The organism is Archangium lansingense, assembly GCF_026626635.1.
Lineage (GTDB): Bacteria > Myxococcota > Myxococcia > Myxococcales > Myxococcaceae > Archangium > Archangium lansingense.
This window is the reverse complement of the sequence record NZ_JAPNKA010000001.1, coordinates 343,523-458,865: the sequence shown is the minus strand read 5'-3', so window position 1 is coordinate 458,865 and position 115,343 is coordinate 343,523. Positions and strand designations below refer to the sequence as shown.

The following is a 115,343-nucleotide window of genomic DNA, read 5'->3' as shown; positions in this document are numbered from 1 at the left end:
CCCCTGCACCAGTTGGACCTCAAGCGCCTGAGGGACCTCGCCAGCGCCGAGGCCAGCCTGCGCCTGGGCCTCAACCCCACCCTCTCCAACTTCCTGCTCGCCGGCATTGCTGGAGACGTGGCCCAAGCAGACATCAAGCTGGAGGTCAGCTTCGGCGGCACCTTCGAGCTCGTGCGCCAGGTGCAGACGCGCCAGTTGGACCTCGCCGTGGACTTCACCCCGCTGCCCCCCCACCGCGGCGTCGAGTCCGAGTCCCTGCTTCACCTGCCCTTCGTCGTGCTCGCCGGCCCAGGCAGCGAGCTGTCCTCACGCCATGGTGCTCGCCGCACGCTCCACGTGCGAGACCTGCAGGGTCAGCCCTTCGTGGACTGGCAGCGCGAGGACCCGTACGGCAGCGCCAACAGCGCCCGCTTCGCCGCCCATGACGTCACGGTGCGCGAGGTGTCGCGCGTGCAGAGCTTCCTCCACCTCTTCGACCTGTTGCGCGCCTACCGCGCCTGCGCCATCGCCCCCGACCTGCGGCTGCTGCGCTCCTTCCCCGAGGACCTCTCCGTCTGGCCCCTGCGCGAAGAGCAGCCCCAATTCGTCGAGGTGGTGACACTCCGTCCCTCGGGCGGCCCCGGCTCCGAGGCGGCCCAGCTCGTCCTTGGCGGACTGCGTCAGCGCCTCGCGTCAAAACGGCGGAAAATCGAATAAGACGTCGGTATTTATCGGATTTCCGTCGGGGCCCCTGGTGCCTAGACTTGAAGCAACGGAGGAAAATCCATGACCCCCACCGAACGGACCATTGCCCGGCTTCCCGCGCATCTGCGGCGTTATGTGGTGAGTCAGGACTACGACGCCTACACGCCGAGAGACCAGGCGGTGTGGCGCCACATCCTCGGGCAGCTCCGCAGCCATCTGGCCGACAAGGCGCACTCCGTCTACCTCGAGGGCCTGGAGGCCACCGGCATCGGGCTGGAGCGCATTCCCAGCCTGGATGAGATGAACGAGAAGCTGGCGAAGCTGGGCTGGGCGGCGGTGAGCGTGCGCGGCTTCATCCCGCCCGCGGTGTTCACCGAGCTGCAGGCCCTGGGCGTGCTGGCGATCGCGGCGGACATCCGCACGCACGAGCACATCCAGTACACGCCGGCCCCAGACATCGTCCACGAGAGCGCCGGCCACGCGCCCATCATCGCCAACACGCGCTACGCCGAGTACCTCAAGCGCTGCGGGCTGGTGGGCTTCAAGGCGATCGCCACCGTGGAGGACGAGGCCGTCTTCCAGGCCATCCGCAACCTGAGCGTGGTGAAGGAGGACCCCACCGCGACGCAGGAGGAGATCCAGCACGCGCAGGACCGTCTGGAAGCCGCCAACCAGAGCCGCCGCTACGTCAGCGAGAGCACCCGCGCCTCGCGGCTCTACTGGTGGACGGCCGAGTACGGGATGATCGGCAGCCTGGAGCACCCGCGCATCTACGGCGCCGGCCTGCTCTCGAGCATCGGCGAGGCGAAGCACTGCCTCACCGACGCGGTGAAGAAGGTGCCGCTGAGCCTGGTGTGCGCGGACACCGAGTACGACATCACCCGCATGCAGCCACAGCTCTTCGTGGCGCGGGACTTCGAGCACCTCTTCGAGGTGCTGAGTGAGTTCGAGGCCACGCTCGCGTGGAAGCGCGGCGGAGACTACGGGCTGAACGAGGCCATCCAGGCGCGCACGGTGAACCACCTGGTACTGGCGGATGGCCGGGAGATTACGGCGCGTGTGGTGGAGGCCCTGCCTGGGGCGCGTCCGGTGGCCGAAGGCCTGAACAGCGCGCTGGTGCGGCTGGAGGGCCCGGTGATGGTGTCGCGCGAGGGCAAGGCCGAGGGCAAGCCGTGGCCGGGCCTGGCGCTGGTGGCGTTCGGCGAGGGGACGCTGCCGGACAAGGGGCCCTTCAAGCTGGAGCTCGCCAGTGGGTTGAAGATCCAGGGCTTCGCGGTGGGCGAGGGCGAGGTGCTCAACCTGCGCGGCGAGCTGGACGGCCGCCCGGTGGAGCTGCCGAACGTGACGAAGCTGTTCCTGAGTACGGGACTGCCCTCGGTGGCCGGTGGGCCCGCGGACCCGGGCGCGTGGGACCGCTGGTTCGGAGAGCTCAATGCTTTCGCCGAGGGCGAGGGCGAGGCAAAGGCCCGTGAGAAGAAGGCCATGGCGCTGCATCCGTCGCTCGCGGCGCTCTACCGCGAGGTGCGCACCATGCGCGAGTCGAAGTCCGTGAACCTCGCGCGCCTGGAGCAGATCGGCAATGCCGCCACCGACTTCCGCGACGACTGGCTCCTCAAGGTCGAGCTCGAGGAGCTGAAGAAGGCCGCACGGGCGTAGGTACCGCCGGCGGCCACCTCCTCGCCCAATAGACAAGGGCCTGGGTCCCCATCCGGGTGACCCAGGCCCTTTTCATTCACCGCGTCCGTTCACCTTCGAGTCCAGCGACTACTGGGTCGACCGGCAGGTGCACCGCGCCGGGATCGGCAGGCCCATGCTCTCGTAGTACTGCCGCCACCTGGAGTGCCGGCTGCGGCATCGGCTGCACCACGACTGCCGCACGATCTTTCCGTTCACCTCGCGGAGCCCGAAGTCGGGGAGCACCGGACCGACGTGCTCGCAGTGCGGGCAGGTTGCGGGCCCAGTGAAGCCCTGGCTCGAGCCGTGGGTGGAGACATCCTGCGTGGAGGACTCGTTGTTCAATCCAAATGCCATATCTGCTTTTCCTTCATGGGTTGGGTTATCGCTGCCTTCTCACTACCTATAGCGTACGGATCTTCTGTATGACCCTGGAGGGCACTGTGGGATGGACTGCCCACGCTCCACGAGGAGCACCTCTCGGGTATTTTGATGGACGGTTCGGCCTCGCCCGGCCTGACACGGCACCAGGCAGTACACGAAGCGTGCCTTGAGCCGGTGGGTGTCCGGGCGCTACCCTCCCGGTTGCGAGCCCCCATGATCTTCCATCAAGACATCATCTCGGCCATCGGCAACACGCCCCTCATCAAGCTCCGGCGCGCCTCCGAGCTCACGGGCTGCACCATCCTCGGTAAGGCCGAGTTCCTCAACCCTGGCCAGTCCGTCAAGGACCGCGCCGCCCTCTTCATCATCCGGGATGCCATCGCCCGCGGCCGCCTGCGCCCCGGTGGCGTCATCGTCGAGGGCACCGCCGGCAACACCGGCATCGGCCTCGCCCTCGTCGGCAATGCCCTCGGCTACCGCACCGTCATCGTCATCCCCGACACCCAGAGCCAGGAGAAGAAGGACATGCTCCGCCTCGTCGGGGCCGAGCTCATCGAGGTCCCCGCCGTCCCCTACAAGGACCCCAACAACTACGTGAAGGTCTCCGGCCGTCTCGCCGAGGCCCTCAACGCTCGCGAGCCCAACGGCGCTGTCTGGGCCAACCAGTTCGACAACGTCGCCAACCGCAAGGCCCACCTCGAGACCACCGGTCCTGAAATCTGGCGCCAGACCGGCGGCCGCATCGATGGCTTCATCTGCGCCGTCGGCTCCGGCGGCACCCTCGCCGGCGTCGGCATGGCCCTCAAGGAGCGCGACCCCAACATCGTCATCGGGCTCGCCGACCCCATGGGCGCCGCCCTCTACCACTGGTACGCCCATGGCGAGCTCAAGTCCGAGGGCTCCTCCATCTCCGAGGGCATCGGCCAGGGTCGCATCACCGCCAACCTCGAGGGCGCTCCCGTCGACGAGCCCTTCCAGATTCCCGACTCCGAGGCCCTCCCCGTCCTCTTCGACCTGCTCGAGCACGAGGGCCTCTGTCTCGGCGCCTCCAGTGCCGTCAACGTCGCCGGTGCCATCCGCCTCGCCCGCAAGCTCGGGCCGGGCCATACCCTCGTCACCGTGCTCTGCGACTCCGGCAACCGCTACGCCAGCAAGCTCTTCAACCCCGCCTTCCTCCGCTCCAAGGGCCTCCCCGTTCCCCCTTGGCTGGAGCGCGGCCCCGAAACCCCCTCGGCCAGCTCGCTCCTGCCCGACGTGCTCCTCACCAAGGCGTCCTGAGCCGCTCGCACCGGAGACTTCCGCGCCGTGAACTTCCGCTCTCGCGGCGCCATGGGATAGTTGCCCTCCCCAACGCTGGCGGTGCACCCGCCGCGATGTTCCATCCATGCGGCGCAAAGACACCAACGGTGACGTGAAGACGCGCGGGCCTCGCGTCGGTAAGAAGGCTGCCTCCGCTGAGCCGCGCGAGCGCATCCGCCAGGAGGCCACCCGCCTCATCGCCCAACGCGGCTTCGGCGCCATCTCCGTCAACGACGTGGCCCAGGCCGCGGGCCTCAGCAAGCAGGCCCTCCTCTACCACTACCCCTCGCGCGAGGCGCTCCACGAGGCCGTCGTCGCCTCGCTCATCGAGCACTCCAACCGCCACCTCCTCCTGCTGCTCGGCGCCTTCACCGGCAAGGGCGAGGAGCGGCTGGAGCGCGCCATGGCGCAGATTCGCCAGTTCTTCGACACGGACCCCCACGCCGCCCGCGTCATCCTGCGCGAGCTGCTGGATGGAGACCACGAGCAGGTCGCTCACCTGAGCCGCGGCGTGGAGCCGTGGCTGCGCCTCATCGCCGACACGCTGCGCCAGGGCCAGCAGGAGGGGCACATCCGCAAGGAGCTGGACCCCGAGGCCGCGGTGGCGCATGTCGGCACGCTGCTGCTCACCACCTTCGCCCTGCTGCCCCTGGGGAGCTGGCCGGGGGTGACCGACGCGGAGTGGCGCGAGCGCCGGCTGGGTGAAGTGGTACGCATCATCGAGCGCTACCTCTTCACCCACTCCAGCCCCGAGCCCGAGGGCCCGGGGCGTCCCGCCTCCTCCCGCCGTCAGACGAAGTAGGCCCGGCGCAGCACCTCCTCGGGCAGCTGCTCCAGGTCGAAGCTGTTCAGCTTGCCCATCTCGTGCTCGTTCAACCCGAGCGCCTTGTACTCCGGCGTGGTGCCGGACACGCCTCGCAGCACGCCGGCAGCCATGTTGCGCACCAGCGACAGGCCCAGCGGCCCTACAGCCATGCGGTTGAACGCCACGTGGCCCACCTCGTCCACCAGAATCTCAATCAGCCGCTGCTCCATGGACTCGCGCACCGCGGGCTGGTCCCGGAAGAGCTCCCCCACCCGCTTGAGCATCCACTGGAACATGAAGACGCCGGAGATCTCCGAGGCCAGCAGGATGGGATGGAAGAAGAGCCCCGGCGCGTACGCCAGCGAGCCGATGAGCAGCCGCAGCTGCAGGTTCGGCCGCCACGCCCCCTCCACCTTCACCCCGAAGTGCTGCGTGGCGCCAATGAGGATGCGCGTGTGGTACGTCTCCTCGAAGCCCAGCAGCTTCTCCACCTGGTGGAAGAGCTTCGTGCCGTCCACGCGCTTCTGCCGCACGCGGTTGACCACCTCCACCCCGTACGCCTCGCCCGCGTTCGCCTTCACGAACGTCAGCAGCGCCACCTCCTGGATGGACAGGTTCTTCACCTCATCGAAGCTCCCGTAGGCCCGGTTGAAGGCCTCGCCGTCTACCTTCCCCTTGTACTGGCTGTCCCAGCTCGCCGCCTCTCCCAGCCACTTCTCTCGGAGCGAGAAGCCCCGCTCGTCGAAGTTCATGTCGCCATTGCGACGCTCGAGGAACTGCCGGTACGCCAGCAGGAGATCCTCCCGTGCGGACTCGGGAATGGGGGCGTAGAAGCTGGGGCGCAGCGACGTGGAAACCAATGCGTCGGCCATGACGAACCTCGGTGGGGGTTGCCGCCTGGATTGGCACTTACCATTCGGTAAGCAACAATCTCCCGCTTGGCAAGTGCCTCGTCCAGGCCCCAGGACGTCAACGCCTGCCATCCAACACTCGAGGTGTGTGGCACAGACGGTTTTTTACGCTCCCCCCCAGGGATTGCCCCTCCCCGGCATTGGATCCAGAATGCGGCAACCCCCCAGGTACAATGGACTCCGCTCGAAAGCTGCCCCCGTCCGATGCTCCCGAAGCGCCCTCGGAGCCCCAACCGAGTGATTGCAAAGTGCTCGTCGTGGACGACTACGACGACGCCCGGGAGATGTACGCCGAGTACCTCGAGTTCCTCGGCTACCAGGTCCAGACCGCCCGAGATGGGCAGGAAGCGCTCCAGCTCGCCCACCAGTCCCATCCGGATGTCATCCTGATGGACCTGTCCCTGCCCGTGCTCAGCGGCTGGGAAGCCACGCGGCAGCTCAAGCAGGACGCGCGCACCCGCCACATCCCCGTGATGGCGCTCACCGGCCATGTCCTCCCCGCTCATTCGGAGAGCGCCAAGGAGGCCGGCTGTGACGAGTTCGTCTCCAAGCCCGCCCTCCCTGACATGGTGGCCGACAAGATTCGCACCCTCCTCCAGAAGACAGGCAGCAAGCCCCGCCCCCGGTGAGCCCTCCGCCTCCTTCACCGCAAGGCCCGGCCTCCAGCCCCGACTGGCAACCCCCGGGAGAGTTCGACGAGTACCGCATCCTGCGACCCCTGGGGCGCGGGCGCACCGGGCGTGTCTACCTCGCTCACGACACCCTGCTCGAGCGCACCGTGGCGGTGAAGTTCATCCCCGCGCTCGATGACGAAGCCCTCTCCCGCTTCCTCATCGAAGCGCGCGCCGCCGCCCGCCTCCAGCATCCCAACGTCGCCACCCTCTACCGCGCCGGCCAGTTCGAGGACCTGCCCTACCTCGTCTCCGAGTACATCCGCGGCACCAGCCTGGACCGGCTCCCCAGGCCCCAGCCCTGGCAGCGCGTCCTGGACATCGCCATCGGCCTGACGCGCGGGCTCGCCGCCGCTCACCGCCGCAACGTCCTCCACCGCGACATCAAGCCCGCCAACGCCATCCTCGACGAGTCCGGCCAGGTGAAGCTGCTCGACTTCGGGCTGGCCAAGCTCCTCGATGCGCCCCCGGAGCCCCCTGGCGAATCGTCTGACACCCCGCCGGGCGAATCGTCTGACACCCCGCCGGCGCCCCCCGGCGAATCGTCTGACACCTCGCCGGACACCTCGCCGGCCCCCGTGCACGAGGCGCCCCCGGACGCGGGCACATCCTCCGCGGACCTCGAGCTGGCATCCCTCACCCACAACAGCCTCGTGGGCACCCCCTACTTCATGTCCCCCGAGACCTGGCGGGGAGAGCCGGCCTCGGTCCGCTCGGATTTGTTCTCCCTGGGGGTACTCCTCTACGAGCTCACCTCCGGCCAGGGTCCCTTCCGCCACGTCCCCCTCCGGGAGCTGCCCCACATCATCCAGGAGCAGGACGCGCGTCCGCTGCTCGCAGCAGCCCCTGGGGTGGAGCAACGCTTCGCCGCGGCGGTGGACCGCTGCCTGCGCCGCGAGCCCACCGAGCGCTTCGCCTCCGCTGACGCGCTGCTCGAGGCGCTGGAGGACCTGCGCGCCGGGGACACCGCCCCACCCATCCCCGAGGGCAACCCCTACCGCGGCCTGAATGCCTTCCAGGAGGAGCACCGCGCCCTCTTCTTCGGCCGCCGGCAGGAGGTGCGCGCCGTGCTGGAGCGGCTGCGCTCCACTGCCTTCGTGCTCGTCACCGGCGACTCCGGCGTGGGCAAGTCCTCCCTGTGTCTCGCCGGCGTGCTGCCCCGCGTGCGCGAGGGCGCGCTGGAGGACGGCCTGTCCTGGGGTGTGGCGCGCATGGTGCCTGGCCGCCGGCCCGTGGCCTCGCTCGCCGCCGCGCTCGCCCCTCATGTCGCACTGGAGGAGGCCCGTCTCGAGCAGCTCGCCCGCGCCGAGCCCACCACCCTGGTGCGCGCCCTGCGCTCCGCCCTCGGTGAGGGCGCCCGCCGCGGCGTGGTGCTCCATGTCGACCAACTCGAGGAGCTCGTCACCCTGAGCGAGCCGGCCGAGGCCGCGCTCATGGCGGAGCTCCTGGGACAGCTCGCCTCGGGAGTGACGGGCGTGCGCCTGCTGGCTACTTCCCGCAGCGACTTCCTCACCCGGCTCGGTGCGCTGCCCGGCCTGGGGGAGGCGCTCTCTCGCGCCCTGTACCTGCTGCGCCCCCTGGGCCGCGCCGAGGTGCGTGAGGTGGTGACGGGCCCAGCCCGCGCCAAGGGTGCGCGCTTCGAGTCCGAGGCCCTCATCGACACGCTGGTGGACTCCACCCTGCGCGCCGAGGGCAGCCTACCCCTGCTCCAGTTCACCCTCGCCGAGCTGTGGGAGGCGAGAGACAAGGCGCGGAGCATCATCCCCGCCGCGGCGCTGGAGGCTCTCGGCGGCGTCAATGGCGCGCTCGCCCGGTACGCGGACGGCGTCATCGCCCAGTTGCTGCCGGACCAGCAGCGGGCGGCGCGGCGGCTGCTCATGCGGCTCGTCACCGTGGACGGCACGCGCGCCCGCCGCTCCGAAGCCGAGCTGCTGGGCCAGGACCCGGCCTCGCGCACCGCGCTGGAGGCCCTCATCCGCGCACGCCTCGTGGTGGCCCGCCGCTCCGAAGAGGGCACCACCTTCGACATCGCCCACGAGGCGCTGCTCTCCGGCTGGGCCACGCTCGCCCAGTGGCTCGCCGAGGCCAACGAGGCTCGTCAGCTCCACGCCCGGCTGGAGCAGGCCTCCGCCGAGTGGGAGCGGTTGGGACGCCCGCGCGAGGCATTGTGGGGGGCCCGCCACCTCGCCGAAGTCCGCGGCCTCGCTCCAGAGAGTCTCACGCAGCGTGAGGCCACATTCCTCGAGGCCTCGCGCGGGGGTGTGCGCCGGGGCAGGCTGCTCACGCGCGTGCTCGCCGCGGGCTTCGTCGTCTCGCTGGCCCTGGTGTACGCCGGCCTGCGTCTGCACTCCTGGTACACGCTGAGGCAGCAGGTGAGCGCGCAGCTCGCCGAGGCACAGACTCGGCTGGAGCACGCCCGGGAGCGCAACCGCGCCCTGGAGGCAGCTCGCGCGGAGTCCTTTGCCCTCTTCGACGCGGGCAAGCTGGACGAGGCCCGTCCCCGCTGGGCGGAGGCGTTGCGGATACAGGCCAGAACACAGCAGGCCTACGCGCAGGCCAGCGAGGCGATGGAGAAGGCGCTGGTGCTCGACCCGGGCCACGAGGCGATGCGCGGGGCCTTCGCCGACGTCGTGTCGGAGCGCGCCGGGCTCGCCGAGCGGACCTTCCGCCCCGCCGAGCGCGACGAGCTGCTGCAGCGCCTGCGTCTCTATGACACCACGGGCGAGCGCATGGCACGCTTCGAGGCGCCCCTGCGCGTGAAGCTGCGGACCCAGCCCGCCGGAGCCACGGTGTCCCTGGCGCGCTACGAGCCCGCGAGCGATGGGCGGCGGGTGCTCACCGCGGCACGCCATGCGGGCACCACCCCGCTGGAGGGGTTGTCCCTGGAGCGTGGCACGTGGGTGCTGGAGCTGAGCGCCCCCGGGCATGCCCCCGTGCGCCATGTGCTGCGAGCCGAGCCCGGTCCCGAGCGCACCCTGGACATCGCCCTGCCCGAGGACTCCCGTGTCCCCGAGGGCTTCGTCTACGTGCCGCGCGGCACCTTCCTCTTTGGCACCGCCGCCGATGAGAACATCCGCCAGTTCTTCGACACCGCGCCGCTGCACGAGGTGGAGACGGGGCCCTACCTCATCTCGCGCACCGAGGTGACATACGGTGAGTACCTGCGCTGGCTGGAGACGCTGTCACCCGAGGAGCGGGCCCGCCGCACGCCGCATGGGGCCAAGGTGGCCTCGCTGAACGCCGAGGTGGAGCTGAAGCGGATGGCGGATGGGCGCTGGCACCTGAGCATCCACCCCAACGGGGTGACGTACGCAGCGCCCGAGGGCGAGCCCCTGCGCTACACCACGCGGCCACACCTGGTGGAGCAGGACTGGCGACGCCTGCCGGTGGGCGCCATCGACTACGCGGACGCCAAGGCCTACGCGGCGTGGCTGGCCCACACTGAGCGAGTCCCCGGCGCGAGGCTGTGCAACGAGCTGGAGTGGGAGCGCGCCGCCCGGGGCGCGGACGAGCGCGAGTACCCCCACGGCGACGCGCTGCTGCCCCACCAGGCCAACTACGACGAGACCTACGGCAAGGTGGGCGCCAGCTTCGGCCCGGACGCGGTGGGCAGCCACCCCGACTCGCGCAGCCCCTTCGGTCTGGACGACATGGTGGGCAACGTCTTCGAGTGGGCCGATTCCATCCTCCAGCCCGGCCTCCCGGTGGCTCGCGGCGGCAGCTACTACTTCGGCGCCAGTACCGCGCGCTCCCCCAACCGCGAGACGCCCGAACCGAACTTCCGCGACCTCAGCGTCGGCCTGCGGCTGTGCGCGGACGCCCCCGCCGCGCCCTGAGACGACGGCACGGCAGCGGACATCGCCAGCGCCTGGCGCTCAACACCCACTCGCTGAAGCACCCCGCCGCCATCCTGCCCCCCGGCATCATCAGCGACTGCATGCTCCATGTGCGCTCGTACCTGGAGGCAATAGGCATGGGGCAGTTACTGGAGACCGTGCAACAGGCCTCGTCCGCAGGCGCCCCCCAACGCTGAGCACTTCCCCCTGCTACCCCTTACTCGGCGGGTCCAACTGCACCGGCCGGGGGTAGTAGAGGCCCAGCGGGTCCCAGACGTATTTCTCCATCGGCACCAGGGTCATGTGGCTCATGGCCTGCCTCTCGGCGAAACGCATGAAGCGCTCGGAGACGATGATGACTCCCCACATGCCACGCGGCCGGAACACGTCCTCTCCCTTCCAGGTTCCTTCCTCCAGCACGAGCCCGTCGATGGCGTCGGGGCCCACGTAGCGGCACCACGTGCACTCCATGGGCTTCTTGCTCAGGATGCGGCTGCGCTCCATGTCCAGCACCGGGTTGCCGTAGGCCGGGGTGACATAGAGATACCGGGGCGGTGGACCGGGCTTGGGGCCACGGCCCTTGCGGCGCACACGGGTTATCTCCACGGGCTGGAAGCCGCTCAGCCCCGTCAGCCCCTCCGCCTTGAATCCTTCCGCGAATCGCTCGGTGATCAGCAGGTCGATAGGCCCCTTCATGAGGTCTCCGTAATCCTTGCCATGGAGCTCCAGCTCGCCCTTGTAGGGAGGCAGCCAGGTCAGCGCTCCAACGATGTCCCCACATTGAGGACAGCGCCTCGCAGGGCCGGTGTGGAGGACGTCCGCATCGAACTCGATGTCGTGCTGTCCTCCACGCAGTTTCTCCACGACGAAGAACCGCGGAAGGGGAGAGGGAACATCAGAGGCCATCCGGGAACCTCGCGCGCATGTCGGGCCGGTTGTAGATCTGCCTCAACATGGCCTCGAACTCCTCGGGTGTTGCCTTGCTATATCTATCAAGCCAGTCGATGACTTCGTCATCTACATCGCGGTGCCACTTCTGGTAGCCGTTATGGGAGGCCTTGTCGGCGGCCCGCGTGACGAAGCGGGGGTCCCTCTCGGTATAACGGCCCTTGAGTGTGCCATGCAGCTCAAGCCTTCTGGCGATCCGCTTGGAGATGGCGTGATGTAGCTGTCCGCTCGGTCCGGACGCTACCGGGCCTTCTTCCGATCCTTGACCCACCATGGCCACCGCCGTGGAAGGAAGGGAGATGACGAGGGTGCCGCCGACCACCGCCACGGCTCTCACCTGTCCCACGTTCGCCAGGTTGATACCCAGCTCCGAGGCCCCCACCGCCACTGCCTCCGGGAAACCAGGCAGCCTCGATAGCCTCGAGGCCAGCCACGCCGCGCCTCCCGTCATGCCCTGGCTCACCACCATCGTGACCGCGAGCACGGCAATGCGCGCCACCTGCGGCCCCACCCGGTCAGCGAAGCGCTGGCCGGCCTGCTCCAGTTCCTCGGGGGTGGTGGCTCCGTCAGTGGCCCGCTTCAGTTCCCGGGCCGCATCCACCATCTCCAGAAAGGTTTCCCCTCCCAGGTAGACCAACATCAGCACCGAAACGATGGCCGCCGCCTTGGTGAAGACGGGCTCGGGATTGGCCGCTAGCACCGCCCAGGTGACGAGGCCCGTCGCGATGACGGTGTAGAAGAGTTGGGGAGCCAGCGTCTCCTCCACCGCCCTCGCGATGCTCTCCCGCATGGGCTGGAACGACAGGCCCAGCGCCACCCCCAGCTTGTCCCACTCGCTCAGGCCCGCCACGTCCTCGCGCAGCGACAGACAGTCCACCCTGTACTGGCCCGCCTCGCAGAGGCCACCGAAGCTCCTGCTCATGAGGCTTCGCCATCGGGTGTCCGTGTCGTCGCTGGAGTACGAGGCGCGCACCAACCAGCCCTGTCGAGGCGCGCGGAGGGCAAGGGGAGCATCCAGCACCAGGCGGGTCAGCGCTTCCTCGAACGCGTCCGCGTCCACATTCACGGACTTGCTCGAGGTGGACGGCCGCAACTCCCGTGGCGCACCCTCTCCCGTGGCCAGCCGGACCGCAGGAGCAGTAGCGCACGCGCACGCGCACAGCAGCGCCCACAGCGAGACCATGACGGTCAGACGAGATGTCATGAGAGACCCATCCGCTTCCCTCTGCTATCCCTTGTTCGACGGGTCCAACTGTACCAGCCGGGGGTAGTAGAGGCCCAGCGGGTCCCAGACGTATTTCTCCATCGGCACCAGGGTCATGTGGCTCATGGCCTGCCTCTCGGCGAAACGCATGAAGCGCTCGGAGACGATGATGACTCCCCACATGCCACGCGGCCGGAACACGTCCTCTCCATTCCAGGTACCTTCCTCCAGCACCAGCCCGTCGATGGCGTCGGGGCCCACGTACCGGCACCACGTGCACTCCATGGGCTTCTTGCTCAGGATGCGGCTGCGCTCCATGTCCAGCGCCGGGTTGCCGTAGACCGGCATGGCGAAGAGATAACGAGGAGGTGGACCGGGCTTGAGGCCACGGCGCTTGCGGAGCACACGGGTTACCTCCACGGGCTGGAAGCCGCTCAGCCCCGTCAGCCCCTCCGCCTTGACGGCCTCCGCGAATCGCTCGGTGATCAGCAAGCCGCCACAAGGCGCCTCCATGAGGTCCCCATAGTCCTTGCCGTAGAGTTCCAGTTCGCCCCGGTAGGGGGGCAGCCAGGTCAGCAGCCCGACGATATCGCCACATCGAGGACAGAGCATCGCTGGGCCGGTGTTGAGCTCATCCGTGCCGAACTCGGTGTCGTGATGGCCTCCACGCAGTTTCTCCATGACGAAGAACCGGGGAGGCTGGGAGGGAAGTTCAGAGGCCATCCGGGAACCTCGCTCGCATCTCGGGCCGGTTGTAGATCTGCCGCAAGAAAGCCTCGAACTTCTCGGGTGTCGCGGGCCCCATGCCCTGCCCATCGCATACTCAGCCTGCGGATTCCTTGCAGCACTCGCATGCACCCAGCATCACCCCGAGGCGACACTTCTCACCTCGGAGCAGTTCGCCGACGGACCGCTGGCAGGTGTTGGCAGCAGGACCTTTTTCGGGGCTGAAAGGGATAGCGGTCTCGCTCCAACCTTCGGGAATGTCTGCCTCGCTCGTGACTGCAGACACATTCAGCGGCGTGAACCCCTCCTCGATCTGCAACTTGATCCCGGAGAGCACCGCCTCTTGGGCTTCGACAGCATTGGACGCATAGATGAGGAGCTCTACGGCAGGCACTCGAACCTTTTGCAGTGTGGGCTTCGGATTCTTCTGCGGGAAGGCCGCCCAACTAAGCGGTCCGCCATAGATGTTGTTCACTTTTTCCGCAGGCGGTTTCGGTAGCTCATGAAGCCGCTGCGGACAGCGGCGAGCAGTTCAGCGAGCGTGGGGTAGCTCCGACGGGGCATTTCGTAGGACTTCACCACGCCGAAGACGGGCTCCACCTCGTTGAGTTCCGGCGAGTACACCGGGAGAAAGAAGAGGCGCACGCCGCGCTTGCGCAGTTGCCTACGGCGTTGGCGGATGAAGCGGCTGGTGTGGATGTTGACGTTGTCCAGGACAACGGTGCATGGCCGCTTCCCCGTGGGTAGCAACAGTAGGAAGTCGAAGACATCCGCACTGGTGAGGGAGCGGCCCTTCACGGTGAAACGTAGGGCTCGCTGGCCGTCGCGAATGCCGTAGGCGGCCAGGGCGTTGGCGCGCCTGCCCTTGGTGGCCTCATAGGCAATGAGCTTGCGACTGCCTCGGAGCGTCCAGCTGTAGCCCGTCGGCTGCGTGGGTGCGAAGCCGCACTCATCGAGGAAGAAGAGGTCTAGCCTCCGGGCGCGGGCTTTTTTTGAGCGTGGTGAGCTTGCGGCGCGCCCGCTCCACCGCCTCGGGCTGCTGTAGATGCTCCAGGCTCGACTTGGTGCGGCGCCAGCCAGCGCCCAGTTCCGCCAGGTAGCGCTCCGTCTGCCGGGCACTCATTTGAATGCCCACCCCAGCCAATGCCTCAGCCAACTGGGATGATGTCCAGGTACGTGGCTCCGAGAGGAACTTCTCGAGCATGCCCACTACCATGGCGTGTCGCTCAACATCCGGCACTGGCCCCGGTAGCTTGCGCTCCAACGCATCCAGGCCCTCGTGGCTCCAGGCCTTGAGCACACGGCGCACAGTAGCCGCATGCACTCCCAGGTACTCCGCAATCCGTGGGGGCGACCAGCCCGAGGCGGACAGAAGAATCATCTCCACGCGGTCGCGCTCCCACGGAGTGGCCCAGGACGAGCGGCCCCGCTCTCGGAGCCGCGCCCTATCCTCTGGGCTCACATCTGCACGCAGCATCGCAGATGTGTACAACATCTATGGCGGACCGCTTAGTCGCGGCGATCTCTCGGGGGCTGAGATGCCCGGACTTCACGCCTCCGACTTGAACCTCGATATACGGATGCCCCGCCAACGTCTGCTTCCAATGGACAAAGCACTTCCGCCGTCGGGAATAGACATGCCCCGATCTCGTAATCTCGTAGTACTCCTCGAACCCGACCATGGGCACTCGCGGCTCATTCTCGATGCCGGCCGGCAGCTTCGTCATCGCCGCATAGTCGTCCCGACGCCTAGCATTCGCGCGTTGTCGCTTGCCCGGTCGTCGTCCCATTCGTGCACCTTCCGTTTCGAGAGAAAGCGAGGTGAGTCCACCCCGCGAGGGGCGCCCCATCAAGCCGCCGACTGCTGCCCGGCGGCCTCGCTCACCTGCGTCAGCGGCAGCCGCACCCGGAAGCAGGCGCCGCGCGCCACGGACGTGTCCAGCTCGAGCGTCCCGCCGTGGTTCTCCATGATGAGCTGGCGGCAGATGGCCAGCCCCAACCCTGAGCCCTTCCCCACTTCCTTCGTGGTGAAGAACGGCTCGAAGATGCGAGCCCTCAGCTCCACGGGAATGCCCGGGCCGTCATCGGCCACCACCAGTTCGGCCATGCCATCACGCACGGCCGTGCTCACCCGCACCTCACCCTTCTCTCCCAGCGCATCCAGGGCGTTGCGCAGCAGATTCAGCGTCACCTGTCCCAACTGCCCCCGGTGGAAGGGGAACACGGGCAGCTCGCCGCACTGGACCTCCACCCGCATCCCCGCGGGCAGCGAGCGCCGCACCAGCTCCACCGTCTCTTGCACCACCTGATTGAGCTCTCCCGGCTCCAGCTTCGGGCGCTCGCCGCGCAGGAAGGCCCGCATGTCCGCCTGCATGCCGCGGATGCGATCCGTCGCGAACCGCATTGTCTCCAGCGCCTCCGGCGTGTCCTGGAGCACGAAGTCCACGTCCTGCTCACGCCACAGCCGCTCCACCTCGCCCACTTCCTCGGGGTGGGCCTCCAACCGCTCGCGGCAGCGCCGTATCACCTCGGCCAACTGGTCGAAGTACTCGCGCACCGGCGGCAGGTTGTTGTGAATGGCGGTGAGCGGGTTGTTGATTTCATGCGAGAGCCGCGCCAGCAGCTGCCCCATGGCGGAGAGCTTCTCGGCCTGCATCACCTTCTCGTGCGCATGATCGAGCTCCGCGGTACGGGCCGCCACCAGTCGCTCCAGCTCGGCGTTCCTCTGCCGCAGGGCGATGACCCTCCAACGCACCACCCCCGCCACCGCGGCCCCCAGCAGCAGCACGCCCAGGCCCCGCGCCCACCAGGACGCCCACCACGGCGGGTGCACCACCAGGTCGAACCCCGCCACCGGCCCCCACGGGCCCCACTCGTTGCGCGCGCGAATCTCGAAGCGGTAGCTGCCCGCCGGCAGAGAGCTGTAGCGAACGAAGCGTCCGGGCACGGCGTGCCAGTCGTCCATCCCCACCAGGCGCACCTCGTGCCCCACATACCCTTCGTCGAGCACGCCCAGGTCGGCGAACCGGACCGAGAGCGTCGTGTCTCCGTGCTCCGCCTCCAGCCCCTTCACCTGCGAGCCGGAGACCTCGCGAGTCCCGAGGCGGGTGTTCACCAGCATCACGCGCGGTGACGGGGCCGGGCCCGTGTAGCGCGCACCATCGAAGCGGCCCAGGCCGTTCGACGTCCCCACCCACACCGTGCCATCCGCGTCCGCCAGGAAGGAGTTGCCGCTGCAGTCATCGCCCGGGGCACCGCCGCTCGCACCGAAGTGCTCGAGCATCCCGGTCTCCCCCACCACGTGCACCCCGGCCCCCGTCCCCACCCACAGCAGGCCCACCGCGTCCTCGCCCACCTGATAGGCGATGCCGTTGAGCAGCCCCGTGCTCCGGTCCAGTCGGAGCACCTCGGTGAGGCGCCCGTCCTGGTAGGAGAAGCAGCTCATGCCCATCGGCTCCACGTAGGACACGCACACCCGGCCGTCACGCCGCGCCGCCAGGTAGCGCACGCGCTCGTCCCGCAGGCCATCGGCCATCCCCAGCCGCCGGAACACCCCTGCGTCCCGCACGAAGAGCCCATCGCCCGCCACCCACAGCCGTCCGTCCTTGTCCCGCTCCACGCCCCCGAAGAACGTCCGCCGGCTCTGCGGCAGCACCTGCTCGAAGCTCCACTCCTCGCCCTTGCGCACGCCCCGCCACAGGCCAGAAGCCGTCGCCGCCCACAGCGTGCCATCCGGCTCCCACAGCAAATCGTAGGTGCTGCGCGCCGGGTAGCCGTCCGCCTCGCCGTACGTCCGCAGCTTCCCACTCCACGGCTCGTAGCGGTGCAGCCCCTTCGGGTTGCCCGCGGCCCACACGGCACCGTCCGGGCCCATCTTCACGGTCTTGAGCGAATACCCGCGCAGCCCGGGCACGGACTCCCAGCCCTCGGGCGTGGCACGCACCAGTCCGTCATCCGTGCCCACCCACAACGTCCCGCCGGCATCGCGCTCCAGGCCCCAAATCATGCTCGAGGGCATCCCGGTCGAGGAGTCGTGCACCGTCCACAGGCCCCGGCCCAGGGAGCGATGCACCCCCAGGCCGACGACCCAGAGCGTTCCGTCCCGGTCCTGCAGCGCGTCCCGCATCCGCGCCGAGCGCCCCGCGAGGCTCAGCCGAAGCAGCTCCGCGCGCTCGCCCTCCACCGAGAGCAGACCGCGGTAGTTGGGCACCAGCAGCTGCCCGCGCAGGCCCACGCGCAGGCGGCGCCCCGCCCCCATCATCCCTTTGATGAAGTGCGAGCGATCCTCGAACGGCGCGCCCTCGCGCGGCTGCACGGCCAGCACGCCCTCGGCACCCACCCACAGGCGGCCCTGCCCATCCCGCACCAGGTCGAGGATGGTGTTGCTCTGCTCCGTCACCTCGTAGATGAGCCAGCGCCCCCGCTCGTCACGGCTCACCACGCGCGAGCCCGAGCCCACCTGGAGCTCCCCCGAGGCATCCACCCAGAGCACCAGCGCCGGGCCGCCCGGCCATCCAGGTACCGGCACGAAACGCCCCGGCTCCGACTCCACGTACAAGCCCTGCTCGGTGCCCGCCAACATCCGGCCGCCAGAGTCCAGGCGGACACTCCACACCTCCGTGGGGACACCGTTCATCGGCACGACGGCGAAGCGGCTTCCCTCCCAGCGCACCACGCCCTTGTGCGTCACCAGCAGCAGCCGGCCGCGGGCGTCGAGCGTGACGTCCCTCACGATGGAGGACGGCAGCCCCGCCTCCAGCCCGAAGCGCTCGAAGCGCTCACCATCGAAGCGGTACACCGCATCCGCGGCGCAGACCCAGATGAACCCCTCCGCATCCTGCAGGACGCAGGACATGTCCTGGTTCTCGATGCCGGCGTCCGTGCCGTAGCTGCGGAAGCTGATACGCCCCGGAGGCTCCGCGCTCCTCACCTCACTCCCGCACAGCAGGGCGGCAAGGCCCACCGTCAGGAGCGTGGAGATCCGGTACGACGACATGGCTCCCGAGGCCTCTCTCGAAATGTGGGGTCACACGGATTGACCCGGGGGGTGGTGTTCAGTTTAGCACAGAGGACTGGAACGCCACGTCCGCCCGACAGCGACTCACTGGCTCAGCCTGGGAGCCCCGGAACCCTCACCCCGTCCCTCTCCCGAAGGGAGAGGGGTGGATGGTGCCGTGGGTGGCGCGGTGGGTTCAGGGTGGGGACGATGCTGGTGAGCGGACTCACTGTTGCGCCCTCTCCCTCTCCAGCGTCCGTACAGCTTCTTCGCCGGCAGCGCGATGGCCAGCGACACCGTCAGCACGGACAGCGCCAGCCCCAGCGCTGGCAGCACGTCCTGCGAGCGCCCCACCCTGCTCGCCAGGCCCGCGAAGGTGGACCAGCCGTACGCCAGGGGCAGATGCACCACGTACACCCAGAGGGAGGCTCGCCCCACCGGGGCCATCAGCCTGTCCAGCCTGGAAGGCAGCAGCATCGCCAGCCCCGCGGCCACCGACAGCAACCCCACTCGCCACGCCACCAGCGTCGGGTCACTCCCCCTCGGGTCTCCGCCCCACAGCGTCATGAGCACCAGGATGACCGTGCCCACGCTCATCAGGCACAGCCAGTGCGACACCCGATTCACCTCGGTGAGCCACAGCCCCGCCAGGCCTCCCACGAAGAAGTAGGCCGCCCAGGGGAAGAGCGGGAAGTTGGAGGTCCTGCTCACCAGCGCCTGCTCCAGCGCCAGCGGCCACCCGCCCGCTTCCACCGTCGCGCGCACCCACGGGCTCGCCAGCGGCAGGAGCACGGCCAGCACCGCCAGCGCCCCCATCCGCGCCGCCCGTCCCTTCACCACCGACAGCATGCCCGCGCCCAGCAGCAGCGCGCCCGCCACCCCGTGCAGCGCATCGAAGGACAGGAAGTGCCGCCACACCGCCACGTCCCCGGCGAACAGCAGGGGCAGCCCCCAACCGGGCCAACGCAACAGGTAACCCCAGCCGAGCAGCAACCCCACCCGCGGCAGGTACCGGCGCAACACGCTCGCGCCCTGGGCGCCCGTGCGCTGCACCGTCGTCGCGAAGGCCCAGCCCGCCACGAAGAGGAACAGCGGCGCCGTCACGGCCCGCAGGGACCAGTACGCCACCATGCCCACGCCGTCGCGCGCCGCGTCCGACAGCACCGCGTCCAGCGAGTGGCCCATCACCATCGCGATGGTGGCCACTGCCCGCGCCCGGTCCAGGCCCGTGTTGCGCGAGCCTGGCACCGAGGGAGGTGGCGCGGCGCTGGGGGCCTGGGGGTGAGTCATGCCTTCAACACGGCTCCCGCTCAGACGCGCATGGGCATCACCACCGCGGTGAAGCTCCGGTCTCCCGGCGCGTGCAGCACGCCCGGGCTGTGCTCGTCACCCAGCTCGAAGGCCACCTCGTCCGTGTCCGTCACCATCAGCACGTCGATGAGGTAGCGCGCGTTGAAGCCGATGGTGATGGCATTGCCCCGGTAGGCGATCTCCAGCGCGTCCTTGGCCTCGCCCAGGTCCGGGTTGTTCGCGGTGATCAGCAGCTGGTTCTCCGCCAGGCCAATCCGCACCGCGTAGCTCTTGTCCGCGCTCAGCAGCGCAATGCGCTTGAGGCCCTCGAGCAGGCGCGTCTTGGGCACCAACACCGCCTTCTCGCCCTCCTTGGGGATGACGCGCTGGTACTCGGGGAACTGCCCGTCGATGAGCCGCATCACCATCGTCAGGCCCGTCTTCTTGAAGAGCGCCGAGTTCTCCGCGAACCCCAGCTGGCACTCCGCGTCCGGCGCCTCGTCCAGCAGCCGCTTGAGCTCCAGCAGACCCTTGCGCGGGATGATGACGCCGCTCTTGAGCTTGAAGTCGCCCGGCAGCTCGCGCTCGATGAGCGACAGCCGGTGGCCGTCCGTGGCCACCATCCGCACCTTGCCGCTCTGCTGCGGCTCGAAGTAGACGCCGTTGAGGATGTAGCGCGTCTCGTCCGTGGAGATGGCGAACTGCGTCTTCTTGATCATCTCCAGCAGCGTGTTGCCCGTCACCTGCACCAGCGGCGCGCTCTCCTCGCGCGGCAGCTTCGGGTACTCCTCCGGCGCCGTGCCCACGATCTTGAAGTGCGCCGAGCCGGAGGAGATCTCCACGTAGTTGTTCGCCAGCTTCTTGAGCGTGACGTGGGCGTCCGGCAGGTTCTGGACGATGTCGAAGACGTACTTGGCGCTGAGCGTCACCGCGCCCGGCTTCACCACCTCGGCCGGGTGCTCGGACACGATGCCGATCTCCAGGTCGAACGCGGTGACCGTCACCCCCGTCTTGTGCGCCGTCACCAGCACGTTGGCGAGGATGGGCATCGTCGTCTTGCGCTCCACGATGCCCTGGGCGCGGTAGAGGGCCTTCTTCAGCTCGTCGGCGGCGATGCGGAATTCCATCTCGGGGGGTCCTTGAAGAACCAGGGGTACGGGGAAAAGTGGCGGCCTTCCGGCCACCCGTGGCGGATGTAGCCCGGGGGCTCCGGGTCGTCAACGAACCTGACGTCTGCGGTCATGCTCTCTCGTTCAGCACACGGCTGAACGGGCACTTGCGCCCCCTCCCCAACTCCTAGCACACAAGTAGGACATAGTCCTACCAACCCGTCGACCGGTCGCTGCTTCCCGCCATTCCCGCATCCATAACTAAGGAGGGTCGAGGAGGAGGAGGACGCCATGCACGACAGGGTCTATAAGACCGACGACGAGTGGCGGCAGGAGCTCACCCCGGCGCAGTACCGGGTCATGAGAGAGGGAGGCAATGAGCCGCCCTTCACCGGGGCCTTCGTGGACCACCACGCCCGGGGAATCTACTGCTGCGCGGCATGTGGCCAGACACTCTTCGCCGCGAAGGTGAAGTTCGACCCGGGCACCGGCTGGCCCAGCTTCTGGGCCCCCGTCAACCCGAGCCACGTCGCCCACCACCCTGAGCACACCATGGTGCGGCAACGGGACTCGGTCTCGTGCGACCGCTGCGGCGCACACCTTGGCTACGCCTATGAAGACGGGCCTGCCCCCACCGGGCTGCGCTACTCCATCAACTCGGTGGCCCTGGCCTTCGAGCCCGAGGAGCAGGCCATCGAGGAGGGCGTCAGCGCGCCCCCTTATGAGGAAGGTACCAGCGCACCCACCTGAGGAAGCGCTCCGGTGAATGAGCCAGGCGCCCCGCGCGTCGGGAAGTAGCATCTGCCTCGGGAGACGGCGAGACTGCGCCCCCTCCCTTTCCGGAGCCCATTCCATGACCCTGCGCCAGCCCCTGCTCTCCGCCGTCCTCGCACTCGGCCTGCTCGCCGGCTGCAGCAAAGGCACCACCCCCTCGTCCACTCCCGCCGAGTCCGGCGGCACCCCCTCTGCCCCTATGGACAAGCCCGCTACCAACACGCCCGCCCCGACTCCCGCTCCCAAGGAGGAGACGCCCTCGGGCGGCACCGCCGCTGCGCCCTCCGCCGAGCGCGGACCCGCCGTCTACTTCATCCGCGACAGCGGCGTGCGCTGCATGACCACGCCCTGCCCCTACTTCGTCGCCACCCGGCCCGATCGCCCCGGCGACGAGCCCCTCATGGTGCATGAGGTGGACATGGCCGCGCTCAACCTCACCGACGAGAAGCGGAACATGGTCATGGAGGCCACCCACGGAAGCGTGGGCCTCAAAGTAGAGGCCACCTTGGACACCATTCCCAAGGCGGGCCCCGCCGGCGACGCCACCGTGCTGCGCGTCCGCCGCGTCGTCGAGGGTCAGTAGTCCCTCCTCCTACCCGGGGACCACCGTCCCCGGGTAGTCACTCGCCCCGGCCTCACGCCCCACGTCCACCCGGAAGGAGTATCCTTCCCTCTCTCTCCTTTCATGAGCAGGGGGCGCTTCCGGGATGACGGGGCGAGTGGCTGTTACACCCCAGAGCTGGCGCGGGGCCGGATGGAGCCTCGCGCCACTCGTCCTGTTGAGCCTGCTGGGTGCCAGCACCGCCCGCGCGGCTCCCGCGTTGCGCCTGGAGGCCTCGCCGCGCCAGCTCCTCTCCGGACGAGACACCCGCTCCACCCTCACCGTCTCCGCTCCCGGGCTTCCCCCGGACGTGCGCCTCGCGTGCAGCACGGGCCGCCTCCTGCCAGCCCGGCGCTCCGCCCCGGACACGCTCCAGGCCACCTTCGTCCTGCCCCGCGCCGACACCCTCGCGCCCATTCTCTGCGCCGCCGTGTCCCCCTCCTCGGGGGCCTACGCCAGCGTGGTGCTCGAGGTGCAGCGGCGCCAGGTGTTGCCGCTCTCCGGGCTGCCTCCCCTGAGCCGCGTGGAGGTCCGCATCGGTGAGGCCCTCTACGGCCCCGTGCGCGCCAACGCCACCGGCCAGGCAGAAGTGCCCGTCCTGCTCACCCCCACCCTCGCGCAGGCCACCGTCCTGGTCACCTCACCCGGCCAGCCCGCCCAGCAACGGTCGCTGCCCCTCCCCGTGTCTTCCAGGCCCACGGTGCTCCTGCTCGCAGCGGAGCCCTCCCTCCAGGCCGACGGCGAGCGCGGCGTGCGCGTGTGGTCCTTCGGCATCGACAGCCGGGGAGAGCCACTGGAGATAGCGCCCACCTTCTCGCGGACCAGCGGCAGCTTCGAGTCCCAGCGCGTCGCTCCGGGTGTCCACATGGGCACGCTCGTTCCCCCACCCCGAGCCGCATCGGGCGAGGCGGTGCTCACCGCCCAGGCTGGCCACGGCGAGCCCACCTCCGTCCGCGTGGAGTTGCAAGCCGGGGTGAAGCCCACCTTCCACCTGGAAGTCGAGGGGCTGGGAAATGAGGCCTCAGGAGTGACGCTCCACCTGAGCGTCCGCGACGAGCGGGGACGCGCGCTGCCCGGTCAGCCCGTCCGCCTCCAGGCCACGCTCGGAGAGCTGGGGCCGCTCCAGGACACGGGGGATGGAACCTACCTCGCGCGCTACCAGGGACCCCCGGGCGGAGGCGAGGAGCAGCTCGTCGCGAGAATCGACGGTGCGCCCCCGGCCACGTTCCCCCTGAAGGTGACGCCTCTTCCGCGCCTCACCCTGGAAATCACCGCGCAGGAGATGCCAGCGGATGGCGTCTCCCGGCTCCACCTCAAGATGTCCGCCCGCGACGCGAAGGGGCTCCTGGTTCCGGACGGCACGGAGCTCCACCTCTCCACCACGCTCGGCCAGCTCCCCGCCTCCGTGAAGACGCTCGAGGGCCGCGCCACCGCTGAGTTGCTGTCCGTCCGCAAGGCGGGCGAGGCGCTCGTCCAGGTCCGGTGGGAGGACCAGAGCGCCAGCGGCTCCCTGCGGCTCGTCCCTGGAGAGCCCGCCCGGCTGCGCGTGCGCACCGAGGAGCGCGAGGTGCTCTGCGATGGCAGGGACAGCACCCAGGTGCACCTCCTCGTCGAGGACCTGCATGGCAACCCGCTGGATGGCGTGCCCATCACCCTGCGCGCCGCGGGCACCCAGGCCGAGTACGGGCGCTTCGAGCGCGTGGCGGCGCTCGGTGGCGGAGAGTTCGTCACCCGCTTCTATGCCCCCTCCCGGTGCGAGGGCGGCGTGGCCACCGTACTCGCCGCCGCGGGTGAGGCCCGAGGGGATGCCGCCCTCACCCTCGCCTCACGCATGCCCCGAGGCCTCACCCTGCGACTCGGCGCGCAGAGCAACTTCGGCCGGTTGGTGCAGCCCTCGCTGGAGCTGGAGGGCGACCTCCGCCCCTATGCCCTGGGCGAGCGGCTCTCCGCCAGCGCCTCCGTGCAGGTGGCCTGGGGACGCTTCTCGCTGCGCGGCGAGAGCGCTGCACATGAGCCCTTCGACCTGACGGGCCAGGCCCTCACCACCACCGTGTCCGCTGGCGCGCGCTGGCTCCTGCCCCTCACTGGCCGCCTGGTGGGCTACGTCGGCGCTGGGCTCGACGCGCACCTCGTCCGCATCGACTGGCGCCTCAGTCTGGACCCGGGCGGGCAGCGCCAGGTCGCCCCTGCGTTCGGCGGACACGTGCGGCTCGGGGTGGCATACCCGCTCGGCCCCGGAGAGCTGATGCTGCAGGGGCGCTACGGCCTCGCCCGACTCCCCGAGGATGGAACCTTCCTAGGCCCCATCGGCGGGCTCTCCAGCTCGCTCGGCTACCGCCTCGCACTCTGACAAAAGGAGGCCCGGATGCACCTGCGTACCCGCATGCTCCCCCTCACGCTGGCCCTGCTGCTGGCCTGGACGCTGTCGTGCGGCACCCGCCAGGACACCCCGCGCCTCGAGGCGGTGTCCCCGGAGCGCGTAACGTTCGGCGCTCCCGAGCGCCTGCGGCTCAGCGGCGCCTTCACCCCGGACATCGCGGTGGACCTGGGCTCGGACGCTCCACCCTCGCTGGAGAACCGCTTCGAGGTGCGCCTGGGCTCCGAGCTCGCCTATTCCGTGCGCTTCCTGTCCCGCGACACCCTGGAGGCCACCGCCCCAGCCACCCTGCCCCCTGGCCGCCATGACGTCACCGTCACCGATGCCCAGGGCCGGTCCTCCACCCTGCCTGGCGCCTTCGAGGTCATTGATCGCGGTGTGCACCGGCTTGTCTTCGTCACCTCGATGCGCTCGGCCCGGCCCAGCGAGTGGACGGAGCCCATCCGCATCGAGCTGAGGGACCCCGAGGGCCAGCCCGCCCCCACTTCCACGCCCCGCGTGTTGAGCCTCACCAGTGACTCGCAGACGGGCCGCTTCGTCCGGCTCGGCCAACCGGAGGAGGAGGCCCAGCGCGAGCTGGAAGTGACGCTCGCCCCGGGGGAGTCGGGAGCGGACGTCCTGTACCAGGACTCCACGCCCGGCTATCACACGCTGGAGTCCAGCAGCGACAACCTGGACGCCATCGCCCAGACGGTGGCCGTGGGACGGTTGGGCCCGCCCACCGAGGTGCGCTTCACCCGTGTGCCCTCCTCGCCCCTGGTGGCTGGAGAGCCCGTGGCCCTCACCGTGGACGTGCTGGACTCCAGCGGCGGCCCGGCCTCGCTGCCCGCCACCGGCATCCAGCTCTCGCTGCGCACGCAATCTCCCGCGGGCGGGCTGGCTGTCACCGAGGCCGACCCCTACCACCCTGACCTCTCCCTCGTCCTCCAGGGCTCGCAGGGCCGCCTGAACCTCCTTTATAGGGACACGCGCAGCGCGCCGGAGGTGTGGCTGTCGGCCAGCGCCTTCAACCGCGACACCTACGGCGTGCTCAAGCCCCACAACATCAGCCTCGAGGTGCAGCCCGGCCCCACCCAGCGCTTCGAGGTGCAACGCACCGGCACCGGCCCCCTGCAGGCGGGCGTCCCCGAGCGATTCACCCTCCGGTCGCTCGACGCCTGGAACAACCCCACGCCGTACAACGGCCCGGTGCTGCTGAGCACCTTCCCGCCCGACCCGGACTTCTCGCCCGAAAGCGTCGAGCTGGAGGTAGGAATGACTGCCTTCAACGCCGAGCTCTCCCGGGTGCAGACAATGTCGGTGGTGGCGGCGGACCCGCATGCACCCGGAGTGCGCGGCGCCTCGCCGGAGCTGACCGTCCACGCGGGTCCCCCCACGCGCCTGGCGGTGTCCAACGTGGAGGGGCCCCAGCGGGCCGGCACGCCCCTCATCCTCGTGCTCGAGGCGCTCGACCGCTTCGGCAACCGCGCGGAGACACCGCTGTCCGTGACGCTCTCCGCCTCCGGCGTTCCCGATGGCGCGCTGAGCCCCACCACCAGCGGAACCTTCACGGGCTCCATCACCCTCCCGGTGACGCTCACCGCCGCGGTGGAGGAGACGCGCATCAGCCTGGTGGAGACAACGCAGGGAGCGCTGCGAACCACCACCGGAGGCTTCGCCGTGCTGCCCGGCACCACGCAGCGCTTCGTGGTGGAGGACACCGCGGGCACGCAGACGGCGGGGGTCCCCTTCCGGGTGCGCATCCGCGCGGTGGACACCTACGGAAACACCACCCGGGAGGTGCACGACCTGGGGATCGACGCCGAGGGCATTCATGCCCACCTCTACTCTCCCGCCAGCTTCACCGGCTTCCAGGGACAGGCCGACGTGGAGGTCACCGTGTTGCAGGCCGTCTCCAGCACGCGGCTGAGCGTCATGTCCGGCACCGCCAAGGGACAACAGCCCGGCACCTTCCCGGTGAGTCCCGGCCCGCTCGCCCGCTTCCAGCTCCAAGCGCCTCCGTGCCTCACCGCCTCGGACCGGTGGAAGCTCACCCTGCACGCGGTCGATGCCTGGAACAACGCCGTGCCCTCCTACTCGGGCCAGGCACAGCTCTCGCTCGCCCCCTTCGGGACCATCAGCCCGAGCGTCACGTCCTCCTTCTCCGGCGGCACCCTCACCATCCCCAACGTCAGCCTGGGCGAGGTGGCCGGCCGCGAGCCGCATTCCTGCCTGGAGCTCACCGCCACCAACACCACGGACTCGGGCAAGCGGGGAAACGTGTGCCTCAACCTGCAGCTGAGCTGCCCCAAGGGACAATGAGCCCACGCCCATGAGAATCCGCTCCCGGCTGCTGCTGCTGCTCATCGCCACCGCAGCGGTGCCCACCCTGGCGGTGGGCCTGTTGGCCTGGCGCGACGCGGAGCGGGCCCTCTCGGAGGCGGTGGCCGAGCAGCACCGTCGCACCGCGCTCGCCGAGGCCGAGCATGCCGCCACCCACGTCCTCTCGCTGGCCACGGAGCTGGGCGGCGCGTTGCTGCACCAGGAGCCGCTCGCGCTCGGCCCCTCGGAGGCCCAGGAGCTCCTCACCCGGGTTTTCCTGCGGCGCGACCGCATCGCCCAGGTGGGCCTCTTCAACGCGGAGGGCCAGCTCACAGCCTCTGTCTTCGTGGATGACCCGGAGGCCTTCGCTCGGCAGGAGCCACAGTTCCGCCGCCACGACACCGTCGCCGCCAGGGAGGTGGAGGACTTCCAGCGGCGGGCGGCGGAGCAGCTCGCCCAAGTGCCCGAGGACCGAGGCTGGGCCGTCTCCGCGCCGTACCTCACCACCGTGCGCCGCCGACCCGCAGTGGTGGTAGCGGCACGAGCACCGGGAGCACGGGCCGGAGGGCTCGCCGCCGAGCTGGGACTGGAAGCGCTCTCCCAACGACTGGGCGAGAGGCGTGCTGGGCATGAGCGTGTCTTCCTGCTGGACGGAGCGGGCCGGCTGCTGCTGAACGGAGAGCTGGAGCACGAGCGCCGCCAGGAGGACTTCTCCGGGAAGCTGCCGGGAGCGCCGGGCGCGAAGCAGACGGGGCTGGCGGAGTACGAGGAAGACGGGCGCGCGTGGCTGGCGGCCTTCAGTCCGGTGCCGGAGCTGGGCTGGGTGGCGGTGGTGGCCCGTCCGAGAGAGGCCGCGCTTGCGCCGCTGCATGCGCTGGCGAGGAGCACTTTCGGAGTGTTGGGCCTGACGCTGGTGGGAGTGCTGGCACTGGCGCCGGTGCTGGCCCGAGCGCTGGCCCGCCCCATTGCCCGGCTGGCCGATGGAGCGCGCGAGCTGGCGCGGGGACACCTCTCGCACCGCCTCTCCCTCAAGCGCCGGGACGAGCTGGGAGACCTAGCGCGCGCCTTCAATGACATGGGGTACGCGCTGGAGCAGGCCCACCGAGAGCTGTTGGGCTTCAACGAGCAACTGGCCTCGCAGGTCGAGGAGCGCACCCGAGAGCTGCAACAGACGCAGGTGCAGCTCTCGCGCAGTCAGCGCCTGGCGGCCATGGGAGACCTGGCGGCGGGCATGGCGCACGAGATGAACAACCCGCTGGCGGCTGTGCTGGGCAACGTGCAGCTGATGCTGATGGAGCTGCCGCAGGACGACCCCTCGCGCCGGATGCTGAGCATCGTGCACCAGCAGGCCCAGCGCATCGCCAGCATCGTTCGCGAGCTGCAATTGCTCTCCGAGCGTCAGCAATTGGGACGGCTGCCCTTGGACCTGCACCGGGTGCTGAACCGGGTGCTGGAGTCACGTGGCGGGGAGCTGTCCCAGGCGGGAGTCCAGGTGGACTGCCGCTTCCACCCGGGCGAGGTGAAGGTGCTCGGCGACACGCAGGCGCTGGGCGACGTCTTTGGCCGGCTGTTGGCCAACGCGCTCAACGCCATGAAGGACAGGCCGGAGCGCAGCCTCACCGTGGCCACCCACGTGGTCAGCGAGCAACTGGTGCGGGTGGAGCTGAGGGACACAGGCCGAGGCATTGCGCGCGAGCACCTGGAGCGCATCTTCAACCCCTTCTTCACCACCAAGCAGCAGTGGACGGGGAAGGGCCTGTCGCTGGCGGTGTGCCACCGCGTCATCGAGGAGCACGGAGGCACCATCACCCTGCACAGTGACGAGGGAGTGGGCACCACCGTGACACTTGTGCTGCCCGCGGCGCCCGCCCAGGGAGCCCTGCTCTAAACGAGCCGCCCACACCATTCCTCGACAGCCCGTGAGCGGATTTCCCCTCGCCCACCGGGAGAGGGACGGGGTGAGGGTGTCACGGATATCGGCTCGAGCCCGTGTGGACCCTACTGTGTCAGGTCCCCAGCACCTCGGAGAGGGTGGTAGCCGTCAGGGCGCGATCGAACCAGCGGTCGAGGATGGCCATATCCGTGCACGTCAGCATGCGCTGCCGGACCTGTTCGTCAACGAGGATGCCACGCGCGGCGAGAATCCGAAGCACGCCCTCCGCCTGCCCCTGTGCCCGACCCTGCTCCAGTCCCTGTTTCAGCCCCCTCTTGATTCCGCGCGCGATGAGTTCCTCGCCATAGGTTCGCATCAGTTCCTCCGCTCGGTGTGTCTCCATGACGGAACGTAGCACTCCCCCCATTGCCGTGCGGACGGTCCTGTGCCCGACCTGGAAGAGGTAGCGGACAAAGAGGTCATGAGGTCCAGACATGGCGAGCGCCGCTGGCAAAAGCACGCGGCGGGCCAGGGACACCGCGCAGGGAACCGCCTGCCCGGGTGCGTCCACTTCGGCGACGCCTCTCTCATCAGAGAGACGCCCACGGAGGTTTGGTGCCAAGCCAGGCGCTTGAGTTCTCGCCGGGCCGATGAATTCATCTCGGCGATGAAGCGAATCGATCCCGCTGCCCTCTCGCCCTTCCTGGCGATCGCGACCCATCGCAGCTTCCGCCGGGCCGCGGTGGAGCTCGGCGTGTCGCCCTCCGCGCTCAGCCACGCGCTGCACAACATCGAGGAGCGGCTGGGCGTGCGGCTGGTCAATCGCACCACGCGAAGCGTCGCCCTGACCGAAGCCGGCGAGCGGCTCTACGCGCGCATCCGCCCCGCGTTTCGCGACATCAGCGATGCGCTCGAGGACCTGAATGCCTTTCGCGGCCAGCCCATGGGCACCTTGCGCATCAACGCCGCCCGGCAGTCGGCCCAACTGGCGCTCATGCCCATCGTCCACCGGTTCCTGCGAGCCTATCCGGACGTGCGCGTCGAGGTGCGAGTGGACGACGCTCTGAGCGACATCGTGGCCGAGGGATTCGACGCAGGGGTGCGCTTCGGCGAGAGCATCGCCGCCGACATGCTCGCTGTTCCAATAGGCCCCCCTCAACGGTCCGCCATCGTGGGCTCACCGGAGTACTTCGAGCGGCACGCCGTGCCCAAGACGCCGCACGAGCTGCGCGACCTGCCCTGCATCCGCTACAGATTCCTCAGCGGAGTCCTCTATCGCTGGGAGCTCGAGCGCGACGGCAAGGAGGTGTTGATCGAAGTCGACGGTCCCCTGACCCTCACGGAGCAGGGCCTCATGATCGATGCGGCGCTGGCGGGCCTCGGCCTGGCCTATGTCTTCGAGGGACTGGTGGAACCTCTGCTCGAGCAGGGCCAGCTGGTGAGGGTCCTCGAGGACTGGTGCCCCGCGTACCCCGGCTTCTTCCTCTACTACCCCAGCCGTCGCCAGCTCCCGGCCGCGCTCCGGGCCTTCATTGATTTCGCGAAGGCCCCGGCGAAGAACGAGGCGACCCGCCGCCCGGCTCGAAGCCCGGGGGAACGCGGAAGAGCGAAGTGAGCCATTCGCCCAAGCCCGGCTCCGAGGTGAGGGCCGCGGTCGAGGCGGATGCGAAAGTGACCGCGCATCAAACCCCGTCAGTGGAGAGCGCGAGCTCGCGCCAGGCAGCCACCTCCGCGTCGACGCTCCGATGCTTGGCCTCGATCCTCGCGAGCGTATCGCTGCCCAGGGGCAGACGCAGGGGCGGCCGGTGGGTGTCCGCCAGCGCGAGAATGGCCTTGGCCAACCTGGCGGGATCGCCCGGCTGCGCGTGGTTCAGCTCCGCGGCACGCGTGCGCGTCGCACCAGCAGTCGAGGCATAGTCAGCGATCGGCTCGGCCACGGAGAGGGACTGCCCGTCGAGGAAATCGGTACGAAAGAAGCCGGGCTCCACGACGGTCGCATGGATGCCGAGGGGCGCCAGCTCGGCGGCCAGGGCTTCCGTGAGGCCCTCCACCGCGAACTTGGTGGCGCAATAGACGCCCCAGCCCGGGTAGGCCCCGTAGCCGCCGAGCGAGGAGATGTTGATCACTCGCCCCGAGCGCTGGCTCCGCATGTGCGGCAGCACCGCCCGGGTGACGGTCAGGAGCCCGAAGACATTGGTGGAGAACACGCGCTCGACATCCTTGGCACTGGCCTCCTCCACCGCGCCGAGCAGGCCGTAGCCGGCGTTGTTGACCAGGATGTCGATGCGGCCGAAGCGCTTGATCGCCTCCTCCGCGGCGGCCCGAGCCTGCTCCTCCTGAGTGACGTCCAGCCTGACGGCGAGAAGACGCGGGTGCTCCCCGAACTTCGCCACGATGCTCTTCGGCTCGCGGGCAGTCGCCACGACGGCGTCACCCGCCGCCAGGGCCTCGGCTGCAATCAGGGCACCAAAACCACGAGACGCTCCCGTAATGAACCAAACGCGCATGATGCATTCCTTTCCAGAACGCCGCCGGACGGTTCGTCGGGCTGGCGATAGAGAAAGTAGCGGCGACTTACTGCTGAGGGAATCTCGTGAGTATTCACCGAGCTGATGAACTCAGCTCATCAATTCCCACGAGGTCCGTGGACCTCATCACTGGTGGAGAGAGCTCCTTCCGGGGACCTGGAGATACGTCAAGCCCACGATGGCCCCCCCATCCACCCTTGCGTCAGCGGAAGATGCGCAGGGCGCTGGGATACTCGCCGCTGGAGTTGACGTGTACCCAGGTGAGGGTGACGAGGCCGTTGGGCTGACCGTCGGCGTCCATCAACTGCACGTACGAGCTCGGGTCCACCTCGAGCAAACGCACATCGCCCCAGCCGCTTCCCGCGCGGAAGCGCTGCGCCCAGATGCCCGCGCGCCAGTAGCTGGTCTCGAAGCCCTGGGAGGTGGGGCCATAGCGGCCATCCCAGAACAGCCAGGCCTCGCCCGGGGCGGCCGTGGTCAGCTGCACGCTGTAGGAGCCGAACACCGTCGGAACGGTCACGGTGCTCGACGTCCAGGCGCCGCCGGGCGCCCGGTGTCCCACCCACACGAAGGTGTTCCCCCATCCGGCGCCACCCATCACGGTGTCACCCTCGGGCTCGAGCAGGACGCTCACCTTCTCGAACTCGCGCGGCGCCACCAGCTCCGCTTCCTGCAGACCCCCAGCGGCCGGGTCGAACCGGCGCAGGAAGGTCCCGGACACACCGCTGTAGGCGACCCAGCCGCCCCCGTGGCGCGTCGCCCCCATCTGCAACGCGCCCGTCTCTCCCCGCGCGGGGTCCGAAATGGCCCCCCAACCCGCGCCCGGCACGAAGGTCCACGCGGAGTAGCGGCGCCGGTCGTTGCCCAGGTCATCGCTCCACACCAGGAGCACCTGTCCCCCGGCTGTGAGCGCCCCTTCGAGCCGGGTGGTCGAGGCCACCTTCACGAGGATCTCCGACGCCTCCACGGGGCCGGCCGCCGGCACACGCGCGCACCACAGGCGCGCGCCATCCGAGTGCTGGCTGACCCAACACGCCGTCACGTCCCCGCCCGCGTCGAGCGCCACGGCCACCTGACCGGTGGGAGTGCCAAGCACGGTGAATGCGAGCGGATCGGACCATGCGCCCGTCCGCGAGTCGAAGCGGACCAGCTTCACCGGATCCACCCCGTAGCCCTCCGCCCACAGCACGACGGCGTCGCCACGTGCGTTCACCGCGAGCCGCGGCACGCCACCATACGCGGCCCCCGAGGTGAGCTCGCGCGGCGTGCCCCAGGACGTGCCATCCCCAGCGCTCGCGCGCCGCGCCACCTTCACGCGCAAGGGTGCGTACGAGCTGTCGGTCGTGCCCTGATAGTCGAGCGCGAAGGTGAATCCCTGCTCGTCGTGCGCGAGGTGCCGCGGGCCGAACGACAGCGCCTCGCGGGCCCGCCAGCCGGGAGCACCCGACGCGTGCTCGAAGGCACCCGTCACGGCCACGCAGCCGGACACGTTGCCCACGCCGTCCACCGTGCGTGCGGAGTAGCGCGTCGTAGCCTCGACCGTGGCCTCCAGCGGCGCCTCGAACCAGTTGGGGTCGGCGGCGGTGGGACCGCGCACCGCGATGACCTCGGCTCGCACGGGCCCCTGGCACCCCTCCTCGGAGAAGACCTGCACGCGCGCGTCGAGCGGAGCAGTGCCGAACACCGTCACCCGGGTCTCGACCGCCGAGGGTGAGGGGGCCGCGAGCCGTAGCCGCTCAGGCTGCGGGGGCGGGGTGGCGTCGTACACGTAGCGCAGCGAGGCGTTCCCACTCGTGTTGCCGAGCGCGTCGCGCGCGCGCACGAGCAGGGTGCACGAGTCAGCGGGCAGCGTGAGCGCGAGGCGGAAAGTCCCGTCCTCGCCCGCCTGCGTCTCGCCGAGCGTCTGGCCATTGCCCGTGCCGCACTCACTGCCCTGAACGAACACGCGCGCATCCGGCTCGGTGAGGCCCGTCAGCTCTGGAGCGCGGGTCACATTGTTGGGCGAGGCGGGCGAGGTGGCGAGCTGCGAGGGGACGGCGGGCGGCAGGTCATCGTGGGCGTAGCTGCCGAGCGACACGCACTCCGAGAGATTGTGCGCGGAGTCCTCCGCGAGGACCGAGGCCTGGGTGGTGGCGTTGCGCGTCGCCCAGACGGAGAATGCCCAGCTTCCCGGCGCTGGCACGACGCTGCTTCTCGACGGGTCGCCGGAGCACGTGGCGTTCAGCCACAGCCTCACGGTGGTGCCGGGCTCCGTCGTGCCGCTAAAGCTCAACGACAGGCTCGTCCCCGAAGCGGGCAGCGTGGAGGTCACCACGGGGGCGGCGGGCGCCATGTCGTCGTGCGTGTAGCTCACCACATCCCAGAAGCATGCGCCCTCGTTGCCGGCCGCGTCGGTGGCGCGCACGGTCCAACGGGAGGTCTGGTTGGCCAGGGTCTCGGCGACGAAGCTGAAGTCGCCGGCCGCGCTCGCGGTCTGCTCCGCGACGGGCGTGCCCTCACATTGCGTCCCCGCGAAGAGGCTCACGCGGGCCGCCGCTTCGGTGGTTCCCCGGAGCGGGACGGACGTGGCCTTCCCGATGAGAGCGCCATCCGACTTCAAGGTCGACACCACCGGGCCCATGTCGTCGTGGTCCACCGTGAGCGCCGGCGTGGTGCAGGGCGAGGTGTTGCCCGCCGCGTCGCGCGCCTTCGCGCTGAGGGAGGTGCGCGCGTTGGCCGTAACGGTGACGATCAGCTCGAAGCGCCCCTCGGCGTCCGCGAAGGTCGTCGTCGTCGCGGCGCCGCCGCAGCTGGCGTTGAGGTACAACGATACGAACGCGTTCGCCTCGGCCGTGCCCTTGACGGTCGTGACCTGCTGGCGCGTGAGCAACCCGGTCTGCGGCTCGGTCCACTGCGGCGCGGCCGGCGCCGTGGTGTCGCGCGGAGGAGGAGGCGGCTCCTCCTCCGGAGGAGGCTCCTCTGGAGTGTTGGGCTTGGAGCAGAGCTGGCCCTCGGGCACGCACTTGTTGGCGCAGCAGGTCCAGCCCTCGGCGCAGGGGCAGGGCCGGTTGCCCTCGGTCAGCTCACTGGCACAGCCGGCGGCGGTTGTCGCGAGGGTGGCGCACAGCGCCAGCCATAGCAGGGGTCGGAAGTGGTTTCGGGTCATGTCGAGAGAGAAACGCCGCTCGACGTGACGGTGGACGAACTCACCATTGCCCGGAGAGAGAAAGGGCGCCCGCGCCGGGGCCCACGGTGACGGTGGGCACCGGGGTGGTGGCAGGCGCGCCCGACCACAGGAGCAGCACCCCGCCGAGGACGCTCGCCCCCAGCCCCACGCCGCCGAGCACCATCATGGCGGTATTGGCGGTGCGAATGCGCGCGTTCTGCTCGGCCACCATCGACTGGGAGGCGGTGGGCGGGAGCTTGTCGGCGAGCCCTTGCGCGTGCACCGAGGTGCCCACCACCCCCGCGAACGCGATGCCCCCCACCACGAGCGCCACCACGCCGCCCTCGAAGCGGGCGTCCGAGCCGGTCACAGCGGGGCTGGCCGGGGACGGCGCGCTCGGCACCCTGGGCGCGGGCGGCAGCGTCATGCGCGCCACCTCGTCCGGGCCGAAGGGCAGCGTGAACAGGCGGGTGAAGGCCTCGTGCGCGGCGCCGCGCCAGGCGACCTGCGGGGGTCGTGGCTCGAGCGCGGCGAGCACCACCACGCCGTCCCCCGCCGGCAGCCGGTACTCCTGCTCGTGCTCGCCCACGCGCCGCAGGAAATGGGTGTCGGTGGGACCCGGCCGTATCAGGTGCACCGGCTGGCCAGGAGCAGAGTGGAACTCGGCGAGCCGCACGCCGTTGCCGTCCTCGAGCTGGTAGTGGCCGCCGAGCGCGCCTTCCACCTCGAGCCGGCGGCCGAGGCCCGGCCGCAGGTCGAGCAGCACATCACCGCCCGCGGGCGGCCGCGCGTGGACCTGCGGGCGGAAGCGCTCATTGGGGATGGCTGCATTGGCCTGCGCCACGAACGCGGCCACCTCACGGTAGGACACGCGCCCATCGCGGTCCGCGTCCGCCGCCCCCATCAGCGCCGAGCGCACCTCGTGGTGGAAGATGCCGGCCTGAACACCCTCCCACTCGTGGCTCTCGCGCGCGGACGAGGTGGACAGCAGCAACCCCACGTTGGCTGCACCAGCCAGGCCCGGCGCCACGGCGAAGCCGCTGAGGGCCCGGCGCTCCCCACCAGGGCCGCGGCCGTAGGCCAGGTAGTACGAGTCACACGCGTCCACGATGAGGTGCACCCGGCTGGCTCCCACGGGCTCCACCACCTCGCGCGCGAGCTCGGTGCCGGTCAGCGGCCCGTCCTCCAGACTCACCGTGCCCGCCCCGTCGCGCAGCGCGCCGTGGCCCGCGTAGACCACGTACAGCTCGGCGGCAACGCCCCGCGCGCGCGCCTGAGCAATGTCCTGCGCGAGCTGACGCACCTGGGCACGCAGGGAGGGCAACGTGGGCTCGAGTGCCTCGGCCGCCGCCTGCGGGTGCAGCCTTCGCGTGTTGTCGTCGAGACGCGCGAGCAGATAGGTGCGAGCACCCAACAGGCGGAACAGGTCCAGGTAGCGCGCGGCATCGTCGTCCGCGAAGCGCAGGGGCTTCTGGGCGCGGTCGTAGCTGCGGTTGACACCGAGGATGAGCGCGAAGCTGGCCACGCGCGGGGCCTCGCCCTCTGCGGGCGGGGACGGAGGCTGCTGCGCGCGGGCGAGGGCAGCCGCCAGGACAAGGGCGAGGGCAAGCGAGCGCGTCACGGCTGGACCAGGAGGGGAAGGTGGGTAATGTGTTCGCCCTCGCCGACGAGCGGTTCCCGCCGGGCGAGCCGCGCTTCCACCTCGTGGACGGAGAGGGGAGCGTGGGTGAAGAGCGCGTGGAGGCTGAACTTCCCCGGAGGCAGCGGGTGGCGGATGGCGTCGGGCAGCTCGAGGGGGTGCTCGCTCTGCTGCGTGAGCACCGAGGTGGGCGAGGTGTCCGGGTCCGTCCAGCTCGGGTAGTACCAGTACACCTGGCCGGCCATATCGGTGGCGAAGACCATGAGGAAGGGCAGCCCGTCCGGATTGCGGTAGGCGAAGGCGAGCTCGTCGTCGGCGCGCATGCTCCCGTTGGTGGGCTCGGCCTTGCCGTCGCGTACCCGGTACACCTCGAGCGCGGGCGGCGGCCCGACGACCGGGCCGTGGGCCTCGGTGCCGCCACGTGGGGTGAAGCCCTCATCAACCGTAGGCGAAGCACCCAGCCGCGGCACGAGCACCAGCGCGCAGAGACCCAGCGCGAACGCGAGGCCGAGTTGCACGGGCCAGGTGCGGGCGCGCGGCGCGGCGGCGAGCCCGAGTCCGCGCGCGAGTCGCTCCCGGGTGTCGGGGATGGAGCGGTCCACCTCGGCGAGCAGCAGGTGCCGCTCATAGCGGGCGCGGCAGGTGGCACACCCGGGCAGGTGCTCGCGCAGCGCGCGCTCGCGTCGCGGGGGCAGGCCTCGGCGGCCGAAATGCGCGTCCACCAGGCGCGTCGAGTCACAGGGAGTGGCGGAGCTCATGGGCCCTCCGGAGCCAGGAAGAACTTCTTGAGCAGGTGCCGCACGCGCAGCTCCTGGTAGGCGAGCGTGGTGCGGCTCAGGCCGAGCTCGGCAGCGGCCTCGCGCTGACTCAGGCCGCGCAGGAAGATAGCCTCGAACACCGGCGCCCATTTGGCGGGCAGCCGCTCTTTGCGGAAGCGCTCCACCTGCCGCTGAGCCTCGAGCCGGCGCTCGAGCCGCTCCGCGTCCGGCCCACTGAACGCCCCGCTCGTCTCATCCGCGAAGCGCTCCACCACGGCGCTCTCGCGGGCGCGCGAGCGGGCGAAGTCGAGCGCCTGCCTCCGCGCCACCACGCACAGCCACGCCTCCAGCGAGCCCCCCTGGAACCCCGAGCGCATGGACGGTTGCGACACGAGGCGCAGGAAGACGTCGTGTACCACCGTCTCGCGATCCGCCCCGGTCAGCACCGAGCCCACCGCGCGCGACACCGCGTCGAAGTGAGCCCGGTAGCACTCGCCGAGCAGCGCGGGCTCTCCCGCGTGGAAGCGGGCGAGCCAGTCGGGCGGCGAGTCGTCGGGAGCGAGCGCGGTCGGACGCATCGGACTGGGGCGGAATGCAGAAATCACTCTACAGCCCACAACGCCGCGGGCCCGCCCGGTGGACGAAAGTTTTTTTGGCGGCGCGGTGTCTAGCGCATCCCGCCACGCTCAGGAAAGACGGGGGCCTGGGCGGGAGGGCAAGCCGGCAAGCGCGTCCTTTGACACCCGGAGAGTGCCTTTCTATCGTCCCACGATGCGGAACAAGCTCCGGCGCGTCATCGTCGCCACGCTCTCGGCGTGCATCCTGCTGGGTGTGCTGCTGGTGATGAACCTCGGGTCCATCTACCTGTGGTCGGTCACCCCCAGGACTCCGTTCAGCGAGGCGCGCCCCCCTACTCCGCCCGACTACACCCAGCCCTCCGCCTGGAGCGCGCTTCCCGAGCTCAGAGATCTCGCGGACACGGTGCCGCCGTCGAGCCCGGGCGTCGACCAATCCCAGGCACCCGTCGACGTCTTCTACATCCACCCCACCACGTATATCGGTGGCGAGTGGAATGGGCCCATCGATGACGCCGCCCTCAACACGGCGACCGACCGGGTGGCGACGCTCATTCAAGCGAGCGCCTTCAACGCCTGTTGCGCCATCTACGCGCCTCGCTACCGGCAGGCGAACATGACCGCCTTCACCAGTCAGGGGAAGGACGGCCTGGCAGCGGTGGACTTCGCCTACCAGGACGTCGCCGCGGCGTTCCGCTACTGGCGGGAGAAGTACAATCACGGACGGCCCTTCATCCTCGCGGCACACAGCCAGGGGACCGTGATGGCCAGACGCCTCCTCCGAGAAGCCGTGAGCGGGACTCCGGTCCGGAACCAACTCGTCGCCGCGTATCTCATCGGGATGCCGATGTCTGAGGGAAACCTCCGGCAGACCCTTCCGGACATTCCCTTCTGCGACTCGCCGGAGCAGACCGGCTGTCTCATCAGTTGGAACGCACGCAGTGCTGGCTACACGGAGCGAATCCAGGTGCGGCGGGATATCGTGGCGGACACGGGCTCCGCGGTGGGGCCCACCCTCTGCGTGAATCCCCTGACCTGGCGGCACGACACGGAGGCGGCCCCGCGGGAACGAAACGAAGGAGCCGTGTTCCTCGAAGCAACCCCGCCCCAGGTGATGCCAGGACTCACCGGTGCGCAATGCAAGGAGGGGAAGCTGGAGGTCGTCCTCGGCGGAGAGCTGCCGCGCGACTTCATGAGCCGGCTGCTCGACCGCGCGATGGGCAAGGGCAACCACCACCCCGTGGAGTACCAGCTCTTCTACATGAACATCCGCCGCAATGCGTCCGAGCGGGTGGCGGCCTTCCTGCGCATGGACGCCGCAGCGAACACACGAAGTGACCCGTAGCGCGTGAGTTCACTCCAGCGCGGTGGTGCGGCTGTACCGGCCATCGCTCGCGCGGGTTCTGAGGAGCACCCTGCCCGACACCTGGACAGGTCCCGAGTACACGGACCACGTCGCTCCCGCATCGGTCGAGTACTCGAGAGCAAGTCCGGGGAAGAGCACGTTCGCATCCAGGCGCCCCTCGACCCGTCGAGCACCGGGCAGGGGGATGCGGTAATTGACACCCAGGCGCTCCGGAAGCTCACCACGCACATCCACCGCCCGATAGACGCCTAGCCGAGGCAGCACGTACTGGCCCAGGCTGTTGGTGTAGCGGCCCCAGAGCGCGGGCAGCTCGCTCACGGGCGGAAGCTCGGGGTTCCAGGCGCGCTCGGCCACGCCGAGCATCCTCGGGAAGGCGAGATACTCGAGCACCTGGGGCGTCTTGACGTTCTCCCCCCAGAGCAGGCCCTGCATCCCCAGGACGTTCTTCTTCCCGGAGGCCGACAGGCGCTCCTTGTCCTTCCACTTGGATGGCGCGAGGGGCCTGCCCAAGCTGTCCTCGGTGGCGTTGGCGAATACATCGAAGGGCCGGTACTCGAACACCCGCCTGTCGTCGATGAACTGGGCCCAGACGGCACCCGGCTCGTCGGGGTCCTTGTGGTTCGCCATGTCCAGGTAGAGGTTCGTCGCGTGGGCGAGGACGACGGGATAGCCCTGGTTGGCATAGGTATAGGCATCGCCCTCGCGGCCCCAGCCCCACACGTTGCTCCACGGCATGGGGATGAAGCCTTCGAGCGACAGGCCATGGTGGAGCACGTCATCCCAGCCCGTCATCCGCGCGCCGGTCGAGGTGATGATGCGATGCCAGCGAGTGAGGAAGTGGTTGTAGAGCTGGACATCGGACAGGTCCCGAGTGGCGGGGTTGCGCTTGCACTGAGGGGAGCCCTGCCACCACACGTTGGAGCTCAGTGAGGGCAGCTCGTCACCTCCACCGTGGATGGCCACGAGCCTGGCGCCCGGCACCGCGTCGTAGCGCGCCTTCAGCTCCCGGACGACCTTGTCCAGGAAGACATACGTGCTCTCCAGACAGGGATTGAGGAAGTTGTCCGTGTAGCCCTGGACGCTCAGGTGCTGGGACGTGTCCTCCGGATCCGCCAGGCGGTACACAGAGGCCCCCTCGGGGTCCGAGTCCTGAAGCGTGCGATGGCGATACTCCATGGCCCGAACAGCGGCACGGGCGTGTCCGGGGACGTCGATCTCCGGAATCACGTTGATGTGCCGCTCAGTGGCGTAGGCGAGGATCTCCTCGAAGTCCCTGGCCGTGTAGAACCCGCTCCCCTGTCCGGCGAAGTTGAGCAGCTCCGGCTCGAAGCCCTGCCAGGCCGGTGAGCCCTCTCGGCGGATGGGACCTCCGCCCTCGATGCCCTCTCCGGACCCCCACGCCATGTGGAGCATTCCGGCCTCGGCCGGGGCGAAGCCACGGCGCGCGCCATACTGCGTGAGCTCCGGGATGCCTGGGACTTCCAGCCGCCAGCCCTCGTCATCGGTCAGGTGGAAGTGGAAGGTGTTGATCTTGAAGTGTGCCAGCACGTCGAGCAGCTTCTTGATCGTCTCCTTGGACTGGAAGTGACGCGCCACGTCCAGGTGCATGCCGCGCCAGGCGAACCCGGGCGCATCGGAGATGAACACCTCCGGCAGGGAGACCTCCGTGTGGCGACCTCCGGGCCATACCGCCGAGGCATGCGCCTCCGTGGGCACGAGCTGACGCAACGTCTGGATGCCGTAGAACACGCCCGCCGCATCCGCGCCGATGATGCGCACCCGTCCGTCCTTCACCTCGAGGGTGTAGCCCTCCGCGTCTCGCGCGCCATCTCCGTCGATGTCGAGGGTGGCATCGAGGCCCAGGGAGATCCGCGCATCCCCCTCATCCATGCGAGCCGTGGTGATGGATGCGGCCAGTACGTCCCGCAGCGCCGAGGCCAGATAGGCCGCCTCACCCGTCAGGGCCGGCACATGCACGATGGTGACGTTGCCCCGAAGCGTCACCCGTCCCGAGCCCTCCTTCACCCGCCGGGGAGCCGGCAGAAGCCGGGCCGCGAGGTCCAGGGGCTGGAAGGCCGGGTTCTCGGCGTAGCGCAGCTCGGGCGTCGGAACCGGCAGCACGTCGCCACCGAAGCGCGTGGTCTGCTTCGGGTCGGAGACGTCGAACCCGACGGTCAGCGGCACGGCGATGGCCCTCTGAGAGGACTCACCGGAGAACACGACATGGAACCCGGCGGGCGCGTCTGTCTTCAGGATGGCCTGCCAGTTGGCCAGCAGGTGGAAGGTGCGCCGTTCTCCCGGGAGCAGAGGCTGGAAGCCCGCGAGGGGCTCGAGCACGTGGTAGTCGCCACTCCCGGCCCGGTCCGCCTTCGAGATCCGGATGCCCTGCTTCTCGAGTTCCTGGACCCTGGCGAGATTGCCCTCGCCGTCCTTCAGGAAGCGGCGGGAGAAGCTGAAGTAGAGCTTCCATCCATGGTCCCCCAAGACCTCGGGCCCTTGGTTCTCGAGCGTCAGCGTGGAGTGGAAGAACCTCCCGCGTCCCACGAGGTTGTCCACGGGTTGCCAGTGGAGGGAGAGCGAGGTCCGGGCCTGGGGCGCTTCGTCAGACGACGGCTTCGGCTGGGAACCCCGGCACGACAAAGACAGGACGGCCACGAGGGGCCACCACAGGAGTCGGTTCATCATCGGAGCCCGAGTTTATTCGCCGCGCTGCTGGCGCTCGTGGAGGACCTCCACGTAGTCCCGCAGCACGCGGAAGGAATCACTGTCGTAGAGCTGGGGGCCGGCCGAAGAGACGTGCTCCTCCAGAGCGAACAGGGACGAGGTGAGAGCGCGCCATCCCTCGAGCATCTCCTCGTAGTGGTGCTGCTCCAGCAGGGAACGGAACTCCACCACGGCGGGCAGGTCCGCGTGACGGTTCATCGGACCCCAGTTACGTGCCCGAGACAGAAGCTCCTCGGTGCCGAGCAGGCGCAACTGCTCCTTGTGGCGGCGGCTGGCCTCCCTCTCCTTGCGCCAGAGGGAGATGGCCAGGGCCAGCCAACCGACGAGGAACAACCCCCCCAGCAGTCCGAGCAGCGTGCAGATGCGCATGCCCGAGGATTACCTCAAACGGCACTGCGCCACAGCGGCTCGCCGTGCACTCCCGGCGCCGCTGGCGCGGCGCGTCAGACTGTCCACTTCGTCGCGCAGCGCAGCTCCGCGTGGGATACCAGTCCTCTCTCTTCTTCTTGAGACTCGCCCACGAGTGATGCAGCCTGCTCAGGGGTTTCGCCCTTTTCCGTCAACCCACTCGAGTGTCGCCGCGATCTCTTCCTGCGCGTAGAAACCCGGGACCACTGTGCCCAGCCTCGGTTTGAAGACGCCTTGCCGTATCGCTTCGCCAAAGTAATTGCGGGCTCGCTCGTATCCGGGAGTGTGCAGGCGTTTGTATATCTCGAGGACCTGCTCTTTAGGATAGACGTCAGAAGCGAGCAGCGCGAACAGGTTCGTCGAACCATCGATACCAAGAAACGTGTCCAAACCCAAAGACTCGACGATCAACCCATCACGTTCGAGCACTTGGCGAGCATCAGACTGACACCCAGATGGAAGCGAGCTGGCTCCGCGGGCATGCACGAGCCTCAGCCATCGACCCATCGGCCGACCTTCCTCCTGGTTGAAGAGTCCCTCCAGCAGACCATCCCTAGGATGTTCGATCCGTTGGCCACACGTATCGCACCACCACCAAGTCGTCTCCAAACCCGCCGAAAGTGAAACAGGGACTTGTCTACCTAGGGAGGACAGAAACAGCCGGAGGCTGTCCATGTCATCTGATGCCACCGTGATGACAGGCAGGCTGAAGTCGAAGAACGCATCCACGAGATGCACCAACCGGTTCGCCAGCTTATCCCCATCTGGTAAGACCCGAAGCTGAGCCGAAAACGCATGTTGCGCCTCCGCGTCGAAGAGACCCGCCAGCATTATCTCCGTTACCCGAAGAGACGTGCCCTCCTGGCGCATGCGGAATGTTCGCGTCTCCAAGTCGAAGACGACAAACGAGCCACGTGCTAAAGCGAGCGGACGGCGCAAACTCGACCTGTCACCGCTCCAGAAAGATGCGCCCAATTCCTCGAAAAGCGTTGCCACGCGTCCAGCGCCATCCACCAGGTACATGCGCAAACGCTCACCCGACGTGCCGCCCACACGCTCCTGAAGCGTTACGCGTCCGATGCTCCGCTGATGGTCGAGATGCGCCGTCGTGCGCCAGATCGTGAGGCTGCCTATGGGAAGACCGCGATAGATAGACTCGAACAGCTTGAGCCGCCGCTGGTCGTCCCATGAGCCCGGTTCAGTCATGGGTAACAGCACCCGCCCCTCATACACCTCACGTAGGAGAGAGGGCAGGCGTTCCGTGGAAATCTGCTGCTGGGCACCTCGGCTGATCATGCTCACATCCGTCCGAAGAGACCCTGTAGAAGGTTATCAACCTCGGGGCCTTGGTCATCCTGGCGGAGCCATTCCGGGTCGATTCTGAAGGCTTCTTCCTGGAAGAGTTCCGCGATGTGCTCGTCGAAAGTTTCCTTCATGTCGAGATGATACCTCTGCTCCGGCGACATGGCCTCGAACTGCCGGACGAGACGTTGTCGGTCGGTGCTGGCAAAGCCACGAAAGGAACCCGCCCAATGCCAGAGCGCCCGGGCCGGAAGATAGTTCTCGATGCTCCGGCGCTGAAGTTGATGATGTGGCACGGATGCTCCCACGCACTTCATCTTGAGTGCCTCGGATTGACTAGAAGGCTGCCCTGGAGAAGCCGCATCGCTGTCGAACATCACCCAAGTGCGCAGCCGTTCGGCAGGATCTTCCCGCAGACCAGCGATGTACCTACCCATGTCCCCCAGCCCCCCTCCGTGCTCGGCTCGGAGCCATCCCTTGAGCAAGGCATTCTTGAGAGCGGTTCGTCGTGGCTCAGACGCCACGCATAGCAGGAAGTGCTTGTCCGTGAGCCGGTTCTCGAACACCAGCCACAATGGCAATGCGAGCAGAAGCGCTGCGTCTTCGGGCGTCAATAACGGCGGCGAGCTTTCCCAGTGGGATTGCTTCCGATCCGCCACCCGGACGTCCACAAGGGAGGCAGAGTTGGACAAGGCGCGTCGGCTTCGGTCAAAGGCAGCGATGACCGCATCGCGCACGAATTCATCACGTTCTGCGAGCCACGTGTTGACGCGATTTTTGCCACCTCGTTTGAATGGCGGCGAGGTCACCACAATGTGCCGCCCCTCAAAACCATAGCGGATGAGTGAGAGCAGCAAGAGGGGATCGACCTGCGTGGCGAAGACGGCATCATCGATGGTCACGATCACGACCGGCGTCGCTCCTGACGCGCGAGCAGCAACTCGTCAGCCATGTCATTAACCTCGGTGTACACATCGGGTGGCCAGTTGCCTCGGAGGCGTCCGTCCACATCGAGACTGACCGGCTCGGCCACGCTCCGCCCATCCTCGTCCTGATGAACCCAATAGACCTGCACCTGCTCGGGCTGGAGCTGCCCCCTGGCCACTGCGATCTGCATGCCGAGCAAGATGTGCTGCGAGTGCGTTTCCATGACAATGCAGGGCAGTTCCCGGCGGCTGCTCACGGTGGTCGCGATGTATTCGGCCAGAGCTTTCTGCAGCGTGGGATGCAGGTGCGACTCCGGCTCCTCGATGGCTAGGATACGCGGCGCATCAGGTGCCGAGCGCCCACTCAAGGCGATGGCGGTCAGAACAGGAAGGACCTTGAGCACGCCCTCTCCTGCGTCGAGCAGGTCGATATCGAGTGCAGCACGCCGGACATGCCGTAGCGCCAAGCGGAAGTGGGCTGGCGGTACCTCATCGATCTCAACGGAGCGCTTCAGGTACTTCTCGCACCAGTTCGACACCTCCTCCCGGACTTCGGGCTGCGAGGCCAAGAGGGGACCGACATCACTCCCGTCAGGAAGCATCGTCCAGCGCGGCGCAGTGGGGCGCGAGGCAATGCGCTCGGAGAGATGGCGCGAACTCAACCACAGCACCGCTCGTCTCAATCCGAGCAGCCTTTCTCTCGCCATTGCCCAAACCAGCTCGGATTGGCCCGCGGGAATCTCCGGCACAAGCCCCCGGAATCGCACCGGCAGTTCAGCGCCTCCCCCCTGAGATTTGACCTCATAGGTGAGTGCCGAAGAGGCCTGCTCGTCCACACGAAAACGCCACCGCCCTGACAAGAGCAGTTCACCCCCGCTTTTCTGAAATTCGAACCCCGTGAGGATGAGTCGCTGCCAGTTACGCTCCAGGTCCATGGAGAATTCGGCACGCGACAGGGACGCATCTCCTCGCCATTCGAGAGCCAGGCTCAGCGCCGTGGGATCATCCTCCGTCAGTCCCTTCCAGCGCAGGTCCCGGAAGGTACTCCCACGCGCGGCCGGGCTGGACAGATTGAGGGGTCCTTCCACATCAGAGCCCACTGAATCCGCCAACAAGGGCAGCAGGCGCACCAGGGCGCTCTTTCCTGCGCTGTTACCCCCGTAGAACAACGTTAGCGGGCGCAGTTCCACCTGCTGAGGGCCTGGAAAGGAGCGGTAGTTGCGCACGTGGAGGGCGCTCGGCGTCATAGCGCACTCCTACCACACACCAGCACGCTGGAAACTCCACGCCTTTCATGACCCCCCACGGAAGACGTCCGTGGGAAGACCCTCACCCCAACCATCTCCCAGAGGGCGAGGGAGCCGTCTCAAATCCGCACTCCCAGCTGCACGCCGGGCCAGTACTGCACGGAGGTGGACGGGTCCAACCACTGCTCCCGCGCGGGCAGCGTGGTGAGCGAGTACCGGTCCCGATCGCTCCCGGCGACGTACACGTTGTAGGTGGGCCCGCCGAAGAAGGCGAAGCGCTCGAAGAGCTGCACCCCGAACATCAGCCGTGCCTGGCCCAGCACGTTGGAGCTGCCGCCGAACGGGTCCCTCACGCGCAGCACCGAGCTGCCCGCCACGTCCCCGTCCAGCCACATGCGCTCGCCCAGCGGCAGGTGGACCCCCAGCCCCAAACCAAGGCTGAAGCGCTCCAACCGGTCATCCGGCCCGATGCCCCCCAGCAGCGTCGTGTACACGTACTTGCCGCCAAACTTCACCGCCAGGTTGGTGAGCTGGATGTCGCTCCCGTACAGCTCCACGTGGAACTGCCCCTTCTTCTCGAAGGAGAGCAGTCCAATGGGCACGCCCTTCACCTCCTCGGAGACATTCACCAGGCCGAGCTGCACGCCCGTCACCACCCGGGCCACGTTGACGAGCCCCAGCTGCGCGCCCGAGACATCCCCACCCACGTTGAGCAGTGCCGCCTGCACGCCCGTCACATTGCCCGCGTGGTTGAAACCCGCTGCCCACTGCACGCCCCGCACCGAGCCGCCCGTCACGTTCCCACCCGCCGCGCTCTGGAAGCCCGTGAGGTCTCCCCGCGCCACGTTGAGGCCCGCGGCTGCCTGGATGCCGCTGAAGCTCCCGCCCGTCACGTTGCCGCCCGCGGCGAACTGCACGCCCCACACCGAGCCCCCCGCCACGTTCGCCCCCGCGGACATCTGCCCCACCCGCACGTCCCCGCCCGCCACGTTCACCCCCGCCGCCATCTGCAACGCCTCGACGTGACCGCTCGCGATGTTCGCCCCCGGGGACGCCATCAACCCGCTCGCGTTGCCTCGCACCACGTTGATGCCCGTCGACAGCAGCACGCCGTGGGCTTCCTCGTCGTACCAGTTCGCCACCAGCGACAGCGCCCCGCCCCGCACCGCCGTGCCCCCATTCACCAGGCCGAACGCGAACTGGTTCTCCACCCGCTGGCCCGGCGCCCGGAAGGCATTGGTGCTCAGCGGAGGAATGAAGCTCAGCGACACCGGCACGCGCATGCGCGGCGCCATGGCCACCGTGGCCACTGCCGGAGCCACGAGGGCCTCGGTCCCCACGGGTGCAGCGGATGCCACGGCCACCGCCTCCGGCCCTCCGCGTGACACGGTGGCCTCCAGCGGAATCGCCTGGAAGCTCGCGGGCGCCAGCGGGGTGCGCTGCCCCTCTACCAGCGTGAAGGCCGCCTCGGAGGCCCCGCTCTCCAGCTCGCGCCGCACCTGGTAGCGCCCAGGCGCCAATCCCAGCTCCGCGGGCCGGCCCGGCAGCTTCTGCAGCTCCACCACCAGCGTGCCCGCCTCGTCACGCACGAAGAGCCGGCCCTCCAGCGCCTCGGTGAGGTACAGCCCCGCCGACGTGGCCCGCAGGTCCGTCATCACCAGGTCCCCCGAGCCCGCCAACTCGATGTCATACGCGGGGTGCTGCGCGCCGCCGCGCGTCTTCTCGGTGCGGGCCAGCGTCTCGTGGAAGGCGAACTGGTAGGCCTCGTTGAGGGTGACGCGCCCGTCCCGAGTGGCATCCGCCGCACCGCGCAGGCCGGAGATGAGGTGGTGGGTGAAGTACGAAGCCCCCAACCTGTCGGACTCCTGCGACACCTCGTCCTCGCTGGAGGAGGTGAGGATGGCGTGGCCCTTCACCTTGCTGCCCGTGTCCACCAGGAAGGCGGGCCGGCGGGTGCCGCCCTTGGCGCGGGCAAAGGCCCCCGAGGCGCAGCTATCCAGCACGGCGATGCGCACGTCCGCGGGCAGGGCGTTGAGGGCGCGGCGCAGCTCGCCATAGCCCAGGCGCTCGCCCTTGAGCAGCAGGCCCTCCTCGTCCGAGTGACCCGAGTAATAGACGAGCACCTCCACGCGAGAGGCCCCCGAGCCCCGGGCCGCCTCGGTGCGTGCGCGCAGCTCCCCGAGCGCCTCCAGCAGGCCCGCTCTCCCCACGTCCACCAGCACGCGCCTGTCCCCGGGGGCCACCCCGCCCAACTCCCCCAGCACCTTGTCGAAGGAGCGCGCGTCAGACACCGCATAGCGCAGACGCACGCGCTCGGGCCCACCGTCGTTGACGCCGACGAGCAGCGCCAGCCGCCGCACCGGGCCCGTCTCCGCGAGCGCGGGCGCGGCCAGCAGGAGGCAGAGGAGGGCGAAGACTCTCGAGGCACTCATGGCGAGGACTTCTCCAGCGTGAAGGAGGCCTGCGTGTACCGCGAAGGCAGGGGCAACGGCGAGGTGCGTGCGTCGGCACGGCCAGCAAGCGAGCGAGCGGCGATGAGCACCTCCTCCAGGGTGAAGGGGGCGTCGGCGGTAATAAGGAAGAAGCGCTCGAAGCCGGGGGCGTCGTCCAGGGCGTAGGCGCCCGGCAGCGGGTGGGTGCCCGCGGGCGCCAGCGGCACCGAGCCGGCACCGGACTCGGGGGCATGCAGGGTGACGGTGCCTCGCCCGTCCACGGAGAGGATGACGCCCTGGCTCCGGCCCGCGGCCACGTAGGCCAGTTGCACCACGTCCCCAGGGGCCGCGAGTGCCCCGTCCGCGAGCACCTCGGCGGCCCCAGCACGCTGACGGTGGACGGTGAGCCGGGGCTCCAGCCCCTTCACCCGCGTCTCCTCCACCGGCGTCTCCGGCCCCCCCGGGACGGCCCCCTCGGGCCGCGCGAGGACGACGAGGGCCACGGCCGCGAGCGCCGGCATGAGGGCCGCCGCGATGGCGGGAAACCGGCGGACCGGACGCTCCCGCCGGGCCTGGTGGACGCGGGCCTGGGAGGCCACATGGCGGGCCACCTCGGCGGGCACATGCCGGGCGAGGGTGGCGGCGGTGTCCGCCTCGAGCGCGGCGAGCCGGGCGGCGCCATCCGGCTCCCGCAGGAGGTGGGCACGGGCGCGGGCGAGCTCCTCGGGGGGGAGCTCTCCCAGGGCGATCCTCTCGAGGAGCCAGTCGGGGGTGCGGGTGGGGGAACGCATGCGGCCTCCTGCCAGGGAGAGGAACACCGCGCCCGCATTCCGCTGTTACCTCCGTGCTCGATTCCGCGCGTTTTTTGTTCCCGAGGGCGCGCGCTCGTCCCCTTGTGCCCCCAACTTTCGAGAAAACGGGCGGCGCACCCGGGCCTACGCTCAGTGCCCACGTTGTTGACTGCCAGGGAAATCGATTGGCCCGCGCTTCTAGGAGTGAACAGACCCGGGTACCTTGCCCCGTCGCCCCCCACCTCGCGATTCCTCCTCCGTGACTACCGACACCCTCGCCACGCTCCGCGAGTCCTACCTCTCTGCCCAGCTCTCGGGAAACCGCCGGGAAGCCCTGCGCCTGCTCGTGGACGAGGGTGTCCTCAAGGGCCTCCCCCTGCCCTCCCTCCACCTGGAGGTCATCCAGAAGACCCAGTGGGAGATCGGCCGGAAGTGGCAGGAGAACGAAATCTCCGTAGCCCAGGAGCACATGGCCACCGCCATCTCCCAGCTCGCCCTCTCCCACCTCTATCGGCACCTGCCGAGGGACCCGCCCAACGGGCGCAGGGTGATGGTGGCCTGTGTAGAGGGCGAGCTGCATGAGCTGGGCGCCCGCATGGCGAGCGACTTCCTGGAGATGGCGGGCTTCGATGTGCGCTTCCTGGGAGCGAGCATCCCCACGGAGCACCTGGCGCGCGAGGTGCGCGAGTCCAACCCTGATCTGCTGGCACTCTCCGTCACCATGACGTACCACATCCCCGCGTTGCGCCAGGCCGTGACCGCGGTGCGCGAGGTGGCACCAAGGCTACCGATGGCCGTAGGGGGGTTGGCCTTCACCTGGGTACCCGGGGTCGAGGCGGAATTGGGAGTCCCCTTCTTCGGCAAGGACGCGCGCGAGCTGGTGGCGTCGGCCTGCAGGATGTTCGAGGTCTAGGCATGCCGTCGTTGGCCCGTGAGGTGGAGCGCCGCATGCATCGACTGGCCGAGGCCTCCGTCTCGGAGCTCTACGAGGACCCCTTCTGGTTCGCCCGCTATGGCGAGGACCGGGCACGGCGCTTTGGAGGAGAGGACGCTGTCTTCCACGTGCGCTACCTGGTGCAGGCGCTCGAGGCAAAGGACCCGGGGGTGATGGAGCGCTATGTGCGCTGGCTGCAGGGGCTGCTGGTGCCGCGCGGCATGAGCTCTCGCCACCTCGCCGCGCACTTCCAGGGGCTGCACGCGGCGCTGGTGAACGAGGGCCTGACGCAGCCGCCCGAGGCGCTGGAGTACGTGCGCGCGGCCGAGTCCGCGCTGGATTGGCCCGAGGGCCCGGCGCGCGCTGTGCGCGAGGCCCTGCCCCGGCTGGTGCCACAGACGCTCGGCGAGCTGGCGGCACGTGAGGGAGCGCTCACGCGCGGGCAGGAGATTCGCCTGGGCGACGAGCTGCTGCTGCAACTGTCCTACTTGATGGACGCGCTGGGCGTGCAGCGGCCGGGACTCTTCGTGGAGCACGTGCGGTGGTACGCGGGCTTCTGGCCGCGCCGCAACCTGCGGTGCAGCTACCGCGGGATGTTGGAGGCGCTGGAGTCGGCGCTGGCCCGGGACGTCACCGTCTCGGAGATACCCCGGGTGACGGTGGCGACGGGGCTGACCGCCCTGGAGAAGGAGCAGACATGACGACGCCCGTCCCCGCGTCCCTGTGGCACTTCCTGAGCCGAGAGGTGGCGCTGGTGTGCGATGCGTCCGGCACCCTCACCTGGATGGATGAGCGCGCGGCGCGGCTGTTGGAGGCCGTGCCGGGCCAGTCCCTGCGTGCACTGGCGGCGCAGGGCACCGAGGACAAGGTGGACCGGCTCATCACCCTGGCTCGCGACGAGCGGGTGGAGCGCTGGGAGGCCATCCTGTGCGTGGGGGGCGTGCCGCGTACCTTCGCCTTCCGGGGTGCGCCGCACGAGGGCAGCGTGGCGCTGGTGGGCAGCCTGGTGCCCGAGGACTATGCCGACTCGCTCTCGCAGGTGAGCGAGACGATGAGCGAGCTGGCGGCGCTGCACCGCGAGACGGAGCGCCAGCAGCGCGAGCTCAAGCGACGCGCGGACGAGCTGACGCGCCTCAACCGGGACCTGGAGGAGTCCAACCGCGGCGTGCGCACCCTGCACGCCGAGCTGGACGAGAAGACGGAGAGCCTGGTGCGGGCCGCGGAAATCAAGAGCCGCGTGGTGGCCAACGTGAGCCACGAGTTCCGCACCCCGCTGCACTCCATCCTCGGCCTGGCGCGGCTGCTGCTCAACCCCGCCAACGGCGCGCTCTCCGCCGAGCAGCAGAAGCAGGTGCAGTTCATCCGCTCCTCGGGCGAGGCCCTCTTCGAGCTGGTCAATAACTTGTTGGACCTGTCGAAGATGGAGTCCGGCAAGGCGACGCTGCGGCCGGTGCGCTTCAGCGCCAGCGACTTCCTGGGCGCGCTGCGCGGGATGATACGGCCGTTGGTGTTGGCGGACTCGCGGGTGGAGCTGCGCTTCGAGGAGCCGCCCGCGGACCTGGCGCTGGAGACGGACGAGGCCAAGGTGAGCCAGGTGCTGCGCAACCTGATGTCCAACGCGCTGAAATTCACGGAGAAGGGCCACGTCACCGTCTCGGCGGAGCGGGGGCCGGAGGACACGGTGTGCTTCCGGGTGAGCGACACGGGCATCGGTATCGCGCCGGAGCACCAGACGCACATCTTCGAGGAGTTCACCCAGGTGGAGAGCCCGCTGCAGAAGCGGGTGAAGGGCACGGGCCTGGGGCTGGCGCTGTCTCGGCGGCTGGCGGAGTTCCTGGGCGGCAGCCTCACGGTGCAGAGCGCGCCGGGCCGGGGCTCCACCTTCACCTTCACCCTGCCCCGAGTGCACCCGGAGGTGGAGGAGATGCTCGGCATGGCCGAGCGCAGCCAGCAACTGGAGCCGGGCCGCGCGCCGGTGCTGGTGCTGGAGGACGACCGGCAGACGCTCTTCCTCTACGAGAAGTACCTGTCGCGCTCGGGCTTCCAGGTGCTGCCGGTGCGCACGGTGGACGAGGCGCGGCGCACGCTGCAGCGGGTACGCCCGGCCGCGGTGGTGATGGACGTCATGCTGGAGGGCGAGACGAGCTGGAGCTTCCTCTCCGAGCTCAAGGGCAACGAGGCCACGTGCGACATCCCCATCCTGGTGGTGACGCTGATGGACCGGGAGCAGAAGGCGCGAGCCCTGGGCGCCGACGAGTTCTGGCTCAAGCCGGTGGGCGAAGAGCAGCTGTTGCGCAAGCTCGCGGAGATGGCGCGCAGCGGCCCGGTGCACAAGCTGCTCATCATCGACGACGACGATGTGCACCGCTACCTGCTGCGGCAGTTGCTCAAGGACACGCCCTACGTCCTGTCGGAGGCGGCCACGGGGCCGGAGGGCATCCAACTGGCTCGCGAGCAGCTCCCGGACCTCATCTTCCTGGACTTCGTGCTGCCGGACATGACTGCCTTCGACGTGCTGGACGAGCTGAAGACGGATCCACGCACGCGCGACATCCCCGTCATCATCCACACCTCGCACCAGCTCCAGGAGGAGGAGCGCCGACGGCTGGAGAAGGGAACCTCGACCATCCTCGCCAAGCACAAGCTGAGCCGCGAGGTCGCCATCACTCGCATCCGGGACGCGCTGCACAAGACGGGCCTGGGCACTGATGCCGGGGAGAGCCGCCGTGGCTGACCTCTCTTCTTCCGCGACGATTCTCAACGTCAACGACGACGAAGCGACCCGCTATCTGTCCTCGCGCACGCTGCGAATGGTGGGCTACCGGGTGCTGGAGGCGGCCACGGGAGAGGAGGCCCTGCGGCTGGCGATGCAGGAGCGCCCGGACGTGGTGGTGCTGGACGTGAAGCTGCCGGACATCAGCGGCTACGAGGTGTGCCAGCGGCTGAGGGCCCAACCGGAGACGGCCTCCATCGCGGTGATGCACACCTCGGCCACGTTCGTCACGACGGACAAGAAGGTGCGCGGCCTGGAGGGAGGCGCGGACGCCTACCTCACCGAGCCCTTCGAGAGCGAGGAGCTGATCGCCACGGTGCGCTCGCTGTTGCGCATGCGGCGCGCGGAGCAGGAGCTGCGGCGGCGCGCGGAGCACCTGACGGAGGCGGACCGGCGCAAGGATCTGTTCCTGGCCATGCTGGCGCACGAGTTGCGCAATCCCCTGGCGGCCATCACCACGGCGGTGGGCATCCTGGATCGCCGGGGGCAGATGGACACGAAGGACGGCAGGATGGTCGCCATCGTCCAGCGCCAGACGAACCACCTGGCGCGGCTGGTGGATGACCTGCTGGACGTGAGCCGGCTGACGCGGGGCAAGGTGGAGCTGCGCAAGACGCGGCTGGACCTGAGGGGCGTGCTGGAGCAGGTGCTGACGGTGTTCCGCCCGCAGGCGGAGAGCCGGAACCTGAAGCTGGAGTCGAGCCTGCCGACGGTGCCGCTGTGGATGGAGGCGGATACGACGCGGCTGGTGCAGGTGTTCACCAACCTGCTGGACAACGCGACGAAGTACACGGACGCGGGGGGCTCCATCCAGGTGAAGGCGGAGCGCTCCGTGGAAGACGGACGGATGGGGGCGCGGGTGCGGGTGAAGGACACGGGCATCGGCATCCGGCCGGAGGTGCTGCTCTCGGTGTTCGAGCTCTTCTCGCAGGCGGACGAGTCGCTGGAGCGCTCGAGAGGGGGCCTGGGCATCGGGCTGACACTGGTGCACAACCTGGTGGAGATGCACGAGGGCCGGGTGGAGGCGCACAGCGACGGCCCTGGCCGGGGCAGCGAGTTCGTGGTGTGGCTGCCGCTGCTGCCGGTGGCCTCGGACTCGGAGCAGGAGGTGGTGCTGCCAGCTTTGGTGAAGCGGCGCAGACACATCCTGGTGGTGGAGGACAACGAGGACGCGAGGCAGGCGCTGCAGGACTTGCTGGAGACGTGGGGCCACCGCGTGGAGGTAGCGGCGGACGGACTGAGGGGCTTGGAGCTGGCGGTGCAGCGCTCGCCGGAGGTGGCGCTGGTGGACATCGGGCTGCCGGGGCTGGATGGCTATCGGGTGGCGGAGGAGCTGAGGGCGAAGATGGGCCAGGGAATCCGGCTGGTGGCGCTCACGGGATACGGAGGGTCGGAAGACCACAGCCGGGCGCGCGAGGCAGGGTTTGACCTGCACCTGGTGAAGCCAGTCCATCCGGATGCACTGAGCCGCCTGCTCTCGGAGCTGTAGCTCCCACTCCACCGAGAGACCCCGCCCCACTCCGCAACCACCCCTCTCCCCCCGGGAGAGGGACGGGGTGAGGGTATCCGGGCCTGTGCCCCCCAGTGCCCCCCAGGCTCAAGGAGCTGGGGCCTTGCGCACCTCGCGCTCGACACGATAGCCCGCCTTCTCGAGCTGAGGCTTGAGGAGCGCCGCGTCGCCGGTGATGACGATGACCTCGGAACCCAGGTTGAGGCGCTTCACCAGGGCCTGAAGCTCCGCCGGCGTCACCGCGGAGAGGAGCTCCGGGTACTTCTCCCAGTGCTCCGGTGCGCGGCCCCACCGGGCGAGGTCCTCGAGCAAGACAGCCACCGAGGCGTCCGTCTGGAAGCGGGTGGAAAACTCCCGAGCGCGCCACCACCGGGCCCGCTCCACTTCCTCAAGGGCAATCGAGTGCTGAAAACCCGCGAACAGCACGCCTACGTGGAAGCGACCAACACCGTCGAGAGTGTACGCTACGCTTCGACCCTATGGGCAGCAACCCGTCGCAACGGGTTGTGGGCAGGGCTCAACTTGCCCCACCTTATTGGCACAGGCGCTGCCCAGGACGCCCTCCTTCGTTCTCGTGACTTCTTCACCCGCCTCAGTGGCTTCCTGAATACGTTGAAGGCCAATCCCGAGTTGGCTCTCGCGCACCGTACGCTCGAGCAGCTCGAGCGGAGCGCGCAGCAGTGGCGAACAGCGTTCGCGGATGCAGTGGGGATCGAGGTCTATCGAGCGCCGCTCACGCAGGACACCACACTTTGGCTCAACTGCGCGAGCGAATGGGGTGGTGGATCAGGCTTCAACTACCGCGTTTCATCCCATCTCAAGAAGTGGTTCGACGACCACTCCGAGCTCAAGGACAAGCTCGAGAAGCTGACTCTCAAGATGTGGGAGGAAAAGGTGATCGGCCCGCTCGCGCGGCTGACGAACGAGACTGCCGCCGAGACGGCAGAACTGCCGGCTGCCCGCGTGTTGCCGTTTCCTACCAAGCGTCCAGCTTGATCCAAAGGGCATCCCGTGTCGGCGTGAGGGGCAGCTCCAGCCCCCACGCAGACCTCACAAGGCAATCGTTTTCTGCTCAAAGACGAATTGCAGCACACGCCGCTCAAGCAGGAACATCCTCCTCGTCTGGCAGGGCGCTCATGGACGCCAGGAATGCATCCAGGCTCTCCGCGACACAGGTGACGTTGTCATAACCCGGAGGCTCGCCTCTCCCGGCCTCCCACTCGTGGTCCCAGAAATACACCCCACCATGCTCAGGTCCACGTACCGCCAGGCAGATCAGGTTCCCGAAGGCGTCATGCGCAATCGGTAGCAACTCCGCTGGGAGTCGGCCCGCATAAGCCTTCACGTAATCGAGCAGGTTGTCGTGCTCACCCTCGTGGATGCCGAGAAACCGGTCCACCATTTCCCATCTGCCTTCCATCTGGAACGCATCAGGACTGGGACGGCCGCCATTGTGGGCGAGCAGGAATGCCCGATACTCCTGCGGCAACTCAATGGCCAACCTGGACTCGGCCTCCTCGAGCTGCCTCGGAGACAAGGGGGCATACGAGTCCTCGATGCTCACACTCATTCGCCCACCTCCAATGCCTTCTGAGCGGCATGCCCGCCCGTATGAGAAATCGCACGATGGAGGTCCGTGGGAACGAGTTGCATCGTCCTTCCATCCTGATGGTGGTGCCAAGTGTATCCGGTGGGAGTGTGTTTGAAGCCCGCTGCGGCGTTCGCGGCCACCGCATCCCGCTTGCGGTCTCCAGAAAAGGGGACTCCCACCGTCTTGAGGGCATAGGGAGAGAAGTCCGGAAAGCCGTCCTCGGTGAAGCGGATGCTCTTGGGGTACCTGGCCTGTAACTCCTTGGGCAGTTCTCGAGAGGGAAGACCTTGCCCGCGTACTTGCTGTTGCGCGGCAAGCGCCCATTCACCTTGGGAACAGCCGATGTGCCCTGCTGGACTACAACCGGCGGCGCCTTCTTGGGAGGAAGCCCCCCACTCCCCTTTCTTCCGGCAATCCCGTGCCCCTTGAGCCCCCACTCCATGGGCACAGGAGTCTCCTCCAACAGACTCCGCGGGCGAGCACCTGCTGTCACGAGTGGAAGCAGTGCGCACAACACGAGGCATACACGTTTCAAGGATGTAATCTCCTACCTCTTGAGGACCTCAGATTTCCGAGGTTCACCTCGGGCCGTCCAGTAATTCCCATCTCGTATCGGTGTGGAGAGGCCCGATGATGTCAGACCATCCCACCCGGGCAGGCAGGCGAGTGCCGTCAGCCGGACACCCGTTCCGCCCATTGGGTGACGAGGTCGCGGAATCCCCGATCAACCCCCTTCGCAGCGCGGCGCGCCATGGGCAGATAAAGGCCCTGGGCGAGGCGCCCGGGGACCGCGTTGCGAATCAGGCCCCGAGGCGCGAGCCGAAGTCGACAGCGGGAAGGAATCATGACGCACCGTCCCAGGGGGAGGCCCTGGGGCGGAGGTGGTGGGACGAGTCACGCGATCAGCACGGGGGTGTGGTCGTGAAGGCGACGATGGTTGGTCTGGTGACCCTGGCGGGCATGCTCCTGGGGGCGGTGACGGCGGTGGAGACCCGGTCCGGGGAGCATGGGCAGCCGGGAGTGCGGTGCGAGCTGGGCGTGGGGGACTGCGCGGCCGTGGAGGAAGAGACGGCACCCCAGGCGGTGGGACTGGAGAGCCGCCACCCCTGTGACTGGGTGGAGACGTGCCAGTTGCCCTGTGGCCGCGAGGGGGGCGAGTGCTGCCACGCGGAGTGGAACTGCCCGCCGGACGCGAACCTGCCGCGGTGCTGAGTCCCGAGCGCCAGGAGAAGCAGCCTGTAGGCGCCTGAACATTCCCTCCGGTTTGCCCTAGGCTGGGAGGGATGGCGCTCGGGCTTGGACGAAGGCGCAGCCTGCTGACGAAGTTCTACGTGGCGCTGCTGATCGCCGTACTGCCGCTGTTGCTGTTGCAGCAGTTCTACGTCCTACCCGCCATCCGGCAGCAACTGCGGGACGATCGCGTGCGCGCGGTGCGGCAGTTGGTGGAGGCGGGCCACGGCATCCTCGAGTCGTACGAGGCGCGAGTACGAGCGGGCGAACTGACGCCGCGGGAAGCGCAGCACAAGGCGGCGGCGATGCTCGAGGGCCTGCGCTACGCGAACGCCGAGTACTACTGGATCAACGACCTGGAGACACGGCTGGTGATGCACCCCTTCCTACCGGGTCAAATCGGCGAGGACATGAAGGGGTACCAGGACGTTACGGGCAAGCGGGTGTTCGTGGACATCGTGGAGCTGGCGCGCCAGGAGGGAGAGGGCGCGGTGGAGTACCTGGCGACGCGTCCGCGCGAGCCGGAGCCGATTCCAAAGGTGTCCTACGTGAAGCTGTTCGCGCCGTGGGGATGGGTGCTGGGGACGGGCGTGTACGTGGAGGACATCGAGCGCGAGGTGGCGGCGGTGCAGCGGCGGCTGTGGGTGGCGCTGCTGTCGGGGGTGGGGCTGGCGGGGCTGGCGGGGGTGTACTTCTCGAGGCGAGTGCTGAAGCCGATGCGCTCGCTGGTGGACGCAGCGGGGCGGGTGGCGCGAGGGGACTTGAGGGTGACGGTGGTGACGCCCTCGCACGACGAGGTGGGGGACCTGGGCCGAGCCTTCAACGCGATGGTGGAGGACGTGCAGCAGATGCTGGGGGAGATGGGGGAGGTGTCGAGGGCGACGGAGACGGACGCGAGGCACATCCACCGCTCGGCGGACGGGCTGAGCCGGGCAGCGCAGGAGCAGTCGAAATCACTGCGGAACATGACGGACGCGGTGATGGGGATGACGCAGGAACTGGCGATGGGGGCGAGCCAGGCGGAGCTGACGGCACGGACGGCGGAGACGAACGAGCAGGTGGCGCGCGAGGGCGGAGTGGTGGTGAGGGGGACGGGCGAGAAGATGAAGGAGATCGCCCGGGTGGTGGAGCGGCTGGGGAGAGGCGTGGAGCGGCTGACGGAGTGGAGCGCGGAGGTGGAGCAGGCGGTGGAGCTCATCTCGGACGTAGCGGACCAGACGCGGGTGCTGGCGGTGAACACGTCCATCGAGGCGATGAGGGCGGGAGAGAACGGGAAGGGCTTCGCGGTGGTGGCGCAGGAGGTGCGCAATCTGGCGGAGCGGGCACGGGCGGCGGCGGAGCGAATCCAGGCGCTGATGAAGCAGAGCCAGACGGAGACGGAGGCGGTGGCGGGGCAGATGAAGCAGGGGCGGCTGAAGGTGAACGAGGGGCTGGCGCTGTCGGATCAGACGGGGAAGGCGCTGGAGCGGATTGTCGCGGGGGCGGAGGAAATCCAGCGGAGGGTGAAGGACACGGCGCGAGCGCACGCCACCCAGGCGGAGACGGGCGAGACGCTCACCTTGCGAATCCACGCGCTATCGAATCAGGCGGTGGAGTCAGCGATGAACGTGGAGCAAATCACGAAGGCGGTGGAGGACCTGGAGGCCCGGGCGCGTCAGCTCAGAGAAACGGTGACCCGCTTCCAAGTGGAGCAGCCCGGGCCGGGTTGAACCCGTTCAGGCCGAGAACAGATACACCCGCTGCTTCGCCATCTTCCTCACCCGCCAGATGTGGCGCAGTTCCAGGGTCACCCAGTCCATCTCCAACGGACGGGCGACGTAGAGGATGCCGGGCTCGTCGAGGCTGGAGAGCACGAACTTGCCGCTGTCGTCCATCGAGGTGCAACCCACGTCGGAGAGCAGACGCCGCTGGATCTCCTCGGAGTCGGTCGTGCCCCAATTGAACCGCGCGAGCTGGTCCACGGTCAGCCCATACGACTCAGCGACGCTCTCCAGCGTCTCGCCGTCAGAGACCTTGTGCTCGATGACTCGCGCGAGGAAGAGCTCCGCGGCGGCGCCCTTGCTCCGTCGGCTTGCCTCCTGCTGGTACGACGGGAGGATGCCGGACTTCACGAACGCCACGGTCTTGGCCAGGGTCGCGCCCTCGAGGACCGAGGCCACCTTGACGCGCCCCTGGGGGACATCCGAGAGCTCGATGCGCCCCTCGGCGTCGGTGGTGACCCGCTGCTCGGAGCCGTCGGAGAGCAGGACGCGCAGCTTCACGTCCGGGACGGGCTCCTCGGAGACGTCATCGACGAGCTGCAGCATCAACCGCAGCTTCTCCTCGACAGGAGCGGGAGGCTCGGACGCTTTCTGCTTCTCGAGGGCTTTGACCTCCCCCGGCATCCGGGGCAGGGGGGCCCGCGCCAACCGCAGGTGCCCGCGCGCGAACAACGTGGCGGCCTGCCGCACGACGAGCTCCTCGGTGCTCGGCTCGTACGGGCGCGAGAGGGCCTGGCTGTAGACCAGCTCTCGCAGCACCCGCAAGTTGAAGTAGTCCTGCGCCAGCTCTCGAAGCCGGCGCTCGGCCAGCCACGTGTCACCGAGTGCCACGGGCTCGTACCCCGCGGGCAGCGCCTCGTGGAACCCGAGCAGGACATACTCCATCTCCCCATCTCGCAGGCGATGCCGAATGGAGCGGACCGCGGCCGCCCCCCCCTTCTGCTCTTCGCGCGCCATACTGCCTCCACGAGCCTCCGTACCCGGAGCGCTCTTCACCCGGCGGGTCGAACCTTCATGGGTAGGCCGTCCCGTTCCACCGGGACACCTCATCCTTATCACAGACCATGTCGTGCATTCCCTGCGTCCTGCTGGACAGGACCCCCACCCGCTTGCACCCACCGAATGTGCCAATCTGCCGCCCGTCCGCCCGGTAGACGTTGCACCGCAGCCCATTCCAGCGCACCCAGCCCTTGCACTCGATGCGCTCCGCGCGGCCGTCCTCGTCGAGGTCGTACTTCAGGTTCACCGTCGTGAAGTCCGGGCTCTGGCCCTGCTCGTCCGCGACCTTCCAGAGCTCGTCGGCCGTGTACTCGAAGACCGTCTCCAGGGTGGTGCGCGGGCGGACCGAGAGCTGCCGGGCCTCGTGCTCCGCGAACACGAAGGTCTTCTCTCCCTCTTCATCCGTGATGGTGAAGGTGGGCTTCCCCTCCGCCTCTCCGAGCAGGGGCGGCGCCTGCCAGGTACAGAAATTCCCCGTCACGACGGGCGCACCTTCGCGCGGCACACTGGCGAAGAGGTAGCAGGGCGCGCAGCAGTTGCCCCCGGTCGAGACATACACGAGCGCGTCATCGCGGCCGTCCTGATCGAAATCGCCCACGAACAACAGCGCGAGCGAGAGCTGGCCGCGCAGATCGGCGCGAATCTCTCCGTCCTTGCCAGGAGGAATGTGCTTCTGCAGGTCGATCAGCACCTGCTCCCGCGCTCCGTCCCGGACCTCCAGCCGAGAGCCTATCGTCGTGCGCGAGTAGCCATGCTCACCGTCCGTGACATACCGGAGGGAGCCCACGGAACCCTCCGCAACCTTCAGCCCCAGGGCCTCCGCGACGAGCCGCGCATCCGCGTCCTCGAACGCGCGGGAGAGGACGACGTAGGAGAGGCCGCCTTCGGCCGGGCGCGACGTCCCACGGACGACGTACAGATGATCGTCCCGGGCCCCCACGCCCACGAACGAGCCGTCCCGGCGCTCGAGCGTCTTCGCGCCGAACAGCCGTTGGGGAAAGAGGGCATCGGCGAGACACCCGTCGGGTGTCGCGGGGCTCGCGCAGGGGAGATGACGCTCCAGGGGAGGAGCTCCGCCTCCACCTCCAGGTCCGGCCAGCCGGTCGAACTGATAGTCCAGGTAGTGCTTGCGCAGCGCGGCCCGGGCCCCCGGGTGTTTCGGGGCGAGCGTGGCCGCGCGAGCGGCGTGCTCGAGCCGATCGTGCACGTCCAGCCCGGATTTCTCCGCGGCCGCGAGCAACGCCTCGGCCTCGGGCGCCTCGGGCCCTGCACTGCGCGGGGGAGCCTCGCCCGGGTGCTCGGGGCGGGGCTCGGCCGGAGGGGGAGGGCCGGCCGGGGCCTTGGGGCACGCGGCCAGGAACACCGCGGCCAGACAGGACAGATAGACACGACGCATGGAGCTCATCCCCGTCACCTTCCCACGATCTAGAGCCGGTAGTCCCAGCCCCTATCGAGCCAATCCTTCACCGGAGCCGTGGCGTCCGCCTTGGTGACGAAGCCCTTCTTCTCCTTGTCCAGCCCGCTGTTGGGCACGTATTCCTTCTCGCCCGCCCGGAAGTAGATCTCCGTATCCGCCTTGCCGATTCCAGCGGGCCACAGGATGCACGCGTAGACGTCACCGAGCGTGACGAGCGGCTTCTTCTTTTCGGTCATGAAGTGGCGGAAGTACTTCTGGACGTAGTCGAGCTGCTCGACCTCGGTCATCGCCCGCAGCACCTCCGCCTTCACGCCGGTAATCTTCTCGTTATCTTCCGTGGGCATGAATTGGATGAGGCCAAAGGCATTGCTGCTCTTGCCCGGCGTATTGGCCTTGAACTCGCCACCCGTCTCGAAGGCCATGCACGCCATCAGGTACTGCGGATTGACCTTCAGCTCATCCGCGATGGCGAACACCTTCTTGCGGAACTCGGGCGGCACCACCTCGCCCCAGATGAGCGTACCGGCGACGGAGCGGCGCGTGCCGCCGAACTCGTAGGTCACCTTGGGAACGTCGGTGGAGAGGACCTTCCCCTTGTTCCCCACCACGCTGGCCTCCAGCAGGTACCGGCCAGCGCTCTGAAGCTGCCGGACGAGGACCGTGTCCAGGATGCGCGCCGTCAGGAAGCCCTGGGCATCACTCAATCCCCCTCCGCCCTTGGAGATGTCGTAGCGGAACTTCACCCGCGTCATCAGGACCGGGTTCTCGAGATCCGCCAGGAGCTCATAGAGGGTGAAGGCCAGCACGCTGCCGTCCTGCTTGCCGTTCGGGATGTAGCTGGCCTGGCAGCGGGCCAGCAGGTACGACGAGTCATCCGCGAGCACGACGGGGCTCATCCGGGGATGGGCCAGGGAAGGAACGCACTCGTAGGCGGCAGGAGGCATCACCGGGGGGACGACGGCCTGACCCCACAGCTTCGCCTCGGGTTTGGTGATCTTCCCCCGGATGACCACCTTCTTCTTGAAGATGCTCTTGTTCGACAGGGGAACGAGTGCCTTGAGCAGCCGGGGGTTGTTGTCCACCGGTGCCGTGGTGAGCTTGACGAGCTCCTTCTGCTCCGTCTCGTCGTAGATGGAGAAGGCGGGCGCCGCGGCCTTCCAATACGCGGCATCCCCCGCGAGCTTGAAGGTCAGGCAGAGGCTGTTGTCCTGCACGCCAATCGAGGCCAGCCCGAAGAAGGGAGTCCGGGTCGGATCGATCTTCCGCTCGGCCAGCTCCGAGGAGGCAATCGCGGTGGCCAGGTCCCTGGGCGTCTTGGCCTGCTTCGTCGCGGTCTTCTTTCCCGTCTTGGGGGGCTCGAGCCAGAGTTGGTCGTCGTCGAAGGTGTGGAACAGCGCGGGGTCGTAGTCCATGACCGAGCTGACGGGCACGTAGCTGGTGGTGCCCGACAGGGTCTTGGGAATGCGCAGCAGGAGGAAGTGCGGCTTCTCCTCCTTCTCCTCCGTGGCGGGACCGAAGATGTCCGCGGCATACACCAGGAAGGAGGAGGCCCAGTCGGTGGGCACCAGCTCCACCGGGCGGGTGATGGGCGTCATCACCTGGAGCGGGGTGGAGGACAGCGGCGCCAGGGGCTTGTACTCCCAGAGGCCCAGCTCCAACGGGAGCATGAAGCTCGGAGCGACGTTCGACACCTTCACTTCCGCGCGCCCGTCGGTGAGCTTGAACACCTCCAGCTTCGGTTTCGGGAACGAGACGGCCTTGGCCTTCTCCCACAGCAGGTAGCTCAGCCCGTCTGGATCCACGAGCTCGAGCCGGACATCGAAGGAGAAGGGGCCCTCGCCCGTCCCGAGGTAGGTCAGCAGGGTAGAGCCTTCGCTCGTCGCGCAGCCGACCTGCCATTGGCGCTCCTCCTTGTCCTCCGTGGTCCAGTCGAAGGTGGAGTACGCCAGGGCATTGGGCGTCTGGCCCGTGCCTTCCCTGAAGACGGAGAGCCGGAGCGTGGCGCCCTCGAGCCGGTCGTGGACCTTCGGCACGAGCGTGAGGAGCTGACCCAGGCGGACCTCTCCGGGGGTCGCGCCCGTCACCCCCAGCGTGTTGGTGAACCGCATCGGGCCGGAGACCTTGCACTCGGGCGCGGAGGGGAAGTCCGGGAAGACGCTCAGCTCGGCGAGGCCCTCGCCGAAAAGCCCCGCCTTGTAGAGATCGAACTCCACGTCGACCCGGCAGCTGGTGCCGCTGATCTGCATGGGCACGTCGCTGACGTCGGTCCCCTTGGAGATGTCGAAGGAGTTGGTCTTGATCTGCACGCGGCACTTCGTGCCGGCGGGCAGGTTCTTGTGCGTGCCCGTCAGCTTGAACTTGTAGGTGCGCCCGTCCACCGACCAGTCCGCCAGCTTGAGCGTGAGGGTGGTGTGGGGCACGACGACGAGCCGGAAGACACCTTCCGAGCCTGGATCGATACGGACTTCGCGCCTCTCGAATGGCGTGGTCATCTCGGCTACCTCCCCTCGCCCGTGCCAGCCGTCTCGGACGTCTCGCCCTCGGGCGGCGGTTCGAGGCGGACAGGAAGGGTGAGGGCCTCCGGGGTCACACAGTTCAGGTCCTTGTTCTCCGGCTGCACCGCGATGACACGAACCTTGTACTGCTTGCGATCCTGGAGCGCGGCCGCGACATCATCCACCTTCAGCGTGGCGCGGAAGACGCCCTGCGCGTCCGTCAGTCCGGCCGCCACCTGCTTCTTCGGATGCGGCACGTCGTAGGTGATGGCCGTCTTGGGCAGCACCAGGACGGGCCACGGGGCCTTCGGCTTCTTCGGGTTGACGGGCGGTGGCCCGGGATCGAAGACCTCGACCCGGAAGACGCTGCCGGAGGGGACGGCCCGCGTGGCCACCTCGAGCTTCAGCTGGAAGCCCTTGCCTTCCTTGTCCTCCACCTTGAGCGTGGCCGCGGGCTTGATGAGGTACTCGTCTCGAGACGAGGGCTGAACGTCGATCTTCTCCGTCTCCAGGGGCACCCCCTGCTTCCGGGCCTTGGCCGTGAAGAAGAGCTTCTTTCCCTGGAGCTTCTTCTCGCCGAAGTCCACCTGCCGCACCAGGCAGAGCGAGTCCGGCGTCTTGACGAAGCTCACCTTCGCGTTCTTGTTGAGCTGCTTGTCGTCGTTGAAGTCGATGGTCGGATCGGCCGCCTTCCAGAAGCTCTCGGGGGCGCCCAGGAGCTCCACGGAGATCTGGATGCCCTTCGAGGTGAGCTGCCAGGACGGCTTCCCGAAGGCGGGACGATGCAGCACCTCCGTGACCTGGGTGGACCACAGCTCCAGGTAGCCGGCCCTGGCCTCGCTCTTCAACGTCTCGAGCTTCAACGCCTCGGGCTTCGTGCCCGTCGCCTCCTTGGGCAGCAGCGCCTTGTCCAGCGTGCCGCCACCATTGGGGAAGAGGCAGCCGAACTGCACCTCCAGCTGCTCATCCGGCGCGAGCGTCTTCCTGAGCTCGGCGAAGAGGGCGGAGGGATCCACCTGGCTCACGAGCGCACCGGAGTGACTGCTCGACCGCGGCGCCTTCACGGAAACCCGGAAGGCGCCCTGCTCCTCTTCCGTGACGTCCGCGGCGGCCCAGCCGGACTCCTTCACCTTGTTCACGGCGGCGCGCAGCAGGTCCACGGCCTCCGGTCCCGAATTGGGCGCCTTGAGCAGGATGGAGAGTCCATCCGCGGAGAGCGCGGACAACAGCAGGTTCTGACGTGGCACGAACTCGCGCTGGATGCGCTCCACGGACTCGACGAGATCCCAGGCGAGCTTGGGCTCGGGCTTCTGATTCTTGGCCGCCTTGGGAGCGGGAGCCGGCTTCTGCGCCGGGGCCGTACCCGCCGCGGGGGGAGGCGCCGGCGGCTCCTTCGCCGCGTCGATGAAGACCTGGTACGTGAAATGCTCCGTCAGGTAGGTCTTGTCGTCCTTGGCGACGTTGCCACGCTTGATGAACCCCTCCGCGAACGCGAAGCCCACGTCCTCGTTCACGGCGAGCTGCTCTCGCGCCTCGAGGGGAATCACCCACTCGACGACCTGGAACGACGGAGCCGGCTCGGAGCCCTGCTCGGCCGGCGGGGCATTCCCGGGGGCCGCGGCGGAGACCTTGCTCTTCGAGGTCCGCGCGAGGAGCCAGCCCCGGAGAAGCTTCGGACAATTCTCCCGGAAGGGGATCCGCCAGGAGAGCACCCCATTCGGGCCCAGGACGGGCCCCTCGCTGGTCTCCGCGGACTGCTTGCCGTCCTGGCCTGGCGGCTCGGGGGCGTACTGGAGACAAGGGGTGAGCCCCTCCAGCACCAGACCGCCGATCTCCACCGCGCCTTCCGGCTTGAGCAGCTCCCATCGGCCCCACCCGGGAAACTCCACGGGGTGGGCGAACACGCCCTCCGAGAAGGTGCCCCGGGCGAGGTCGCGCGTCAGGTCCTCGTGGCGCACCTGCAGGACGACCGGCTCGTTGCCGTCCCCCCGCTGCACGGCACCGGCATAGACGAGCTCCCCCACCTGCCGGGGTGGGCTCTCCGTCCTCGCGGGCAACCACCCGAGGGCGGCCACCTTCTTCATCTCGTCTGAGCGCCACCGGGGAACGTCGGCGAACCGGACGAAGCCATGCTTGTTCAGCAGGCCCAGGAGCCAGGCGAAGGTGACCGGGTGGGGATTGTCGAGGAAGGTCTCCTTGGGCAACTGCGCGCCGTCGAAGAGGCTCTTCTCCCCGTTGGGACCCAGGAAGGCCTTCTCCTTGTGGGCCCACCACGCGACCGACTCCGCGTATTGGAGGATCGCGTCGTCCGCCTCCTTCTGCTTGTCGGCGTACACGACGACGCCGTAGCCGATGGGCAGTTCCTTGTCGGCCTTCAGGCGCGCGCTCATCTGCGCCTTGATGCCCTCGACGCTCCAATCGTTCAGGTGGCGGAGCACGACATTGCGCCAGCGCATGGAGGCCAGGTTCTTGAAGTGCTCGACGTCCTTCTGCAGGGCGTCCTTGCCGGCACCGCCGCCCGGCTGGATGAAGAAGCCCTCGTGCTTGCCGGCCACCACGTGCGGCTCCACGTAGATCTTCCTCGCCCTGGCGGGCACGCGGACCGTCACGCTCTCCGCCCGGCCGTCGTAGTCGATCAACTCCTCGCCACAATCCGCGGGCTCGAAGGTGAACTTGAGCTTGTAGGGGCCCGCGGGCAGCGAGCCCTTGTAGTTCTCCACGAGGACCTTGGTGAGGTACCCGGGCTCCTTCTTCGGCGCGGTGTCCTTCGGAGGCGTGTCGTCCTTGGAGAAGGGCAGCGCCCGGTGGGACTCCAGCAGCAGCCGCAGCAGCGCCACGTGGTAGGAGCCCTTGAAGCTCTTGAGGAGGTTGCGCTCCGGGTCACCCGCGTGCTTCGACACGGGCGCCATCTCCACCAGGGACGCCAGCTCGCCCTCGCCGATCGGATCGAAATAGTTGTTCTGCGAGTCCTTCTCCTCGAAGAACTTGAAGAAGTCCTTCTCGAGCGAGAGCTTCTCGGTCGCGAACTCGAGGAACTGCTGGAGCTGCCCCGGCTCGCTCGGCGCGAGGATCTCCCAGTGGAGGAAGCCCTCCCGCGTCCCGTCGACGTAGCCGAGCAGCTCGCCCGTGCGCACCTGGAGGTAGGGCTGACAGAAGGTCACCATCTCGCCCTGAATCAAGGCGTCCTGGATCTTCTTCAGCTCGTCATCGGACTTCTTCCACACCCCACGGAGCAGCCCGTCCTCCTCCTTGCCGAGCGCGAACGGCACGGACGTTCCGGCGCCCTTCCCCATCATGGAGAAGGCGCCGCCTTTCATCACGAGGAGCTCCTTCGTGCCTCCTTCCGGGGGGTCCTTCTGCAGCCAGCGGACCTGCCGGAAGGCCTCGTGCTGCGGGTCGAGCACGGACAGGCTGCCATGGAGGCGCGCGAGGGTCTTGTGCCAGGTGACGCCCTCGTACGAGGTCGACTGCTCCGAGGGCGACGTTCCCCAATCGGGAGGCGCCAGGTGCATGTAGAGGCTGTAGAAGGTGAAGCGCTTGCCTTGCGCCGGCGGCTCTCCTTCCTTCTGCTTCGGAACCACCTCCTCGACGTCGTGGCGGACCAGCACGAAGGAGTTGTGGGCGCCCGCGAGCTCCTGGGCCAGCTCGTTCGCCGTGACATCCTGGGTGGTGGACGTGCCCGTCGCGGGCTTCGCCGCCTTGGCGTCCTCCGGCGGGCGGTAGGCATTGGCCAGGCGGATGGCCACGATGTAGCCCGGCGCCAGGCAGCGCACCTCCTTCACCACGGCCGGGGCCTTCTGCGCCGGAGCCTTCTGCGCCGGGGTCTTCTGGCCCGAGCCCTTCTGCGCCTGGGGCTTCTGGGCGGGAGGCGGCTGGGGGGCAGGGGCCTGCTGGCCGGTGGAGCCCGTGAGCGCGAAGAGCGGCGACTCCAGGTGGACGCCCGAGTGGAGGTTGCGGAAGCTTCCCATGGGGAAGCGGCCCGCCGCGGCCTTCTCCGTCAGCGCGAAGCAGTTGACCGGGCGGAAGCGCTCCTTCTGACCATCGAAGGGGTAGGCGACCGCGCGCGCGACGTTGCTGAAGACGAACTCCGGGGGAACGGTCGTCGACCGGTGCGAGTAGATGAACGCGCCGCCCTTGTGCGACTCATTGTAGTAATCCATCCACAGGTCATCGCGGATGGTGCTGTGGGTGTTCTCCTCGAAGAGCTTCCGGGCCCGCAGCAGCACCAGGGAAGCCTTGGCGCAGGAGGAGTCTCCTGGAATCAAGCGGATCAGGTCGTGCTTGCCATTGAGCGCGCCAACCCCCTCCAGGTCATCCGAGCTCATCTTGGTGGTGGGCGGGAAGAACATGCCCACCTTGATCTTGCTGTTCTGGGTCGAGGGGTCGGCGACCATGAGCCAGAGGTGCCGGCCCGTGGAATCCGTCAGGTAGGCATAGCCCACGATCAAGATGAGGTGGATCGGGCTGCCCGTCTTCTCGGAGAAGCCCGAGTACAGGATGACCGGGTTGTTGGCGGTGAGCGAGTCCAGCATCGTCTTCAGCCGCGACTCGATCCGCACGGGATCATTCGCGATCTGCGCCGCCAGGCTCTTCCGGTTCTCCTCGTTGGCGGGGAGGATCTTCGCGTAGGCAAAGTCGAGGATCCTGGACGCACTGAAATCAATGAAACCACCCTGCTCGTCGAACTTCTCCGGAATCCGCACCGCGTCGATGTTGGCGACGACGTGGGCCGGGTTGGTAACGGCGTAGGTCTTGTCGACGTTGCGGTCGTGCGGGGGATCGGTGGGCTTCGTATGGAACGCCCGCTGACCGCCCGGGTAGCGGAGGTCCACGTAATACCCGGGCTTGTCGGCGTTCCAGTGGGTGATGAACCTGGACTTGAAGTCACCGCCCTGGATGGCTTGATAGTAATTGAACGCCATGGTGGCGGACGTTCGTCCGCACCAGTCCCGCGCGCTCCCCTCGTAATGCTGTCCCAGGAGCGGGACCTTGAGGAGGTGGTACTCATCCAGCACTGGCCCCAACTTCTCCAGCTTCTCCGCCAGATCGTACTCCCAATCCGGCCAGTACCTGTTCTGCGTCATGGCAAGTTCTTCCAGCAAGCGCTGTGCACGTCCTGGACTACGGCCCCCCCTGAAGACAGGGCACATGATGCTGCGGATGCCACCCGAAGTTGGAGCCGTAGGCCGTCTCCCCCAGCCAGGCCACGTCGTCCTCGTCCCCCACCGGCAGCTTGAACAGTTGCCGGGTCGTGCTGCCGTCCAGCCCCTCGAGCGTCAACTCGAGCCCGTTGTCGCGCCTGACCACCGCGGAGATCCAGTACCTCCGCGGCACGTCATGGCCCGGCTCCTCGAGCAGGAGACGCCAGCGCCCGTGCATGTCGGGCACGAACTTCAACAGGAAGGGCCTGTCCCCGCAGTCATTCCACTGAAACTCGAGGAAGCCGTCCTCGGCCCGCTTCAGCAGACCCCACTCCCTGGGGAGCCCATCCAGGAGGGCCTGGGAGGCCTCGTCGAGGATGTACTGGCCGAACGGGAGATCCTCCCTCTCCGGACGGAACATCTCGACGCCCTGGAAGAGGGCTTTGTCCAGGACGGGCGTGGAGGCAGCACTGGAGCGATCCAGGACCGTGCCCGTCAAGACCTCGGTCTTCTTGTCGACCTTGTATTTGCCCCGGTAGACGACCACGTTCTCGGCCTGCCCGAGCGCGACCACGAACAGGTTCTGCCGGGTCTCGACCCGGACCGTCACGTCCTTGAGGGAGCCCGCGCTACACTCCTTGAAGCAGACGGCGATGCTCTGGAAACCGCACGAGCACGTGAACGTCCGCTTCACCGTCGGATTCTTGATGCGGGCGGCGAGCTCGAGGTTGCGCTCGAAGAAAAGCCGCCCCAGCTCCTTCTGCAGCTCGACGTCCTCCGGCGAGAGGGTGGCCGCCCGGAGCGCGCTCTCCTGACGCTTCTCGAGCTTGAGCTTGGGGTTGCGCGCCTCGGCCCGGAGCTTCTCGACCGAGGGCTTCTCCGTCCCGAGCAGCGAGGCCGCGGCGTAGCCTTCCTGGTCCCCACAGCGGACCTTCAGCCACTCCCCCTGGAGCTTCTCGGTGACGTGGCACTCCGTGCCGATCCGCAGCTTCTCGAGGAGCTCCCCCTCCTGGGAGGGCGCCTTCCGCAGGTTGACGGAAGAGCCGAGGATGTACACCCGCTGCTGCTCCGCAGCGGCATCACTCGCGGCCGCGACAAGCAAGAGGGAGATCAGCAGCGTTTGCATTCCCGAAAGCCCCCGAATGCCCTGACTGGTAGAGCGTTGAACGACTGTTGACGATTGCATGCCCCTCTGACGGCTGTCCAGGGAGGCACATTCACCCACCACGGGCACTCGCGCGGGCCTGCTTCCTTCACCGCCCTCCTGCCATCAAGGCAGGCCCTGCGGCATGGACCGCGATACACACTGGACTTTTCCGAAGCCGCCACGGCACCAGTTCCCCATGTGGGAGAGAAGGCGCTCGGGCTGCGGAGACAGCGCCTCCAGGAGGTGGACGGAGCGGCCGCAGGACATCGCGAGCAAAGGCAGACATGAGCCCACTGACACTTGTCATTCTAACGATGGCCGCCCGCGCCAGCCCCGTCCCAGCTCAGGCGGAGGGCACCTTCTGAAGCCACCGCCCGAGCACCTCGGCCGAATTGGCGTGCTGCTCAATCCACTGCGGCACCATGCCCGAAGACACGGAAACGAGCTCCTCGTCGGTCATCAGCATGGGCACGAGCAGACCCACGGGAGGGCCGGCACCGAGCTCCACGTGTCCGGCCCAGGCGAGCGCCACGGCCTTCATGCCCAGAGGACCGGTGGGCTCTCCGAAGCGCACGCGGTGCTCGGGGGCCCAGGGGGGCTCCTCGGGGGACCGCGCGTGCAGCATGCGCCCGATCAAGGACAAGCTCTCGGCGATCATCGGGTGGTGGGTGGGCAGGTTGAGGAGGAACTCCAGGTGGGCGGAGTCCTGCTCGACGGAGCCCCGAGGCTGGAGAACCCGGCCGATGCCACAGGTCATGGTGACGAAGCGGCCATTCTGGCTGCGCAGCACGAGCACCTCATGGGGTGGCTGCGGAGCCGGGAGGTTGTCGCGGGAGACGGAGGCCACCTTGCGCAGGCCCTTGGCCTCCATCTGGGAGAGAAGCAGTTGCCGATAAGCGGGAAAGGGCATGGGCCCACCCGAAACCGAGGCCGTGCGAGCCCACACGTCGGCCAGCCGCGGCACCGGGGCCACCGGGACGAGCTGCAATCCCCTGCCCCCTGGCTGCACACGGTAGCGAGCGGCGAACGCCTCCGAGAGGCCAGGGTTGTCCACCTCCAGGGGGAAGGCGCCCACGGCGACGCCCAGGGGAACAACGAGCTCCTCGCCATCGGCCAAGAGACGGTTGCCGTGCAGCATGGTGTGGCAGGCCAGCAATACGGCCTCCTGGGCGCGCGAATAGGCCTCGCCCTCCGGGAGCCCGGGGCCCGAGGAGGGCGCGGACACATCCGGCAGATCCGCCACGTCCATGCCATACGAGGACAGCATTCCCTGCGACTCACCCAGGTCGAGCCAGGCCCCGAGGGAACGGCAGCGCAGGTCCTCCGGCGCCCCGAGCCGCCGCAGCCACTCCCGAGCATCAAAGAGAACCTGCCCAGCGCGGTGGACAACGACAGCATGCGCGGTGCCCGCCTGAATCAACTGTTGGGCCAGCTTGCCGAACACCCGCAGCGTGCCCTCGGGGCCGAGCGCATCCGGGTGGTTGGGAGCGATGTGCCGCAACTTCAGGCCCATGCCCACACCGCCCAGGAGCGTGAGGAAGCCGGCACCGGGCGGCAGGTCGGGAGACACGAAGCGCCGGTCGAGCCCCGTCACAGGCAGGGGACCCTGGCCCACGAGGAGCCGGACGGACTGGGAGCCGCCCAGGTTGAGCATGGGGGAGGGAGAGAATTCGAGGCGAGCGCCCAGCGGCTCGAGCAACTCGGGCGACAGGAGCTTCCGGATGCCCGCGCGCCCCGGCTCCGGAGCCTGTGCCAACAGCAGGGTGAGTGCGCCCAACTCCATGGCCGTCGCCACCACCTGCTCCAGAGGAGGCGGCGCATGACCGAGGGCCGAGTCCTGCGCCTCGAGCAACGAGTCCGCCGCGACCTCCGAACCCGGAGCAGGCTGGAGCGCGCGAGCCCTCCAACCACCACGCGGGTGGGGCTCAATCTCAGTCACGAGCACGCGCATGGAGGGCACCGGCTCGAGACCCGCGCGACAGGCGGAGCGACCAAAACGCAGCTGCGGTCCGCCTTCCAGCTCGAGCGTGCCGACACCATCGCCCCTGTCGAAGGAGACGATGACGGCCGGTCCCGGGGAGGGAGGGACCTCGCGCTGCGCCTCACCCGGGGTAGCCGCCTCCGTGCCTGGCTCCTTCTTGCGGCCCTTCAACCAGTCCATCAAACCCATGTCGCCTCCACGTCGAGCAGCGACTCGGGAGCATAGAGGCGGGAGCCTGGAGCCGCATCAAACCGGCGTGCCGTGACTCGCGGAGAGCGAACGCCGATCCACCTTGCCAGCACTGGTGCGAGGCAGGGCCGGGAGGAAGCGCACCGAGCGAGGCTGCTTGTAGCGGGCGAGCCGACCCTGACAGAAGTCGAGCACCTGGGCCTCGGTGAGGTCCGCACCGGGGCGCGCCACCACGAGCGCACGCGGCACCTCGCCCCACTTGGAGTCCGGCACACCAATCACACACACCTCGGCGATCTCAGGGTGTGCGGCGAGCACGTTCTCCACCTCAGAGGGGTAGATATTCTCTCCGCCGGAGATGATGAGGTCCTTGCTGCGGCCGACGATGCTGAAGCACCCGTCCGCGTCGCGCCGGGCGAGATCTCCAGTGTGGAGCCAGCCGCCAGCGAAGGTCTTCGCGGTCTCCTCGGAGCGGCGCCAGTAGCCAGCGCACAGGTGAGGCCCGCGCAGGAGCAACTCACCCTCCTCGCCATCGCCCTCGATCCGGGCCTCCACATGGAACAGGGGCACGCCGACGGCGCCGGGCTTGCGGCGCACATCACCTGCGGGAAGCCAGAAGTTGTTGGGCCCAGCCTCGGTGAGGCCATAACCCGTCTTGAAATCAATGCCACGAGCGAAGAAGCGCTCGAAGACGGGCTGGGGACAAGGAGCGCCGCCGCTGACGATCAACTTGAGGCGAGAGAAGTCCACCGAGTCAAAGCGCGGGTGGCGCTGCATCTCGATGAACATGGTGGGCACGCCGAAGAAGAGGTTGATGGCGCCGCGGTGGATGAGGTCGAAGACCTGCTCAATGGCGAAGGCGCGGGCGACAACGGTGGTGCCCCCCACATAGACGAGGGGGGTGGTGAAGACGTTGAGGCCACCGGTGTGGAAGAGGGGCGCGTTGAGGAGCGCGGTGTCGTCAGCAGTCAGGCCCCAGCTCACGACGGTGTTGGCCGCGTTGGCGGTGATGGAGCGGTGGGTGAGAATGGCGGCCTTGGGGATGCCGGTGCTGCCACCGGTGTAGCAGAGCACCCACGGCTCCTCGGGCTCGATATCCACATGAGGCAGGGGCGCGTCCGACAGAGAGTCCCGGTGGCTGAACGGGATGTCCTCGGGCTTGCGGGCGGACGACTCCTCCAGGTGGACGAAGTTCCGGATGCCGCGGGCGAGGGGGCGGACGGCCTCGACCTGAGACTGGAAGTCGGGGCCGTGGACGAGGACGACGGGCTCGGCGTCGGCGAGGAGGGAGGCGAGCTCGGGGGAGCTGAGACGCCAGTTGAGGGGCTGGAGGATGGCGCCGAGCTTGCCGCAGGCGAAGAGGAGATCGAGGAACTCGGTGCAGTTCATCGCGAGCACGGCGACGCGGTCGCCGCGGCGGACACCGAGGACGTCATGGAGGAGACGGGCGGTGCGGTTGGCGGAGGAGTTCCACTCGCGCCAGGAGATGCGGCGGTCACCGCGGAGGGAGTCGAGGAGAGCGATGCGCTCGGGAGCGAGCGAGGCCCTGCGGGCAAGCCAGTCATGGACGATGGGCACGAGACACTCCGTGACGCCAACAGAGAAAGGAAGACACCAACCCTCGGACACCAACCCTCGGACAACACCCCTCTCCCGCCGGGAGAGGGACGGGGTGAGGGTATATCGATTCCCGGGTTCAACCCTCTCCCTCTGGGAGAGGGACGGGGTGAGGGTAGACCGGAGCCTACCGGGACGAAAACCGAAAGTCCCTGAGCCCCCGGTGCGCTGGCCGTGAACCTGCCGCACGACTACCGTTGCCGCACCTCACCAGACGCCCGATGCGCCCCCTCCCATTCTGCCTCGCCCTGCTGCTGTCCACGGCCGCCCTGGCCGGCCAACCCACCCTCTCACCCACGCGCTTGCGAGCCCTGGAGACAGAGCTGCTGAACGCAGTGCGCCAAGTGCCCTTCGACCAGGTGCTCGACTGGAGACACAAAGGCGAGCGCATCACGCACCCACCGAACGTGGACGTGGCGGTCATCGAGCTGGACGCGGAGGGGCGCCCGGTGGCGGTGGCGAACGTGCTGCTCTCGAGGGACTACCCGAAGGGGCAAGCGGTGCCCATCGACGCACAAACACTGGGAACCCAGGCGGTGCGCTTCACGCGGTGGGACCTGGAGCGCTGGGACGGACAGAAGGGCTGGGCGGACGCTCCAGCCGAGGACGACCTGGTACCCGGACGCGAGCAGGTGCCGCTGCGCTTCATGGCGCCCTACCCCGCGTCACTCTTCAAGATCCTCATCGTGTACGGAGTGATGAAGCTCGTGGACCGGGGTGAGCTGACGCTGGACACGCCGTACCGGTTCATGCGGGACACGGTGGACAAGGGCGAGCGCCCGTTGCGGGGCTGGCTGGAGCCGATGATCGTCGAGTCGGACAACGGCGCGACGGAGGCGCTGGTGAAGCTGCTGCACGAGCGGGGGGCGATGGAGAGACTGAACGCGGAGTACGCGGCGCTGGGGCTCGGAACACTGCAGGTGAACGGGACGTCGCCGGTGACGGGGAGGAACTGGCAGCCGGGGAGCATCCACATGACGGCGCTAGACACCGCGCGGCTGTTCCTGCTCATCAACGGGGGGCCGGGGGTGCTGTGGAGGACGCGGGAGGGACGAGCGGTGACAGCGGCGGAGCTGTCGGAGCCCTCGCGGAACTTCCTGAAGAAGCTGCTGGCGGACCAGGGATACGCGGAGGGCTTGAGCTCGACGCTGGTGTGCGGAGACGCGAACGTGCGGCCGGGAATCCCGACAGCGGTGCCGTCGAGGTGGCTGGCGGCGGACGGGACGGCAACCGTAGGGGTAACGGCGTTCAAGCGGGACACGCGACCATGCAACGCGGCAGCGGAGGTGGAGTTCCTGCACAAGACGGGGCAGACGGAGAACTACGGGAGCGACGCGGGAATCGTGCGGGCCTTGCCGGGCAAGGAGCCGAGGCACTACGTCATCGCGTTCCTGTCGAACCTCGGCTACCGCTACTACGACGAGGGGGTGGCGGGGACGGCGAACTTCTCTGACGAGGAGAACGGCTTTCCCGGCACGGTGACGGCGATCGGCTTCACGCAGAGCATCGCGGAGCTGGGCCGCCGGGTGGACGAGGCGATGAAGCAGCGGAGCCATGGGAGGCGTTGACTCCTGCGGTCACCCACCAGGGCAGGACGATTCAGGTAGTCACCAGGGATGGGACTCGGCTATCCTGCTCGCGGACGAGAGAGAGAACCCATGGACGAGGAGTCACTCCGAAGGAAGCTGGCCGCCATCGAGACCCTCTTCGCCGGAGCCTCCACCCTGGGGGAGCGCGAGGCCGCTGAAGCCGCGCGTGAGCGCATCCTCGCCAGGCTGAAGGCCGCCAACGAGGCGCAGCCAGCGGTGGAGTACCAGTTCTCACTGGCGGACGAGTGGCAGCGCAGACTCTTCGTCGCCCTGTTACGCCGGTACCGTCTGGAACCCTACCGCTACCGGGGGCAGCGGCGCACCACTGTCATGGTGCGGGTGCCCGAGCGTTTCGTGAAGGAGACCCTCTGGCCTCAGTACCAGCAGCTCGCCGCGACCCTGCGTGGCTGGCTGGACGAAGTGGCCGATCGCGTCATCCGTGAAGTGCTTCAAGCGGAAGGAGGCGGGCTCGAGGAGAAGGTCGCCAGCCCACGGCTGGGCCCCGGCGGCAGTGGGCCCGCGACACCTGCTGACTGAGCACCTCGGCTCCCGGGTCTCGGAAGCGGGCCACCTCCGCGCCTCACGGCACCAGCACGAGCTTGCCCACGGTGGAGCCGGACTCCAGCGCGCGGTGCGCCTCCGCCACGCGCTCCAGCGGGAAGCGCGTGACGGGAGGCGAGGTGATGCGGCCCTCCTCCACCCAAGCGAGCAGCCGCGCCATGGCCTCCGCGAGCACGTCGCTGCGCTCGAACAAATAAGAGAGGTTGAAAGCAAGGACGCTCGTGTTGTCGTTGGTGAGCGAGAGCGGATCGAACCGGGGGGTGCGCAGGAAATCCGCGGCGAGCTTCACCCAATTCGGCCGGCCGCCCTGGCGCGGCAACATGGAATGAAAGCCATAGATGACGAGCTTGCCGGGCCGAGCGAGGTGTCGGTAGCTGTCGCGCAGCGTGGAGACGCCATTGGCATCGAGCACGACGTCATAACCGCGGGGAGCGGCCTGCTCGGCGGCGCGCCAGAGGTCCTCGCGACTCTTATCAATGACGACGTCAGCGCCGAGGGCCCGCGCGGTCTCCACCTTGTGACTGGAGCCGACGACGCCCACGGTACGGCAGCCGGCGATGCGCCCCAGTTGCAGCAGGGCGCCGCCCACGCCGCCCGCGGCCGAGTGCACGAGCAACGTGTTACCCGGGCGCGGGTGGGCCAGCTCGAAGAGGGCGTAGTAGGCGGTGAGGAAGACGGTGGGAAAGCCCGCGGCCTGGGCCATGTCGAAGCGCGCGGGCAGAGGGAACACCTGGTGCCGAGGCACTGCGACGTGGGAGGAGTAGCCCCCGAAGCGCGTGACGCCGAACACCCGGGCGCCCACGGCGAGGTCCGTGACGGCGGAGCCTACCGCGGAGACGGTGCCGGCGAACTCGAAGCCCGGGGTGATGGGCCAACCGACGTACTCCTTGGCCGAGGCATACAGCCCCATACGGATGACGCAGTCGGCGTAGTTGACGCCAATGGCCTCCGTGGTGACGACAACCTCGTCAGGAGCAGGCGTAGGGTCTGGCTGTGTCTGGAGCGTGAGCCGGTCGTAACCGCCGGCGCGGGGGATGACCACCTTGCGCATGGCCCAGACATACCCCCTCTCCCGGGCACAAACTTCGGCAACTGGTCCGATGGTCGGACCAGTTCGCGCCGCCCGAGGCCGGAGGGTCCTCCCGCCTCAGACTGAATCCGGGTCGAACGGAAGACCCATGGGAGCGGCGGCATCGGCCACCGGCTGCTCGCTCCCCAGGGCCGGAGCCGGCGCCGGAGCAGGAGCGGCCTCGTCAGCGAACGGGAGTCCCTGGGACCGAACCTCCTCCGCGAGAATCACGGAAGGCTCCACCGCCACGGGCTCCGAGGCACTTGGTGGCACGGCCTCGGCCCCCGGCTCGGGCACGAGGTTGGCGATGTCATCCATGCTCGCGACGAACGCATTGGCGCCCGCGTCGCCGAGGTCCACGCCCCCCTGCTCGAGGTTCTCGATGTCCTCCATGCTGGCGAAGAACGAGTCCGCTCCCGGATCGCTGTAGACCTCCTCTTCCTCCCCGAGCGCATCCTCCGCTGCCTGGAGCGCGGACAGCTCCGCCTCCATCCAGTTGTCGTCCTCCGGCCCTGCCTCCACCTCGGACTCACCGTCTACCTGGAGCGCGGACAGCTCCGCCTCCATCCAGTTGTCCTCCACTCCAGCCGCCGCGGCCTGCTCCGCCGCGGCCCGTTCCAGCGCGGCTGCCTGCTCGGCCCTGGCACGCTCCGCACGAGACACGGACTCGTACACATTGGCCCGAGCCAGGTGCGCGAGCGAAACCCCCGGCTTGTCCGCACCGGTGTCCGGGAGCGCCTCTTTCGCGGCGTCCTTGCCCCCCTTCAGGTCCACGAGGTCCCGCTGGGCGGTCTCGTACCCGTCGGAGAGCGTGAGCTGGGCCCGGAGCGCCCCGCTCTCGGCCTCCTTCTGCGCGCGCTCGGCCTCGAGTGCCTCCAGCTCCGCGCGGTACTTTGCATTGAGGGCCTCCAGCGCCTGTTCCTCGGTCATCAGCGCCGGGTCGTCGACCCCGGCGTGCTTCTCGACGGCCTCGACGCGATTCTGGGCCTCGATGCGCCGCTGGGCCTCGATGACGCTCGCTGTCTGGACGAAGGGGCTGAATCCAATCCTTCGGATGCTCATGGAAGGTCCTCGCTGGGCGCACGGGGGGTGCTTCGTCCTCTATTGTCGCAGCGAGAGGGCCCAGGTTGCGACCCCCCCTGAAAAAGGGGGCGGACCCGGGCCCATCACACGCAGTAGCCTGGGGTCTCTACCCGCACAACCCGTTCAGCCGGAGGCCGAGATGTCGTCCGTGCCCAACCACTACAAGCACAACCTGCGTGACCTGAACTTCAACCTCTTCGAGTTCCTGGACATCGGGCGAAGCTCGCTGGGCAAGGCGCCCTTCGGGGACTTCGACGAGACGGCGGCGCGGCAGACGCTGGAGACGTTCGCCGAGGTGTGTCTGAAGGAGATGGCGCCGAGCTTCACCGAGCCCGAGCACAACCCGCCGAAGCTGGTGGACGGAACGGTGACGCTGCCGCCGGGCATCCAGAAGGCGCTGACGGCCTATCACGAGTCGGGGATGAGCCAGCTGGAACTGCCGGTGCACCTGGGAGGAATGGGAGCCCCCCCCTCGCTGGGCTGGGCGGCCTTCGAGCTGATGGTGGGGGCCAACCCGGCGGTGGCCTTCTATACGCTGGGCGGCATCCTGACGCGCGTCATCGACAAGCTGGGCACGGACTCCCAGAAGAAGCGCTACCTGCCGGCGATGATGGAGCGGCGCTGGGTGGGGACGATGGTGCTCACCGAGCCGGACGCGGGCAGCGACGTGGGCGCGGCGCGCACCAAGGCGCGGCACGTGGGGGGCGACGTCTGGGAGATTGAAGGCGTGAAGCGCTTCATCACCAGCGCGGAGACGGACAACACGGAGAACATCGTCCACATGGTGCTGGCACGGCCCGAGAACGCGGGGCCGGGAACCAAGGGGCTCTCGCTCTTCATCGTGCCCAAGTTCTGGGTGGAGGAGGGCGGCGCACTGGGCGAGCGCAACGGCGTGGTGTGCACGAAGATTGAAGAGAAGATGGGGCTGAAGGGCTCGGTGACGTGCGAGCTGACCTTCGGTGACGGCAAGCCGGCACGCGGCCTGCTGCTGGGCGAGGTGCACGACGGCATCCGTCAGATGTTCCACATCATCGAGCAGGCGCGCATGGCGGTGGGCATCAAGTCCATGGCCACGGTGTCCACGGCGTACCTCAACGCGCTGGAGTTCACGAAGGACCGCAAGCAGGGGGCGGACCTGCTGCAGGCGCGCGACGCCAAGGCCCCACGCGTGAGCATCATCCACCACCCGGACGTGCGGCGGATGCTGATGGCGCAGAAGGCGCACGCCGAGGGCATGCGGGCGCTGTGCCTCTTCACCGCCGCCATCCAGGACCAGGTGGAGCTCAGGGGTGGGCACCGGGCGCTGGAGGCCGCCGAGTACGACTCGCTCAATGATCTGCTGCTGCCGCTGGTGAAGGGCTACTGCTCGGAGAAGGGGTACGAGCTGCTGGGCGTGGCGCTGCAGTGCCTGGGGGGCTCGGGGTACCTGAAGGACTACCCGATGGAGCAGTACATCCGGGACCAGAAGATCGACACGCTGTACGAGGGCACCACGCACATCCAGGCGTTGGACCTGCTGCTGCGCAAGGTGGCGAGGGATGGCGGGGCGACGCTGCAACAGTTGCTGGGGAGGGTGCGCGCGACGGTGGAGTCAGGCGAGGGCGGCAAGGAGCTGGAGACCGAGCGCGCGGCACTGGGCAAGGGGCTGGCGGACCTGGAGACGATGCTGGGCACGCTGCTGGGGAAGCTGGGCGAGTCCGTCTACCACGTGGGCCTGCAGGGCAACCGGGTGCTGCTGGGGCTGGCGGACCTCGTCATTGGCTGGCTGCTGGTGCGGCACGCGGCGGTAGCGCTGGAGCGGATGAAGGAGAACCCGGGCGACAAAACCTTCTACGTGGGCAAGCTCGCCAGTGCGCGCTGGTTCTGCCGCGAGGTGCTGCCGGGGCTCGCCCACGCCGCGCGCATGGTGGAGCAGGGCACACTGGACCTGATGGAGGTACCCGAAGAGGCCTTCTAAGCCCCTGCCCTGCGCATCAACCCCTCTCCCTCTGGGAGAGGGACGGGGTGAGGGTATGGATCGCGAGCCGCCCCCGTGTGCCTGGCCGCCTGCAGAACAAGCTGTGAGCCACAACCCTCCAGGTATCCGGCGTCGGACCCAGGTGTTACACCGGGCCTCACATGGACGAGCAGCAGGGAGAACAGGGCCGCAAGGCGCCGCGCCCCCAGAAGAAGCCGAGGAAGGTCTCTCCTCGCTATCTGGAGAACGCGGCGCTGCACTACCTGAAGCGGTACGCGGCGACGGGAAGCCAGCTCAAGCGAGTGCTCCTGCGCCGGGTGGACCGGTCCATCAAGAGCCACGGTGGAGACCGGACTGAGGCGCTCGGCTGGGTGGACGCACTCATAACCCGGCTCACGAGCAGCGGGCTCATCAACGACGAGGCCTACGCGGGGATGAAGGCGCACTCGCTGCGCAGCTCGGGCCGCAGTGCGCGGGTCATCGCGCAGAAGCTGCGGATGAAGGGCGTGGCGGCGGACGTGGTCGCGAAAAAACTGGCGGACGCCACGGCGGAGCTCTCCGAGGAAGAGGCGGCGAAGATCTGGGCGCGGAAGAAGCGGCTGGGCCCCTTCCGGACCAATGCGAAGACCCGGGAGGAGAACCGCCAGCGGGACATGGCCGCGCTGGCGAGAGCAGGCTTCTCCTTCGGAATCGCGAAGAAGATCATCGACTCCACGCCGGGCTGAGGGCGCTCAGGCGAAGCGAACAGCGTAGATAGGCGGAAGGTGCGCGGAGAGGTGCATCCAGGAGTCTCCGCCGTTCTCGGAGACCCAGAGCGAGCCGGTGCTGCTGCCGAACGCGAGCCGCTCGCCCGAGGCGTCCACGTCGAGCGCGTGGCGCAGGGTGAGATCATAAGCGTGCTCCTGGGGCAGACCCTCGCGAAGCACCTCCCAGCTCTTGCCACCGTCGCGCGTGCGAGACACGACGACACGACCATCGACGGGGAAGCGCTGCTCATCCTTGATGGCGGGGACGCGCCAGGCGATGTCCGGGTTGGACGGGTGGGCCGCGATGGCGAACCCGAAGACGCTCGGAGCGCTCTCGGGGATGGACACCCAGCGGCTGCCCGCGTCATCGGAGCGGAAGACACCGTTGTGGTGCTGCGCCCAGAGTCGCTCCGGGTGCGCGGCGCAGCGCGCGAGCAGGTGCGGATCCTGAATGGCGGGATTCTCGCGCAGCTCGGGAGGCATATACGCGGCGACCATGCCCTGGCTCACCTCCCAGTGCTCACCGCCATCGAGCGTGCGCCAGGCGCCGCCGCACGAGACGCCGACGACAAGCTCATTCGGATTCTTCGGGTGCGGACAGATGGAGTGAATGCCCGGCAAGTCCGTGCCACCACCGAACCACTGCTTTCGCAGCGGATGGTCCCAGAGGCCACGACACAGCTCCCAGAACTGACCGCGATCGTGAGAGCGGAAGAGTCCTCCTCCGACCGTGCCGCACCAGAGGGTGCCGTCCACGACCTCGAGCGCCCAGATCTGCTCGACGCGCCAGGGCCAGGGCTTGCCATCGGGGAGGTTCTCCTCGAGTCCCTCCGGCTTCTTCGGGAAGGCGGGGGCAGTCACCTCATCCCAGCGCTGGCCACCATCGGAGGAAGCGCGCAGCTTCACGCCGAAGTGACCCAGGTAGAGGGCGGCATAGAGGGTGCCATCCGAGGGGGACTTCGCGACCAGCGAGACCGGGTCTCCGAGGAAGGAGGTCTGGGCGATGCTCCAGCGACCATTGGAGCGCCGGAGCTCGAAGAGTCCCTTGCGAGTAGCGACGAAGATGCGATCCGACATGATCAACCCCCTGAGAGAGCCTGCATGACGTAGATGTCGGCGGCCTCGCTGAGCGGCTCTTGCAAGCCCGAGCGGTCGCGAAGCTGACCACCGTTCACGAAGATGACGACGTGATGGCGCAGCGCGCCCTGCTCATCGAGCACGTAGCTCCGCACCAGAGGATGACGGGCAAAGTATTGCTCGAGGGCCTCACGAACGGTGGCCCCACCCACGGGCTCCGAGGGACACGAGACATGACGCTGGAGGCTTGAGGTGAAGGTGACGCGCGGCACGGCGGCGCACCCTAACATCGGAGCGCCGACCGGTCATTTCGCAGCCCTCGTCTGCACCTACCGCCGGAACATGGAGCCGCCCTTCATGACGAAGCGAATCTGGCGCAGCGCGGCAATGTCGCGAGTGGGATCTCCCTCCACGGCGACGAGGTCGGCGAGGAGCCCTTCCTTCACCTGGCCGATGCGGTCCTCCATGTGGAGCATGCGCGCATTGACGGAGGTGGCGGCCTTCAGCACCTGCAAGGGCGCCATGCCATAAGCGACCATGAGCTCCAGCTCGCGGGCATTGTCCCCATGGGGAAACACGCCCACGTCACTGCCGCTGCAGATGGGAACACCCGCGGCGAGGGCAGCGCGGAAGCTGGCGCGCTTCTGCTGGATGGCAGGGGGCTCGGGGTCAGTGCCCTTCTTCCAACCGCCGTACTGGTAGATGGCATCACCGGCGGCGAGCGTCGGGCAGAGGAAGACACCACGCTCGGCCATGAGCTTGAAGACTTCGGGAGTGCCATTGTCACCGTGCTCGATCGTCTCCGCACCCGCGAGCACCGCACGGCGCATGCCCTCGGGAGTGCTGGCATGGACGACGACGGGGCGGCCGCCATCGCGAGCGGTCTGGACGATGAGCTTCATCTCCTCGAGGGAGTAGGACGGGAGCGCTTCACCGCGAGGACCCCAACGGTAATCGCCATACACCTTGATCCAATCAGCGCCCTTGCCCATCTGACCGCGGACGGCGCGGATGAGAGCATCGACACCATCGGCCTCCTCGGCGCCCTGGGGGACGTGCCACTCGGGAGCGAAGCCCTTGGGGGCATAGGAGCCAGTGGCGACAAGAGCGCGGGTGGTGGCGAGCACACGGGGCCCGGGGATGATGCTCTGCTGGATGGCCTGCTTGAGACCGACGTCGGCGTCAGCAGCGCCCTCGGTGCCGAGGTCTCGCACGGTGGTGAAACCGGCGAGGAGCGTATCGCGGGCGTGATTGGTGGCGCGGGCGACGCGGAGGGCGAGGGGCTCGCGGAGCACCTGATCATTCCAGGAGGTCTCGTTGTAGGGGTGAAGAAGGAGGTGCGAATGACCCTCGATGAGACCGGGGATGAGGGTGGTACCGGGAAGCTCGACGACCTCGGTCCCGAGGGGTGCAGTCACCTGGGAGGCAGGCCCGACGGCGGCGATGCGGTCACCGCGGACGAGCACGACCCAGCCCTCCTGGACCTTCGCGGAGACGCCATCGAAGACGCGAGCGGGGCGCAGAAGGAAGACAGTGGAAACGGGAGCGGGAGCCTGAGCGGAGGCCATGGAAGGCACGACGCAGAGGAGCGCGACAAGGAGGGCGAGCAGGAGGCGCATGGAGAGAAAGAAGGAAAGAGGAGCAGGCGAGCGACCTATCACAGGACCCATCTCCCCTCCCCTATCCACCATCTCCCTGCCCCCATCCCCGCCAATATCCCCTCGCCCTCCGGGAGAGGGACGGGGTGAGGGTGCCCGTGCCCGTCTTCCCCACTGTGCACCCTACTCGGAGCTCACTCGTCCTCCTCGACGGCGGAGGCGTCCTTGCCGAAGGGAGGAGCGAACACGCCGGAGAGCTGCCGCTCCTTGAGGTCCTTATCGCGCTCCAAATCGGCATAGGTCATGCCGGGGGACTCAGAGCCGGAACGAGGCGCTGCCTCATCATCGGAATGCCCACGAAAACGCGAGGACAGTTTCTGCCAGATGCTCATGGGGAGACCTCCTGCCGGAGAGGATGCGCACGACAGAAACAAGGCCCGTACCCTCCCCTGGCTGGAGTGCGACCGGGCTCACCACCAGCCAGGAGCCACGAACCGTTTCCACTCCCACTCCTGCAAGTCCAACTCCTGGGCCTCGCGCCACGCGAGAACCTCGGACCGCCAGGTGCGGGAGCCACCGGGAAGGGGCCAGGAGCGGGTGATGGCGGAGCGATGAACGCCGGCATACCCCTTCAACACGAAGCGATTCACCTCGTCGATGACAAGGGGAGACACTGCACCACGAAGCCGTCCTTCCACCATCCGCTGGGCGCGAGTGCGAGCATGCACGAGCGCCTCCTCGGAGACAGGCGTCTCCCGCACCAACAAGAGCCCGAGCATGGGCACGGGACGCTGCTCGAAAGAGGCAGCGAGGAGCCGGTCATGCCCATCGAGCACCACCCACTTCCGCGCGACGGCCAGGTAGAAGAGGAGCACGGGAGGAAGGGAGCCCTCGCGAGCGGACTTGCGCCAGACCTTCAACCGGCCGGAGTCCTCGGGTGAGGGAGGGCGGAGCGAGACGACCCCGCCACACCACTCGAACCGCTGCGAGTGCCTGGGAGAAAGGCCCGCCCCCCCGGTGTCTCCGTAGAACCCCTCGGGCTGCCAGTACTCGCGCCAGAAAGGCTCGAAGCCGAGGGCGCTGGCACCCTGAACGAGGAATGGAGGCTCGAGCGACACACCGGGCCCGGAGGCGGGATCGAGGGGGTAGCGCCGAGCCTCACCGGCCTCCAGCTCCCGCAGGGGACGCAGACACCAGCGCCCAGCGTGGAGCGGCGATGCGGGCGAGGCCTCGAGGTGGCGGACCACATAGCGCATCCAGGCCTCCCACCACCCCGGAGAGCCCGACACCTCGCGGATGGCGCGCACGTCGGCCGCGGAGATGGGAGGAAGGACGCTGTGCACCCAGGCAGGACCGCGAAGGAAGCCACAAGTATCCCAGCCCGACTCCACATGAACCCACAGCAGGGGCTGCGTGCCGGCCATCAACCGCAGGAAGGGAGGGACAGCCTGGACCTGGAGGAAGGGCTGTCGCCACGGTCCCTCGGCGGGCACATCCAGGAGCAGCCCGGGCCCTGCGGTGGACCGCTCCCAGTCGGTGTCATCGGGATGCAGAGCGAACTTCGACGACATGGACGACTCCCCTCCGGGTACACCCCCAGGATACGTGGGCTGTTGCCCGCGCGGAGCATCGTCCGCTCCCATGCCTGGCCGCTCGGATGGAGCGTGCAAAGCGGCACGCTTTGGAAGAAAAACGACGCACACAGCGCGCCGGAGAGGCGCGAAGGACGGTCAGGCGGAAGATGCACGAGGTAACTGCGGGGGCATCCGGGAAGGTGGCGTCGAGGCTGGAGTTGTCTGCGGGAGCGCTGGCGGCGAACGTGGCGACGCTGCGCAAGCTCTCGGCGGACACAGGCGGGCCGAGGGCACTGGGAGCGGTGCTGAAGGGCAACGCGTACGGCCACGGGCTGACGCAGATGCTGCCGCTGGTGCACCCGCTGGTGGACGTCCTGTACTTCATCACGCCGGGGGACGCGCTGATGGTGAGGGCGCTCGAGCAGGCGCGAGGCCTGGAGCGCAAGCAGGTGCTGGTCCTCGGGGCCACGGACGCGGAGGAGGCGGTGGCGCTGGCGCGAGCAGGGGTGGAGGTGGTGGTGGGGGACGGCTCGTGGAGGGAGACGGTGGAGGAGCTGCGGCGGGCGAAGCTGGAGCACCCGCTGCGAGTGCACGTGCACGTGGACACGGGGCTGGGGCGTGAGGGCTTCACACCGGGACAGATTGCCGGGGGAGAGCTGGACTTCCTGCGCGAGGCCTCGGACGTGCTGCGAGTGGTGGGAGCGCTGAGCCACTTCGCGAACACGGAGGACGTGACGGAGCAGACGTACGCCGAATCGCAGCTCGACATCTTCGAGGGCGGACTGATGGCGCTGCGAGCGAGCGTGCCGGTGCAGGAGCCATTGCAGCGGCACATGGCGGCGAGCGCGGCGACGCTGGTGCTGCCGAGGGCGCGGTTCGACGCCCAGCGGGTGGGCATCTCCCTGTATGGCCTGTGGCCGTCGTCGGAGACGAGGCTGTCAGCGCGGCTGGTGTTGGGGAGGGTGCCGGAGCTGAGGCCGGTGCTGTCGTGGAGGTGCCCGAGCCAGGTGGTGAAGTGGCTACCTGCGGGAAGCTACGTGGGCTACGGGTGCACGTACCGGTGCCCCGAGGCGACGCGAGTGGCGGTGCTCCCGGTGGGGTACTTCGACGGGTACGCGCGACTGATGTCGGGGAAGGCGCACGTGCTGGTGAACGGGCGAAGGTGCCCGGTGCTGGGGCGAGTGATGATGAACCACATCATCGTGGACGTGACGAGGGCGACGCACGACGAGCGACCGCTGACGGCGACGCTGATCGGCAAGGATGGGGACGAGCACCTGCACGTGGAGAACCTGGCGGACTGGGCGCAGACGATCCACTACGAGATGACGACGCGGTTGGGAGCGCACCTGCGTCGGGTCGTCGTGCCCTAACCCCAACCAAATCCAACCCAACCAAATCCAATCCAACCAAATCCAATCCACCCCAACAACCCCTCTCCCCTCGGGAGAGGGACGGGGTGAGGGTATCTGAATCCCAGGTTGAACCCGAGTCACGCCCCCTCTCCCTCTGGGAGAGGGCAGGGGTGAGGGTGTTCCCAGACGGCACCCAGAGCACCATTCAAAACAGGAAAAAATCGCATTCAATGTACTCCCCGTGCTATCGGGCCGACTTGGACCCTCTGGGCTCCGCAGTCCCAAGCCCCCCCCACGAGGAGAAGCGATGAACAAGAAGACGCATTGGCTTCGCAGTCAGCTGCACGGCCCTGCCCTGCTGGCACTGGGCACGCTGTGGACAAGTTGTGGACCCGCGACCCTGGACGAGCCCCAGCACGGCGAGCTCGGAACGAGCGAGTCCGCGGCGACGGTGGACCACCGGCCGTTCACGGTGATGACCTACAACGTGCGGCAGGTGAACGCGGACGACACGGGCAGCTACACGTGGACGCAGCGGAGCCCGAACGTCATCAAGCTCATCGCGGCGAGGAACCCGGACATCTTCGGAGTGCAGGAGGCGTCGGCGACAGTCATCCAGAACGACCTCATCACTGCCTTCCAGGCGAACTACGACTACTACAAGCCGCCGAACGGAAGCCCGAAGATGATTTTCTATCGCCGGAGCCGGTTCCAGCTGGCGGCTGGCACGGACGTACAGGGGTACTTCAGCATCGCCAATCCATACACGTCTGGCACGTGCTTCGAGAATGCGAAGGGGCGGACGGCGTCGTGGATCAAGCTGGATGACAAGCTTTCGGGCCGCCAGTATTTCCTCGTCAATTCACACCCGGCGCATTCTGGGAGCTGCGGCCTGGCGCGCGAGAAGAACGCCGAGCAGATCCGAGCCGTCATCACCGAGAAGGCGGCAGGCCGTTCCGTCGTCGTGTTCGGCGACTTCAACTCCGACCCGCAACATCCGAGCTGGGCGGGAGATGACTCCATCTCGCTGCTCGAGACAGGGGGCTCTCCCACCCTCTTCCGCTCGGCGCGGCACACGGGTGAGACCACAGCGAGCACCGCGACCTACAACAGCTCCTGGAAGAGCGCGAGCACGAGCTACACGCGGCTCGACTACATCTTCGTGAGCGGTGGGGACATGACCACGTCGGACCAGCTCATCGACACGAGCACGTACAGCGGCATCACGCCGTCGGACCACTTCGCCGTCATGGCGACGGTCCGTCCCGCCATGTTCCAGGCGGGCTCGACGACGGACACCCAAGGAAACGGGAGCTCGGCGAGCACGCGGCTCTACTTCGCGGACGTGACGGGAGACGGCTGCGCGGACAAGATCTCCTGGAACCCCACGCTGGCGGGGGGAGCCACGCAGGTCTTCCGGTCCAACTGCAACGGGACGTTCGCGGCCGGAGTCGTGAACGACAACGGAACGAGCGCCTCCAGTGGAACGAGCTTCTACTTCGCGGACGTGGATGGGGACGCGTGCGCGGACAAGATTTACTGGAACCCGACCTTCGACACGGGCCACACGCGGGTGTACCTGTCGAACTGTGACGGGACGTTCCGCTGGTCGAACTCGAACGAAAACGGCGGGAGCGAGTCGAGCGCGACCACCTTCTATTTCGCGGACCTGACGGGGGACAAGTGCGCGGACAAGGTGTACTGGAACCCGACGTTCGACTCGGGCCGGGCGCGCATCTACCTGTCGAACTGTGACGGGACCTTCGCCTGGTCGAACACGAACACGGATGCGGGGAGCAGCCAGAACAGCGACGCGCACTTCTACTTCGCGGACGTCACGGGCGACGGCAAGGCGGACAAGATTGTGTGGGACCCCGCGGCGGATTCAGGACGCACGCGCGTCTACGCCTCGAACGGCAACGGTGCATTCACCTTCCTGACGGCGCACACGGGAGGCACGAGCGGCAATGCCGAGACGCGCCTCTACTTCACCGACATCAATGGTGACGGCCACGCCGACAAGCTCTTCTGGCGCCCGGACTATCGCGAGGGCCGCATCCAGGTGTACCTCGGCTCGGCCACGGGCTTCTCGGGCGGCCCGCTGATGGACAACACGGGCTACAGCCAGTCCGCCAACACGCAGTATTTCTTCGCGGACCTCGACGGGAGCGGAGCGGCGGACAAGGTGTACTGGAACTACGGGGCGGGAGACGGCGGCTCCCGCGCCTATCTGTCCCGGTACTGACGCGCCTACTGCCTCAGCTCCGGAGTGCACCCAAAGACAGACATGTCTTCGGTGACAGTGGAGCAGGACCACCCGGGGCCACAGGCCTCGGGGTCCACGGGGTCGCAACTGCGAAAGCAGGTGCTGGCCGTGGGGCTGCCCATCCCGCAAACCTTCCCGGCGGAGCACGAGTCGGGAAGCACGGGATTGCAGACCTGGGCACACCAGAAAACAGCGCGGCCCCGGGACATGCGCATGTTGCAGCGCTCGCCCTCGGGGCACGGGGTGTCTCGGCAATCACCCTGGGAGTCCACCAGACATTGGTACTCGTCGTCCCGGACGCGGGTGCACTGTTGTCCGTCAGGGCACCCGCGCCGCTGACAGTCCGGGAAGCACCCGGGACCGTCGAGGCTGTCGGTACAGACGAAGCCCGCTTCACAGCGCGCACTGCCGTCGAGGGAGCACGGCGCGGAACACACCTGGTTCACGCAGCGCAGGCCCTCGCGGCAGGAGCTCGCGGACGAGACGGGTAATGCATCACACGGCTCGCCCTCGCGGCGCACGCCCTCGGGGGCACAGCGGCGGACGACGATGCCGGTGGCTCCGGTGGTGACGGAGCGACACACGGCCCCGGGAAAGCAGTGGGCGTCCTCCTCGCATTCGGAGGCCATGCACTCGAAGCGGCGCGTCTCGCGGTTGGCCACGCACCCCTGTCCGGCGGGACAGTCCCCATCGGTGCGACAACTCCCACAGTCGAACCCCTCGTCCGCTCGAGAGCAGCGCATCGCCGAGACGGGAAGGCCATCCGGCGCAAGCTCCTGTGAGGCGAGCGGCAGGACGGTGGCGGAAGGAGGTGGAGGTGGAGGCGGTGAAGGAGGTGGCTCGGGAGGAGCACCATATAAAGGGCGAGGCTGCATCCACGAAGGGACGACCTTCACCAGGCGCGAGGCGGAGGAGGCGGCGAAGCTGGCATCGAGCACGGAAGCTCCGTGGAGGAGAGCTCGAGGCCGGGAGGGCTCTTGAGGAAGAGCGAGGGGAGCGGACGGGGAGTCCCACGGACCGGGGCCGGGGGACGCGGTAGCGAGCTGCCAGAGGAAGACCACGACTCCTCCAAAAGCGAACGCGAGCGCGAATTGCTTCGGGCGTGTCCGCTCACGCATGTGCTGCGTCTCTCATGTCATCCCCTCCGTGACGGTGGGCATTTCCATCTCACGGTGCGACGGGCCTCCGGGGCACTCCTCCCATTATCCGTGGGAGGCATGTCCCGGTTCCGCACCAATCTTCATGACCCGATCGCTTCACTCAGCAGGCGTTGATCTCACAACACATGAGGTAGCCCCCATCCGGCGAGCAGCCACAAGGCGAGCAGTTCCAGCATTCCTTCTGCATCGCATAGGCGGCACCTCCTGCGAGAGCTGCTGCAGCACCAATGGCCAACATCCAACGGCGCCAGTACGTCTTCCTGTTCATTTCCATGACGACCTCCGGGCTCACTGCACTCACGGCTGCCCCCCCGCTCACAGCGCGACGCCCTTCCGTCCACGCAGCTCCAGCTCGAACCGGGCCTGCCCGTCCTGCGGCAGGGCCGGGGTGACGACGACGAGCCACCCCCACCCACCTGGCGGGAGCAACCCGGGCCCCATGCGCAGGGCCAGCACCTTCACCTCCCCGCCTCCCTCCGCATGACGCACCCGGACATCGCCAGGCTCCCAGGGCCGCAGCGGATCCGGATTCCTCACGCGCACCACGAAACCGGACAGTCCGCCGGCGTGGAACATGCGCCGCTCCACCTCGAGCCCCGCTCCCTGCGGCCATGCCACCGCCTGGGGCAGCGGCCCGGAGCGCGCGGCGAGTACCAGCATGGACTCCGCGAGCTGTCCGGCCTGGCCCCCACCTCGGCGCGAGCGCCGCTCGGGCCACTCCACGATTCCGCCGCGCGGCGCCCACACGCGCTCGCGCCACACCGCGGACACCACGGTGGATGCCTCGCGCACGCGGGCGGGAGCAGCGTCGTACCGGGAGACGCGCACTTGCACGTCCACCTCGGAGGCGCTGGCGGCGAGCACGAAGGGCACCTCGGTGCCGTCGGAGAGCACTGCGCGCAGCGCCACGTGCTCGCCCGCGGGGAGCTCCTCGCGCGGAGTGACGACGAGGAAGCCATTGCCCACCAGGAGGGGTTCGAAACGTCCGCGCCCGTCCTCCAGGCGCGTGCGCTCCGCGTCCAGGGCGGTGTCGAAACGGATCCGCGTCGCCGTCCTGGCGGCCACGCGTACCTCCTCGGCCCGACCCGTCACCCGGACTGCGCGCAGCCTCGGCTTACGTAAGCCCTGCTGCGCCTCCTGCCCCTCAGCGGAGACACGCGTGGTCAGGAGCAGCATGACGCAGAGAGTCATCTCTGCGAGTCCTGACCTCATGCGTCACCCAACCTACGCAGCAAGGTCGGATATGGGGAGTGCTGAAGTCAGCTCTTCGTACACCCACCAACTCCGACCAGGGGGAGGGGTGCGTGTAAACCGCCACATCACGCATCGCGTCAAGGATCAGCGGGCGCGACGGAGGGGTTGAGAAAGAAAGGGATTGTTTGACCGAAGCGAAAGGCCTGGGTTATCCCATCTGATACCTGAATCACCCATCATCTTTCGAGGGTGTTCAGCGGCAACAACCCCAAGGGAGCGCGCAGATGACCGACAAAGCCCGAGTCGTGGAGTCCCGCAACATCCAGGCGAAGCGGCTCACGATGCACACGCGCATGGCCGGAGAGGAGGGCTTTCCAGTGCTGTTCGTGCATGGCAACTGCTCGTCCTCCGCCTTCTTCGAAAGCCTGCTCTCGCGCCTTCCCGCGGGACTGCGCGGCATCGCACCGGACCTGCGGGGCTACGGGGACACCGAGCCCAAGCCCATCGACGCCACGCGCGGCATGCGCGACCACAGCGACGACGTGCTCTCGCTGATGGACGCACTGGGGCTCGCGCGTGCCCTCTTCGTGGCCCACTCCGCCGGTGCGGGCGTGGTGATGCAGCTGGCCATCGACCACCCGGAGCGCGTGGCCGGCCTGGTGCTAGAGGCGCCCGTCTCTCCGTATGGATTCGGCGGCACGCGTGACGCGGACGGCACGCCCTGCTGGCCGGACTTCGCGGGCTCGGGCGGTGGCACCGCCAACCCCGACTTCGTGCAGCGCCTGGCGAGGAAGGAACGCTCGGCGGAGAGCCAGACGTCTCCGCGCAACGTGATGAACGGCTGCTACGTGAAGCCGCCCTTCAAGGCGCCCAACGAGGAGGCCCTGCTGGACTCGGTGCTCTCCACCCGTGTGGGGGACGCGCACTACCCCGGCACCTTCGAGCAGAGCCCGAACTGGCCGGGCGTGGCGCCGGGCACCACGGGGATGAACAACTCCTTCTCGCCCAAGTACTTCAACCTGAGCGCGTTCGCCTCGCTCTCCCAGAAGCCGGACGTGCTGTGGATCCGCGGCGCGGACGACGTCATCGTCTCCGACACCTCGCTCTTCGACTTCGGCTACCTCGGCAAGCTGGGCGCCATCCCTGGCTGGCCCGGCGAGGACATCTACCCGCCGCAGCCGATGATCCTCCAGACGCGCAGGCTGCTCGAGCGCTATGCCGCCAACGGTGGCCACTTCCGCGAGGAAGTGCTCCCGGACACCGGCCACAGCCCGCACGTGGAGAAGCCCCAGCAGTTCGAGCGGCTCGCCATCCCCTTCCTCCGCGAGCACGCCCGCTGAGTCCCTGTCCCCCCCTCGTAGGAAGAACCCCACATGTGTCGTTGATGGAGGTCATATGAAGATGTCGTTGAAGCTGTCGCTCTCGGCGGCGGCGCTGCTCTCCGCCCCCCTGGCTGGCGCCGCACTGCCCACGGACCTGGCCCCCTACTTCGACGCCAACTCGGCGCCGACCAACAGCTACCGCGTCGTCGGGACGTACAAGCCCCCGAGCTGGTCCTGGGGTGAAATCGAGCTGCTCGAGGGCAAGCAACTCTACCGCTCCGAGAACTACAACCGCCGCACGGAGAAGCTGCGGGACCAGGACACCTTCCAGTCCTCGAGCTACCCGGTGCGGACGTACTTCGGCTCGCTCAACCAGCAGCTCGTCAACGCGTTCAACCTCTATTACGCCAACAGCTGTGCCACGACGGCGGGGAGCACCTGCCCCACCCCGGGCCCCACCCGGCCCGAGGCCCGCTTCGTGCTGCTGCACAAGGGCACGAAGACGGCGGCGCGCACGTGCAACGTGAACCTGACGCCCACGCTGTTGGTGCACGGCGCCATGCAGGACGGCAACGTGTGGCTCTTCCCCAGCGGCAACGATGGGACGGGCAGCGCGTACGGCGGCGCCTCGCAGGTGACGGGCTTCGTCCAGGACCTGGAGAGCAAGAACCGCTGCGTCTACGCCGTCACCTTCGGCAACTTCCACGGCGACAACTTCAGCCAGGCCACCAACGTGGCCAACGCCGTCACGCGCATCAAGGCGCTGCACCCGGGCGTGGCGCGCGTGGACGTGGTGGCGTGGAGCAAGGGCGTGCTGTCGGTGGACGCGTGGCTGACCAACGCACCCACCTGGACGGGCTTCAGCACCACGCGCTTCTTCGAGCGCATGGCGGCGGAGCAGGCCAAGGCGGTGCCGGCGTATGACGACTCGGTGCGCACCTACGTGGCGCTGTCGGGCCCGCACAAGGGCATCGACCTGAACTTCCGCCACCCCATCCACACGCTGACCATCGCCAGCACCTCCTCCAACGCGCCGGTGGGCCGTGGCCCCATGCCGTGGACGTACTTCTCCGCCCTCCAGTGCGTGAACTGGGGGCCGGACGTGCCCTGGTACAACAACCCCTACGCGGAGAGCGTGTGCGAGGGCTCCGGCGGCACCTGGCCGGACTACTTCCGCCGCATCCACATCTCCAACATCACCGGCCTGGACTCCACCGGAAAGCCCGTCACGGGCGGCACGCTGCTCAACCTGAACGTGAACCAGGGCCTGTCCTCGAGCTCCTTCAGCTTCGACGAGTACAACATGAGCCTCTTCGGCAGCGTGAACGACAGCGGCAAGTACGTGAACGCCTACCTGGGCCAGCTCCAGACGGCGGAGGACCTGCGGACCCTCTACCCCATCCCGGACCGCAGCGGCTCCGAGTGGTCCAGCGTGGACCCCGACGAGAACCGGTACTTCCCGTGGGTGGACCAGAAGCTCATCTACAACCCGTACAACCCCTTCATCGCGGCGGGCTACCTGGACAGCACCAACACCCAGTGCAAGGCGACGGCCTTCGATCCCACGGGCAACCCCTGCTACGCCTACCACGCGTACAACACCAACCAGAACCGCGAGGGCTACGACTCGCTGGGCTACGCGAAGTACCGCCTCATCCAGAGCCTGGGCATCGCGGCGGCCAAGGAGATGGGCGGCAAGTTCATCACCCGGCTGTCCGAGCGCGGCCTGGACGCGCGGCTGCCCTCGCTCTACGTCCTCTACGGCAACACGTACGGGGCGAGCACCGACGCGCGCTTCGAGACGGACGGCATGAGCTGCAGCACCTGCTCGGTGAATGGTGACGGCGTGCTCTTCAACGCGAGCATCGCCGCGGTGAACCAGCTCACCCAGGGGTGGACCTCCACCAAGAAGACGGCGGACGCGAAGCAGGAAGGCATGCCCTATGGCCACCTGGAGATGGGCGCGACCCCGGCGGTGTGGAACAAGATCTCCACCCACTTCACCTCGCGCGACTGATGCGCTGATGCGCCGGGGCCCTCCCTCGCCGGGGGGCCCCGCGCAGCAAAGACAACGGCCCCGGCCGCCTCGCATGGGCAGGCCGGGGCCGTCGTGTTTCCAGGCCCGGAGGGCTCAGGCGCCGCGTGCGCCGGCCGCGATGGCCCGCTCGCGCAGCCGCGGCGCACGGGGGCGGGGGACGCCGAGGAGTCCCCCCTCTGGTGTCTGGCTTTACGGCTGAGAGCCGCCGCCGGACTCCAGGCCCTCGAGGAACGCGAGCACCTGCGCGTTGTAGTCCTGGGGGCAGTCCATCTGGACGGTGTGGCCGCAGCGGTCCAGGCCCACCCGCTTCGAGCCGGGGATGTTCTCGTGGCCGTAGCGCATGATGTCGCCCACCTCGCCCCCGTGAAGGAAGGGGTTGGGGATGAGGCGGTCATCCTCGCCGTAGATGATGAGGGTGGGGACGGAGACGCGGTGGAGGCTGTCGCGCACGAAGTCGTTGTGGGCCAGCCCATTCACGGTGCGCACGTTGGCGTAGGCGTAGGAGTCGAACTCGGGGCTCTTGGCCACGCGCACGCGCTCCTCGATGAGCCAGTCGAGCTCGGGCCGCCAGCGCTCGAAGTTGGACTGGCGCACGCTGCCCCAGATGCCGTACTCGGGCGAGCCCTTGATGAGGGCGGTGCTGAAGGAGCGCTTGAACCAGGCTTTCTCGCGGGGGCTGAACTTCTCGAAGCCGGCGGGGGACGTGAGCACGAGCGCCTTCACGTCCTCGGGGTAGCGCAGGGCGTAGGAGAGCGACGTCTGCCCGCCCATGGAGTGACCCACGAGGATGGGCTTCTGCACGCCGAGCTTCTGGACGAGCTCATGCACCGCATCGCCCATGGCCTCCATGGTGTAGGGGAAGGAGGCGGGCTTGTCGGACTTGCCGTAGCCGGGCAGGTCCACGGCGATGACGCGGTAGCCCTGCGCGGCGAACGCATCGAGCTGGTAGCGCCAGAACTTCAGGTACGAGCCGAGGCCGTGGATGAAGAGGACGGTCTGCTGTCCCGAGGGGTTGAGCTCGACGTAGGCGATCTCCGGCACCTCCTTCAGACCGTAGGCGGAGGTGGTTTCGCCCAGGGCGAAGCGCTGGACCGGCCAGGGCTTGCCGTCGGGGGAGGAGTAGTCGAAGTCCTGGAAGGACAGGGGCGGGCGCGCGTTGTACGAGGTGACGCACCCGGTGGAGAGGCTCGCGAGCGCGAGCAGGCCCAGAGCACGAGTCTTCATGGTCAGAAGGCGTACCAGGTGAAGGTGGTGAAGGCGGCCCACGGGTTGGTGGTGACGCGCGGATTCCCGTCGTAGAAGTTGCCGCGGAACATGTAGCCACCGTGCAGGCCCACGGTCATGAGGTAGCGAATGGTGTAGCGCAGCTCGGCATTGATTTCGGTGCCGATGATGCGACCACGAGCGACACCCGGCGTGGTCTCCGGAGGCGTGACGCTGCTCCGCGCATGGCCCACGCCCAGCTTGAGGTTGAGCTTGTTGGGGATGAGGTCATACGCGCCGGTGGCGAGGACCGTCTGGAGACCGAAGCCCTGGTTGGAGAGGTCCGTCACCGCGCCCGTGTAGTTGTTGGCCGTGCTGGTGAAGGGGAACAGCAGCAGCATCTTGTGGTTGAACCACACGGCGCCGGGGAGGCCGTACTGGTTGAGCGTGAAGGCGCTGGTGTAGCGGCCGTCGTCGAGGTTCGAGTCGCCGGTGGAGAACATGCCCTCCAGCGTCACGAGGTCCGCCGGGGTGCGGCCGAAGTTGTAGAGCAGCTCCAGGTTGGCGGAGAGGCCGCTGATGTCCACGGCGGGGTTGGCGGTGGTCTCCGGGTTGCTGCTCTCGTAGCGGCCCAGGTTGTACATGACGAAACCCGAGGCGCCGAAGGGGCCGGTGCGGAAGTCGATGTTGTGGTGGAAGTTGGCGCCCAGCCACCCCACCCAACCCGTGGGCCGCTCGATGTTGAAACGCGAGGTGCCCACGAAGAAGGGCAGGCCCGAGGAGGAGGGGCCGCTCTTCACGAGGCCCTCGAAGGCGTAGGCATCGCCCTTGGTGTCGTCGCGCAGGTACCACGCGGACAGGCCCACCTGGGTGCCCGGAGCCACGGGGTAGGCGTAGTCGGCCATGCCGAGCACGGCGTACTTCAGCCGGGGGTCATCCAGCAGCGCCTTGTCCGCCTGGGCGCTGCCCAGCGGCAGCAGGCTCAGGCGAGAGGAGTGGCCCTTGTAGTGGCTGAAGGCGGAGAGGCCGGTGGCGTCGCTGCCCAGGAAGGCCAGCTTGTAGCCGGTGCGGATGATGTCGTTGAGCGGGGTGCGCGTCGGATCGAAGTACGAGTCGTAAACGGGCTGCGTGCCCATCACGATGGCCAGCTCGGCCGGCTTCTTCGTGGGGTAGAGGGCGACGTTGACGTTCTTCGTCTGGATGTTGACCTGGTCGGCGTTGAAGCCACCGCCCTCGTTCTGCTGCAAGGCATTGGCCGAGCGGCCCCAGAGGTAGTCCACCTCGACCTGGGCGCGGAAGCTGGCCAGGCCGTCCATGAAGAACGGGCTGTACTCGAGGACGGGAATCCAGCGCTGCTCGACGAAGAAGGCCGAGCGGCCATCCACGCGCACCGCGCTGCCGGCGGGCAGGCCGATGGGACCCAGCGCCACGCCCTTGAGGCCGGAGGGGTCGGCGAGCTGGTTGGAGGCGGTGACCCGCGTGAAGAAGTAGTTGATGAGGACGAACTCACGAGGCTCCGCGTCCTCCTCGCGGTTCTTCGCCTCGTGCCACTCGGCATAGGCGCCGGGCAGGGGGGTGCTCCCCTGGGCCCACGCGGGCGAGGAGAGCCCCGCCGAGCCCAGGGCGAGCGCCAGCGCGCACCCTCGCAGCCGTCTATCGGTCTCGGACACCCGCCACGTCATATGCGTCTCGTCTCCGGGGGAAGAGGGTGCGCGCCAGTCAGGGCGCTCTTACTGGATGGCGTAGGTCTGCACGGCGTTGCCGGTGAAGGCCGCGCCATTGAGAGTGACACCCGTGGCACCCACGCCACCATTGGAGCAGCGAGCACCGGTCGCCTGGTTCTCGAAGAACAGCTCCACCTTCAGCGTCTTGCCGTCCTGGCTGACCTGGCCGCGGCCCACCTGCTTGAAGCTCGGGTAGGTGTACGTCACGTCGAAACAGCTCCCATCCTCCGCTACGTTCTCGATGAGGACGCCCGTGGAAGTGAAGTCCGTCGCACCAGACTTCGCGGCGTGGTCACACTCCTGGACGCCCGCGGTGGAGGTGCTGCGCAGCGTGCCCATGTCGCTCTGGACGCGGTAGTTACCGCCCGCCACCGACATGGTCACCTTCACGTAGCACTGGGTGGCCGCGCCATAGTTGATGTCCTCGCTGAAGCCATTGGGGTGGCTGGGGATGTTGGCCCCCTCCATCACCAGCGTCTTGCCCTCGAGGTACGTGGAGATCTTGTCCGCCGTGTTGTACTTGGGCCCGGTGTCCGGCCCCGGCCCCGTGGGCTCCGGATCGCAACCCGCCACGCCCAGGGTGCACAGCATCACCGCCGACAGCAGTTGCTTCTTCATGTGATGGCTCCTCATTCCCGGCGAGCGCCGGCTCGACAGCTTCGACATGTCTGGGAGTTCCCCGCGGAACACAGCGGGGATGACCCTCACCCTGGCCCTCTCCCAGAGGGAGAGGGGAGGGGCTCAGCCTACGCCGGCTGCGATGGCCCGCTCACGCAGTTCGCGCTTGAGAATCTTCCCCGCCGCGGACACCGGAAGGGACGCCACCAGCTCCACCTGCTTGGGAACCTTGTAGCGGGCCACCCGGCCGCGCAGGTGCTCCAGCAGCGCCTCGGACGTGGCCTGCGCGCCGGGCTTGAGCACCACGAAGGCCCGGCCCACCTCGCCCCATTTGGGGTCCGGCACGCCCACCACCGCGCAGGCCTGCACGGCGGGGTGCTCGTAGAGCACCGTCTCCAGCTCGAGCGGGTACACGTTCTCTCCGCCGGAGATGAACATGTCCTTCTTGCGTCCGTTGATGAAGTAGAAGCCGTCCGCGTCGCGGTGCGCCAGGTCTCCCGTGTGCAGCCAGCCGTCCTTGTCGATGGCCTCGGCGGTGGCCTCCGCGTTCTCGAAGTAGCCCGAGCACATGGAGGGGCCCTTGAGGAGGAGCTCTCCCGTGGCGCCCTCGGGCACGTCGCGGCCGTCATCGTCCACCAGGCGCGCGTCGATGAAGTAGTTGGGCCGGCCGATGGAGCCCGCCTTGGACACGGCGAACTCGGGGCCCATGCTGAAGAGGCCCGGGCCGAACTCCGTCATGCCAAAGCCCTGCTTGAAGGGCACCTTGTGCACCGCCTGCCAGGACTGCAGCAGCGGCACCGGCAGCGGCGCGCCACCACTCGTCACGAAGCGCACGCAGGAGAGGTCCGCCGAGCGGAAGCGCGGCGAGTCATACATCTGCTGGTATTGCGTGGGCACCGCGAAGAAGAGTGTCACCTTCTCGCGCTCCACCAGCCGCAGCATCTCGTCGGCGTCCCAGCGGCGCATGAGCACCACCGTGCCGCCGCAGGTGAGCAGCGGCACCGTGTAGACGAGCAGTCCGCCCGTGTGGAACATGGGCGTGTGCGTCACGGTGACGTCCCCGGGGCGCACCTCGTGGATGAGCGTGTTGAGCGTGTTCCACGCCACCATCCGGTAGCTGAGGCGCGCGCCCTTGCTCTTGCCCGTGGTGCCGCCGGTGAAGAGCAGGCAGAGGATGTCCTCCTCGCTCACCTGGGGGTTCGTCACCTTCGTGGCGGACACGTGCGCGAGCGGCTCCGCGTACGGACGGCTCGCGGGCAGCCCCTGCCCTTCCAGGTGGACGAGCTTCAGCGCACCACCCACCTGCTGGTGCACGGTGGCCACGCCGTCACGGAAGTCCTCGCTGAAGAAGAGCACGCGCGGGCCGGTGTCGCGCACCAGCTCCGTCAGCTCCTGCGCGTGCAGGCGCCAGTTGAAGGGGACGAAGATGGCGCCCAGCTTGCCGCAGGCGAAGAGGACATCCAGGTACTCCACGCCGTTGTGAGCCACCAGGCCCACCCGGTCGCCCCGGGTCACACCGACCACGTCACGCAGCCAGCCCGCGAGCGCCTCGGCGCGCGCATTCATCGCCCGGTAGGTGAAGCGGCCGGCTTCTCCCTTGGCCACGTCCACCACCGCGGTGTGCTCGGGCCAGTACACGGCCCCCCGGCTCATCCAGTCGCCGATGAACATGCGTTGTCCCCTCCAGAGATGTTGCGGCTACGCTCAGGCCGTCCAGCGGTAGAGCGCCGAGGCCATCGCGAGGCCGCCGCCGCTGGCACACAACGCCACCAGGTCGCCCTTCTTGATGCGGCCCTGCACCACCGCGTCATCCAGCGTCATGGGGATGCAGGCCGAGCCGGTGTAGCCCCACTTGTCCATCGTCCAGTTCGTCTTGGACATGGGCTGCTCCAGCACCTTCATCGTGGACTCGATGGTGCGCAGGTTGAGCTGGGTGAAGACGAAGTGGTCCACGTCGTTCATCGTCAGCTTCGCCCGCTCCAGCAGCTGCTTGAGCAGCATGGGCCAGCGCTCGGTGTTGAAGGTGGCGGGGAACTTGCGCACGAACTGCACCGAGGGCTTGCCGTTGGTGAGCTCCAGCGTCTGCGCCGTGGCCGGCCGGTACGTGCCGCCCGTGTAGACGCCCAGCGCGTCGTGGTACTCGCCGGCCGCCAGCAGCTTCGCGCCCATGAAGCCCGGCTTGTCGCTGGCGCCCAGCACCACCGCGCCCGCGCCGTCCGCGAAGAGCGTGCAGGTCTTCTTGTCCTTCCAGTTGATGTACCGGCTCATGCCGTACGCACCCACCACCAGGATGCGCTGGTAGCTGTCGTCCGCGGCAATCGTCTTGCTCGCCACGTCCAGCGCCGTCACCCAGCCCGCGCACGCGGCGTTGATGTCAAACGTGCCCGCGTTGCTCGCGCCCAGCTTCGCCTGCACCGCCGAGGCCGTGGCCGGGCTCAGGTAGTCCGGCGTGTCCGTGGAGATGATGATGAGATCCAAATCCAGGGGCTTCACGCCCGCGCGCTCCATGGCCTGCTTCGCGGCCTCCACGCACAGGTCCGAGGTCACCTGGTTGTCTGCCATCAGGTGGCGCTGCTTGATGCCCACGTTCTGCTGGAGCCACTCGTCCACCGGCTCGCCGATGATGCGCTCCACATCGGCGTTGGTGAGGACCTTCTCGGGGACATAGCGGCCAGTGGCCAGGATGTTGGCGTATCTCATCGGTTCGTCTTGCTCCGCGGGGCACGCACCTTGCGCGTCCCCTTCTTGCTGCCGGTGCCACTTCCAGCCGGACGCGAGTCCATGCCGTGGCGGATGAATTCCATCGCGGTGTCCAACACGTGCTCCAGGCCGCCCTTCCTGTCCCACAGCACCCAGCGCATGCCCAGGAAGTCGCCAATGCCCATCAGGCAGTAGGCCAGCGCCTCCGCGTCCATGCGCCGCACCTCGCCCTTGGCCATGGCCCGCTCCAGGCCCGACACGTAGCCCTCGGCGAAGCGGTCGTAGTAGCGCCGGTAGCACGCCTCATCGACAAACTCGGCCTGCCGCACAATCCGGTACAGGTTGCGGTGACGGCCCACGAACTGGAAGAAGATGCGCAGACCCTCACGCTCCACCTCAATCCGGTCCTCGCACTCCACCACCGCCTCGGCAATCATCCGCCGCAGCCGCGCGCCCAGTTCGTCCACCACCTCGACGAAGATGGACTGCTTGTCCGGGAAATAAACGTAGAAAGTTCCCAGCGCGACTTCCGCCTCCCGGGTAATATCCGCGATGGAGGCGTGCTCGTAGCCTTTGTTCCCGAAGACGGTCTCCGCCGCCTGCAGCAAGCGCTGGCGTGTGCGTTGACCTCGCGGGGTCGCTGGAACGGGCAGGCGCTCGGCTGGCAAAGTTGAAGACCGATTCATCTTTCAACCTTGCGTAACACTCCCCTCGCGGTATTGTCAAAAACTGTCATTCATCCGCTGGCGCACTCATATGCAACGCATTGCGTCAGCCACGAGAGGGAACGCATGCAGCTCAAGGACTTGAAGGTCATCGTCACGGGCGGCGCCCAGGGCATGGGCGCTCACTTCGCCACGCGGCTTCATGAGGCGGGCGCGCAGGTGGCCGTGGGCGACGTGGCCGATGAGAAGCTCGCCGCGCTGCCCGCGGGCATCCACCGCCGCCGCCTGGACGTTTCCAAGGAGGAGGACGTCAGCTCCTTCGTGCAGTGGGCCCACGAGTCCATGGGCGGCCTCAATGGCCTCATCAACAACGCCGGCATCCTGCGTGACTCCCTTCTGGTGAAGAAGGACAGGACCACCGGCGAGGTGAAGAAGCTGTCCACCGCGGACTGGAACGCTGTCATCGGCGTCAACCTCACCGGCGCCACCTTCATGGTGCGCGAGGTGGTGGCGAAGATGGTGCAGACGGATCAGAAGCCCGGCGTCATCGTGAACATGAGCTCCATTGCCCGGCACGGTAACCGCGGGCAGAGCAACTACGTGTCCGCCAAGGCCGCGCTGGCCGCCAACACCTTCACCTGGGCGCGTGAGTTCGCCTCCTTCGGCATCCGCGTGGGCGCCGTGGCCCCCGGCATGGTGGAGACGCCGATGACCCAGGGCATGAACCAGAAGGCCCGCGACGCCCTGGTGGCCAACATCCCCGTGGGCCGGATCGGCCTGCCCGAGGACCTGTGGCTGGCGGTGAAGTTCGTCCTCGAGTGCGACTACTTCAACGGCCGCACCATCGACGTGGACGGCGGCCTCACCATGTAAGTGAGTGGACAGGCCGGCGCGGAACGGGGTCAGACCCATCCGCCCGGCTCGTTCGTTTCAAGGGTATGGGGGCGCTCGGCACAGAGACGAAGGCAGCGCCCGGCAGGCGGGCAGGCAATCCCTCACCCCTTCCCTCTCCCAGGGGGAGAGGGGGCGGCGGACCTGCGGCCAACAAAAAGGGAGCAAGGTGGGACTTCTTCGCTCAAACGCAACCGCAACAAGCGTTCAGGGGGTTGCCGCTTGGAAGTCAAGTGAGTAAATCATTTCCAGTCGGGAATAGACGGGACGCTCGGAAGGTCGAGCACGGCAGGCGAGGGCGCGCCATCCCAGGCAGCGAGCCCCGCGAGTCGAGGGAGCCGAGCGAACCGCACGCAGTCCGGGAGTCCCGACGCCGAGGGGAACCTCGAGCCCCGCTCAGGTGTCTCAACTGAGGGGATGGCTCAGGTGTACATCTCAAGGCCAGCAGTGCGGCCGGCATCGAACTGCGGCGAGCGCTGGAGCTGCTCCAACACGCGGGGCGTGCAGTAGAGCGTCACCATCTCCGTGGAGCCCGGCTCGCTGATCCACCTGACAGCGCCCATGAGGTGATGGGCCTGCAGGAAGTTCAGCACCGAGTCGCGGAACTGCTTGCTCTGCTCCATGGCACTCTTGTGCACGTGCGAGCGGTCTCGGGAAATGGACGGCTGCCAGGCAGCTCCGGGCTCCTCCCGGGGCATGACCAGGGCCTCGATCCACCCCTGCGAGCTCTCGACACGGGAGCCCGGCAGCGGAGTGACCGCGGAAATCTTGGGAAAATGGCCGGAGGCCCGGCGCGGCGATGTGGCTGTCTTCCTGCTCATCCTGCTTCCTCCCGCAGGCCCGGCGCTCGACTGGCGCCGGCCCTGGTAGCCGCCATCACTTGTAAACAGCCAGACCCCTACCCGCGCGCCCTGAAGGCGTCTTGGGCAGTTTCAGCACATTGTCTAGAATCAAATCCCTGACTTCAAGTGCCGTCAAGTCCGGGGAACGGCAGCGATATAGCGCGGCGAGCCCAGCGACGTAAGGGGCAGCCATGCTCGTTCCGCTCATTCGTTCATAGAACGCCTGGTTGTTACACCTTCGTTCTGTGCTCGAGTAGACGTTCACGCCGTAACCCATCAGGTCAGGAACAGATCGCTGGTTCACCACGCCGCTGGCCGAAAAGCTGGCCACCCGGCGCGAGAAGTCGACCGCCCCCACGGACAGGGCCTCTGGGAAGGCTGCTGGGTAGCCAGCCGTCCCTGCGCCTCCATTGCCGGCCGCCACGATGGGCAGGACGTTGGAGTCCACCAGCCGACGCAGCAGCGTCTGCAGCGCGCGGATGTTCAGCCGGTACTCCATGTCACTGACACCTTGAGGCGGCTGCACGGGGAACCCCAGGGACATGTTCACCACCGCCGGACGGGTGGCGTTCTCAGGACGTGAGAACTGGTGTAGCAGCCATTCCATACCGGCGGCTACCCGGCCCAGGCTCGTCCGTATGCTTTCGGACTCGATAACCGAGGCGACGTAGAGGTCCACCTCCGGCGCCACGCCGTGGAACTCGCCCGCAGCGATGCCCGCCACGTGGGTGCCGTGGCCATCCGGGTCAAAGCCACGCACGTCGCGCGCCGGGTTGTGCGGCGAGTTGGGGAAGAGCGAGACGTAGCGGAACTGGATGATGCGGTTCTGGTGCTCGGGGTGGTCCGCGTCCACTCCGGTGTCGAGGATGCCGAGCATCACGCCAGCGCCTTTAATCCCCTGGGCGTGGGCAGAGTTGATGCCGCACTCCTCGGGCCACTCGCGGTTGACGAGCGAGGACAGACCCTGGTTGCGCGGGCCCATCTGCCCCGCGGACACCGGGCCCGGGAAGGTGAGCTGCACCGTGTCCGGGATGAACTCGAAGTCCCGCCCGAGCTCCTCCTTGGCGACTCGCTCGGCCTGCTCCGAGGTGAAGTGCGCCATGGTCGCGCCGATGAGCGGCATGTGGCGGTAGGTGCCCACCTCCGAGGCCGTGGCCGGCTCCATCACCGGGCCGTCGTTGTTCACCGACACCTGGACTTCGTTCTTGCGGCTGCGGCCCTTCGCGGCCGTCTTCTTCTTCGCCTGGGTGGGAGGCCTGCTCACCTCTGGCAGACGCCCAGGCAGCGTGGCGGAGCGCAAACCAAGGCTGCGAAGCATGTCCGGCGCCCGCCCGCTGATCATGAACTGAAGGGCGGTGGTGCGCTGCAGCACGCGCTCTCCCTGCTCCGTGCCCCGCACACCCGGACGGGCTTGGGTCTCAATCGACTCCTTCGGAACCAGGAGGTAGGACTTCATGGTGCGCTCCTTTACAGAATACCGACTGTACTGACCGACTGACGGCCACAGGGACGCCGGCCCCACCCTCGCGGAGCCGGGGTGGGACACCGTCTTTGTTCACACCGTCGGCTCACAGTGCGAATAGAGCGGCCCCCCCTGACATGAATCGCGGATATCTCCGCTCTGGACGTCATCGGCCCCCCGTGCGTTCCAGTGGATGACTGTCACAACGTACGAAACCGGAAACGATTCACGGGTAGGAAGCGTAATACGGGTTGTGGCAGGTCGGAAAATAGCGGCCGGATGGAATGTCCGCTGGAGAGTTTGCGCCCGCCTGCCTGCTCCCGGGGTGAGGACAGGGAAGCGCCTCCCCCCCCACATTTGTTCGCCACCAGGTGGTAAGGGGAGCCCAGGCTGTGCGCCGTCCCCCCGCCGGAGAGACTCTTGATTCCCTACATCAAACCGCCTTCCATCCCGCTCGGCCCCATTACCCTCGAGCCCTTCGGCATCTTCGTGGCGCTCGGCGTCCTCTTCGCCGCCCACCGGCTGGCCAAAATGGCCGAGCGCGACGGACTCGATGCCACGCCCCTCCAGGACTACGCCCCGTGGGGTGTGGGCGTGGGTGTCGTCGTGGGACACCTCTTCCACCTGTTCGCCTACCACCCCGAGGAGCTCTCCAAGAGCCCCTTCCAGATTCTGAAGGTGTGGGATGGCCTGTCCTCCTTCGGCGGGCTGATTGGCGGCATCCTCGCCGCCGTCGTCTTCTTCAAGCTGAAGAAGCTGCGCTTCCGCGACTACGCCGACTCCTTCGCCCTCGCCGTCACGCCCGGCTGGGCCATCGCCCGCCTCGGCTGCTTCGCCGTCCACGACCACCCCGGCGTCCGCACCGACTTCTTCCTCGCCGTCAACTTCCCCGCGTCCCTCGGGGGGCCCCGCCACGACCTCGGCCTCTATGACGCCGCCTTCCTCTTCGCCATCTCCGGCCTGCTCATCATCCTGCGAAATGCCGGCATGCTCCGCGGAAGGCTCCTCCCACTGCTCTCCATCCTCTACGCCTGCGGCCGCTTCTTCTTCGACTCCCTCCGCGCCACCGACCTCTCCTATGTCGATGCTCGGTACTTCGGCCTGACACCCGCTCAGTTCGGTTGCTTCGCCCTCGTCGCCTTCGGCCTCTATGGCCTCGCGAAGTGGCACTCCCCCGCGCAGAAGGATTCTCCCGCCGTTGGCTCGGGTGGGAGTGTTCAGCCACAGGCGCGGTAATGGGGTCGCGGGTCTCTCGGGTAGACCCTCACCCCAGCCCTCTCCCAGAGGGAGAGGGGGCATACACGGGCTCAACCTGAGGACCGGATACCCTCACCCCGTCCCTCTCCCGAGGGGAGAGGGGATGGTGCTCGGTTTGAGACGCCGAGTTCTTAGTTTTGGTCTGCCGGAGGTGAGGGGCGCAGGCCCGCCAGCTTGCGGCTCGCCTGCACCGAGTGCACCTCGGTGATTCTTCCCGCCTCGTCGAGCTCCACCCGGATGACCACCCTCGCGGCCGCCCCCGGTGAGCTGTTGTTCCAGCTGGCCACCACCGCTGGCAGGCCGTTGAGCGTCCGCAGCTCTACTACGTCCGGCGTGCCTCGCATCTCCTGCACCCGCCGGTAGAAGAGCGACACCCTCTTCAGCCCCACCACCGGCACCCGCGCCGCGTACGTCTCCCCTCCCCCGTCCGTCAGCGCCTTCACCGGCTCCGCTAGCAACGCCTCCGCCGCCTCCACGTCCCCAGACGCCAGCGCTCCCAGAAAGCCCAGCAGCGCCTCCCGCGTCCGCTCCTGCAACGCCCTCGTCGGCACGCACCTCGCCCGGTCGTACTTCTCCATCGCCTGTCTCGCCCGGTGGTGCGTCACCTTGACGTTCGTCTCGCTCATCCCCAGGCACTCCCCTACCTCCATCCCCGAGTAGTCGAACACGTCCCTCAACAGCAGCACCGCCCGCTGCCTCGGCGTCAGCGCCTCCAGCGCCAGCAGGAACGCGAACGACACGCTCTCCAACAGCTCGTAGCGCCCCTCCGTCGTCCCTCCTCCCGGCAGCTCCGCCTCCACCGACGGCACCGCCTCCTCCCCCGTCTCCACCGGCGACGGCAGCCACGGGCCTACGTACCCCTCCCGCTTCCTCCTCCTCAGCCGGTCCCTCGCCAGGTTCACCGCCACTCGCGTCAGCCACGGGCGCACCTCCTCCAGCCTCCCCGGCGGTGACGTCAGCGCCCGCGCGTACGTCTCCTGCACCAGCTCGTCCGCGTCCGCCGCCACCCCCGTCATCCGGTAGCACAGCCCCCACAGGAACTTGTCGTGCTCCCGCGCCGCCCTCTCCAGCGCCTCGTGTGCCGTCTGCTTCATGCCGCTCGCGCTCCCGCCTCCGTGCTCAGCAGCCTCCACACCGTCTCCGCGCTCGCCAGCGTCGCGTCCGCCAGCAGCCCCTCGCTCCCCACCCAGTCCCCCACCACGTACAGCCCTCGCACGTGCTCCACTCGAGGCCCTGGCCTCCGCTCGAGGCTCTTCGTCGGCAGCGCGTTCATCACCGTCAGCCCCGGCAGGAAGCGCTTCGTCACCACGTGCTCCCTCCACCCCGGCTGCAGCACGTCCAGCACCCCTTCCAGCTCTCCCTCGCTCGCCTCCGTCTCTCCCCCTCCCAGGTACTTCGCCACGTGCACCATCGCCCCTCCCTCCGGCGCCAACTTCGCCCACGCTGAGTGCACCGACGCGTACCACGGCCTGTCCACCCCCAAGGCGAACAGCGCCCTCGGCCTCGGCAGCTTCGACAGCCCCACCTCCAGCGACGCCGCCTTCACCGGCTTCACCTCCGCCTCCCACCCCGCGACCACCTCGTCCCCCGGCAGCAGCGCCGACACGTCCCTCGGCGCCCCCGTCACCACCACCGCCTCCGCTTCGTATTCCGTTCCGTCCGCCAGCTGCACGCCTCGCACTCGGGCCTGCGTCGCCCCCTCTTCCCGCACCACTGACTCCACCCTCGCCGAGCCCACCACCTCCACCCCTGCTTCCTTCGCCTTCCCCGCCAGCGCCTTCACCAGCTCGCTCCAGCCCCCGTCGAGATAGCGGACTCCCTTCCTCGCCAGCTGGAACTGAGCCACCGCTACGTCCGCCGCCAATGCGTTGGCGTCCGCGCAGTACGTCGACACCCGGAAGAAGGCCGCCACCACCTCGCGCACCTCCGCCCTCGTCACGTGCTCGTCCAGCCACTCGCGCAGGCTCCGGCCCTCCAGCCTCTCCGCGTCCACCCGCGACAGCCCCGTCATCACCCGCCCAAACTCCAGCTTGCCCGCCGCTCCCAGCAGGTCCGTCATCAGCAGTGACACCGCTCCCGCAGGCATCGAGTGCAGGTGGCCATTCTTCAGCGCGAAGCTGCCCTCTCCTCGTGGGCAGCCTCCCTGCATTGGCACCGCCAGCGATTCCAACACCCGCACCGCCGCTCCCCCCAGGTACAGCGCGTGCGGCCCCAGGTTGAAGCGGTAGCCCTCCACCTCCGTCGTGTGCGCCCGGCCCCCGAGATGCCTCGACTTCTCCAACAGCGTCACCTTCCTCCCCCCTCGCGCCAGCATCACCGCCACCGCCAGTCCCCCCAGCCCTCCACCCACCACCACCACGTCCGTCTTCTTCTTCATGGTCCGCTCCCTTTTACGAGCCGCTCTTTCTCGCGCTCACAGGGACCACGACGGGGGGCTCGGAAAGGTTACACAGGGAGGATTTCGGGGTCCGGATACCCTCACCCCGACCCTCTCCCGGAGGGCGAGGGAGGGATGGAGGGAGGGATTAGGAATGGGCTCGCGGGTGCAGAGGGTGTCTGCAGTGGGTGTCAGGGGCCTTCGTTAGCTTCCGCCCGCTTCGCACCCTCTGGCCCGGAGTTTCTCCATGAAGCTTCACGTCGCTCTGCTGCTCGCCGCCTCCTCCCTCAGCGCCTGCACCGCCCACGCCAGCCAGGCCCCCTCCACCTCGGACGCCCAGGCCCTCGCCTCCGCGTCCGCCTCCTTCCGCAAGGCCTCCGTCCAGCTCTCCACCGGCGTCCGCATGCACTACGTCGAGCAGGGTCGCAAGGACGGCCCCGTCCTCGTCCTCCTCCACGGCTACACCGACTCGTATCTCTCCTTCGAGCGCGTCCTGCCCCTCCTCCCCAGGAGCTTCCACGTCTACGCGCTCGACCAGCGCGGCCATGGCGACTCCTCCCGCCCCGAGTGCTGCTACTCTCAATCCGACTTCGCCTCCGATGTCGTCGCCTTCCTCGACTCCCAGGGCATCCAGCGCGCCGTCCTCGTCGGCCACTCCATGGGCAGCTTCATCGCCCAGCAGGTCGCCCTCGAACACCCTCAGCGCGTCGAGGCCCTCGTCCTCATCGGCTCGGCCCCCACCGTCCACGGCAACGCCGTCGCCGCCGAGCTGAAGTCCTACGTGGACACCCTCTCGGATCCCATCGACCCCGCCTTCGTCCGCGACTTCCAGGCCGGCACCTTCTACCGCCCCATCCCTCCCTCCTTCCTCGACACCGCCGTCTCCGAGAGTCTCAAGGTCCCCGCTCGTGTCTGGAAGGCCTCCCTCGATGGCCTCATCGCCGAGGACCACGCCGCGCGCCTCGGCACCCTCTCCGTCCCCACCCTCGTCGTCGGAGGGGATCGCGATGGCTTCTTCTCCGTCGCCGAGCAGCAGGCCCTCGCCCAGGCCCTGCCCCGCGCCACCCTCGCGCTCTACACCGAGACCGGCCATGCCCCCCACGTCGAGCAGCCCCAGCGCTTCGTCCACGATGTGAAGGAGTTCCTGCGCGGTCCGCACCGGGAGTAGCAGTCCGGCACCGGAAGTCCGGTCGCTAGTGGGCGGAGCATCCTCGCAAGTATGCTCCCGACCCATGACTTTCAAGACCAGCTACAAGGTCGGGCTCGCGGTGCTCCTGTGCTACCTCGTGGCCTGGCTGGACCGGATGGCCATCAACATGACCATCCCGTTCATCCGCGATGAGCTCAAGGTCGGCCCCGAGCAGATTGGATGGATCCTCAGCGCCTTCTTCCTGGGGTACTCGCTCTTCCAGGTTCCCGGAGGAATGCTCGCCGACCGCATCGGTCCCCGGAAGGTCATCCTCGCCGCGCTGGCCTGGTGGTCCGTGTTCACCGCACTCACCGGCGTGGTCGGAGGGCTCGTCAGCATGCTGGCGGTGCGCTTCCTCTTCGGCATCGGTGAGGGCATCTTCCCGGCCGCCGTCTGGAAGGTCATCAGCAACTGGTACACGAAGAAGAACCGCAGCACCGCCAACTCGGTCATCCTCTCGTCCGTGGCCTTCGGGCCCGCCATCTCCTCGCTGCTGCTCGCCTCGCTCCTGCCCATCCTCGGGTGGCGCGCGAGCTTCTATGCCCTCGGTGGTGCCGGGGTGGTCTGCGTGCTGGTGGCCTGGCTCTACATCACCAACTCCATCCAAGACAGCCCGAAGGTCTCGCCCGAGGAGCGCGCGGAGTTCGAGCGCGACAGCCGCTCCGAGGCCGCCAACTCGGAGCAGACACTGGAGAAGGCCAGCTTCGGCGAGTTGCTCAGCTCGCCCTCCATCTGGGTGCTCTTCTTCGTCGCCCTCATCTACAACCTGACGATGTACGGCTGGCTCAACTGGCTGCCCACGTACCTGCTCGAGGTGAAGAAGCTCTCGCTGACGAAGACCGGTCTCGTCGGGGCGCTCCCGTTCTTCTTCGGCGGCATCGGCTGCGTGCTGGCCGGTTACGTGTCGGACCGCTGGTTCCGCGGCCGGCGCAAGTACCTGGTGTTCGGCTGCCAGGCCATCGGCGGCGTCTGCCTCTACCTGTTCACGCAGATCAACGACCCCGTCCTGTACATGGTGGCTCAGTGCATCGCCGGCTTCCTGCTCTTCATGGCCGCCGGCGCCTTCTGGGCCCTGCCGATGATTCTCGTGCCCCCCAAGCTGATGGGCTCGGGCGCGGGCTTCATCAACACCGGCGGCCAGATTGGCGGGTTCATCACCAACATCCTCATCGGCAAGGTCATCGCGTGGAACAACAATGACTACTCGACCGGCTTCCACGTGATGCTGGGCGCGCTCGTCGCCGCGGCGCTCCTCGTCCTCACCGGCATCCGCGAGCAGCCCGCCGCTCCCAAGCCGTCCACCGAGCCGGCCCTGTCCTGAGGGCCCTCCTCCTCGTGGAGCCCGCAGGGTGGGACGGGGCCCACGAACAGCACTCAATTCATGATTTCCATGCTATCCTGGAGTCCTCACGGCTGATCCGAGAGGACTCACCAGGAGGCAGGACATGACGAAGTCGCTCCGTGTTCTCGCAGTGGTCTCCCTGCTGCTCGCCGGTTGCGGCGAGAGCGAGCTGGCCGGCGCGGAGCCGGCTGCGTCCCGGTCGGAGCAGGCCCAGTCCGCGCCGCCCCGAGAGGAGGGCCCGGGCACGATCCAAGCGATGGCCTGCATCACCCTCTACAACCAGGATCCCCAGCCTACCTGCCAGACGCGCGACTACTGGAAGATGAACACCGCTTCCTATTGCCCCTCGGGCTACTACGGCTCCGCCGTCACCACGCACGACGCCTGCTCCACCCCGGGCTACTACCGGTACGCCGACATCACCTGCTGTCAGTGAGCCGCAGGCACGAGGCCCACTCGCCCAAAAGAAAAGCCCGGCAGGGGCGAACCCGACCGGGCTTCATTCTGCGTGGGTGCGACGCCTAGACGGAGCGGCGCGCCTTCTGCGTGGCCACCAGCGACAGCAGCGCCAGCAGGGCCCACACGGAGCCCGACGAGGCAGGGCTCGCGCCGCAGCCACAACCCGGTTCGTTCGGGTTGGGCGTTCCACCATTGCTCACAGTGACGGTGAAGGTGCAGGTGGCGGAGTTGCCGGAGGCATCGCGCGCGGTGGTGGTAACAGTGGTGGTGCCCACCGGGAACGTACTGCCGGACGCCTGGCTGTAGGTGATGGCCGGCGCGGGGTCGATGGCATCCGTCGCGGTAGCGGCCGGATAGGTCACGCTGGCGCCGCGCGAGTCGGTAGCGGTGGCGCTCTGGTTGGCAGGGCAGGTGGGCGCCGGAGCCGTCGCATCCCGCTTGATGGTCACGCTCTCGCTCCTCGTACCGCCTCCCGAGGTGGCGACGCACGTGAGGGTCACTCCCGTGCTGTCGGTGGTGACAGTCGTCGCATCGCAGCCCGTCGAGCTGGTAATGGGGGAGTCGGCATCGGCCACGGACCAGCTCACCCCCACGTCGGTGGTGTAGAAGCCATTGGCGGCCAGGGTGCCCGTCAGCGTCGCGACGACCACGGGCAGCGAGGTATCCAGGGCCGAGGACTGGAGCAGCCGGATCTCGTTGCCCGCCGCCGCGTCCGCCTCAGCGACGAGAATGGACGTGCCGAACCGGCTGGCCCACTGCGGCTCGGAGCCGGGGCTGCCCGGCCGCAGGTCCTCCACCAGCGACGTGCCGCTCTCGGTGCCATCCGTCTTCCACAGCTCGGGCCCGCTCACGCCATCATCCGCGGTGAAGAACAGCTTGCCGTCGAAGGCATTCAGCAACCGCCCCGTGGACATGCCCCCGCCCAGGCGGGGCTGGATGTCCTTCACCATCACCGTGCCCGCCTCCGTGCCATCGCTCTTCCACAGCTCGGAGCCGTTGGAGGTGTCGTCCGCGATGAAGAAGACCTGCGAGCCCACGGCCATGAAGGACGTGGGGATGGAGGAGGCATTCCCCGGGGCGATGTCCTTGACCAGGGCGGTGCCGGCCGCCGTGCCATCACTCGCCCACAGCTCCTCGCCCTCGGCCGCAGTGGTCCTGACGAAGTAGACGCGGTTGCCCGCGGCGAAGAGCGCCACGTTCTCGAACGACGACGTGCTCCCCGGCGCCAGGTCCGTGACGCGGGTGGTGCCGGTATCCGTGCCGTTGCTCTTCCACAGCTCGTAGCCCGTGGTGCCGTCGTCAGCGGCGAAGTAGACCGAGTCTCCCACGACGACGAGGGACTGGGGATCCGAGAAGTTGGTGCCCGGGTTGATGTCCTTGACGATGACGGTGCCAGCAGTGGTGCCGTCGCTCTTCCACAGCTCGACGCCGGTCGTGGCATCAAAGGCAGAGAAGTAGAGCGTGGAACCAATGCGGACCATGAGACCCTGGGGGCCGGTGCCGGTGCCGGTCCGGATGTCCTTGACGAGGGTGGTGCCGGCGGAAGTTCCGTCGCTCTTCCACAGCTCGAGGCCCGTGACACCATCGTTGGCATAGAAGTACACGGTGTTGCCAATCGCCGTGCCGAGGATCGGCAACGAGTCGTTGGGCCCCGGCAAGATGTCTTTGACGAGGGTGGTGCCAGCGACCGTGCCATCGGTCTTCCACAGCTCGAAGCCAGTGGTCCCATCGTTCGCGACGAAGAAGGCATTGGAGCCGGCCACCACGAACTGAGGCGAATCCGTGAAGCTCCCCGCCGAACCGGACAGGATGTCCTTGAGCAGCGAGGTGCCGGCGGCCGTGCCGTCACTCACCCACAGCTCGGTGCCGGACGTGCCATCATCCGCCGCGACCACGAAGACATTGCCCAGAGCGGCCGGGATGCTCGGGGCCGAGCCGGTCGTGCCCGGGCGAATGTCTTTCACCAGGGTCGAAACCTGGGCACTGGCCGTTGCCCCCGTGCCGAGCGCGCCCAGCAGGACGAGACGGCCGAAGGAGTTGAGAAAATCATTCATGTGAGACCCCCAGAGTCAGCATGTTGATGCCGGAGCTACGAACGAGCTCGGCCGCATCCTATGAAGCCCGTCCCACCAGGGATAGGAAACCGGGAGGTGGCCTCACTTGTCGTGCTCGAGCACCGCCGCTGTGAGCTACCAGTAGTTCACGGACTTCAGATCGAAGATGTCCGTGAAGCCGTGCGCCCGGAGGATCTGCGTCGCCATCGCGCTACGCCCTCCCGCCTGGCAGTACACCACCACCTTCGTCCCCGGCGGGCCCACCTCGCCCACCCGCTGCGGCAGCTCCTGCACGGGAATGTTGCGCGCCGGCTCCGGGTGCCCCTGCCGGAACTCATCCGGCGTCCGCACATCCAGCAACACCCACCCCTGGCCCACCAGCTCCCGGGCCTTCTCCGACAGTTCTTTCGGCGTCATGGCCGCCGGACTTTAGCCGGAAACTGGAGCCCTCGTGCTGGGACGCTACAGTTCCGTCGCACCATGTTGGACAAACACGCCCTCCTCGACCAACTCGCCGATCGGCTGCGCCAGAGCGATCGGCTCGCCCACCGCGCCGAGCTCGAGGCCCGGGAGGCCGCCCGTACCCTCGCCACCGAGTCCGAGAAGAAAGAGGATGGCCGCGCCGTCATCGAGTACGGCAGCCTCGCCACCGGCCAGGCCCAGCGCGCTCGCCGCGTCCAGGAGGAGATCAAAGCCCTCTCCGACTTCCAGCAGGAAGGCGTCCCCCGCTTCTCGCGCAAGAGCCCCGTCGCCCTCGGCGCCCTCATCGACGTGTCCACCGAGGACGAGGAGGGCTTCTCCGAGCGCACCTTCTTCCTGCTCCCCGTAGGCGCCGGCACCGAGCTCACCGGCCCCGGCGGCGATGGCTTCCTCTCCGTCATCACCCCCGCCTCCCCCGTGGGCCGCGCGCTGATGGGACGTCGTGCGGGCGACACCATCGAGGTGACGCTGGCCGGCGAGGTACGCGAGTGGACGGTCCTCGAGATCGCGTGAGCCCCCTGGCTTGATCCGCCCCGCGCCTTCTTCCACGATTCCGGGGAACGCAGGCGCTGGGGGGTCCTGCGCCAGAGGAGGTCGCGCGCCATGTCCAAGCTCCTTGGAGCCGCGAAGAGCATCCGTCCGGAGTGCCCGGAGGAGCCCACTCCCTCGCCCGTGGATGACTGGGCCTTCGCGGTAGACCATCCCGATGGCTACATGGCCGTGTCCGCCGTGCGCAACAACACGGGCGAGCTGGTGGACTTCCGGTGGCAATACGCCAACTCGGCCGCCGAGACGATGATGGGCATGACCCTGGCCTTCGTGCTCGGCCGGGGCATCGTCGAGCTGCTCCCCGATGCGCGCAGCCGGGGCGTCCACACCCGCTTCGCCCGCGTGGTGGAGACCGGCGAGCCCTACGTGGACGAGGTGTATTTCCCCCTGGCGAACCGCGAGCGCTGGTTCCGCCTCGTCGCCCTCAAGCGCGGCGACGGGCTGTCCATCTGGTTCAACGACATCACCCGCCGCAAGCGCGAGGAGCTGGAGACAGGCTTCCTCGCCGGCGCCAGCCACCTGCTCACCGCCTCGCTGGACGTGGAGAGCGCCCTGCATGAGCTGGCCCGCCGCTGCGTCCCGTTGATCGCCGACGCCTGCGTCCTCCAGGTGATGGACAGCCGGGGCCAGCCGCTGCTGCTCGAGACGGCCGCCAACGAGCCCGTCCACGAAGCGCTGCTCGACGAGGTGCTGCGGCGTGCCTCCACCCAGACCACCGGCGAGCCCGGCCTGATGGGGCTGATGCTGCCCCAGGATACCCCCCAGCTGCTCACCGAGCTGACGCCCTCCCTCCTCCAGTCCCTCACCCGCGACGCCGAGCACCTGCGCCTCATGGAGGCCCTGGGGCCGCACTCGCTGCTCGCCGTGCCATTGCGCGCGCGCGGCCGGCCCCTGGGCGCGCTCATCCTCCTCACCTTCACCCCGCGCACCCTCGGAATGGAGGACCTGCACTTCGCCGAGGACCTCGCGGACCGCGTGGCCCTCTCCGTGGACAACGTCCTGCTCTTCCGCGAGTCCCGCCAGGCCGTGGCCCAGCGCGACGAGTTCTTCACCGTCGCCGCCCACGAGCTGCGCACCCCCACCACCTCCCTCAAGCTCAACGTGCAGTCGCTCTTGCGCAGCGCTCGCCGTGGCGAGGCCGGCCAGACTCCCTCCTCCCTCATGGCCAAGCTGGAGAACATCGACCGCAACGCCGGCCGCCTCAACGCGCTCGTCAATGAGCTGCTGGATGTCACCCGCATCCACGCCGGCCGCCTGCGACTGGACCTGGAGCAGGTGGACCTCACCGCGCTCGTCCAGGACGTGGCCGCTCGCTTCGAGCTACCCGCCACCCAGGCTCACAGCCCCATCCACCTGGAGCTCTCCGGCCCCGCCGTGGGCTCCTGGGACAGGCTGCGGCTGGAGCAGGTGGTCACCAACCTGCTGTCCAACGCCCTCAAGTACGGCGCCGGCAAGCCCGTGCGTCTGCAGGTGTCGGCCGACACCACGTGCGCCCGCCTCGTGGTGCGCGACGAGGGCATCGGCATCTCCCCCGAGAGCCTCCCGCGCCTCTTCGGCCGCTTCGAACGCGCCGTGTCCGACCGCCACTACGGCGGCCTCGGCCTGGGCCTCTACATCACCCGCCAGATCGTCGAGGCACTGGGCGGCCATGTCAGCGTGATGAGCGCCCCAGGCGCCGGCGCGACCTTCACCGTGGAGCTACCGCTCCAGGCCACTGGCTGATGGAGAGCACCCTTCCCCACACCCCACGTGTCGGACGATGGACGAATCACTCACGGGCGGTGGATTTGGGCCGGGCAAGCTGCTTGGAAGGATGCTGCATGAGAGCCGAGCCAGCTCGCCCGCCATCATTGC

Annotated in this window: 90 protein-coding genes (2 of these 90 running past the window's edge); 36 read left to right on the top strand and 54 right to left on the bottom strand. The window is 68.4% G+C overall.

Annotation, left to right across the window (positions count from 1 at the left end):
* Together OV287_RS01720 and OV287_RS01715 are read left to right on the top strand one after the other, a co-directional pair.
* Positions 1-696 carry the 3' portion of a LysR family transcriptional regulator gene (locus OV287_RS01720; protein WP_267532208.1) on the top strand. Its footprint begins 240 nt before the window's first position, so only the last 696 of its 936 coding nucleotides appear in the window; its start codon lies off the left edge, out of view; its stop codon occupies positions 694-696.
* Between the two features lie 69 nt (positions 697-765).
* Positions 766-2,340, top strand: a complete 1,575-nt coding sequence (locus OV287_RS01715; protein ID WP_267532207.1) for an aromatic amino acid hydroxylase — start codon at positions 766-768, stop codon at positions 2,338-2,340.
* 108 nt (positions 2,341-2,448) lie between these two features.
* Here the strand turns inward: OV287_RS01715 and OV287_RS01710 are convergent, their stop codons facing one another.
* Complete coding sequence (locus tag OV287_RS01710) at positions 2,449-2,715, bottom strand: hypothetical protein (protein WP_267532206.1); 267 nt, start codon at positions 2,713-2,715, stop codon at positions 2,449-2,451.
* A gap of 240 nt (positions 2,716-2,955) precedes the next feature.
* On the opposite strand from OV287_RS01710, the gene OV287_RS01705 reads away from it, so the two are divergent.
* The gene (locus OV287_RS01705) at positions 2,956-4,020 is read left to right on the top strand and encodes a cysteine synthase A (protein ID WP_267532205.1); all 1,065 of its coding nucleotides are present in this window, start codon (positions 2,956-2,958) and stop codon (positions 4,018-4,020) included.
* A 106-nt stretch (positions 4,021-4,126) separates the two neighbouring features.
* Positions 4,127-4,843 (top strand): TetR/AcrR family transcriptional regulator, encoded by a 717-nt coding sequence (locus tag OV287_RS01700; protein ID WP_267532204.1) that lies wholly within the window; start codon positions 4,127-4,129, stop codon positions 4,841-4,843.
* On the opposite strand, the gene OV287_RS01695 is transcribed toward OV287_RS01700, so the two are convergent.
* On the bottom strand, positions 4,831-5,718 hold the full coding sequence (locus tag OV287_RS01695) for a hypothetical protein (RefSeq protein WP_267532203.1): 888 nt from the start codon (positions 5,716-5,718) through the stop codon (positions 4,831-4,833). The genes OV287_RS01700 and OV287_RS01695 overlap by 13 nt on opposite strands.
* Before the next feature lie 212 nt (positions 5,719-5,930).
* On the opposite strand from OV287_RS01695, the gene OV287_RS01690 reads away from it, so the two are divergent.
* Both OV287_RS01690 and OV287_RS01685 read left to right on the top strand, forming a co-directional pair.
* The gene (locus OV287_RS01690) at positions 5,931-6,386 is read left to right on the top strand and encodes a response regulator (RefSeq protein WP_267532202.1); all 456 of its coding nucleotides are present in this window, start codon (positions 5,931-5,933) and stop codon (positions 6,384-6,386) included.
* Entirely contained in the window at positions 6,383-10,264 is a 3,882-nt protein-coding gene (locus tag OV287_RS01685) for an nSTAND1 domain-containing NTPase (protein ID WP_267532201.1), read from the top strand. Before OV287_RS01690 ends, OV287_RS01685 begins: the two co-directional genes overlap by 4 nt.
* A gap of 210 nt (positions 10,265-10,474) precedes the next feature.
* Here the strand turns inward: OV287_RS01685 and OV287_RS01680 are convergent, their stop codons facing one another.
* The 9 genes from OV287_RS01680 to dnaN all read right to left on the bottom strand — a co-directional run bounded on the left by OV287_RS01680 (position 10,475) and on the right by dnaN (position 20,555).
* Positions 10,475-11,170 (bottom strand): hypothetical protein, encoded by a 696-nt coding sequence (locus tag OV287_RS01680; protein WP_267532200.1) that lies wholly within the window; start codon positions 11,168-11,170, stop codon positions 10,475-10,477.
* On the bottom strand, positions 11,160-12,416 hold the full coding sequence (sitA5, locus tag OV287_RS01675; RefSeq protein WP_267532199.1) for a SitA5 family polymorphic toxin: 1,257 nt from the start codon (positions 12,414-12,416) through the stop codon (positions 11,160-11,162). The genes OV287_RS01680 and sitA5 overlap by 11 nt, the downstream gene beginning before the upstream one ends.
* 24 nt (positions 12,417-12,440) lie before the next feature.
* Complete coding sequence (locus tag OV287_RS01670) at positions 12,441-13,139, bottom strand: hypothetical protein (protein WP_267532198.1); 699 nt, start codon at positions 13,137-13,139, stop codon at positions 12,441-12,443.
* 100 nt (positions 13,140-13,239) lie between these two features.
* The gene (locus OV287_RS01665; protein ID WP_267532197.1) at positions 13,240-13,617 is read right to left on the bottom strand and encodes a hypothetical protein; all 378 of its coding nucleotides are present in this window, start codon (positions 13,615-13,617) and stop codon (positions 13,240-13,242) included.
* Positions 13,614-14,189, bottom strand: a complete 576-nt coding sequence (locus tag OV287_RS01660) for a transposase (RefSeq protein ID WP_267542271.1) — start codon at positions 14,187-14,189, stop codon at positions 13,614-13,616. Before OV287_RS01660 ends, OV287_RS01665 begins: the two co-directional genes overlap by 4 nt.
* On the bottom strand, positions 14,092-14,529 hold the full coding sequence (locus OV287_RS01655) for a helix-turn-helix domain-containing protein (RefSeq protein ID WP_267532196.1): 438 nt from the start codon (positions 14,527-14,529) through the stop codon (positions 14,092-14,094). Before OV287_RS01655 ends, OV287_RS01660 begins: the two co-directional genes overlap by 98 nt.
* A gap of 462 nt (positions 14,530-14,991) precedes the next feature.
* Entirely contained in the window at positions 14,992-18,138 is a 3,147-nt protein-coding gene (locus tag OV287_RS01650; protein WP_267532195.1) for a sensor histidine kinase, read from the bottom strand.
* A 105-nt stretch (positions 18,139-18,243) separates the two neighbouring features.
* Positions 18,244-19,428: an acyltransferase family protein gene (locus OV287_RS01645; protein WP_267532194.1), complete on the bottom strand. Its 1,185-nt coding sequence runs from the start codon at positions 19,426-19,428 to the stop codon at positions 18,244-18,246.
* A gap of 20 nt (positions 19,429-19,448) precedes the next feature.
* Positions 19,449-20,555, bottom strand: coding sequence for a DNA polymerase III subunit beta (dnaN, locus tag OV287_RS01640; protein ID WP_267532193.1), 1,107 nt, complete (start codon positions 20,553-20,555; stop codon positions 19,449-19,451).
* Between the two features lie 273 nt (positions 20,556-20,828).
* Between dnaN and msrB the strand changes: the two genes are divergently transcribed.
* The 5 genes from msrB to OV287_RS01615 all read left to right on the top strand — a co-directional run bounded on the left by msrB (position 20,829) and on the right by OV287_RS01615 (position 28,478).
* Positions 20,829-21,287, top strand: a complete 459-nt coding sequence (msrB, locus tag OV287_RS01635) for a peptide-methionine (R)-S-oxide reductase MsrB (RefSeq protein WP_267532192.1) — start codon at positions 20,829-20,831, stop codon at positions 21,285-21,287.
* A 103-nt stretch (positions 21,288-21,390) separates the two neighbouring features.
* On the top strand, positions 21,391-21,894 hold the full coding sequence (locus OV287_RS01630; RefSeq protein WP_267532191.1) for a DUF6748 domain-containing protein: 504 nt from the start codon (positions 21,391-21,393) through the stop codon (positions 21,892-21,894).
* A gap of 124 nt (positions 21,895-22,018) precedes the next feature.
* Complete coding sequence (locus tag OV287_RS01625; RefSeq protein ID WP_267532190.1) at positions 22,019-24,262, top strand: hypothetical protein; 2,244 nt, start codon at positions 22,019-22,021, stop codon at positions 24,260-24,262.
* A 15-nt stretch (positions 24,263-24,277) separates the two neighbouring features.
* A complete protein-coding gene (locus OV287_RS01620) occupies positions 24,278-26,590 on the top strand; it encodes a hypothetical protein (protein WP_267532189.1) in 2,313 nt (770 codons plus the stop codon).
* 10 nt (positions 26,591-26,600) lie between these two features.
* Positions 26,601-28,478 carry a sensor histidine kinase gene (locus OV287_RS01615; RefSeq protein WP_267532188.1) on the top strand — a complete coding sequence of 626 codons (1,878 nt, stop codon included), beginning with the start codon at positions 26,601-26,603 and terminating at the stop codon, positions 28,476-28,478.
* 118 nt (positions 28,479-28,596) lie between these two features.
* On the opposite strand, the gene OV287_RS01610 is transcribed toward OV287_RS01615, so the two are convergent.
* Complete coding sequence (locus tag OV287_RS01610; RefSeq protein WP_267532187.1) at positions 28,597-28,839, bottom strand: hypothetical protein; 243 nt, start codon at positions 28,837-28,839, stop codon at positions 28,597-28,599.
* 291 nt (positions 28,840-29,130) lie between these two features.
* Between OV287_RS01610 and OV287_RS01605 the strand changes: the two genes are divergently transcribed.
* The gene (locus OV287_RS01605) at positions 29,131-30,078 is read left to right on the top strand and encodes a LysR family transcriptional regulator (protein ID WP_267532186.1); all 948 of its coding nucleotides are present in this window, start codon (positions 29,131-29,133) and stop codon (positions 30,076-30,078) included.
* Between the two features lie 67 nt (positions 30,079-30,145).
* Here the strand turns inward: OV287_RS01605 and OV287_RS01600 are convergent, their stop codons facing one another.
* From OV287_RS01600 to OV287_RS01580, 5 genes are all read right to left on the bottom strand, one after another.
* On the bottom strand, positions 30,146-30,970 hold the full coding sequence (locus OV287_RS01600) for an oxidoreductase (protein ID WP_267532185.1): 825 nt from the start codon (positions 30,968-30,970) through the stop codon (positions 30,146-30,148).
* Between the two features lie 223 nt (positions 30,971-31,193).
* Complete coding sequence (locus OV287_RS01595) at positions 31,194-34,136, bottom strand: Ig-like domain-containing protein (RefSeq protein WP_267532184.1); 2,943 nt, start codon at positions 34,134-34,136, stop codon at positions 31,194-31,196.
* A gap of 40 nt (positions 34,137-34,176) precedes the next feature.
* Positions 34,177-35,757 (bottom strand): caspase family protein, encoded by a 1,581-nt coding sequence (locus OV287_RS01590; RefSeq protein ID WP_267532183.1) that lies wholly within the window; start codon positions 35,755-35,757, stop codon positions 34,177-34,179.
* On the bottom strand, positions 35,754-36,533 hold the full coding sequence (locus OV287_RS01585; RefSeq protein WP_267532182.1) for an anti-sigma factor family protein: 780 nt from the start codon (positions 36,531-36,533) through the stop codon (positions 35,754-35,756). The genes OV287_RS01590 and OV287_RS01585 overlap by 4 nt, the downstream gene beginning before the upstream one ends.
* Positions 36,530-37,111, bottom strand: coding sequence for an RNA polymerase sigma factor (locus OV287_RS01580; RefSeq protein ID WP_267532181.1), 582 nt, complete (start codon positions 37,109-37,111; stop codon positions 36,530-36,532). Before OV287_RS01580 ends, OV287_RS01585 begins: the two co-directional genes overlap by 4 nt.
* Before the next feature lie 193 nt (positions 37,112-37,304).
* Here OV287_RS01580 and OV287_RS01575 point away from each other — a divergent pair, with 193 nt between their 5' ends.
* Positions 37,305-38,453, top strand: coding sequence for a DUF3089 domain-containing protein (locus tag OV287_RS01575; RefSeq protein WP_267532180.1), 1,149 nt, complete (start codon positions 37,305-37,307; stop codon positions 38,451-38,453).
* A gap of 9 nt (positions 38,454-38,462) precedes the next feature.
* Here the strand turns inward: OV287_RS01575 and OV287_RS01570 are convergent, their stop codons facing one another.
* The 7 genes from OV287_RS01570 to OV287_RS01540 all read right to left on the bottom strand — a co-directional run bounded on the left by OV287_RS01570 (position 38,463) and on the right by OV287_RS01540 (position 48,304).
* Positions 38,463-41,129, bottom strand: coding sequence for a family 20 glycosylhydrolase (locus tag OV287_RS01570; RefSeq protein ID WP_267532179.1), 2,667 nt, complete (start codon positions 41,127-41,129; stop codon positions 38,463-38,465).
* A 42-nt stretch (positions 41,130-41,171) separates the two neighbouring features.
* Entirely contained in the window at positions 41,172-41,567 is a 396-nt protein-coding gene (locus OV287_RS01565; RefSeq protein ID WP_267532178.1) for a hypothetical protein, read from the bottom strand.
* A 168-nt stretch (positions 41,568-41,735) separates the two neighbouring features.
* Positions 41,736-42,902, bottom strand: coding sequence for a hypothetical protein (locus tag OV287_RS01560; RefSeq protein ID WP_267532177.1), 1,167 nt, complete (start codon positions 42,900-42,902; stop codon positions 41,736-41,738).
* Between the two features lie 2 nt (positions 42,903-42,904).
* Positions 42,905-43,816 carry a hypothetical protein gene (locus tag OV287_RS01555; protein ID WP_267532176.1) on the bottom strand — a complete coding sequence of 304 codons (912 nt, stop codon included), beginning with the start codon at positions 43,814-43,816 and terminating at the stop codon, positions 42,905-42,907.
* Positions 43,813-45,081 (bottom strand): AAA family ATPase, encoded by a 1,269-nt coding sequence (locus OV287_RS01550; RefSeq protein WP_267532175.1) that lies wholly within the window; start codon positions 45,079-45,081, stop codon positions 43,813-43,815. The genes OV287_RS01555 and OV287_RS01550 overlap by 4 nt, the downstream gene beginning before the upstream one ends.
* 119 nt (positions 45,082-45,200) lie before the next feature.
* Positions 45,201-47,513 (bottom strand): caspase family protein, encoded by a 2,313-nt coding sequence (locus tag OV287_RS01545; RefSeq protein ID WP_267532174.1) that lies wholly within the window; start codon positions 47,511-47,513, stop codon positions 45,201-45,203.
* The gene (locus OV287_RS01540) at positions 47,510-48,304 is read right to left on the bottom strand and encodes an ActD-like protein (RefSeq protein ID WP_267532173.1); all 795 of its coding nucleotides are present in this window, start codon (positions 48,302-48,304) and stop codon (positions 47,510-47,512) included. Before OV287_RS01540 ends, OV287_RS01545 begins: the two co-directional genes overlap by 4 nt.
* 259 nt (positions 48,305-48,563) lie before the next feature.
* On the opposite strand from OV287_RS01540, the gene OV287_RS01535 reads away from it, so the two are divergent.
* From OV287_RS01535 to OV287_RS01520, 4 genes are read left to right on the top strand one after another with little or no spacing between them, the layout of a single operon-like run.
* Entirely contained in the window at positions 48,564-49,217 is a 654-nt protein-coding gene (locus OV287_RS01535) for a cobalamin B12-binding domain-containing protein (RefSeq protein WP_267532172.1), read from the top strand.
* A 2-nt stretch (positions 49,218-49,219) separates the two neighbouring features.
* Positions 49,220-49,939, top strand: coding sequence for a hypothetical protein (locus OV287_RS01530; RefSeq protein WP_267532171.1), 720 nt, complete (start codon positions 49,220-49,222; stop codon positions 49,937-49,939).
* Positions 49,936-51,972: an ATP-binding response regulator gene (locus OV287_RS01525; RefSeq protein WP_267532170.1), complete on the top strand. Its 2,037-nt coding sequence runs from the start codon at positions 49,936-49,938 to the stop codon at positions 51,970-51,972. The genes OV287_RS01530 and OV287_RS01525 overlap by 4 nt, the downstream gene beginning before the upstream one ends.
* Positions 51,947-53,500, top strand: a complete 1,554-nt coding sequence (locus OV287_RS01520; protein ID WP_444546325.1) for a response regulator — start codon at positions 51,947-51,949, stop codon at positions 53,498-53,500. Before OV287_RS01525 ends, OV287_RS01520 begins: the two co-directional genes overlap by 26 nt.
* A 108-nt stretch (positions 53,501-53,608) precedes the next feature.
* Here OV287_RS01520 and OV287_RS01515 read toward each other — a convergent pair whose 3' ends face one another.
* A complete protein-coding gene (locus tag OV287_RS01515; RefSeq protein ID WP_267532168.1) occupies positions 53,609-53,842 on the bottom strand; it encodes a hypothetical protein in 234 nt (77 codons plus the stop codon).
* A gap of 81 nt (positions 53,843-53,923) precedes the next feature.
* On the opposite strand from OV287_RS01515, the gene OV287_RS01510 reads away from it, so the two are divergent.
* Positions 53,924-54,517, top strand: a complete 594-nt coding sequence (locus OV287_RS01510; RefSeq protein ID WP_267532167.1) for a hypothetical protein — start codon at positions 53,924-53,926, stop codon at positions 54,515-54,517.
* A gap of 103 nt (positions 54,518-54,620) precedes the next feature.
* Here OV287_RS01510 and OV287_RS01505 read toward each other — a convergent pair whose 3' ends face one another.
* Both OV287_RS01505 and OV287_RS56325 read right to left on the bottom strand, forming a co-directional pair.
* On the bottom strand, positions 54,621-55,091 hold the full coding sequence (locus tag OV287_RS01505) for an SMI1/KNR4 family protein (protein WP_267532166.1): 471 nt from the start codon (positions 55,089-55,091) through the stop codon (positions 54,621-54,623).
* Entirely contained in the window at positions 55,088-55,636 is a 549-nt protein-coding gene (locus OV287_RS56325) for an HNH endonuclease (RefSeq protein ID WP_373371797.1), read from the bottom strand. Before OV287_RS56325 ends, OV287_RS01505 begins: the two co-directional genes overlap by 4 nt.
* Before the next feature lie 409 nt (positions 55,637-56,045).
* Here OV287_RS56325 and OV287_RS01500 point away from each other — a divergent pair, with 409 nt between their 5' ends.
* A complete protein-coding gene (locus OV287_RS01500; protein ID WP_267532165.1) occupies positions 56,046-56,324 on the top strand; it encodes a hypothetical protein in 279 nt (92 codons plus the stop codon).
* Between the two features lie 71 nt (positions 56,325-56,395).
* Positions 56,396-58,051: a methyl-accepting chemotaxis protein gene (locus OV287_RS01495; protein ID WP_267532164.1), complete on the top strand. Its 1,656-nt coding sequence runs from the start codon at positions 56,396-56,398 to the stop codon at positions 58,049-58,051.
* A gap of 6 nt (positions 58,052-58,057) precedes the next feature.
* On the opposite strand, the gene OV287_RS01490 is transcribed toward OV287_RS01495, so the two are convergent.
* The 7 genes from OV287_RS01490 to OV287_RS01460 form a co-directional block, all read right to left on the bottom strand.
* Positions 58,058-59,059, bottom strand: coding sequence for a LysM peptidoglycan-binding domain-containing protein (locus OV287_RS01490; protein ID WP_267532163.1), 1,002 nt, complete (start codon positions 59,057-59,059; stop codon positions 58,058-58,060).
* Between the two features lie 55 nt (positions 59,060-59,114).
* On the bottom strand, positions 59,115-60,506 hold the full coding sequence (locus OV287_RS01485) for a hypothetical protein (protein WP_267532162.1): 1,392 nt from the start codon (positions 60,504-60,506) through the stop codon (positions 59,115-59,117).
* 20 nt (positions 60,507-60,526) lie between these two features.
* The gene (locus OV287_RS01480) at positions 60,527-63,010 is read right to left on the bottom strand and encodes a hypothetical protein (protein WP_267532161.1); all 2,484 of its coding nucleotides are present in this window, start codon (positions 63,008-63,010) and stop codon (positions 60,527-60,529) included.
* Positions 63,011-63,015: 5 nt separating this feature from the next.
* The gene (locus OV287_RS01475; RefSeq protein ID WP_267532160.1) at positions 63,016-68,097 is read right to left on the bottom strand and encodes a C39 family peptidase; all 5,082 of its coding nucleotides are present in this window, start codon (positions 68,095-68,097) and stop codon (positions 63,016-63,018) included.
* Positions 68,098-68,134: 37 nt separating this feature from the next.
* Positions 68,135-69,280, bottom strand: a complete 1,146-nt coding sequence (locus OV287_RS01470; RefSeq protein ID WP_267532159.1) for an SH3 domain-containing protein — start codon at positions 69,278-69,280, stop codon at positions 68,135-68,137.
* Between the two features lie 364 nt (positions 69,281-69,644).
* Complete coding sequence (locus OV287_RS01465) at positions 69,645-71,471, bottom strand: hypothetical protein (RefSeq protein ID WP_267532158.1); 1,827 nt, start codon at positions 71,469-71,471, stop codon at positions 69,645-69,647.
* 57 nt (positions 71,472-71,528) lie between these two features.
* Positions 71,529-73,049, bottom strand: coding sequence for an acyl-CoA synthetase (locus OV287_RS01460; RefSeq protein WP_267532157.1), 1,521 nt, complete (start codon positions 73,047-73,049; stop codon positions 71,529-71,531).
* Between the two features lie 260 nt (positions 73,050-73,309).
* Between OV287_RS01460 and OV287_RS01455 the strand changes: the two genes are divergently transcribed.
* The gene (locus OV287_RS01455; RefSeq protein WP_267532156.1) at positions 73,310-74,656 is read left to right on the top strand and encodes a serine hydrolase; all 1,347 of its coding nucleotides are present in this window, start codon (positions 73,310-73,312) and stop codon (positions 74,654-74,656) included.
* A 90-nt stretch (positions 74,657-74,746) separates the two neighbouring features.
* A complete protein-coding gene (locus OV287_RS01450; RefSeq protein ID WP_267532155.1) occupies positions 74,747-75,214 on the top strand; it encodes a hypothetical protein in 468 nt (155 codons plus the stop codon).
* A 43-nt stretch (positions 75,215-75,257) separates the two neighbouring features.
* On the opposite strand, the gene OV287_RS01445 is transcribed toward OV287_RS01450, so the two are convergent.
* Both OV287_RS01445 and OV287_RS01440 read right to left on the bottom strand, forming a co-directional pair.
* The gene (locus OV287_RS01445) at positions 75,258-76,289 is read right to left on the bottom strand and encodes a synaptic vesicle VAT-1 family membrane protein (RefSeq protein WP_267532154.1); all 1,032 of its coding nucleotides are present in this window, start codon (positions 76,287-76,289) and stop codon (positions 75,258-75,260) included.
* Between the two features lie 96 nt (positions 76,290-76,385).
* Positions 76,386-77,369, bottom strand: a complete 984-nt coding sequence (locus OV287_RS01440; RefSeq protein ID WP_267532153.1) for a hypothetical protein — start codon at positions 77,367-77,369, stop codon at positions 76,386-76,388.
* Positions 77,370-77,529: 160 nt separating this feature from the next.
* Here OV287_RS01440 and OV287_RS01435 point away from each other — a divergent pair, with 160 nt between their 5' ends.
* Together OV287_RS01435 and OV287_RS01430 are read left to right on the top strand one after the other, a co-directional pair.
* A complete protein-coding gene (locus OV287_RS01435; RefSeq protein ID WP_267532152.1) occupies positions 77,530-79,347 on the top strand; it encodes an acyl-CoA dehydrogenase in 1,818 nt (605 codons plus the stop codon).
* A gap of 161 nt (positions 79,348-79,508) precedes the next feature.
* Positions 79,509-80,072, top strand: coding sequence for a regulatory protein RecX (locus tag OV287_RS01430; protein ID WP_267532151.1), 564 nt, complete (start codon positions 79,509-79,511; stop codon positions 80,070-80,072).
* A gap of 6 nt (positions 80,073-80,078) precedes the next feature.
* Here OV287_RS01430 and OV287_RS01425 read toward each other — a convergent pair whose 3' ends face one another.
* From OV287_RS01425 to OV287_RS01410, 4 genes are all read right to left on the bottom strand, one after another.
* On the bottom strand, positions 80,079-81,170 hold the full coding sequence (locus OV287_RS01425; protein ID WP_267532150.1) for an exo-alpha-sialidase: 1,092 nt from the start codon (positions 81,168-81,170) through the stop codon (positions 80,079-80,081).
* Between the two features lie 2 nt (positions 81,171-81,172).
* Complete coding sequence (locus tag OV287_RS01420; protein WP_267532149.1) at positions 81,173-81,442, bottom strand: MoaD/ThiS family protein; 270 nt, start codon at positions 81,440-81,442, stop codon at positions 81,173-81,175.
* Between the two features lie 57 nt (positions 81,443-81,499).
* Positions 81,500-82,738, bottom strand: a complete 1,239-nt coding sequence (locus OV287_RS01415; protein WP_267532148.1) for a metal-dependent hydrolase family protein — start codon at positions 82,736-82,738, stop codon at positions 81,500-81,502.
* Positions 82,739-83,238: 500 nt separating this feature from the next.
* Positions 83,239-84,339, bottom strand: coding sequence for a hypothetical protein (locus tag OV287_RS01410; protein ID WP_267532147.1), 1,101 nt, complete (start codon positions 84,337-84,339; stop codon positions 83,239-83,241).
* Positions 84,340-84,509: 170 nt separating this feature from the next.
* Here OV287_RS01410 and alr point away from each other — a divergent pair, with 170 nt between their 5' ends.
* Positions 84,510-85,715: an alanine racemase gene (alr, locus tag OV287_RS01405; protein ID WP_267532146.1), complete on the top strand. Its 1,206-nt coding sequence runs from the start codon at positions 84,510-84,512 to the stop codon at positions 85,713-85,715.
* Between the two features lie 289 nt (positions 85,716-86,004).
* Complete coding sequence (locus OV287_RS01400; RefSeq protein ID WP_267532145.1) at positions 86,005-87,942, top strand: FG-GAP-like repeat-containing protein; 1,938 nt, start codon at positions 86,005-86,007, stop codon at positions 87,940-87,942.
* Between the two features lie 5 nt (positions 87,943-87,947).
* Here the strand turns inward: OV287_RS01400 and OV287_RS01395 are convergent, their stop codons facing one another.
* Positions 87,948-88,901 carry a hypothetical protein gene (locus OV287_RS01395; protein ID WP_267532144.1) on the bottom strand — a complete coding sequence of 318 codons (954 nt, stop codon included), beginning with the start codon at positions 88,899-88,901 and terminating at the stop codon, positions 87,948-87,950.
* A gap of 537 nt (positions 88,902-89,438) precedes the next feature.
* Positions 89,439-90,314, bottom strand: coding sequence for a DUF2381 family protein (locus OV287_RS01390; protein WP_267532143.1), 876 nt, complete (start codon positions 90,312-90,314; stop codon positions 89,439-89,441).
* 287 nt (positions 90,315-90,601) lie between these two features.
* Here OV287_RS01390 and OV287_RS01385 point away from each other — a divergent pair, with 287 nt between their 5' ends.
* Both OV287_RS01385 and OV287_RS01380 read left to right on the top strand, forming a co-directional pair.
* Complete coding sequence (locus OV287_RS01385; protein ID WP_267532142.1) at positions 90,602-91,657, top strand: alpha/beta fold hydrolase; 1,056 nt, start codon at positions 90,602-90,604, stop codon at positions 91,655-91,657.
* 55 nt (positions 91,658-91,712) lie between these two features.
* Positions 91,713-93,656, top strand: a complete 1,944-nt coding sequence (locus tag OV287_RS01380) for an esterase/lipase family protein (RefSeq protein ID WP_267532141.1) — start codon at positions 91,713-91,715, stop codon at positions 93,654-93,656.
* A gap of 210 nt (positions 93,657-93,866) precedes the next feature.
* Here OV287_RS01380 and OV287_RS01375 read toward each other — a convergent pair whose 3' ends face one another.
* The 6 genes from OV287_RS01375 to OV287_RS01350 all read right to left on the bottom strand — a co-directional run bounded on the left by OV287_RS01375 (position 93,867) and on the right by OV287_RS01350 (position 100,608).
* The gene (locus OV287_RS01375) at positions 93,867-94,901 is read right to left on the bottom strand and encodes an alpha/beta fold hydrolase (RefSeq protein WP_267532140.1); all 1,035 of its coding nucleotides are present in this window, start codon (positions 94,899-94,901) and stop codon (positions 93,867-93,869) included.
* A 2-nt stretch (positions 94,902-94,903) separates the two neighbouring features.
* Complete coding sequence (locus tag OV287_RS01370; protein WP_267532139.1) at positions 94,904-96,562, bottom strand: hypothetical protein; 1,659 nt, start codon at positions 96,560-96,562, stop codon at positions 94,904-94,906.
* A 48-nt stretch (positions 96,563-96,610) separates the two neighbouring features.
* Positions 96,611-97,222, bottom strand: a complete 612-nt coding sequence (locus OV287_RS01365) for a hypothetical protein (protein WP_267532138.1) — start codon at positions 97,220-97,222, stop codon at positions 96,611-96,613.
* Between the two features lie 123 nt (positions 97,223-97,345).
* On the bottom strand, positions 97,346-98,893 hold the full coding sequence (locus OV287_RS01360) for a class I adenylate-forming enzyme family protein (protein WP_267532137.1): 1,548 nt from the start codon (positions 98,891-98,893) through the stop codon (positions 97,346-97,348).
* Positions 98,894-98,926: 33 nt separating this feature from the next.
* On the bottom strand, positions 98,927-99,922 hold the full coding sequence (locus OV287_RS01355) for a 3-oxoacyl-ACP synthase III family protein (protein WP_267532136.1): 996 nt from the start codon (positions 99,920-99,922) through the stop codon (positions 98,927-98,929).
* Positions 99,919-100,608 carry a TetR/AcrR family transcriptional regulator gene (locus OV287_RS01350; RefSeq protein WP_267532135.1) on the bottom strand — a complete coding sequence of 230 codons (690 nt, stop codon included), beginning with the start codon at positions 100,606-100,608 and terminating at the stop codon, positions 99,919-99,921. Before OV287_RS01350 ends, OV287_RS01355 begins: the two co-directional genes overlap by 4 nt.
* Positions 100,609-100,713: 105 nt before the next feature.
* Between OV287_RS01350 and OV287_RS01345 the strand changes: the two genes are divergently transcribed.
* A complete protein-coding gene (locus tag OV287_RS01345) occupies positions 100,714-101,460 on the top strand; it encodes an SDR family oxidoreductase (protein WP_267532134.1) in 747 nt (248 codons plus the stop codon).
* Between the two features lie 440 nt (positions 101,461-101,900).
* On the opposite strand, the gene OV287_RS01340 is transcribed toward OV287_RS01345, so the two are convergent.
* The gene (locus OV287_RS01340) at positions 101,901-102,299 is read right to left on the bottom strand and encodes a hypothetical protein (RefSeq protein ID WP_267532133.1); all 399 of its coding nucleotides are present in this window, start codon (positions 102,297-102,299) and stop codon (positions 101,901-101,903) included.
* A 55-nt stretch (positions 102,300-102,354) separates the two neighbouring features.
* Entirely contained in the window at positions 102,355-103,776 is a 1,422-nt protein-coding gene (gene popC / locus OV287_RS01335) for a subtilisin-like protease PopC (protein ID WP_267532132.1), read from the bottom strand.
* A gap of 426 nt (positions 103,777-104,202) precedes the next feature.
* Here popC and OV287_RS01330 point away from each other — a divergent pair, with 426 nt between their 5' ends.
* Complete coding sequence (locus OV287_RS01330) at positions 104,203-105,018, top strand: prolipoprotein diacylglyceryl transferase (protein WP_267532131.1); 816 nt, start codon at positions 104,203-104,205, stop codon at positions 105,016-105,018.
* A gap of 152 nt (positions 105,019-105,170) precedes the next feature.
* Here OV287_RS01330 and OV287_RS01325 read toward each other — a convergent pair whose 3' ends face one another.
* Both OV287_RS01325 and OV287_RS01320 read right to left on the bottom strand, forming a co-directional pair.
* Positions 105,171-106,133, bottom strand: a complete 963-nt coding sequence (locus tag OV287_RS01325) for a sigma-70 family RNA polymerase sigma factor (protein ID WP_267532130.1) — start codon at positions 106,131-106,133, stop codon at positions 105,171-105,173.
* Positions 106,130-107,416 (bottom strand): phytoene desaturase family protein, encoded by a 1,287-nt coding sequence (locus OV287_RS01320; protein WP_267532129.1) that lies wholly within the window; start codon positions 107,414-107,416, stop codon positions 106,130-106,132. The genes OV287_RS01325 and OV287_RS01320 overlap by 4 nt, the downstream gene beginning before the upstream one ends.
* A 247-nt stretch (positions 107,417-107,663) precedes the next feature.
* On the opposite strand from OV287_RS01320, the gene OV287_RS01315 reads away from it, so the two are divergent.
* The 3 genes from OV287_RS01315 to OV287_RS01305 all read left to right on the top strand — a co-directional run bounded on the left by OV287_RS01315 (position 107,664) and on the right by OV287_RS01305 (position 110,383).
* Positions 107,664-108,584 carry an alpha/beta fold hydrolase gene (locus OV287_RS01315; RefSeq protein ID WP_267532128.1) on the top strand — a complete coding sequence of 307 codons (921 nt, stop codon included), beginning with the start codon at positions 107,664-107,666 and terminating at the stop codon, positions 108,582-108,584.
* Between the two features lie 64 nt (positions 108,585-108,648).
* Complete coding sequence (locus OV287_RS01310; protein WP_267532127.1) at positions 108,649-109,926, top strand: MFS transporter; 1,278 nt, start codon at positions 108,649-108,651, stop codon at positions 109,924-109,926.
* Between the two features lie 124 nt (positions 109,927-110,050).
* Positions 110,051-110,383 carry a hypothetical protein gene (locus tag OV287_RS01305; RefSeq protein ID WP_267532126.1) on the top strand — a complete coding sequence of 111 codons (333 nt, stop codon included), beginning with the start codon at positions 110,051-110,053 and terminating at the stop codon, positions 110,381-110,383.
* 85 nt (positions 110,384-110,468) lie between these two features.
* Here OV287_RS01305 and OV287_RS01300 read toward each other — a convergent pair whose 3' ends face one another.
* On the bottom strand, positions 110,469-112,460 hold the full coding sequence (locus OV287_RS01300; RefSeq protein ID WP_267532125.1) for an ELWxxDGT repeat protein: 1,992 nt from the start codon (positions 112,458-112,460) through the stop codon (positions 110,469-110,471).
* Between the two features lie 135 nt (positions 112,461-112,595).
* Positions 112,596-112,877 carry a rhodanese-like domain-containing protein gene (locus tag OV287_RS01295; RefSeq protein WP_267532124.1) on the bottom strand — a complete coding sequence of 94 codons (282 nt, stop codon included), beginning with the start codon at positions 112,875-112,877 and terminating at the stop codon, positions 112,596-112,598.
* Positions 112,878-112,940: 63 nt separating this feature from the next.
* Here OV287_RS01295 and OV287_RS01290 point away from each other — a divergent pair, with 63 nt between their 5' ends.
* The 3 genes from OV287_RS01290 to OV287_RS01280 all read left to right on the top strand — a co-directional run.
* Positions 112,941-113,453: a GreA/GreB family elongation factor gene (locus tag OV287_RS01290; protein ID WP_267532123.1), complete on the top strand. Its 513-nt coding sequence runs from the start codon at positions 112,941-112,943 to the stop codon at positions 113,451-113,453.
* 90 nt (positions 113,454-113,543) lie between these two features.
* A complete protein-coding gene (locus OV287_RS01285; RefSeq protein ID WP_267532122.1) occupies positions 113,544-115,211 on the top strand; it encodes a sensor histidine kinase in 1,668 nt (555 codons plus the stop codon).
* Positions 115,212-115,309: 98 nt separating this feature from the next.
* On the top strand, positions 115,310-115,343 hold the 5' end (the start) of the coding sequence (locus OV287_RS01280) for a sensor histidine kinase (protein ID WP_267532121.1). It continues 2,474 nt past the right edge of the window; the window shows 34 of its 2,508 coding nt (coding positions 1-34); its start codon is at positions 115,310-115,312; the stop codon falls past the right edge of the window.

What these genes read in the sequence shown, in the direction of transcription:
- OV287_RS01715 (WP_267532207.1), top strand. Translation starts at nt 766, where the DNA reads ATGACCCCCACCGAACGGACCATTGCCCGGCTTCCCGCGCATCTGCGG.
- OV287_RS01710 (WP_267532206.1), bottom strand. Translation starts at nt 2,715, where the DNA reads ATGGCATTTGGATTGAACAACGAGTCCTCCACGCAGGATGTCTCCACC.
- OV287_RS01705 (WP_267532205.1), top strand. Translation starts at nt 2,956, where the DNA reads ATGATCTTCCATCAAGACATCATCTCGGCCATCGGCAACACGCCCCTC.
- OV287_RS01700 (WP_267532204.1), top strand. Translation starts at nt 4,127, where the DNA reads ATGCGGCGCAAAGACACCAACGGTGACGTGAAGACGCGCGGGCCTCGC.
- OV287_RS01695 (WP_267532203.1), bottom strand. Translation starts at nt 5,718, where the DNA reads ATGGCCGACGCATTGGTTTCCACGTCGCTGCGCCCCAGCTTCTACGCC.
- OV287_RS01690 (WP_267532202.1), top strand. Translation starts at nt 5,931, where the DNA reads ATGGACTCCGCTCGAAAGCTGCCCCCGTCCGATGCTCCCGAAGCGCCC.
- OV287_RS01680 (WP_267532200.1), bottom strand. Translation starts at nt 11,170, where the DNA reads ATGGCCTCTGATGTTCCCTCTCCCCTTCCGCGGTTCTTCGTCGTGGAG.
- sitA5 (WP_267532199.1), bottom strand. Translation starts at nt 12,416, where the DNA reads ATGACATCTCGTCTGACCGTCATGGTCTCGCTGTGGGCGCTGCTGTGC.
- OV287_RS01670 (WP_267532198.1), bottom strand. Translation starts at nt 13,139, where the DNA reads ATGGCCTCTGAACTTCCCTCCCAGCCTCCCCGGTTCTTCGTCATGGAG.
- OV287_RS01650 (WP_267532195.1), bottom strand. Translation starts at nt 18,138, where the DNA reads ATGTCGTCGTACCGGATCTCCACGCTCCTGACGGTGGGCCTTGCCGCC.
- OV287_RS01645 (WP_267532194.1), bottom strand. Translation starts at nt 19,428, where the DNA reads ATGACTCACCCCCAGGCCCCCAGCGCCGCGCCACCTCCCTCGGTGCCA.
- dnaN (WP_267532193.1), bottom strand. Translation starts at nt 20,555, where the DNA reads ATGGAATTCCGCATCGCCGCCGACGAGCTGAAGAAGGCCCTCTACCGC.
- msrB (WP_267532192.1), top strand. Translation starts at nt 20,829, where the DNA reads ATGCACGACAGGGTCTATAAGACCGACGACGAGTGGCGGCAGGAGCTC.
- OV287_RS01630 (WP_267532191.1), top strand. Translation starts at nt 21,391, where the DNA reads ATGACCCTGCGCCAGCCCCTGCTCTCCGCCGTCCTCGCACTCGGCCTG.
- OV287_RS01625 (WP_267532190.1), top strand. Translation starts at nt 22,019, where the DNA reads ATGACGGGGCGAGTGGCTGTTACACCCCAGAGCTGGCGCGGGGCCGGA.
- OV287_RS01620 (WP_267532189.1), top strand. Translation starts at nt 24,278, where the DNA reads ATGCACCTGCGTACCCGCATGCTCCCCCTCACGCTGGCCCTGCTGCTG.
- OV287_RS01615 (WP_267532188.1), top strand. Translation starts at nt 26,601, where the DNA reads ATGAGAATCCGCTCCCGGCTGCTGCTGCTGCTCATCGCCACCGCAGCG.
- OV287_RS01610 (WP_267532187.1), bottom strand. Translation starts at nt 28,839, where the DNA reads ATGCGAACCTATGGCGAGGAACTCATCGCGCGCGGAATCAAGAGGGGG.
- OV287_RS01605 (WP_267532186.1), top strand. Translation starts at nt 29,131, where the DNA reads ATGAAGCGAATCGATCCCGCTGCCCTCTCGCCCTTCCTGGCGATCGCG.
- OV287_RS01600 (WP_267532185.1), bottom strand. Translation starts at nt 30,970, where the DNA reads ATGCGCGTTTGGTTCATTACGGGAGCGTCTCGTGGTTTTGGTGCCCTG.
- OV287_RS01595 (WP_267532184.1), bottom strand. Translation starts at nt 34,136, where the DNA reads ATGACCCGAAACCACTTCCGACCCCTGCTATGGCTGGCGCTGTGCGCC.
- OV287_RS01585 (WP_267532182.1), bottom strand. Translation starts at nt 36,533, where the DNA reads ATGAGCTCCGCCACTCCCTGTGACTCGACGCGCCTGGTGGACGCGCAT.
- OV287_RS01580 (WP_267532181.1), bottom strand. Translation starts at nt 37,111, where the DNA reads ATGCGTCCGACCGCGCTCGCTCCCGACGACTCGCCGCCCGACTGGCTC.
- OV287_RS01575 (WP_267532180.1), top strand. Translation starts at nt 37,305, where the DNA reads ATGCGGAACAAGCTCCGGCGCGTCATCGTCGCCACGCTCTCGGCGTGC.
- OV287_RS01565 (WP_267532178.1), bottom strand. Translation starts at nt 41,567, where the DNA reads ATGCGCATCTGCACGCTGCTCGGACTGCTGGGGGGGTTGTTCCTCGTC.
- OV287_RS01560 (WP_267532177.1), bottom strand. Translation starts at nt 42,902, where the DNA reads ATGATCAGCCGAGGTGCCCAGCAGCAGATTTCCACGGAACGCCTGCCC.
- OV287_RS01550 (WP_267532175.1), bottom strand. Translation starts at nt 45,081, where the DNA reads ATGACGCCGAGCGCCCTCCACGTGCGCAACTACCGCTCCTTTCCAGGC.
- OV287_RS01545 (WP_267532174.1), bottom strand. Translation starts at nt 47,513, where the DNA reads ATGAGTGCCTCGAGAGTCTTCGCCCTCCTCTGCCTCCTGCTGGCCGCG.
- OV287_RS01540 (WP_267532173.1), bottom strand. Translation starts at nt 48,304, where the DNA reads ATGCGTTCCCCCACCCGCACCCCCGACTGGCTCCTCGAGAGGATCGCC.
- OV287_RS01530 (WP_267532171.1), top strand. Translation starts at nt 49,220, where the DNA reads ATGCCGTCGTTGGCCCGTGAGGTGGAGCGCCGCATGCATCGACTGGCC.
- OV287_RS01525 (WP_267532170.1), top strand. Translation starts at nt 49,936, where the DNA reads ATGACGACGCCCGTCCCCGCGTCCCTGTGGCACTTCCTGAGCCGAGAG.
- OV287_RS01520 (WP_444546325.1), top strand. Translation starts at nt 51,947, where the DNA reads ATGCCGGGGAGAGCCGCCGTGGCTGACCTCTCTTCTTCCGCGACGATT.
- OV287_RS01505 (WP_267532166.1), bottom strand. Translation starts at nt 55,091, where the DNA reads ATGAGTGTGAGCATCGAGGACTCGTATGCCCCCTTGTCTCCGAGGCAG.
- OV287_RS56325 (WP_373371797.1), bottom strand. Translation starts at nt 55,636, where the DNA reads ATGCCTCGTGTTGTGCGCACTGCTTCCACTCGTGACAGCAGGTGCTCG.
- OV287_RS01500 (WP_267532165.1), top strand. Translation starts at nt 56,046, where the DNA reads ATGGTTGGTCTGGTGACCCTGGCGGGCATGCTCCTGGGGGCGGTGACG.
- OV287_RS01495 (WP_267532164.1), top strand. Translation starts at nt 56,396, where the DNA reads ATGGCGCTCGGGCTTGGACGAAGGCGCAGCCTGCTGACGAAGTTCTAC.
- OV287_RS01490 (WP_267532163.1), bottom strand. Translation starts at nt 59,059, where the DNA reads ATGGCGCGCGAAGAGCAGAAGGGGGGGGCGGCCGCGGTCCGCTCCATT.
- OV287_RS01485 (WP_267532162.1), bottom strand. Translation starts at nt 60,506, where the DNA reads ATGAGCTCCATGCGTCGTGTCTATCTGTCCTGTCTGGCCGCGGTGTTC.
- OV287_RS01480 (WP_267532161.1), bottom strand. Translation starts at nt 63,010, where the DNA reads ATGACCACGCCATTCGAGAGGCGCGAAGTCCGTATCGATCCAGGCTCG.
- OV287_RS01475 (WP_267532160.1), bottom strand. Translation starts at nt 68,097, where the DNA reads ATGACGCAGAACAGGTACTGGCCGGATTGGGAGTACGATCTGGCGGAG.
- OV287_RS01470 (WP_267532159.1), bottom strand. Translation starts at nt 69,280, where the DNA reads ATGCAAACGCTGCTGATCTCCCTCTTGCTTGTCGCGGCCGCGAGTGAT.
- OV287_RS01465 (WP_267532158.1), bottom strand. Translation starts at nt 71,471, where the DNA reads ATGGGTTTGATGGACTGGTTGAAGGGCCGCAAGAAGGAGCCAGGCACG.
- OV287_RS01455 (WP_267532156.1), top strand. Translation starts at nt 73,310, where the DNA reads ATGCGCCCCCTCCCATTCTGCCTCGCCCTGCTGCTGTCCACGGCCGCC.
- OV287_RS01450 (WP_267532155.1), top strand. Translation starts at nt 74,747, where the DNA reads ATGGACGAGGAGTCACTCCGAAGGAAGCTGGCCGCCATCGAGACCCTC.
- OV287_RS01445 (WP_267532154.1), bottom strand. Translation starts at nt 76,289, where the DNA reads ATGCGCAAGGTGGTCATCCCCCGCGCCGGCGGTTACGACCGGCTCACG.
- OV287_RS01440 (WP_267532153.1), bottom strand. Translation starts at nt 77,369, where the DNA reads ATGAGCATCCGAAGGATTGGATTCAGCCCCTTCGTCCAGACAGCGAGC.
- OV287_RS01435 (WP_267532152.1), top strand. Translation starts at nt 77,530, where the DNA reads ATGTCGTCCGTGCCCAACCACTACAAGCACAACCTGCGTGACCTGAAC.
- OV287_RS01430 (WP_267532151.1), top strand. Translation starts at nt 79,509, where the DNA reads ATGGACGAGCAGCAGGGAGAACAGGGCCGCAAGGCGCCGCGCCCCCAG.
- OV287_RS01425 (WP_267532150.1), bottom strand. Translation starts at nt 81,170, where the DNA reads ATGTCGGATCGCATCTTCGTCGCTACTCGCAAGGGACTCTTCGAGCTC.
- OV287_RS01415 (WP_267532148.1), bottom strand. Translation starts at nt 82,738, where the DNA reads ATGGCCTCCGCTCAGGCTCCCGCTCCCGTTTCCACTGTCTTCCTTCTG.
- OV287_RS01410 (WP_267532147.1), bottom strand. Translation starts at nt 84,339, where the DNA reads ATGTCGTCGAAGTTCGCTCTGCATCCCGATGACACCGACTGGGAGCGG.
- alr (WP_267532146.1), top strand. Translation starts at nt 84,510, where the DNA reads ATGCACGAGGTAACTGCGGGGGCATCCGGGAAGGTGGCGTCGAGGCTG.
- OV287_RS01400 (WP_267532145.1), top strand. Translation starts at nt 86,005, where the DNA reads ATGAACAAGAAGACGCATTGGCTTCGCAGTCAGCTGCACGGCCCTGCC.
- OV287_RS01390 (WP_267532143.1), bottom strand. Translation starts at nt 90,314, where the DNA reads ATGACTCTCTGCGTCATGCTGCTCCTGACCACGCGTGTCTCCGCTGAG.
- OV287_RS01385 (WP_267532142.1), top strand. Translation starts at nt 90,602, where the DNA reads ATGACCGACAAAGCCCGAGTCGTGGAGTCCCGCAACATCCAGGCGAAG.
- OV287_RS01380 (WP_267532141.1), top strand. Translation starts at nt 91,713, where the DNA reads ATGAAGATGTCGTTGAAGCTGTCGCTCTCGGCGGCGGCGCTGCTCTCC.
- OV287_RS01375 (WP_267532140.1), bottom strand. Translation starts at nt 94,901, where the DNA reads ATGAAGACTCGTGCTCTGGGCCTGCTCGCGCTCGCGAGCCTCTCCACC.
- OV287_RS01370 (WP_267532139.1), bottom strand. Translation starts at nt 96,562, where the DNA reads ATGACGTGGCGGGTGTCCGAGACCGATAGACGGCTGCGAGGGTGCGCG.
- OV287_RS01365 (WP_267532138.1), bottom strand. Translation starts at nt 97,222, where the DNA reads ATGAAGAAGCAACTGCTGTCGGCGGTGATGCTGTGCACCCTGGGCGTG.
- OV287_RS01360 (WP_267532137.1), bottom strand. Translation starts at nt 98,893, where the DNA reads ATGTTCATCGGCGACTGGATGAGCCGGGGGGCCGTGTACTGGCCCGAG.
- OV287_RS01355 (WP_267532136.1), bottom strand. Translation starts at nt 99,922, where the DNA reads ATGAGATACGCCAACATCCTGGCCACTGGCCGCTATGTCCCCGAGAAG.
- OV287_RS01350 (WP_267532135.1), bottom strand. Translation starts at nt 100,608, where the DNA reads ATGAATCGGTCTTCAACTTTGCCAGCCGAGCGCCTGCCCGTTCCAGCG.
- OV287_RS01345 (WP_267532134.1), top strand. Translation starts at nt 100,714, where the DNA reads ATGCAGCTCAAGGACTTGAAGGTCATCGTCACGGGCGGCGCCCAGGGC.
- OV287_RS01340 (WP_267532133.1), bottom strand. Translation starts at nt 102,299, where the DNA reads ATGAGCAGGAAGACAGCCACATCGCCGCGCCGGGCCTCCGGCCATTTT.
- popC (WP_267532132.1), bottom strand. Translation starts at nt 103,776, where the DNA reads ATGAAGTCCTACCTCCTGGTTCCGAAGGAGTCGATTGAGACCCAAGCC.
- OV287_RS01325 (WP_267532130.1), bottom strand. Translation starts at nt 106,133, where the DNA reads ATGAAGCAGACGGCACACGAGGCGCTGGAGAGGGCGGCGCGGGAGCAC.
- OV287_RS01320 (WP_267532129.1), bottom strand. Translation starts at nt 107,416, where the DNA reads ATGAAGAAGAAGACGGACGTGGTGGTGGTGGGTGGAGGGCTGGGGGGA.
- OV287_RS01315 (WP_267532128.1), top strand. Translation starts at nt 107,664, where the DNA reads ATGAAGCTTCACGTCGCTCTGCTGCTCGCCGCCTCCTCCCTCAGCGCC.
- OV287_RS01310 (WP_267532127.1), top strand. Translation starts at nt 108,649, where the DNA reads ATGACTTTCAAGACCAGCTACAAGGTCGGGCTCGCGGTGCTCCTGTGC.
- OV287_RS01305 (WP_267532126.1), top strand. Translation starts at nt 110,051, where the DNA reads ATGACGAAGTCGCTCCGTGTTCTCGCAGTGGTCTCCCTGCTGCTCGCC.
- OV287_RS01300 (WP_267532125.1), bottom strand. Translation starts at nt 112,460, where the DNA reads ATGAATGATTTTCTCAACTCCTTCGGCCGTCTCGTCCTGCTGGGCGCG.
- OV287_RS01295 (WP_267532124.1), bottom strand. Translation starts at nt 112,877, where the DNA reads ATGACGCCGAAAGAACTGTCGGAGAAGGCCCGGGAGCTGGTGGGCCAG.
- OV287_RS01290 (WP_267532123.1), top strand. Translation starts at nt 112,941, where the DNA reads ATGTTGGACAAACACGCCCTCCTCGACCAACTCGCCGATCGGCTGCGC.
- OV287_RS01285 (WP_267532122.1), top strand. Translation starts at nt 113,544, where the DNA reads ATGTCCAAGCTCCTTGGAGCCGCGAAGAGCATCCGTCCGGAGTGCCCG.